Raw genomic sequence first — 113,508 nt, 5'->3', positions numbered from 1 at the left:
GCACTGCATCAAGCGGTGACGATGGGCCTTGGCCCGGACGTACGCATGGTGGAGGTGGCGAGCATCGCCGAACTGGAAGCCCGCCTGACCGAAAAGGCTGACTGGGATCTGGTGCTGCTGGACCTGAACATGCCGGGCGCATTCGGGTTTTCCGGACTGGTGATGTTGCGCGGTCAATACCCGCAGATTCCGGTGGTAATGGTTTCGGCCCAGGAAGAAGCCTCGGTGATGGTCAAGTCCCGGGAATTCGGCGCCAGTGGCTTCATTCCCAAGTCCAGCGACCTGAGCGTGATTCAGGAAGCGGTGCGCAAAGTGCTGGATGGCGACGTGTTCTGGCCGCCCCAGGCGTTTGAAGCAGTCAGTGTTTCGGATGAAGCCAAAGCGGCCAGCGATGGCCTCGCCAGCCTGACGCCGCAGCAGTTCCGGGTGTTGACCATGGTCTGCGAAGGCTTGCTGAACAAGCAGATCGCCTATGAGCTGAGCGTGTCCGAAGCGACCATCAAAGCCCACGTCACGGCGATTTTTCGCAAGTTGAACGTGCGGACCCGGACCCAGGCCGCTTTACTGCTGCAACAACTTGAGTCAATTCCGAGCCAGTAAGCGCTGGCGTCTTCACGCTTTTTTGACTTTCGTTGATCTAGCTTCCCCACTTCCTTTCGGTCGGTTATCTACTTTATGTCACCTTTCAAGGGCCAGACGGGCCTGAAACGCATCCTCAATGCATCCGGTTATTCGCTGGACGGCTTGCGCGCCGCCTTCACCGGCGAAGCGGCTTTCCGCCAACTGGTGCTGCTCAACGTAGTGCTGATTCCGCTGACGTTTTTCCTCAATGTCAGCCGGGTCGAGCAGGCGCTGCTGATCGCGGTGTGCCTGCTGGCGCTGATCGTCGAGCTGTTGAATTCGGCGGTGGAGGCGGCCATTGACCGCATCTCGCTGGAGTTGCACCCGCTGTCCAAGAACGCCAAGGACATGGGCAGTGCCGCGCAATTCGTGGCACTGAGCATGATCGCCCTGGTGTGGGCGGTAATTCTGCTTTAAGCGATGCTCGGCAGGACGATCTCGTCGCTGCGCTGAACCCCGGCGGTGAACGCGCGGCACAGATCGAGAAACTCGCGCATGGCAGAGGTCTGGTACTTCTGTTTGTGCCAGATGAAGTAGAACTGCCGCGCCAGATCCAGATCCGGCGTCTCCACCGGCACCAGGCTGCCGCGGCGGAAGGCGTCACGCAGCGCCAGACGCGAGATGCAGCCAATACCCAGACCTGATTCCACCGCGCGCTTGATCGCTTCGGTGTGTTCCAGCTCCAGCCGGATGTTCAGCGCACTGCGGTGATGCCGCATTGCCTGATCGAACGTCAGGCGCGTCCCCGAACCCTGTTCCCGCAAAATCCACGCTTCGTGCGTTAACTCTTCCATGGTCGCACTGCCGCGTTTGGCCAGTGGATGCTGCGGGGCGCAGAACACCACGAGTTCATCCTCGACCCAGCTCTGTACTTCGATGTCCGGATGGCTGCAATCGCCTTCGATTAGACCCAGATCAATTTCGTAATGAGCCACTTGTTGCACGATATTGGCAGTGTTCTGCACATGCAGCTTCACCTGACTTTCGGGATGGCGCTGCATGAAGCCGCCGATCAGCAGCGTCGCCAGGTAATTGCCGATGGTCAGGGTCGCGCCCACCGACAGCGAGCCGAAACCGGATTTGCCGTTGAGCAGGTCTTCGATTTCCTTGGCCTGATCGAGCATGGCCACGGCTTGCGGCAACAACTGTTTGCCGAGGGCGTTGAGGCTCAGGCGTTTGCCGGCGCGATCGAACAGCTGGCAGCTGGACTGGCGCTCCAGTTCGGTGATGGATGTGCTGGCGGCCGATTGCGACAGGTTGAGCAGTCCCGCAGCACGGGACACGCTTTCCTGCTGGGCGACAGCGACGAAGACTTGCAGTTGACGGAGAGTAAATCGCATATCGATATAACCGATAACCCTTATCTTAATAATCCAGTTAACAGATATTGTCGGCGCTATTAGAATGCGATGCAATTGCGCACCGTCGGCGTCCTTCAATGCGAGCCGGGCAAGCGCAGATCAATCTCCAGGAGTCCCACGTACATGAGCAACATGAACCACGAGCGTGTCCTCAGTGTTCATCACTGGAACGACACTCTGTTCAGCTTCAAGTGCACCCGCGATCCGGGCCTGCGCTTCGAGAACGGTCAGTTCGTGATGATCGGCCTGCAACAGCCAAACGGCCGCCCGCTTATGCGCGCTTACTCGATCGCCAGCCCGAACTGGGAAGAGCATCTCGAGTTCTTCAGCATCAAGGTGCAGGACGGTCCGCTGACCTCCCAGCTGCAGCACCTGAAGGAAGGCGACGAGATCATCATCTCGAAAAAACCTACCGGCACCCTGGTGCTGGACGACCTGAACCCGGGCAAGCACCTGTACCTGCTGAGCACCGGTACTGGTCTGGCGCCGTTCATGAGCGTGATCCAGGACCCTGAAACCTACGAGCGCTTCGAGAAAGTGATCTTGGTTCACGGTGTTCGTTACGTCAACGAAGTCGCCTACCGCGAATTCATCACCGAGCACCTGCCGCAGAACGAGTTCTTCGGCGAGGCGCTGCGTGACAAGCTGATCTACTACCCGACCGTGACCCGCGAGCCGTTCGAGAATCAGGGCCGTCTGACCGACCTGATGCGCAGCGGCAAGCTGTTCAGCGACATCGGCCTGCCACCGATCAACCCGCAGGACGACCGCGCGATGATCTGCGGCAGCCCGAGCATGCTCGATGAGACCAGCGAAGTGCTCGACAGCTTCGGCCTGAAGATCTCGGCGCGGATGCGCGAGCCGGGTGATTACCTGATCGAGCGTGCATTCGTCGAGAAATAAGCACATTCAAATCTGTGGGAGCGAGCTTGCTCGCGAATAAAGTAGAACATTCAGCAGTTGTGTTGACTGACACGCCGCCTTCGCGAGCAAGCTCGCTCCCACATTGATTTGTATTGCATGAAAAAGCCCGCGTTGCCTGAGAAGGCAGCGCGGGCTTTTTCGTTTTCGCGATTCAATCAGCGGCGGGAATCACTTCCAGGACGCGGATTTTTTCGGGTGTCGGGTAATGCCAGCGCACATCCAGATCCCAGAACTGCGCGCCGTACTCGCGTTCGGGCGTGGGCGTTTGATACGCCGGGCGCGGGTCTTGGGCCAGACACTGTTCGATCAACGCCACTAAAGGCTCATCAAGGCGCTGAGCGTGCGTATGTGCCTGTTGCAGCGCCGTGTCCGTCCACTGCACGTCGATCAGTTGCGGCGCGGCACTGGCAATGTTGTTGGAGGCGTCAGCAATGATGTCGGCGTACGGCACGTAGGGTTTGATGTCGAGAATCGGCGTGCCGTCCAGCAAGTCGATGCCGGAAATGAACAGGCGATTGGCCTCGACCTTATCCAGCTTCACCACTGATTGGCCGATGCCGTTCGGCCGATGCGTGGCGCGGGTAGCAAATACGCCCATGGATTTGTTGCCGCCCAAGCGAGGAGGGCGGACTTTGAGACGCGGCTTGTCTTCCAGCGCCTGATGAAACAGGAACAGCAGCCAGACATGACTGACCTGCTCTAGCCCCTGCACCGCGTCGCCCTGATCGAACGGTGCCACCAGTTCCAGCACGCCACGGGCGGCGGGGGCCAGTTGCGGCTGGCGCGGGATGGCGAACTTCTCCTTGAAACAGGAGCGGACGAAGCCGATGGGTGAGACGCTGTAAGTCATGGTTTACATTCGAAGCGGAGCAGGGCAGGCATGATAACCCGGCAGGCTTCAAGTCTGGTGCTGACAGATCTGGCCTCTTCGCGAGCAGGCTCGCTCCCACAGGGGAACGCATTCCAAATGTGGGAGCGAGCTTGCTCGCGAAGGCCGCACCGCTGATCTACAGACTAAACCCGCCATCCAGCGGAATGATATTCCCGGTCATGTAGGCCCCGGCGGTACTCGCCAGGCTGATCGCCAACGCCGCCATTTCCTCTTCACGGCCCCAGCGTTTCATCGGGATCAGCGCGGTGTCTTCGGCCAGCGCCTGCTGGTCGCTGCCGATGTGCTGGGTCATCTTGCTCGGGAAGCGCCCTGGCGCGATGACGTTGACGTTGATGTGCTGGCTCACCAGTTCGCGGGCGAGAATCCGCGACAGTTGATGCAGAGCAGCCTTGCTCGGCCCGTAGGCGTAGGCCTGTTCGCCGAAGGAAGAAATCCCTGCCACCGAGCCGATGTTGATGATTCGCGCTGGATTGGCCGCCGACCCGGATTTGCGCAGCAACGGCAGAAATTGCTGGATGCAACTGAACACCGACGTCACGTTGAGCTGCATGACTTTCTCCCAGCCCTTGACCGGGTAGCTCTCCAGCGGCGCGCCCCAGGTAGTGCCGGCGTTGTTCACCAGAATGTCCAGATGAGTGATCTGCTCGCCCAGTCGCGCGGCCAGCTCTTTCACGCCTTCTTCCGTAGCCAGGTTCGCCGCCACGCCATGACAAGTGCCCAGAGCACTGAGTTCTTCAGCGGTTTGATGACAGGCTTCAGCGTCACGGGAGCAGACGTACACGCGGGCGCCGGCTTCGACATAAGCCTTGGCGATCATTTTGCCGATACCACGGGTGCCGCCGGTCACCAGGGCGGTGCGGCCTTGCAGGGAGAAATACGGGTGCATGGCGAATCCTGAGGGCTAGGGTTCAGTACACCCTAGTCGCCGGCCGCGAAAAGCGGAGCCACTATTTTTCGAGGGAATGGAGGGGCATGCATGAAAACGGCGACCGAAGTCGCCGTTTTGTTTTTGCAAAAAAATCAGCCGCGAACGCGCAGGGTCAGGCCCTTGAGGAAGTTGCGCAGCAACTGATCGCCGCACGGACGGTAGTTGGTGTGGCCAACCTTGCGGAAAAGTGCGCTCAGCTCAGGCTTGGACACCGGGAAATCGGCAGCCTTGAGGATCGCGTGCATGTCGTCTTCTTTCAGTTCGAAGGCCACGCGCAGCTTTTTCAGGATGATGTTGTTGGTCACCGGCACTTCGATCGGCAGCGGCGGACGGCTTTCGTCCTTGCCGCGCTTGAAGATCACCAGGCCGTCGAGGAAGTGCGCGATGACTTCGTCCGGGCAGCGCACGAAACCTTCTTCGTCTTCTTCCTTCTTGTCGAGGTACGTCACGACATCGGCAAGCGTGACGTCCAGGCCGCCAAGTTTGATGATCTCGACCACTTTCTTGTCGCTGATGTCGAGCATGTAGCGCACGCTGCGCAGAACGTCGTTGTGAACCATGTGTGCAATCCTGATTGTTCGCTGTGGGCATCGTGCGGGCGCGATGCCGGAAATGTAGGGTGGCTTGCGAGCCTTAGAATTTCTCTTTACCGGACAGGTAGCGCCATTGGCCGACCGGCACCTTGCCGATGGACACGCCGCCGATGCGGATGCGGCGGATGCCGATCACCTTCAGGCCGACCGCTTCGCACAACTGGGCGATCAGGCCTGGCTGCGGGTTTTTCATGGCGAAGCGCAGACGGTTTTCGCTCTGCCAGCTGGCTTTGACCGGCGGCAATTCGATGCCCTTGACGCGCAGGCCGTGCTGCATGCGGTTCAGGCCGTGTTCCGTCATATCGCCTTCGACTTCGACCACGTATTCCTGCTCGATCTTGGCCGCGTCGGCGGTGAGCTTGCGCAACACCTTCCAGTCCTGGGTGAACACCAGCAGGCCGCTGGCCTTGGGTTGCAGGTCGGCGCTGGCGGTCAGGCGCAGAAAGTGTCCGCGCAGCGGACGCTTGCCGTAGCGGTGTTCTTCGCTGAGGGTTTCGGCGTTCAGCGACTGCATGGCGCTGTCGACATCCATGCCCGCCGGCACGTTGAGCAGGAGGGTCACCGGCTCCGGCGCGGTGGCCTTCGCGTCCTTGTCGAGCTCGACTTTCTGGTCGCCGACCTTGAACTGCGGCTCGTCGATGACTTCGCCGTCCACGGTGACCCAGCCGCCTTCGATGAACAGCTCGGCCTCCCGGCGGGAGCAACCGACCATCTCGATGAGGCGTTTGGAGAGGCGAATCGGGTCAGTCATGACAGGGGCCGTAACAAAAAAGGGGTGGGCATTGTACCTGCCTGGGGCCGGTTAAGCCCGATTGCATTTACAGGTGCTGAATTCAATGTGGGAGCGAGCTTGCTCGCGAAGGCGTCCTGTCAGTCTATTTCTGCAGTGGCTGTTGCACCGCATTCGCGAGCAAGCTCGCTCCCACAGTGGTTTTGTTGTGTGTCAGGCATGGTTCGAGCGTTGCTGATTCTGCCGCAAGCGCATGTGCAACAGCGGATACGGCTGGCCCATGCCATCGACTTCCGAGCGGCCGATCACCTCGAACCCTTGCTTGAAGTAAAACCCCAGGGCCTGCGGGTTCTGTTCGTTGACGTCCAGTTCGTCGGCGTTCAGGTGTTCCATGGCGTATTTCAACAGTTTCTTGCCAAGGCCCTGGCCGCGATGGGCCGGGTCGATGAACAGCATTTCGATCTTGCCCGCCGCGACCCCGGCAAACCCGGTGATGCGCTGATGGCTGTCCCGGGTGCAGATCAGCATCACCGCGTCGAGGTAGCGGGTCAGCACCAGATTCTTCAACAGTTCGATGTAGGATTCCGGCAGGAAATCATGAGTCGCGCGCACCGAGGCCTCCCAGACCCGGGTCAGTTCCTGATAATCGCTGAGTTTCGGCGTGTGGATGACCGAGTGGTGACGCATGCCCAATAGCCTCTTTGTCATGGATGAGGGAGTCCTTCCCACCCCAAACTCTAGCCGTAAAAAAGCCCCGCATCTCGTAAAAGAGAGCGGGGCTTTCTGTATTTTTCGCGCTTAGATCTGTTCGGCCCAGAGGTCGTATTCGTCGGCGTCGGTCACTTTGCACCAGACCTTGTCGCCCGGCTTGAGGTTGCTGCCGTTGTCGATGAACACGTTGCCGTCGATTTCCGGGGCATCGAAGAAGCAGCGGCCGACCGCGCCTTGCTCGTCGACTTCGTCGACCAATACTTCGATTTCACGGCCGATGCGCATTTGCAGGCGCGCCGAGCTGATTTCCTGCTGGTGCGCCATGAAGCGTTCCCAACGATCCTGTTTGACGTCGTCCGGAACGATGTCGAGGTTCAGGTCATTGGCCGGCGCGCCTTCGACCGGCGAGTACTGGAAGCAGCCGACGCGGTCGAGCTGGGCTTGGGTCAGCCAGTCCAGCAGGTACTGGAAGTCTTCTTCGGTTTCGCCGGGGAAGCCGACGATGAAGGTCGAACGGATGATCAGGTCCGGGCAGATCTCGCGCCAGTTCTTGATCCGCGCCAGGGTCTTGTCTTCGAACGCCGGGCGTTTCATCGACTTCAGGACTTTCGGGCTGGCGTGCTGGAACGGGATGTCCAGGTACGGCAGGATCTTGCCGGCGGCCATCAGCGGGATCAGCTCGTCGACGTGCGGGTACGGGTAAACGTAGTGCAGACGGACCCAGACGCCGAGGGTGCTCAGCGCTTCGCACAGTTCGGTCATGCGGGTTTTCACCGGCGCGCCGTTCCAGAAGCCGGTGCGGTATTTGACGTCAACGCCATAGGCGCTGGTGTCCTGGGAAATCACCAGCAGTTCCTTCACGCCGGATTTGACCAGACGCTGGGCTTCGTCGAGCACGTCGCCCACCGGACGGCTGACCAGTTTGCCGCGCATCGACGGGATGATGCAGAAGCTGCAGCTGTGGTTGCAGCCTTCGGAAATCTTCAGGTACGCGTAGTGACGCGGGGTCAGCTTGATGCCTTGCGGCGGCACCAGGTCGATCAGCGGGTTGTGATCCTGCTTCGGCGGCACGACTTCGTGCACCGCGTTGACCACTTGCTCGTACTGCTGCGGACCGGTAACGGCCAGCACACTCGGGTGCACGTCACGGATATTGCCTTCTTCCACGCCCATGCAGCCGGTCACGATGACCTTGCCGTTTTCCTTGATCGCTTCGCCGATGACTTCCAGCGATTCGGCCTTGGCCGAGTCGATGAAGCCGCAGGTGTTGACCACGACCACGTCGGCGTCCTGATAGGTGGACACCACGTCATAGCCTTCCATGCGCAGCTGGGTCAGGATGCGCTCGGAGTCGACCAGTGCTTTCGGGCAACCCAGAGAAACGAAGCCAACCTTTGGATTGGCCGGCGCAGGAGTGGTGGACATGTCTAACCTCGGTGTTTTGTGACGCCGCTTTCCTGATGCGAAAAGCCGACGGACGGGCGCTTGAACTGCGCCTCTGATCAAAAAGTGCGCAATTCTAGCGACGAGCAGCGCACTTGACCAGCTTTATGCAGGGAAATACGACGAGTGCTGCGCTATGCTTCGCGCCGTTGCGCTTTACTGAATTTTTACAGTCAAGAAAACGTCTGTTACAGGGCGTAAAAAGCGCATGCTGCACACAAAGCATAGTGCTTCATATAAGAAGCCGGTCTGGGAATCAGGAGTGTTGGATGGGGCAGGCAAGTAGTCACGCGGCAGGCGCCGAAGGTTCGGCCACCAAGCCGCTGAGCATGCTGGTCGCGGCGGTCGGGGTAGTTTACGGCGACATCGGCACGAGCCCGTTGTACACCCTCAAAGAAGTGTTTTCCGGCGCTTACGGTGTGCCCGTCAATCACGACGGAGTGCTCGGCATTCTGTCGCTGATTTTCTGGTCGCTGATCTGGGTCGTTTCAATCAAGTACATGATGTTCGTCCTGCGCGCCGACAACCAGGGCGAAGGCGGGATCATGGCGCTCACCGCGCTGGCGCGGCGGGCAGCGGCGGGGCGCAAGCGGTTGCGCACGTTGCTGGTGGTCTGCGGACTGATCGGCGCGGCGCTGTTCTATGGCGACAGCATGATCACCCCGGCGATTTCCGTGCTCTCGGCCATTGAAGGTCTGGGCCTGGCCTTTGACGGCATCGATCACTGGGTGGTGCCGCTGTCGCTGGTGGTGCTGGTGGCGCTGTTTCTGATCCAGAAACACGGCACGGCGCGGATCGGCATTCTGTTCGGGCCGATCATGGTCACGTGGTTCCTAGTCCTCGGCGCCCTCGGCGTGTACGGCATCAGCCACACTCCCGAAGTGCTGCACGCTTTGAACCCGGCGTGGGCGGTGCGGTTCTTCACCGTTCATCCGGGCATGGGCGTAGCGATCCTCGGCGCCGTGGTGCTGGCGCTGACCGGTGCCGAAGCGCTGTACGCCGACATGGGCCACTTCGGCCGCAAGCCGATTGCCCGGGCGTGGTTCCTGCTGGTGCTGCCGGCGCTGGTGCTCAACTACTTCGGTCAGGGCGCCTTGCTGCTGGACAACCCGGAAGCGGCGCGCAACCCGTTTTATCTGCTGGCGCCGAGCTGGGCGCTGATTCCGCTGGTCGGTCTGTCGACCCTGGCGACGGTGATCGCGTCCCAGGCAGTGATCTCCGGTGCGTTCTCACTGACCCGTCAGGCGATCCAGCTCGGTTACATCCCGCGCATGTACATCCAGCACACCTCCAGCGACGAGCAGGGCCAGATCTACATCGGTGCCGTTAACTGGTCGCTGATGGTCGGCGTCGTGTTGTTGGTGATCGGTTTCGAATCCTCCGGCGCCCTGGCTTCGGCCTACGGTGTGGCGGTGACCGGCACCATGCTGATGACCACGATTCTGGTGTCGGCAGTCATGTTGCTGCTGTGGAAATGGCCACCGATTCTGGCGGTGCCGGTTTTGATCGGCTTCCTGCTGGTGGACGGCCTGTACTTCGCCGCCAACGTGCCGAAGATCGTCCAGGGCGGTGCCTTCCCGGTGATCGCCGGTATCGCGCTGTTCGTGCTGATGACCACCTGGAAGCGCGGCAAGCAACTGCTGGTCGAGCGCCTCGACGAAGGCGCGCTGCCACTGCCGATCTTCATCAGCAGCATCCGCGTGCAACCACCGCACCGCGTGCAGGGCACCGCCGTGTTCCTTACCGCGCGCTCCGACGCGGTGCCGCACGCGCTGTTGCACAACCTGTTGCACAACCAGGTCTTGCACGAACAAGTGGTGCTGCTGACCGTCGTCTACGAAGACATCCCGCGCGTACCGCCATCGCGCCGCTTCGAAGTCGAAGCCCACGGCGAAGGCTTCTTCCGGGTGATCCTGCACTTCGGCTTCACCGACGAACCGGACGTGCCGCAGGCACTGAAGCTGTGTCATCTGGATGATCTGGACTTCAGCCCGATGCGCACCACCTACTTCCTCAGCCGCGAAACGGTGATCGCCTCGAAACTTGAAGGCATGGCCCGTTGGCGTGAGGCGCTGTTTGCGTTCATGTTGAAGAATGCCAATGGCAATTTGCGCTTCTTCAATCTGCCGCTGAATAGGGTGATTGAGTTGGGGACGCAGGTGGAGATGTAAACCGGCGTCATCGAAGAGCCCCCGTCAGCCTTGTGGCTGGCGGGGGCTTTTTCGTTTTTGTGCTGTTACATGCTTTCTGGCAGTTCTGCCTCAGATTCGGTCTTCGTTCGCGCAGGTCGCGGCATCAGGGCCTTCATCACGTCGTCGACCAAGGCCTTGCCGATTATCGTCAGGTAATGCGCGGCCCAGGCGTGGCGGTCGCTTTCCTTGTCGTAGGCGGCGTCCTCGGCGAAGGATTTGGCGAGGAACAACAGGTCTGAAGCCTGGGACAGTGCTTCGACGATGGGGATGCCGGAGCGAACGTTGAGTAACGCCTGATCCGAGCTGTAGAGGAAAGAGGTGAAGCCGATGGTTGTGAGGTCTGAAGGTGATGAAGGGCTTTGTTTGCTCATTGTTTCGCTCCATAAAACGAAGAGCTGCCGCATTCGTTACCACACGAATGGGTGGCAGCTGTACGCAGGGTGGTAAACCGGGGGAGCAAAGAAACCGGCAGACCCGAAGGTCTCCCACGCACAGCCGCCATGACTCAAGTTGCAGGCGTAAAAACACCTGAGTCGTGATGGGAATGCTGTTGCACTTTGCCTTGCCGGGTTACCACACCCGATCACTGAAATAGTCAGCGACCTCTGGAGAGTATCCCGTCGAAAAACAGCGCAACAGGGCGGCAAAGTGCCCAAACACGAGATTAGGAGTTTGCCTACAAGGTATGCGGACGTCATCTGATATTGCGACACCAGAAGTAAGCGAAACTATGCGTCGGACAGAATCAATGCGCTAAGCAGGTGTTGATTCTTCATTGAGCTGCGCTTAACAACTGTCCTTTGTCCCAGGACTGAGGACAGTTCGAGTGACAGGCGACATTCTTGGAGAAGGGTGTTCATGAAAAAATGCTTGAAACAGAAAAGGCTGGATGAGCTCGAGAGTCTTCGGGTTGAATCGGCAGCCAAGGCACGATTAAGCAATTTCGATCCGGTTCAAGCGATCAGTCATGACGATATGCGGGCAAGGTACGCCTGCAAGGACTGACGATTATTTGAATTCAACACATCTCCCCTGTGGGAGCGAGCTTGCTCGCGAAGGCGTAGTGTCAGTCGACGAATCTGTTAATTGACCCACCGCTTTCGTCGGATCGCCGCTCGGAGCAAGCTCGCTCCCACAGGGATTGGTGCAGTTCTTGAAAAATGTAAAAAGCCCCCGCAACTGCGAAGTTGCGGGGGCTTTTCGTTGGTGCGCTTCAGATCACTCTTCCGCCACCTGCGCCGTGTTCTGGCGTTTCTCGATCAAGTCCACCAAGCGCTTGGCCAGTGCTGGGTAGTTCTCGTCGAAGTGGTGGCCGCCAGGCAGCTTCACCGCTTCGCCCACTGCGGTCTTGTCGGTGCAACCGCTTTCATCCGTCTCTTCTTCACCGTAGATGCACACGACCTTGGCCGGTGGCAGCTTGGCCATTTCCGGGCCGGTGGCGGCTTCTTTGCCGGCGTTGCCGAGCCAGCCTTCGACTTCGATTTCGAAGCTGCCGGTGCGGGCGAAGGCCAGCAGGATGATTGCGTCGACGCGTTGTTGCTCGGTTTCCGGCAGTCGGTTGTAGATCGCTGGCAGGACGTCGGCGCCGAACGAGTAACCGGTCAGGATAAAGCGCTTGGTGCCCCACTTCTGGCGGTAGTGCTGCATCAGTTCGGTCAGGTCAAGGGCGCTCTGTTCCGGGCTCTTGTGCTGCCAGTAATAGCGCAGGGTGTCGATGCCGACGACCGGATAGCCGATCTTGGCCATCTCACCGGCCACGTCGCGGTCCAGATCTCGCCAGCCGCCGTCACCGGACAGGAACAGGGTCACGGTGTCCTTGGCCTGGCCGGCCGGGACTTCCACCACCGGGATCTGCAGGCCGCCGTTGGCCTTGTCGCCGCCAACGAGGATCTTGCGCAGTTCGTTGTTCAGCACTTGCGGCAGGTTGATGTCGTAGTCGCTGATGCTGGTTTCGGCGTTCGGTTGATCGCGCACGAAACCTGCGCTGGTGTCGTCCGGGTTGTCGTTCCACGCCACCAGCCAGTGGCCGTGGGCGGCGGCTTTCGGCAGCAGGTGGGTGCAGCCGGGTTTTTCCAGGGCCAGGTCGACGGAGACGGCCTGAGCCTTGTCGTCTTTCTGCTCGGACAACCAGCGCCACGCCAGCACGGCACCGGGGCCTATGCCGCTGACCAGCGTCGCCGGGCCGTTCAGTTCACGCAGGCCGGCTTGCAGGGCGCGGCTTTGCAGCAGGCAATCCTTGGGCAGAATCACCTGAACGATCTGCGCCGAGGCGCTGCGGCTCAGGGTGCTCAGTTGCTTGTCGCTGAGTTTCTGGTCGTCGTTGACCGCCACCAGCACCTGAGCCTTGGGCTTGGTGCCGGGGATGACCCGGGTCATGGCGGCGCCATCGGCCGGGGTGAGCTGTTCGAGAGTCGGTTCCGGTGCCGGGCGTTTGAGGTACCAGAAACCGCCACCGGCAATCGCGGCCAGCACCAGCAGTGCGACCAGGATGTACTTCAGGGAGCGTTGAATCATCAGCGTTTCACCAATCCAGTCAAGCCGCCCGCGATCAGGGCAGCAGTGTCGGCCAGCGCCACCAGCGGATCGAGTCCGGCGGGCACGGCCATATAACGGGGTTCCCAGTCAGGCTGGAACTTGTCTTTGAAGCGGCGCAAGCCTTGGAAGTTGTACAGCTGCTCACCACGGCGGAAAACCATCGAGCCCAGACGCTGGGTCAGCGGTGCCCCGCGCCGGGGTTGCAACCCCGACAGCGGCACCATGCCCAGGCTGAAGCGCGCGTATCCGTGACTCTTATAGTGTTGAATCAGACCGACCATCATGAATTCCATGGTCAGCTTGGGGGCGTCCGGATGCGCGCGCATCAGGTCGAGACTGGCCAGGTCATGGCTGTAGGTCTCGAGCAGGTTGGCGAACGCCACCGGGCGCCCTTCAAAGCGAATCACCGCAATGCGGAAATGCTTCAGGTAATCGTCGCTGAAACGGCCAAGGGAGAAGCCTTTCTCGCGCACGTTCTTGCCGGTCAGCCAGGCGTCGGAAATCACCTTGAGCTCATCCATCGGCGCCTGGCCCGCTTCATGGATTTCCAGCGACAGGCCGTCGCGGGTGCCACGGTTCCAGGTGTAGCGCAGGTCCTTCATCTCCTTGCCCTTGGCTTCCAGGTCAAAGCGATGCAGATCGACCCGGGCTTCCTCGCCCAGCTTGATCGCGGTCAGGCCGATGTCCATGTAGTACGGCAGGTTCTCGGCGCGCACCTGATAGAACACCGGGCGGGCGTGGTGGATGTCGCACAGGTCGCGGAACTGCCAGATCATCTCGGCCCGTTGCTGGCCGGGGCCGATCGGGTCGTACAGGGCCACCAGACTGCGGCCACGGCGGGCATACATCAGGAAGGCTTCGTCGTTGGGATGAAACAGCAGCGCCTTGTCGCCGGTCAGGGCCAGGCCGCCGTCCGGTTGCGAGGAGGCCATCAGAATCTTCGAGGCGCGTTCAAGTTCATCCGGTGTCGGCAGATGGATCACCGGGCGAGCGGTGCGCAGCAGCCAGGTCAGCGCGATCACCAGCAGCAACACGGCGGCGCCGAGCAGCGAGCGCAGGCCGCGCGGGGCGTCGGCGTCGAGGGTGAACTGCCACCACAGTTGATGGCTGTACGGAACGTCTTGATAAGCGAACAGCAGCAGCCACGTCGAAGCACCGAGTACGCACAGGCTGGCCACCAGATACAGCGGCGAGAACGGCAGTTCGGTCAGACGGCTTGGGCGATAAAACGAGCGACGGAACACCCCCAGCAGCGCGGCGGTGAGGGTCATCAAGGTCGCTTCTTCCCAGTCGAAACCCTTGAGCAGCGAGAGCAGGGCGCCCACCAGCAACAGAATGGTGGTCAGCATCCACGCCGCCGATAGCCGGCGACGCAGGCCTTGGGCGAGCATCAGGCACAACACGCCGATCAGGCTGGCGCCAAAGTGCGAAGCATCTACCAGACGATGTGGAATCAGAAAACCGATGTGTTCCAGACGGGTGTCGATCTCTGGCGTCGCACCGGAAAACAGCAACACCACGCCGGACAGGAACACCAGCACCGCGAGAATCGGTGCTGCCAGACCGGACGCCGCACGCATAGTCTGCGACTGAAACAGGCGCTGGCCTTCGTTGAGCAGCAACAGCACGCAGGCCACCAGCAACGGCAGCACCACATAGATCAGGCGATAAAGAAGCAGAGCGGCAGCCAATGGAGCGGCGCCGAGCTTGTCGGCGAACGCCGCGAGCAGAATCGCTTCGAAGACACCCACACCACCCGGAACATGACTGAGTACGCCGGCCGCCAGGGCCAGCAGATACACCAGCAGGAAGGCACCGAAGGGCGGCGCTTCCGGCAGCAACAGATAGAGGACGGTTGCAGCGGCGGCGACGTCGAGGGCAGTGATGACCAGTTGCAGGAAGGTCAGGCGGCGGCCCGGCAGGCGCAGGGTGCGACGACCGGCCCGGACCAGCAGGTTGTCCGGATAAGGTTGTTCCGGCAGGCGACGGCGATAGATGCCGATGGCCAGGATCGCGCCGAGCAGCAGCACCACGCCGGCAATCGTCCCCAACAAGGTCTCGGACAGCCCCAGTGCCTGCGAAGCGGCCGGCAAGTTGCTCAGAGTCGCAAGCGCAGCCAGCGGCGGCAGGGCGCAGCCCAGCGACAGGCTGGCGAACAGGGTCATGTGCGCGACTTCGGACGCGCCCAAGCCATGCCGTGCATATAGACGGTATCGCACCGAGCCACCGGACAGCATCGACAGGCCGATGGCGTTACCGATGGCAAACGCGGTGAAGCCGCCCAGAGCCAGGGTTTTCGGTGCCAGCGTCACGCGGGCATATCGACTGGCCGACCATTCGTAGCCGAGCAGAATGATGAAGCCGATGACTGTCGCACCGAGGGCGCCGAGCAGGGCCGGTTTCGGCACCTCCAGAATCGAGTCGTGCAGGGCGTCGAGATCGAGTTCGCTGAGCAAATGGCGACAGGCAATCAGCGCAATGGCGAACAACAGCAGTGTGACCGCCAGACCGATCGGCTGGCGGTATTTGCTGATCCGATCCAGCAGGCGCAGACGCTCAGGCTTGATCGGTGGGGTCGCTGTGACGGTGTCTTGTGAATCAGACGAGTTGGCGCGCATCAATCACCTCTTGGATTGTGCGCGACAGGATGGAGGTATCCAGCCAAGTTACCAATCCCTGTAGAAAAAAATAATCACAAAATACTACGCCTCTCACCGGGTATCGGCGAGGGCAGCTCCTGGATTGCAGACGCCTTGCCCGCGACTTCAAGCATAGTCGCAACTCGGCGGGTCTGAAGATCCTGAACGGTTCACTGCACAGTGACAGATCATTGTTGCGAAAGGACTTTTTCCACAGATACAAAAAAGGCCACTCTTTCGAGTAGCCTTTTTTGATGTTTGGTTGCGGGAGCCGGATTTGAACCGACGACCTTCGGGTTATGAGCCCGACGAGCTACCAGACTGCTCCATCCCGCGTCTGTGTGGCGGCATTCTACAGGCGAACGGCGGGGTGTCAACCGATAATCCCGAGAAGGGTCAAATAAGTGTGCAATCGCGGCAAACGGTCGCAGGGGAAGCGCTAAGTTTCGGAATCGGAACGATTTCCGGAATGTAAGACAGGATCCGAAAAACCGACGCGCACAAAAAAGGCCAATCTTTCGATTGGCCTTTTTTGATGTTTGGTTGCGGGAGCCGGATTTGAACCGACGACCTTCGGGTTATGAGCCCGACGAGCTACCAGACTGCTCCATCCCGCGTCTGTGTGGCGGCATTCTACAGAGGAACGCCGGGGTGTCAACCTTCAATTCGGATAAAACCTCTTCAGCTTCAACCGGTTAGCGCTGACAGACGGTCTTTTCAGGGGCTGCAGGTCAGGCAGGGTAAGGGTTTCAGCTCTATTGGAGGTTGGTTTTCGATTGAGAAAATAAATTCAAAGTCCGTTTCCTACAAACTGAAAAGAACATTCATACCACTGGTGCTATATACAGGTGTCAGTGAGATACTGCCGGTCCGGCTCGCCATGTTTCCTTTTCTGTCATGACTCAGCGAAAAATCATCCACGTCGACTGTGACTGTTTCTACGCCGCCATCGAGATGCGGGATGACCCGAGCCTCGCCGGCAAGCCGTTGGCGGTGGGTGGCTCGGCGGACAGGCGCGGGGTGATCGCCACCTGCAACTATGAGGCCCGGGCATACGGGGTTCGCTCGGCGATGTCGTCCGGACACGCCTTGAAGCTGTGCCCGGACCTGACCATCGTCAAGCCGCGAATGGACGCCTATCGCGAGGCGTCCAAGGAAATTCACACGATCTTCAGCGACTACACCGACCTGATCGAGCCGCTTTCGCTGGACGAGGCCTACCTCGACGTCTCGGACAGCGCGCATTTCGGCGGCAGCGCCACGCGGATCGCCCAGGACATTCGCCGCCGGGTGTCCAACCAGTTGCACATCACCGTTTCCGCCGGCGTGGCGCCGAACAAGTTTCTGGCCAAGATCGCCAGTGACTGGAGAAAACCCAACGGCTTGTTCGTGATCACCCCGGATCAGGTCGAAGACTTCGTCAGTGGCCTGCCGGTGAGCAAGTTGCACGGGGTGGGCAAGGTCACGGCCGACAAGTTGAGCAGGCTCGGTATCAGTGACTGTCTGCAATTGCGCGAGTGGGACAAGCTGGCGCTGGTGCGGGAATTCGGCAGCTTCGGCGAGCGCTTGTGGAGTCTGGCCCGTGGGATCGATGAGCGATTGGTGCATAACGACAGTCGCCGTCAGTCGATCAGTGTGGAAAACACCTACGACGTCGATCTACCGGACCTGCGCAGTTGCCTCGACAAGCTCCCGGAACTGCTCGAAACCTTGAAAACCCGCATGGCTCGGATCGACAGCAGTTACCGGCCGGGCAAGCCGTTCGTCAAAGTGAAGTTTCACGATTTCACCCAGACCACACTGGAGCAGGCCGGGGCAGGGCGGGATCTGGGCAGTTACCAGTTGATGCTCACGCAGGCGTTCAACCGCGGTGGCAAACCGGTGCGGTTGCTGGGAGTGGGCGTGCGGCTCGAGGATTTGCGCGGCGGGTTCGAACAAATGGAGCTGTTCGAGCGATAGGCGGACAAAAAAATGCCCGAATCAGGTTCGGGCATTTTTCAGGGGTTCAGTTCGGCCCCGGATCCGCCACCAGACGCCCCGCATCCCGGGTCAGGGACTTGAGGAATTCGGCCTGTAACTCAGGATCGTTGCGGGTCAGTTCGATCAGACTTTGTTCCAGCTCACTGGCTTCTTCTTCCAGACCCAGTTCCGACAGACGCTTGACCCGGTGCACCCACTGGCTCACTTCGTCGTCCTCCAGATCATCGTAGATCAGCCCGTGAGCCTCCAGCAGCTTGCCCCGCAGGTGGCTGCTGAGCATTAGGGACGAGTCGGAATGCACGTCATCCTTGCTATCTTCGACGCTGATCTGCAGTTTGCCGACATGATTGAGGTCGTTTTCGGCGAACGGGCTGTCCAGCAGGTTCAGACGCAGCACGCCGTTGCGATCGGTAGTCATGTCGAAGGTCTGTTTGCCGGCCTTGACCTGAACCGGACGCTCGCTCCACGGCAGGCTCGAATATTCCGTGCGCTTGTCGCGCTGGACTTCGTCGATGCCGGCCAGGTTCTGTTGCGCGCGACCGTTGGATTGCACGTTCATGAACGGGTTGAGCCCGGCGAAACCGTAGCTGAGCCAGTCACGTGTCACGCTGTCCGGCAGATTGCCGAGGGCGAACACGTTGACCACGTTCGCGCCGATACCGCCGACCACCGCCACCGCGCCCAGCGGAATCTCGTAGATCTCCCGCCATGGCTGATAAGGCGTGTAACGGTCGTAATGGCGCGTGACCTCGAACTCGGTAACTTCGAAGGTCTTCTGTTCGTTGATCTTCACGCGCCGTTGCGGCAGCTCAAGCACCTTGGGCTCGCCGACATCGATCTGCAGGCTGTGATCGAGCAGTTTGCGCTCGACACGTTCCTCGTGCTCACTGCGTTGTGACATGTGATTGGCACAGCCGCTGACCAGCAGGGTGCCGCACAGGGCGGCACCACCGAGGCCTAAGGTGTTTCGCTTGAACATGACGTCTCTATCTGGTTTCAGCGGCGGATACGGGCCTGAAGGAAGGACAGCACGTCGGCAACCGGCAGCGCTTGCGCCTGGCCTTCGGTACGGCTCTTGTATTCCAGGTTGCCTTCGGCGAGGCCGCGGTCGCTGACCACGATCCGGTGCGGAATGCCGATCAGCTCCATGTCCGCGAACTTGATGCCCGGGCTGGTTTTCTTGTCGCGGTCGTCCAGCAGCACTTCGAAGCCGGCCGCGGTCAGTTCCGCGTACAGCTTGTCGGTGGCTTCGCGCACCAGCTCGGTTTCATAGCGCAGCGGTACCAGGGCGATCTGGAACGGTGCCAGGGCGTCGCTCCAGATGATGCCGTTCTCGTCGTTGTTCTGCTCGATGGCGGCAGCCACCACGCGGGAAACGCCGATACCGTAGCAACCCATTTCCAGAGTCACCGGCTTGCCGTTCTCGCCCAGCACTTCGCACTTCATCGCCTTGCTGTACTTGTTGCCCAGCTGGAAGATGTGCCCGACTTCGATGCCGCGCTTGATTTCCAGGGTGCCCTTGCCGTCCGGGCTCGGGTCGCCGGCCACGACGTTGCGCAGGTCGGCCACGGTCGGAACCGGCAGGTCACGCTCCCAGTTCACGCCGAAGTAGTGCTTGTCGTCGATGTTGGCACCGATGCCGAAGTCGCTCATCAGCTCGACCGAACGGTCGATGATGATCGGCAGCGGCAGGTTCAGCGGGCCGAGGGAACCGGCGCCGGCGCCGATGGCCTCACGCAGTTCGGCATCGGAGGCCATGACCAGCGGGCTGGCAACGCCTGGCTGGTTGGCAGCCTTGATTTCGTTCAGCTCGTGGTCGCCACGGATGATCAGGGCGATCAGCTTGCCTTCTTCTTCAGCGTGCACGATCAGGGTCTTGATGGTCTTTTCAATCGGCAGATTGAATTTCTCCACCAGGGCCGCGATGGTCTTGGTGTCTGGAGTGTCGACCAGGCGCAGCTCTTCACTTGGTGCGGCGCGCGAGGTTTCACGCGGCACGGCTTCGGCCTTCTCGATGTTCGCCGCGTAGTCGGAGCCGTTGCTGAAGACGATATCGTCTTCGCCGGACTCGGCCAGCACGTGGAACTCGTGGGAGCCGGCGCCACCGATCGAACCGTTGTCGGCTTCCACCGGACGGAACTTCAGGCCCAGGCGGGTGAAGATGTTGCAGTACGCTTCGTGCATGCGGTCATAGGTGATCTGCAGCGACGCTTGGTCCGCATGGAAGGAGTACGAGTCCTTCATGATGAATTCGCGACCGCGCATCAGGCCGAAGCGTGGACGGATTTCGTCACGGAATTTGGTCTGGATCTGGTACAGGTTGATCGGCAGCTGTTTGTAGCTGCTCAACTCGTTGCGCATCAGATCGGTGATCACTTCTTCGTGGGTCGGGCCCGCGCAGAAATCACGACCGTGGCGGTCTTTGATGCGCAGCAGCTCAGGGCCGTATTCTTCCCAGCGTCCCGATTCCTGCCACAGCTCGGCCGGTTGGGTGCTCGGCATCAACACTTCCAGAGAGCCGGCGGCGTTCATTTCTTCGCGAACGATGGCTTCCACCTTGCGCATCACTCGCAAGCCCATCGGCAGCCAGGTGTACAGGCCCGAAGCGAGTTTGCGGATCATGCCGGCGCGCAGCATCAGCTGATGGCTGATCACGACCGCGTCGGAAGGCGTTTCTTTCTGTGTGGCGAGCAAAAATTGACTGGTGCGCATGGTTGGCCGTTGTCGGTTGCTATGACTGGAAATGACGGAGCAGTGTAACGGCGAGATCCGCCGACGTACAGAAGTGCAGCCCCGGCGCAAACCCTCTCGCCGGGTGCGAGATGTCTTACGATTCTTCCACGACGGAGGTCGGCGCGGGTTCCGGCGTCGGCGTCGGGCCTTCGCGGCGGCTTTCCTGGAACCAGTGCAGGGCGATCAGCACCAGGGTCGGAACGCCGAGCAGCGCGGTGATCAGGAAGAAGTTGTGGTAACCGAATTTCTCCACCATCACCCCGGAGTAGCCGCCGATCAGGCGTGGCAGCAGGAGCATGATCGAGCTGAGCAGGGCGTATTGAGTGGCGGAGAACTTCAGGTTGGTCAGGCTCGACAGGTAGGCGACGAACGCCGAGGTCGCCAGACCGGAACTGAAGTTGTCGAGAGAGATCGTCACCACCAGCATCTGCAGGTTCGGGCCCATGTCGGCCAGCATCAGGAACAGCAGGTTGGTGGCTGCCGATGCAGCGCCGCCGATGAACAGGATCGGCAGGATGCCGAAGCGCACGATCAGCAGACCGCCCATACCGGCGCCGACGAGGGTCATGATCAGGCCGAAGATCTTGCTGACGCTCGCGATCTGATCCTTGGTGAAGCCTTGGTCGATGTAGAACACGTTGGCCATCACGCCCATCACCGTGTCGGACATCCGATAGGTGGCGATCAGGCCGAGCAGCAGCAGCGCCTGCCAGCGGTAGCGCAGGATGAAGTCGTTGACCGGTGTCAGCACCGGCGCCAGACCGCGACGACCCATGGCCGAGAGGCACAGGCAGGTCAGCGTGGTGTAGAGAATCGCGCGCAGGAACGCCCGGTCTTCCAGCAGCAGGTCCAGCGGACTCATGTCACCAAACAGCACGCTGGCGAAATCGGTGTTGTAGAGCTGGGTGAACATCGCCGGCACGGACACCAGCAGGATGATCAGCACGAACACCGACATCAACTGATGCATGAAGGTGTAGCGCCCGGCCTGCAATTGGGTGCGCAACGGCACAGGGGGCTCGCGCATCAGCAGGGTGGTGAGCAGGGCAGGGACCATCAGGGCGCCGAACAACACGTAGGTGCCGGTCCAGGCGGAGTGCTGGTAGTTGAAACCGGTGGAGCCAAAGCCCTCGGCGAAGAACAGTGCACCGGCAGTCGCGAGCAAGGCGGCGACCCGATAACCGGACATGTAGCTGGCGGCCAGTGCAGCCTGGCGGTTGTCTTCGGCGATTTCTAGGCGATAGGCGTCGACGGCGATATCCTGAGTCGCGGAGGCGAATGCAACGACCACCGCAATGGCGATCAGCCAGGACAGGTGTTTCTGCGGGTCGCAAAAACCCATGCCGATCAGACCGAGGATCACCAGCGTCTGTGAAAGTACCAGCCACGAGCGGCGGCGCCCCAGCTTGCCGAGCAACGGCAGGCGCCATTGGTCGAGCAGGGGCGACCAGACCCATTTGAAGGCGTAGGCCAGACCGATCAGGCTGGCGTAGCCGATCGTCTCGCGGGCCACACCGGCTTCACGCAGCCAGACCGAAAGTGTCGAGAACACCAGCATGTACGGCAGGCCGGCGGCGAAACCCAGCAACAACAGCACGAGCGTCGAAGGACTGGCATAGGCGGCGAGCGCGGCGCGCCAGGTTTTACGGGGCATGGGCTGAAGTCTGCCTCAAAATTGCGAAAACAAAGCGCGCACTCTAACCGCTGTGCTCTACCGGGCGCCAGCCATGGCGCTGAATATCCACACGATTGTTCAGGACGGTGATGCCTTCCATGCGCAATCGCGCCCGCTGTTCGTCCCCGGACGGGCTGCCCGCCGGCAGGCTGATCCGACCGCCGGCGCCGAGTACGCGGTGCCAGGGCAGTTTGGTATCGCCGGGCAATTGGCTCAGGGTCCGGCCGACCCAGCGGGCGGCACGCCCCAACCCCGCCAGTTCGGCCAACTGACCATAGCTGACGACCTTGCCCTCGGGCACTTGGGCGAGGGTGGAATAGAGTGCCGTGCGTCGGATTTGCGGATCGTTTTCGCAGGCATGCATCGGGTCTGTCACGGGCGCGGTTCCTGAACTTGATCGCGTTATGTCCTTAAGCGTAATCGGTGCAAGGGCAATTGAGAAATGAACTCAATAGAAATAGCCGGGTCATTCCTTGTCAGGGAATTATTCCTACGGATAATGCCGACCATTTTTTCGCAAACTTGAGTCCCCGATTTGCTTATGTTGTCCAGAACCCTGCTGTGCCTTGCTGTCTTCAGTGCGTCCACACCCCTGCTTGCCGACACCGTCTGGTTGAAGAACGGTGACAAGCTGAGCGGCAAAATCACGCTGTTCGACGGTGGCAAGTTGCTGGTCCAGACCCAGTACGCGGGCGCAGTGACCATCGACTGGAAGCAGGTCAAGACGCTGGAGAGCGATCAGGAGTTGCTGGTCAAGCAGGACGCCTACAACGGCGAGAAGGCCAAGTCGCTGAGCGCTGCCGAAGACGGCAAGGTCACCCTGGCCAACGGCGAAGCGCCAAAAACCGTGGAGTTGGCGAGCATTCAGCAGATTCTCAAACCCAAACCGGTGGTCGAGGATCTGGTGTGGAAGGGCAACGTCGATCTGGCGCTGGATTATCAGCGCGCGGAAAAGGACACCGACGATTACGACATCGGCTTCAAGACGTCCGCCCGCCATGGTCGCTGGCGCCACACCGCCGAGGGCGAATACAACCGCGAAGTGCAGGACGACGTGACCACCACCGACAACTGGCGCGCCGAGTACGCACTCGACCGCTTCCTGACCGACAAGTGGTTCTGGCAGGGCCGTCTGAACTACAAGCGCGATCATATCGAAGAGCTGGCGCGTCAGCGTGTGGTCGGTACCGGTCCGGGCTACCAGTTCTGGGACGATGAGCTGGGGGCGTTCTCCCTGGGTTCGCTGCTCAACCGCACCGACTACCAGTATCGCGATGGCAGCAAGGACAACTTCTATTCGGTCGCGATGAAGTGGGACTACAACCGCTACCTGATCGGCAAGAAGGTCGAGTTCTTCACCAATGGCGAAGTCGGCAAGCCGCTGTCCGGCGTGGCCGACTATGCGCTGGATGCGGAAATGGGCCTGCGCTACAAGGTCACCGACTGGGCCTCGCTTAACCTCAAGGCCGAGCGCGACATCATCAGCGGCACCGAGGATGCTGACCTGAGCAAGACCCGCTACACCGCCGGCTTCGGCGTCGCCTGGTAAGCAATGCAAAAGATCGCAGCCTTCGCAGGCTGCGATCTTTTTTTTGCGTCCGGAAAAACAGACGCCCACAAAAAAGCCCCGCTTTTGAGGGCGGGGCCTTTTACTAAAGAAGCTACAAGTTAGATAACTTGTACTTCTTCAGCTTGCATGCCTTTCTGACCGCGGGTAGCGATGAAAGAAACCTGTTGGCCTTCTTTCAGGCTTTTGAAGCCGTCGGATTGGATAGCTTTGAAGTGAACGAACAGGTCGTCACCGGATTGTGGAGTGATGAAGCCGAAGCCTTTTTCATCGTTGAACCACTTAACGGTACCGGTTTGGCGATTAGACATGGTGTAACTCCTTGAACAAAGATAACTGCGACTCAGGAAGAACCCTGGCCGAGACTGAGTGCAAAGAGCAGGAAAAATTCTTGTAGATGGTTGGATCGAAATTCAACATATCGTGTAGAGATTCTCAGTGACACAAGCAGCACAGTGGCGCCACCTTAACCCTTTTTCCGGAACGTGCCAATGCTTCTTGCGAAGGTTTCTCTGTTTTAGGGATCGGCGGTGTGACGGTTCGTCGCCAGGCCGCGTAATTCCTGCACGTTCGGCGAGATTTGCAGCCCGGACTTTGAACCCGGCGGCGCGCCCGGTAAGATGCCGGACAGATTTTTTCCACCTCGCTATTCAGGACACCCGCCATGAGCATCAAATCGGACAAGTGGATTCGCCGCATGGCGCAGGAACACGGCATGATCGAGCCGTTCGTCGAGCGCCAGGTACGTGGCAGCGACGACAGCCGTGTGATCTCCTACGGTGTGTCGAGCTACGGCTACGATGTGCGTTGCACCAATCATTTCAAGGTGTTCACCAACATCAATTCGGCCATCGTCGATCCGAAAAACTTCGACGCCGGCAGCTTTGTCGACGTCCACAGCGACGTCTGCATCATTCCGCCGAACTCCTTCGCCTTGGCCACGACCGTTGAATACTTCCGTATTCCACGCAACGTCCTGACCATCTGCCTGGGGAAAAGCACCTACGCCCGTTGCGGCATCATCGTCAACGTCACTCCGCTTGAGCCCGAGTGGGAAGGCCAAGTGACCCTGGAGTTCTCGAACACCACCAACCTGCCGGCGAAAATCTACGCCAACGAAGGCGTGGCGCAGATGCTGTTCCTCGAATCCGACGAAGAATGCGAAGTCTCCTACAAGGATCGCGCCGGCAAGTACCAGGGTCAGCGTGGCGTGACCCTGCCTCGTACCTGATCCGTCCATCCGGCAGTTACCGGGAATTCTTCGGCGGGTAGACACTCTATGGGGTGTACTGCCCGATTCGCGGACAGCGAAACGGGCCTTCGCCGAGGAGTGCTCCATGAAGATCGATCCGCAAATCACTGCCGAACTGGCAAGGCTCGAGCCCAATCAGGTTGGCGTATTGGCCTGGTCCTTGTTGGCACACCCGCCCATCGCCATGACTGGCGGAATTCCTCACCAGCCCGATCCCGATACCCCCAACGAAGAACCGACCGAGCCCGGTGAACCTACCTTGCCGGACAAACCGCCACCCGCGCCCGTCGCTTGATTGAATGTATGGCCCGCCGGAAGAATCCTGAACAGGACTTCAGCCGACGGGCCATATTTCGTTGTCGCCTATGACAAATATCCGACAGCTGTCTTCCTTCTCCACCGGGTAACCGCCGGTGAAGGCGCCGAAGGCTGGCAGCAGGCTGATGCGTTCTCCCAGCCTGAAACACGCCAGACGCAAACGCTGACGCCCCTTGCCGTTCAACCGATAGACAGGGTGGACGTGGCCAGCTAGCACGTGCCGTTCAGGGTGCGGATCGGGCTCGTGCTGCAACGCGAAGGGCCCGAGCAGCATCGGCTCCGGCACCACCCGGATGTTCAGCGACTGCGGCGGATCACCGGCACGTTTATCGTGATTACCGCGTATCAGCGTGATCGGCAGATCGGCGTGGCGTGAGCGCCACTCAGCCAAAACACTTAAAGTGCCCGGAGCATGCGAACCCGGCCCATGCAGAAAGTCGCCAAGAAAGATCAGTTGCCGACACGGCAGTTTCGCCAGCAATTGCTCAATCACGGCGATGTTGCTCGCCGTGGTGCCCTGCGGCACCGGCTGCCCCAGGCGCCGGTAAGCGGCAGCCTTGCCGAAATGCACATCGGCAATCAGCAGCGCCTGTTGCGCGGGCCAATACAGCGCTTTTTCCGGCAGCAGCCAGAGGTCTTCGCCTGCCAGGCGCACGGGGTAGGGCGCGCTCATCAGGATTTGCCCTTGTCAGCGGTTTTCTCCAGGTCGCCGACCATTCGGCGGATGCGGTCGGCAAGTTTTTCCGAACTCATGCTTTCGCGCATGCGTTCTACCAGCAACGGAAAGCCGAGCGGTGTAGGACGTTTGATCAAATGCATGTCTAGCTTCATCCGGTTGATCCGCTCCAATGTCCGTTCCAGTCGACGAATATCCAGTTCTTCCCGTAGGACTTCTTCCCCGGCCTGCGCCAGTAGCAGATTGTCGGCGTCGTATTGTTTGAACACTTCGAAGAACAGTCCGCTCGAGGCCTGCACCTGACGGGTGCTTTTCGGCGCGCCGGGGTAACCGGCAAACACTAGCCCGGCAATCCGCGCGATTTCCCGAAATCTGCGCAACGCCAGTTCCCCCGCATTAAGGCTGGCCAGCACATCCCTCAATAAATCCTCGGGACTGAGCAGCGCGCCATCCAGTTGGACAGACCAGTCAACGGGCGTGGCGCTGAGCAATTCCAGTCCGTAATCGTTGACCGCAATCGAGAAGGTCACAGGCAGGCGCTGACTGACCCGCCACGCCAGCAGGCTGGCCAGTCCCAGATGCACCTGACGTCCGGCAAACGGATAGAGGAAAAGGTGCCAGCCTTCGCGGGATTTCAGCACTTCGGCCAGCAGATTGTTGACGGTCGGCAGGCCCGACCAGCGCAACTGAGTTTCCAGCAACGGTCGCAACGCCTGCATTTCCGGGCCGGCAAACTCACCGCTTGCCGCCGCGCTGAACCGGCTGACCACCGCTTGCGCCAGTTCGCTGGAGAGCGGCATACGCCCGCCATTCCAGCGCGGTACGGCGGCTTTTTTTGCGGTGCTGCGTTTGACGTAGGCGGTCATGTTTTCCACCCGCACCAGCTCCAGCAGCCGCCCGGCGAACAGGAAGCCGTCGCCGGGCTTGAGGCGGGCGATAAAGCCTTCTTCAACGCTGCCCAGCTGTTTGCCGCCACCGCCCTTGCTCCAGAATTTCAAATGGATTGCGGCGTCGCTGACGATGGTGCCGATGCTCATCCGATGGCGGCGCGCCAATCGGGCATCGGGGACGCGCCAGATCCCGTGCTCATCCGCTTCGACCCGGCGGTAATCCGGATACGCCGTCAGCGACATCCCGCCGTGGCGTACGAACGCCAGCGCCCAGGCCCAATCCGCGAGCGTCAGGTCGCGATAGGCCCAGGCACCACGGACCTCTTCGTACAGCTCATCGGGAGTAAAGCCACCGCCGAGGGCCATGCTGACCAGATGCTGCACCAGCACATCCAGCGGTTTGTGCGGTGACAATCGAGGTTCGATCCGTTGTTGCGCCACGGCATCGCGAGCAGCAGCGGCTTCGATCAGTTCCAGGCTGTGGGTCGGCACCAGAGTTACCCGCGATGTTCGACCGGGCGCATGGCCCGAACGCCCGGCACGCTGCATCAGCCGCGCCACGCCTTTCGCCGAGCCGATTTGCAGCACCCGCTCCACCGGCAGGAAATCCACCCCCAAATCCAGACTTGAAGTGCAGACCACGGCTTTGAGTTGACCGTTCTTCAGGGCTTGCTCGACCCAGTCGCGGGTATCGCGGGACAGAGAGCTGTGGTGCAGGGCGATCAAGCCGGCCCAGTCCGGCCGCGCTTCCAGCAAGGCTTGATACCAGATTTCCGACTGCGCCCGGGTGTTGGTGAACACCAGGCTGCTGGCGCAGACGTCCAGTTCGGCAACCACCTGCGGCAACATCTTCAGACCGATGTGCCCGGCCCAGGGAAAACGTTCGATCGCCGGTGGGAGCAGGGTGTCGACCTTGAGCGACTTTTCGCTCTGCCCCTGAATACTCACGCCGCCACCCTGTGGGATCAGCACCTGTTCGGCGTGGGACTGATTGCCGAGCGTTGCGGAAACGCCCCAGACGATCAGCCCCGGCTGCCAGCGGCGCAACCGGGCGAGGGCCAGTTGCAATTGCACGCCGCGCTTGTTGCCGAGCAATTCGTGCCACTCATCCACTACGACCATGCGCAGTGTCGATAGCGCCGTTTGTGCGTCGGCGCGGGCGAGCATCAGGGTCAGGCTTTCCGGGGTGGTGATCAGCGTGGTGGGCAGGCGCCGGTTCTGCCGGGCGCGTTCGCTGCTGCCGGTGTCGCCAGTGCGCAGGCCGACGCTCCAGGGAATCTGCAGTTCGTCCAGCGGCGTTTGCAGAGCGCGCGCGGTGTCGGCGGCCAGCGCCCGCATCGGGGTGATCCACAAAACAGTCAACGGTTCGGCGGGCGATGGGCGTTTGCGAGTGGTTTCAGCAACAGGCCCTGAGCGGGCAAAGCGATTGAGCGCGGCAAACCACACCGCGTAGGTTTTACCGGCGCCGGTGCTGGCGTGCAACAGGCCGGACTCGCCACGTTTGACCGCCGCCCACACCTGTTTTTGAAAGGCGAACGGCTTCCAGTCGCGGGCGCTGAACCAGGTTTTAGCGAGGTCGGGGGATTTCGCCATGCGGGCTGCGCGTGCTCTGGAGATGTTCTTCCAGTGACCGCAGGTTGGGCGTACAAGTTTGATTTTTGTAGACGATGAAGATGCAATGTGGGAGCGAGCCTGCTCGCGAAGGCGTCGTCGCATTCAACAGCATCGTTGACTGACGAACCGCTTTCGCGAGCAGGCTCGCTCCCACAGCGTTCTGTGCTAATCGTTATTTCAGATTGCCGCTGAGGAATTGCTTCAGGCGTTCGCTTTTCGGATTGCCCAGCACTTCCTCCGGCGCGCCTTCTTCTTCCACCAGTCCCTGATGCAGGAACAGCACCTGGCTGGAGACCTTGCGCGCAAAGCTCATTTCGTGGGTGACCATGATCATGGTCCGGCCTTCTTCGGCCAGGCCCTGGATCACCTTGAGCACTTCGCCGACCAGTTCCGGGTCGAGTGCCGACGTCGGTTCGTCGAACAGCATGACTTCCGGCTCCATCGCCAATGCTCGGGCAATCGCTACCCGTTGCTGCTGGCCGCCGGAGAGGAACGCCGGGTACTGATCCGCCACCCGCGCCGGCAAGCCGACCTTTTCCAGATATCGCCGGGCGCGGTCGTCGGCTTCCTGTTTGCTGCAACCCAGCACCCGGCGCGGGGCCATGGTGATGTTTTCCAGCACGGTCATGTGGCTCCACAGGTTGAAATGCTGGAACACCATCGCCAGCCGCGTGCGCAGGCGTTGCAGTTCATCGGCGTCGGCCACGTGCATGCCGTGGCGGTCGGTGACCATGCGGATCGCCTGGCCGTCGAGGCTCATCGCGCCGTCGTTGGGTTGTTCGAGAAAGTTGATGCAGCGCAAAAAGGTGCTTTTGCCCGAGCCGCTGGCGCCGATCAGGCTGATCACGTCGCCGGTCTTGGCCTTGAGCGAGACGCCTTTGAGCACCTGATGGTCGCCATAGCTTTTGTGCAGGCCTTCAACGGTCAATTTGTACATGGGACAGGCATCCTCAAGGCGAAAGTAGATAGCCGCTGCGATAGGCTTCGGCGCCCGCGACGTGGGCGATCACCATCCCGGCGGTGGCCATGCGCCGCAACGAGCGGGCATAGAGCAGACCGGAAGCGGTGCAATGGACAGGCGTGACCCGGTCGCTGATCGGGTCGATGATTTCGGCGATTTTCTGCCCGGCTTCCAGGTACTGACCGGGTGTGGCGGTGTACACCAGCAGCCCGCCGACGGGAGTGGCCACTGGTTCCACACCGGCCAGCGGTGTGGCGGGGTGTGGCAGCGCCGGCAAGGCTTTGGCTTCGCCGACGATGGCGCCGAAGTGGATCAGGTAATCGATCAGCGCCTGGCAATCGCGGCTGGCCAGCGGATGGGTGACATCCCCTTGGCCACGCAACTCGACGGTGACCGAGAAACTACCCAGTGGAATCTCGAAGTGTTCGCCGAAGCGCTCCTTCAATTGCCACCACAGCAGGGTGAAGCACTCGTCGAACGACTGGCCGCCGGAGTCGGTGGCCAACAGGCTTGCCTGGGATTCGATGTAGCGCGCCAGCGGCTCGACCTGCGGCCAGGCCTCGGGCGTGGTGTAGAGGTGAACCACGGATTCGAAATCGCAATGCAGGTCGAGCACCATGTCCGCATCGCAGGCCAGCCGTTGCAGGGTCAGGCGTTGGGATTGCAGCTGAGTCGTGGCGGTGTGACGAGCGAGGGCGTTGCGCAGGCTGGAACGGATCAGTTCGAGGTTGCGCTGCGGGTCATCGCACAGTTGTGCTTCGATTTCGTTGCCGATTTCTTCGCTGAGGTCGACGAACCAGCGGTTGAAATTCTGCCCGCTCTCCAGCTCGTAGCGGCCCAGTGGCACGTCCATCAGCACCTGTTCGAGGCCGACCGGGTTGGCCACCGGCACCAGCACGATTTCGCTGCGCAGGCGGCCGGCGGCTTCCAGCTCCGCCAGACGCTGCTTGAGGTGCCAGGCCACGAGCATGCCGGGCAGTTCGTCGGCGTGCAGCGAAGACTGGATGTAGATCTTGCCTTGGGCCTTGTCCGGGCCAAAATGAAAGCTGTGGATCTGTCGTGCGGTCCCCGGCAGCGGGGCCAGCAGGTCGTGTATCTGATGACGCATCTCTTATGGGTCCTAGTGGGTCGGGCCGAGGAACGCCAGCCATCGGCGTTCGGCAAGGCGGAACAGGCCGACCAGCGCAAAGGTGATGGTCAGGTAAATCAGCGCGGCGATGCCGAATGACTGGAAGGTCAGGAAGGTCGCCGAGTTGGCGTCCCGCGCGACTTTCAGGATGTCGGGGATGGTCGCGGTGAAGGCCACGGTGGTCGAGTGCAGCATCAGGATCACTTCGTTGCTGTAGTACGGCAACGAACGGCGCAGCGCCGACGGCATGATCACGTAGGCATACAGCTTCCAGCCGGTCAGACCGTAGGCCTTGGCCGCTTCGACTTCGCCGTGGTTCATGCTGCGGATCGCCCCGGCGAAAATCTCCGTGGTGTAGGCGCAGGTGTTCAGGGCGAAGGCCAGGATCGTGCAGTTCATCGCGTCGCGGAAGAAACTGTCGAGCACCGGTTGCGCGCGCACGGCGGCCAGGCTGTAGATCCCGGTGTAGCAGATCAGCAACTGGATATAGAGCGGCGTGCCACGGAACAGGTAGGTGTAGAACTGCACCGGCCAGCGAATGTAGAAGTGCGGCGAGACGCGAGCGATCGACAGCGGAATCGACACGATGAAACCGAAGAAGATGGAAGCGCTGAGCAGCCACATCGTCATCGCCAGCCCGGTGATGTTCTGGCCGTCGGTATAAAGGAAGGCTTTCCAGTATTCCTGCAGGAGTTCGATCATCGTACGGCCTCCCGGGCACCGGCGGCGTAGCGGCGTTCGAGCCAGCGCAGGATGATGTTCGAGGCACTGGTGATCAGCAGGTAAATGAGCGCGGCGAGGACCAGGAAGTAAAACAGTTGATAGGTGCTCTTGCCGGCGTCCTGCGCAGCCTTGACCAGATCGGCCAGGCCGATGATCGAAACCAGCGCGGTGGCCTTGAGCATCACCATCCAGTTGTTGCCGATGCCCGGCAGGGCGAAGCGCATCATTTGTGGGAACACCACGAAGCGAAAGCGCTGGCCGCGTTTGAGGCCATAGGCGGTGGCGGCTTCGACCTGACCGCGCGGCACGGCGAGAATCGCCCCGCGAAAGGTTTCAGTGAAGTACGCGCCATAAATGAAGCCCAGGGTCAGGACCCCGGCGCTGAACGGGTCGATCTCGATGTATTCCCATTCCAGGTAATCGGTGAGCGTCGTCAGCCAGGTTTGCAGGCTGTAGAAGATCAGCAGCATCAGCACCAGGTCCGGCACCCCGCGAATCAGCGTGGTGTAGAACTGGGCGGGCAGGCGCAGCAGTTTGACTTTTGACAGCTTGGCACTGGCGCCGAGCAGGCCGAGCAACACGGCCACCAGCAGCGACAACGCCGACAATTTGATGGTCATCCAGGTGCCTTCCAACAGCAAAGGGCCAAAACCCTTGAGGCTGAAGGCGGAGAGCCCCAGATTTTGTAGGAGGTTTTCGAACATAAATCAGCAACCTGACTGAATGAAAAAGGCGCCCATCGAGGATGGGCGCCGGGGCATTATTTGCCGCTGTACAGATTCAGATCGCCAAAGTGTTTCTTTTGAATCTCGGCGTACTTGCCATCATCGTGTAACGCTTTGATACCTTTATCCAAAAGCGCTTTCAGCTCGGTGTTACCTTTCTTAATACCGACAGCGGTCTTGGCTGGCAACAAGTGGTTGTCGACCGGCTCGCTGACGGCATAGTCGGCACCCTGTGGCGACTTCAGAAAGCCCAGTTCGGCCTGCAACATGTCCTGAATGCCCGCATCGAGACGGCCGGAAGTCAGGTCGGAATACACCTGATCCTGGTTCTGATAGGCCTGGGTTTTCACGCCGGCCTTGTCCAGCACGGCTTTGGCATAGGCTTCCTGAATGGTGCCTTGCTCGTAGCCGACGGTTTTGCCTTTCAGCGAGGCAACGTCGTTGGTGATGCCCGAACCTTTTTTCGACACGTACGCAGTCGGGCCGGAGAACAGCTCGCTGGAGAAGTCGATGACTTTTTCGCGGGCTTCGGTCACGGTCATCGACGAGATCACACCGTCGAATTTATTGGCCTTGAGGCCCGGAATCATACCGTCGAAGTCACTTTCGACCCATTTGCACTTGACCTTCAGCTCGGCGCAGATCGCGTTGCCCAGATCGATGTCGAAGCCAACCAGGCTGCCGTCTGCCGCTTTCGACTCGAACGGTGCGTAGGAAGGGTCAACGCCAAACCGCAGTTCTTTGTATTCCTTGGCCAGCGCGGAGCCGGCGGCCATGCACAACGCCAGTGCAGAAAGGGTCAGCAATGCTTTTTTCATTATTCAATCCCTAAGAACCAATATGAGCGCTTGTGGCGCGGAATGATTGTTACTGGAGCGCTTACGACTTATAGAAAGTAGCAATTTCCGAACCAGAGTCCCGAACAAGTGTTTTAAAAGGTGTAGGAAGTGCATGCCTGGGCCGGTCAGTGCACGAAAACGGGCGTGGAAAATCAATTGCACTGTTTATGGGCGTGATCGTTCCCACGCTCTGCGTGGGAATGCCTCAATGGACGCTCTGCGTCTGGCTCTGGATGGGACGCGGAGCGTCCCGGGCTGCATTCCCACGGAGCGTGGGAACGATCAATAACAGGGTTGATCATGGGGCAAGAACGATCGGGGAGGCGTAAGGAAAGGATCAGACCAGCAGGTCTTGCAAGGTCGCCAGGCTGTCGGCTTCTTCCACGGTCTTGTCCTGGCGCCAGCGCAGCATGCGCGGGAAGCGCACGGCGATGCCGCTCTTGTGCCGGCGGGAGAGGGCGATGCCTTCGAAGCCCAGTTCGAACACCAGACTCGGGGTCACGCTGCTGACCGGGCCGAATTTTTCCACGGTGGTCTTGCGCACGATGCTGTCGACTTCGCGCATTTCCGCATCGGTCAGCCCGGAATAGGCCTTGGCGAACGGCACCAGCGCTCGCGCACTGGAACCGGGCGGGCCGTCCCACACCGCAAAGGTGTAATCGCTGTAGAGACTGGCGCGGCGACCGTGGCCGCGCTGGGCGTAGATGAGTACCGCGTCGACGCTGAACGGATCGACCTTCCATTTCCACCACACGCCCATGTCCTTGGTCCGGCCGACGCCGTACATTGCGTCCCGGGCCTTGAGCATCATGCCTTCGACCCCAAGACGTCTGGAGGCCTCGCGCTGGCGAGCGAGGTCGAACCAGTCGTCTCCCGTCAGAATCGGCGAAGGCAGCAGCACCGAGTTGTTGCATTTGGCGATGACCTGCTCCAGTTGCTCACGACGCCTGGCCTGTGGCTGGTTGCGCCAGTCTTCGCCCTGCCATTCGAGCAGGTCGTAGGCGAGTACTACCACCGGCGCGTCTTCGAGGATTTTCCGGTCCAGCGACTTGCGGCCGATCCGCTGCTGCAACAACGCGAACGGTTGCACCGCCGGGGCTTCTGTCGACTGCGGATCGAACGCATCTTCAGTGACCGGGCGGTTGTTCTTCCACACCACGATTTCGCCGTCGATCACTGTGCCGTCGGGCAAACCGTGCACCAGTGTGTCGAGTTCGGGAAAGCGTTCGGTCACCAGTTCTTCGCCCCGGGACCAGACCCACAATTTCCCGTCACGCTTGACCACCTGCGCGCGGATGCCATCCCACTTCCACTCCACCTGCCAGTGGCTGGCCGGCCCGAGCAATGCGTCGAAGGTTTCCACCGGTTGCGCCAACGCGTGGGCGAGGAAAAACGGGTAGGGCTGACCACCGCGATGAGCGTGCTCGTCGCTGGATTCTGGGGCGATCAGTTTCAGGTAGCTGGCGGCGTTCGGCCGGTTGGACAGGTCGGTGTAACCCACCAATCGTTGCGCCACGCGTTTGCTGTCGAGCCCAGCCATCGAAGCCAGGGCGCGGGTCACCAGCAGTTTGGACACGCCGACCCGGAAGCTGCCGGTGATCAGTTTGATGCACAGCATCAGGCTCGGCCGATCCAGTTGCGCCCACAGCGCGGGTAACTGGTGAGCGAGGTATTCCGGGGTTTCACCGCGCAGGGGCAACAGTTTGTTTTCGATCCACTCGGCGAGGCCGGCCTCGGAGGTGTGCGGGTGTTCCGGCAGCACCAGCGAGATGGTTTCCGCCAGATCGCCGACCGCTTGATAGCTCTCCTCGAACAGCCACGGCGCCAGCCCGGACACTTCGACCGCCAAATCCCGCAGGATCCGCACCGGCACCAGTTGCCGAGGCCGCCCGCCGGACAAAAAGTACACCGCCCACGCGGCATCTTGCGGTTGCGCCTGGGCGAAGTAGGTTTGCATGGCCGCCAGTTTGGCGTTGCTGGACGTAGTGGCGTCTAGCTCGGCGTACAACCCGGCGAAGTCTTTCATGGTTGCACCTCGGCAACGGCGGGCGTGGCGGTTGAAAGCTCTTCTTCATCGTCACCGTATTCGGTGTTGAAACCTTGTGCGTCCAGCCCTTTTTCGCGCAGGTGGCGCACCAGCACGCCAATCGAGCCATGGGTGACCATGACTCGCTCGGCGCCGGTCTGTTCGATGGCCCACAACAGGCCGGGCCAGTCGGCGTGATCCGAGAGCACGAAACCGCGGTCCACCCCGCGCCGCCGACGGGTGCCGCGCAGGCGCATCCAGCCGCTGGCGAAGCTGTCGCTGTAATCGCCGAACCGGCGCATCCAGCTGCTGCCGCCCGCCGAGGGCGGGGCGATGACCAGCGCCTGGCGCATCATCGGGTCGTTCTTTTTCACGTCGCCGGCGTAGATCGTCGGTGGCAGGTAGACACCGGCCTCGCGGTACACGCGATTCAGTGGCTCGACCGCACCGTGGCTGAGGATCGGCCCGAGGGTTTCGTCGATGCCGTGGAGAATCCGCTGGGCCTTGCCGAACGAATAGCAGAACAGCACGCTGGCCTTGCCGGCCTCGATGTTGGCCTGCCACCACTGGTTAATCTCGGCGAACACCTGCGCCTGCGGCTGCCAGCGGTAGATCGGCAGGCCGAAGGTTGATTCGGTGATGAAGGTGTGGCAGCGCACCGGTTCGAACGGCGCGCAGGTGCCGTCGGGTTCGATTTTGTAGTCGCCGGACGCGACCCAGACTTCGCCGCCGTATTCCAGCCGCACCTGGGCCGAGCCGAGCACATGGCCGGCAGGATGAAAACTCAGGGTGACGCCGTGATGGGTCAGGCGCTGACCGTAGTCGAGGGTTTGCAGGTTTATGTCCTGGCCCAGTCGCGCGCGCAGAATCCCTTCGCCGGCACTGGCAGCCAGGTAATGCTGGTTGCCGCCACGGGCATGATCGCCATGGGCATGGGTGATCACCGAGCGCTCGACGGGCCGCCACGGGTCAATGTAGAAATCCCCGGCGGGGCAGTAGAGGCCTTCGGGGCGGGCGATAACAAGGTCCATGGCGTTACCGGGATGGAGGGACTTGTTAGCTATGAGGTTGGCGCGAAGTCAGAAGTTCTATTGATTTTCTGAACTGTCGCATGATCGTTCCCACGCTCTGCGTGGGAATGCCTCGGGGGGACGCTCTGCGTCCAGTGACGCGGAGCGTCACGGGCTGCATTCCCACGCAGAGCGTGGGAACGATCATGGGGGGTTACTTGCCGGGGGTAAGCGTCAACCGTGTCTTGCCATACACCCGGTCAAAGTTCTGCGGCTGCATCGGCAGGCCGATGTACTGGCCCTTGAGCCACGGATCGATGGCATTCAGATAGTTCGGGCTCACCGGATTACCCGATTGCCCCGTCCCGTTCTGCCCCATCAGCGGCTCGCTCTGACCGAAGTCGACGATGAAACGCATCGACGGCGCACGCGTGGTGTTGAAGTCCTGGCCCCAGGCAAACGCCGCCGTGTTGAGGGTGGTGTGGTCGCCGCCCGCCGCGATCGGGCCGCGAACGGTCTGGCCGCTGGCATTCTTCCACTCGTAACGGTGCAGTTTGCCCCACTGCCAGGCCCGGCGGTCGCCGCCCAGTTGGCTGTCGCCGGCGCTTATCGCTGCCGCCAGGCTGCGGGCGAGGATCGCCGGTTTGTCTTCTTTTTGCGGGGTGCGGGCGTCGTCCCAGAACGGACTGTCTTCGCGGCCCAACAGGTGATCGGCCTGGGCGGCGTAGGACAGATCGCCGTTGGCGATAAACGCTTTCCACGCCGGGCTGCTTTGCGGGCCGAGCTCGTCGAGGAAGATCTGCTTCATGCTTTCCTGCAGGAACAGTTCGTAGATCGCTGCGTCGGCGGAGGTCGGGCTGAGTTTGCCGTCGAACGCCATCAGACGGGTGTAGGCTTCGCGCGCCTTGCTGCGCTCGGCTTCCGGCAGTGCGTCGATCGCCTGTTTCAGCGGCTGCGCCATGCCCGGCGCTTCAAACATTTTCTTCAGTTTGGCGGCGAAGGTGGTGGTCTGGTCGTACTGCATGGCGATCACGCTGCGACCGTCATGTTTGCCGCTGCCAGCCAGTTCGGCCAGGCGCTCGCCACGTTCCGGCGCCGCCCAGGAATTCGACAGTTGCATGCCGTAGCCGTGAGGAATGACCCTCTGGTTGGCGGTGCCGAGCCAACCTTGGGCCGGATCCTGATCGTACGGGTGCAGCATCGGGTCGGCGTAACCGTCCCAGTCGTAGCGACCTTCCCAGCCCGGCGACGGCAGCAGGCCTTCGCCCTCACGGCGGTTCGGGAAACGCCCGGTGACTTGCCAGCCAATGTTGCTGGCGTCGGCAAACACCAGATTCAACGCGATGGCGCGGATTTCCCGGCTGGCGTCCGAGGCGCGTTCAACGTTCTGGGCGCGGCTCAGATCGAAAAACGCATCGAGGGATTTGTCGTCGGTGAAGCTCGGCGTCTGCAGGGCCAGGCCGAAACCTGCGCCCTGAGCAGCAGCCTGGGTGCTGTTGAGCAGCGCGCCATGGCGGGTTTCGTACACCGCTTCGCGAATCGGCCGCTGACCTTTGACGAAGTAGGTTTCGTTGCGCACGGCAACCGGTTGCCACTTGCCGTTGACCTCGTAGGACAACGTGCTGCCCTGACGACGGATTTTTTCCAGGAACAGATCCTGGTTATCGCCGAACACGCTGGTCAGGCTCCACGCCACCTTGCCGTTGAAACCGCCGAGTACCATCGGCAGACCGGCCACGGTCACGCCGGCGGCCTGGTATTTCGGAGCGCGGATCTGCGCGAAACTCCACAGCGACGGCGCGGCCAGCGGGCCATGGCTGTCGCTGGCCAGCAGGCTCTTGCCGCTGCGGCTGCGTTGCGGGGCGATGGCCCAGTTGTTCGACGACTGAGTGCCCAGCAGGTTGATGGCGGCCAGTTGTTCGCTGGCGTTGCTCAGCTCCGTCAGCCCCGGAATCTGCCCGTTGAGCTTGATGCCTTGCAGCTTGTCGGCCTCGGCCAGCGGCAGGTTTTCATCGGGAGCGGACGGGGTCAGCCACGCCAGTTTGTCGTTGGTCACGGTCTGCGCCAGCACCAGCGAATCGATTTCTTCCGGCAGGTTGGACGACTGACTGAAGTTCAGCAGGCAGAAGATCAGCGCCGAATCTTCCGGTTTCCAGTATTCAGGCTTGTAGCCGCTGGAAGCCAGATCCCCCGGCAGTTTGTCGGCGTAGCGGAACAGGTAGGCGTTGACGCCCCGGGCATAGACCTCGAAGAAGCGCTTGAGACGTGGCGACGAAGCCTTGTACAGCTCGCCGGCGCTTTTCTTCAGGTTGACGGCTCGCATGTAACGGTCGGCGTCGAGCATCGATGAACCGGACATTTCCGCCAGACGGCCCTGAGCCAGCAGGCGCAGGGTGACCATCTGATTGATCCGGTCGCTGGCGTGCACATAGCCGAGGGCGAACAGTGCGTCGTGGAAGCTGTTGCTTTCGATCAGCGGCATGCCCATGGCATTGCGGCGTACCGAAACGTTCTGCGCCAGGCCCTTGAGCGGCTGCACACCGGAAGTCGGCGGGAGGGTGTCCTGGGTGTTCCAGGTCTGACAACCGGTCAGGCTCAGAACACCGGCCACTGCTGCGGCAACGCCGAACCGGGGAAGAAAATGTGAAAGGGCTGGCGAGGCCATGGCAAAGCTCCTGCGGGGGTGTAGAGGCTGGGGGCGCAATAAAGCCGCTACGTTAGTGAGCAGGAGGGGGCCGCGCAAGCGGGGCGAGCGGTTATTTCTTCCCGTTGATCGTTCCCGCACACGGGAACGATCAGGCCGGGTGACTCAAGCCTTCGGCGGATTGATCTTCTGCACCAGCGCGTAGGCCTTCACGGTCGCCGGGCGGTCCTTGATGTGGTTGAACCAGCGCTGCACGTTCGGGAAGTCTTCCAGGTTCTGGCTCTGCCACTTGTGCGAGACGATCCACGGGTAGATCGCCATGTCGGCGATGCTGTATTCGCTGCCGGCGACGAACTCGTTGTTGGCCAATTGCTTGTCCAGCACCCCGTACAAACGGGCGGTTTCATCGATGTAGCGCTTGATCGCGTAGGGGATTTTTTCCGGGGCGAACTGGCTGAAATGATGGTTCTGCCCGGCCATCGGCCCCAGCCCGCCCATTTGCCAGAACAGCCATTGCAACGCAACCTGGCTGCCGCGCAGATCTTTGGGCAGGAACTTGCCGGTCTTTTCCGCGAGGTATAGCAGGATCGCCCCGGACTCGAACAGTGACAGCGGTTCGCCGCCATCAGCCGGTTCATGATCGACGATTGCCGGAATGCGATTGTTTGGCGCGATTTTCAGAAAGTGCGGCTGGAACTGCTCGCCCTGGCTGATGTTGATCGGGTGCACGTCGTAGCGCAGGCCCGCTTCTTCGAGGAACAGGGAAATCTTGTGGCCGTTGGGCGTGGTCCAGTAATACAGGTCGATCATGGAAAGCTCCAAATCAGGAAAATGGCTTACGTGCGGACAGCAAACGCCGGCTTCAGGTTGTCCTGTGCGCGTTCGATAGCTTGCTTAGTCACAGGAGGTGATGCTCAAGTACGGGAAATTCAATGACCCGCGTGAGAAAAAATCGCCATGGAGCTCAACGCCAGCGCTGCACTGATCATCATCGACCAGCAAAAGGGCATTCTGCAGCCGCGTCTGGGGCGGCGGAATAATCCGTCGGCCGAAGAGCGGATTCTTGATTTGCTGGGCTTCTGGCGACGCAGTGGGCGGCCGGTGATCCACGTGCAGCACCTCTCGCGCTCGCCGGAATCAGTGTTCTGGCCCGAGCAGTCAGGCGTGGAATTTCAGGACAGGTTTTTGCCGCAGGACGGCGAATGGCTGATCCAGAAACAGCTGCCGGATGCGTTTTGTGCGACGGGGCTTGAAGCGAAATTGCGTGAGGTGGGGATCGGGCAATTGGTCATCGTCGGCGTGGCGACGAACAACTCGGTGGAATCCACGGCACGCACGGCAGGCAATCTGGGGTTTGACGCGTGGGTGGCGGAGGATGCGTGCTTTACCTTCGACAAGGCCGATTATTTCGGCACGTTGCGCTCGGCAGAGGAGGTGCATGCGATGTCGCTGGGGAACTTGCACGGGGAGTATGCGACGGTGGTCGGCACCGGGCACATTCTGGCGGCAGGCTGAAAAGCTTCCGGTGAATGGGCCGGCCCCTTCGCGAGCAAGCCCGCTCCCACATTCGACCGTATTCCTTCTGACGGAATGCAGGCAAATGTGGGAGCGGGCTTGCTCGCGAAGGCGGTATCTCAGGCGAAGATGCTCTCCGCCCGAAACATCAAGCGCCGTGGCACTTCTTGAATTTCTTGCCGTTGCCGCATGGGCAAGGGTCGTTGCGGCCAACGTCTTTCAGGGCGTTGCGCACCGGTTCCTGGTGGGCGTGGCCGCAGTTCGGGCCGTGGACATGGCCATGGTCGTGATCATGGTGGTGATGGTCATGATCGTGGTTGCAGTCTGGGCCATGGACATGAGGTTGCTGGGTCATCGGGGTCACTCCGTAATCAAATCGGCGGGGATTATCACGCCATTGCGCGCCAGGTGCACGTAGTGAGCGATGAATAAACCGGTTTCCATCTCACCCTCCAGTCGATAGGGAATCTGCTGGTTCGGGTTTTTCAGCATTTTCACCACCTCCTTCACCTTCGGCCACAGGTTGGTACGGATCGGCACCTTATAAAATTTGCTGCTTTTGGGGCTCACAGTGATCCAGTGTTCATGCTCGCCGTCGGCCAGCAGCATGTCGGCCAGATGCACACGGTATTCCAGGCCGCGCACGGTCAGGTCGCTGTCATTGGGGTTATCGATACGAAAATGCAGGATGAATTTCTGTTCCAGCAACTTGGCGCGCACCACTTCGACTTTCACCAGGTGCACGGCGGGGTCGAGGGAGTCGTCGCTGAACCAGGACGCGCAGCCGCCGAGCCCCAGAAACACGAGCAGTGTAAAAGCCTGGAATGTGCGCCAATGACCGAGCATGGTTTAACTCCCTTTGCTGCCCAGTCTAGCTTCAGCTGCCGAAATACCCCGCGCAGCATTTCTTGAACTTCTGGCCGCTGGCGCACGGGCAGGCGTCGTTGCGGCCCAGCTTCAGTTGCACGGTCGGGTCGATGAAGTACCAGCGCCCGCTGTTCTGCACGAACGACGAGCGCTCGCGGTGGCTGTGTTCGCCCTGACCGTCATGCCAGCGCGCGGTGAAGGTGACGAACGCGTGTTCCGGCTGGCCGCCGAGCACTTCCGAACTTTCCACGTCCAGACCGAGCCAGGTGCTCTGGGCGCTCCAGTTGCTGATTGACTGGCGATCCAGCCCCGCTTGCTGGGCGGGCAGGGTAGTGGCCACCAGATAATCGATCAGGCCCAGCACGTAGGCGCTGTAGCGCGAGCGCATCAGGGCTTCAGCGCACGGGGCCGGGTGGCCGGCGTGATAGTGACCGCAGCAGGCATCCAGCAGGTTGCCGCTGCCGCAGGGGCAAATGGCTGTACTCATTGCATTACCACCAGTATTTCCCGAAGTTTTCCGGATTGGCCCAGAACCGTGAGTTGAGCCAGTCGGGGACTTGTTTGTAGTCAAGCAGATCGTAGGTGAAGAGGGTCAGCACCTGTTCGTCGCGGGCGAAGCGTTCGCTGGCCTGCAGGGCCAGGGAATAAAAATCGGTTTCCTGCCAGCCGCTGGCCGGCAGATCCGCCAGCACGGCGATGCGGCTGGCGTTTAGGTTGCGGATTCCGCCCAAAAGATTGAGGCCGTCGCGCTTGGGCAAATGTTCCAGGCAATCGACCACCAGCGCCAGGTCGAAACGTTGGGCCGCCAGTTCGGCCGGCAACGCACCGGGCGCGGCGTGCGCGACGCAGGTCTGCGGGTGCGCCTGCTTAAAGACAGCCAGCGCCGGGAACTCGCTGGCGCCGATCAGCAGCAGACGTGCCGGGGCGTAGCGGTCGAGCAGGGCGGCCAATGCCTGCTGCGGCGTGCGGGAAGAAATGGCGACGTTCATCGAAGCTCCTCAATCAGAGCGCCAAGACTAGCCTGCCCGGACGCCAAGGCCTAGATCTCTGTCCTGCGGGTTTGCGGCAAATTCGTCGAAGTCCCGTGAACATGCGCACAAACAGCAATGGCCTATTGCTGGCGGAGATTAAAACTCCGGTCTTTACTCCCTGAATCGGTTCTAAGCCGATCCCTCAGGAGAAAACTAGATGAGCATAGTTCGGACAGCATTACCCTTGGTTCTGCTAACCAGTGTGTTGACTGGTTGCGCAGGTTTGCAGAAAACCGACTGGCCGACCTGTGCGGCAGTCGGTGGTGTCGTCGGTGCGGGCCTCGGTGCGACCGAAAGCTCCGCATGGGCGGGGTATGGCGCGTTACTCGTCGGCGGTACGGCAGCAGCCTATTGCTGGGTTCACGGTGATGGCGATGAAGACGGCGATGGTGTGCCGGACAGTCGCGACAAGTGCCCGGGCACGCCTAAAGGCGTACAGGTCGATGCTGACGGCTGCCCTCCACCAGCCCCTGCGCCAGTGGTCGAAGAAGCTGTGGTGGTCAAGGAAGAAACCATTGTCATCCGCGATGTTCACTTCCAGTTCGACAAGGCCACGCTGACCCCGGCCGACAAACTGGTCCTGGATAAAGTCGCTTCGCGCCTGAAACAGGAGTCCAGCACGGCCCAACTGACCGTGACCGGCCACACCGACAGCGTCGGCAGCGATGCCTACAACCAGAAACTGTCGGATCGCCGCGCGCACTCGGTGGTCAAGTACCTGGTCGAAAGCGGCGTGCCGCAAAGCAGTTTCGTGTCGGTGACCGGTGCCGGTGAAAGCCAGCCGGTGGCAGACAACAAAACTGCGGACGGTCGCGCGCTGAACCGTCGTACCGAAATCAAAATCAACCGCTAGCCCCCTCGCATCCGCGGCTTGTGCAGTCGCGGATGCGGGTCTTTACTCCTGTGTAACCGGTATGGGCCGGTGACACAGGAGCTTTAACAATGAGTGTTCTTACAAGGTCCGTCTTGCCGGTTCTGCTGCTGGGCAGCCTGTTGACCGGTTGCGCCACCCACAGCGATGGCACCGCTCCCCTCAATCAACGTACCTGGCCGATCTGCAGCCTCATTGGCGGACTGGTCGGTGGCGGTCTCGGCGCGCTCGAAAGCGGCGGCTGGGCCGGCGGTGGTGCTGCGCTGGGGATCCTCACCGGCGGATTGATCTGCTATGCCCAGGATGGCGATGAAGACGACGACGGCGTATTCGATCGCCGCGACCGTTGCCCCGATACCCCGGCCAACACCCCGGTCGACCACCGTGGCTGTCCGCTGCCGCAATACCCGGTCACCGAGAAACCGGCCGAACCGGCCCCGCAAACCGAAGTCATCACCCTCAACGATGCCGGCAACGTGCTGTTCGACTTCGACAAGTCCGATCTGAAACCGGCCGCGAAAAGCCAGCTGGACACGTTGATGGACAAACTGCGCAATGCCGACGTGGTGAGCATCAAGGTCATTGGTCACACCGACAGCAAGGGTTCGGATGCCTACAACCAGGCACTTTCGGAACGTCGCGCCAGCAGCGTGGCGGAGTATTTGCTGAGCCAGGGGCTGGCGCCGAACAAACTCACCAGCGAAGGGCGCGGCGAAAGTGAGCCGGTCGCCGACAACAACACCGACGAGGGGCGAGCGCAGAACCGTCGGGTGGAACTGCACATCAATCGTTAGGATGTGTCTGTAGCCCGCAGGCTAGAGCTGTCGGTCGACGAATCTCCCGAACCGGCAGCCATCTGGCGGCGGATGATGTTTTTTCATTTTTCCCTCTGGCTTATCCCCTGCAGAAGCCGTTACTGTGCGCCCAAAGAATAATTCGCAACACGGGGGAGCGTATGAAGGTGTTCTGTGGGCTGGGGCGATTGTTGACCCTGCTGTTCTGCTGCGTGGTGCTGGCCAATCAGCTGGTGCCGTTTGTTCATCCGCTGCACCTGCTGGTCAATCTGGCCGGCGGTCTGCTGCTGGCAATCCACGTACTCGAAGTGCTGCTGTGCAACCGCAGCCTCAAGGGACGTCCGCACCCTTGGCGTGATCGTGGCCGCATCCTGTTGTTCGGCGTATTCCACCTGCAAACCATCCCGGCCCCGGCCGCTCCGGAGGCTTCCCATGCGTAAACTCTGCCTGCTCGCTGCATTCATCAGTCCCCTGGCCTGCGCCCAGGTGGTCAGCGTCGAAACCAACTCGTTGATGCGTCTGCCGAACACCGCCAGCACCTTGCAACTGGAAAAACTGGTGGTCGCCGATTACGGCACCTTGCTGATTCCTTCGAACGTGACCGAGTTGAGTGTCGGCGAATTGCAGCTGGGCCATGAAGCGCGCATCGCCATCGTGCCGAGCGAACAGGCGCTGGATATGAAAGTCATCCGCGCTCAACTTGCCGAAGGCAGCCAGATCACCGCCCGTGGCGCACCGGGCACCTACGAAAAAGCCGCCCGCGCCGGGCGCAATCTGAACCTGCAATTCAAGGCATTGAACGCGCCGAAACTGGTGGTCGATGCCCGTGGCGGTACCGGTGCGCCGGGTTTTGTCGGGCTCGATGGCGCCAACGGTCAGGAGCCGGGATGCACCTGGGGTCAGGCGGGACACGGTTTTGATGGCAGCAACGGCAGCGATGGCCAGCCGGGTGCACCGGGTGCGCTGGTGCGTCTTGAAGTGCCGCGGGAGTTTCCGGCCGAGCTGATCAAGGTCGAAGTCGCCGGCGGTGCCGGTGGCCCGGCCGGTCCAGGTGGCAAGCCGGGGGCGGGTGGCAAGTCCAAGGGCTGCCTGGTCTATCGCGCCGATGGCGGCAAGAGCGGCAAACCAGGGGCTGACGGGCAGCCGGGGCCTGCGGGTGCAGCGGGGTCTGTCACCGTACAGCGCCTGTAATAGATTGCTTGATCGTTCCCACGCTCTGCGTGGGAATGCCTCAAGGGACGCTCCGCGTCCAGTGACGCGGAGCGTCACGGGCTGCATTCCCACGCAGAGCGTGGGAACGATCAGCATCACTTCAGAACGACGGTCGCGCTGCGGCCACCGCCACCAGCACCACCCCGACCAGCAGATTGAACCCCACCACCTTGCGAATTCGCCCCAGCACTGCCGCACCCTCCGGCCAGTCATTCGCCTGCACCGCCGTGCGCAATTCCGGCAGCATCAATGCCTGAATCCGGATGAACAGCGCGGTCATCACCACATACAACCCCATCATCACCTGCACATAACGCGGCGCGTTGTCGAATGCGATGTGTTGCAGGTGCAGCATGCCCACCCCGGTGACCGGCAGCAGAATCACCGCCCCCCAGACCCAACGAAAAAAACCTTGAAACACTTCCACCCAGAGCGTCAGGCGCCCGGGACCGTCCAGCGCCTTCATCGCCGCAGGACGCAGCACCATCCAGGCGAAAAACATACCGCCGACCCACACCAGCGCGGCCAGTACATGGATGGGGTAAACGAGGCTAAAAGGTGTCATTGGGGTACTCCGATCTGCGCAGGATTGATTCGCGGGGTATGATAGCCCCCCATCCGAACCACTGAAAATTTATCCAGCGTTTTTTGCGCCCGACACTCAATGATCAGCACTGAACTCAAAACCACGATCCAGGGCGCCTACTCGCGTTTTCTCGAAGCCAAGAGCCTCAAGCCGCGTTACGGCCAGCGCCTGATGATCGCTGAAGTCGCCAAGGTCCTCGGGGATATTGACACCGACGACGAAGGCCGGCGCAGTGGCGACCCCGCGATTGTCGCGGTGGAAGCCGGCACCGGTACCGGCAAGACCGTGGCCTACAGCCTGGCCGCGATCCCGACCGCCAAACTGGCCGGCAAGCGCCTGGTGATTGCCACCGCGACCGTGGCGCTGCAGGAACAGATCGTCCATAAGGACCTGCCAGACCTGATGCGCAACAGCGGGCTGAGTTTCAGCTTCGCGCTGGCCAAGGGCCGTGGCCGCTACATGTGTCTTTCCAAGCTCGACATGTTGTTGCAGGAAGGTCATGCACAGACAGCCACCGCGCAGCTGTTCGAAGAAGAAGGCTTCAAGATCGAGGTCGATGAGGCCAGCCAGAAGCTGTTCACCAGCATGATCGAGAAGCTCGCCGGCAATAAATGGGACGGCGACCGCGACAGCTGGCCCAACGCGCTGGAAGACGCCGACTGGGCGCGCCTGACCACCGATCACAGCCAGTGCACCAACCGCCATTGCCCGAATTTCGGCCAGTGCGCCTTCTACAAGGCCCGCGAAGGCATGGGCAAGGTCGACGTGATCGTCACCAACCACGACATGGTGCTGGCCGACCTGGCGCTGGGCGGCGGGGCGGTTCTGCCGGATCCGCGCGACACCATTTATGTGTTCGACGAAGGCCACCACCTGCCGGACAAGGCCATCGGCCACTTCGCCCATTACACGCGCCTGCGCTCCACCGCCGACTGGCTGGAAACCACCGCCAAGAACCTCACCAAACTGCTGGCGCAGCACCCGTTGCCGGGCGACCTCGGCAAACTGATCGAGCAGGTGCCGGAGCTGGCGCGGGAGATCAAGACCCAGCAGCAGTTCATGTTCACCGCCTGCGAACAGATCGCTGACTTCAAACCCGGCGAAGACGTCGAAGGCCGCGAGCGTCCGCGTCATCGCTTCATCGGCGGGGTGATTCCCGAGCACATGCGCGAGATGGGCATCGAGCTGAAGAAAGGCTATGCCCGTCTCAATGACCTGTTCACCCGCCTGACCGATCTGCTCAAGGAAGGCATGGACGGCGAGGTCAACATCGGCATCGCCAGCAATCAGGCCGAGGAATGGTATCCGCTGTTCGGCAGCCTGTTGTCCCGTGCCTCCGGCAACTGGGAGCTGTGGACCGCATTCACCGCCGAAGACCCGGAAGACAACCCGCCGATGGCCCGCTGGCTGACCCTGGCCGAAAGCGGTTCGCTGTTCGACATCGAGGTCAACGCCAGCCCGATCCTCGCCGCCGAAACCCTGCGCCGCAGCCTGTGGAACGTGGCTTACGGCTGTCTGGTGACTTCGGCGACCTTGACTGCCCTCGGCACGTTCGACCGTTTCCGCATGCGTGCCGGCCTGCCGAAAAAAGCCGTCACCGCCGTGGTGCCGAGCCCGTTTCATCACGCCGACGCCGGCGTGTTGCGGGTGCCGGACCTGAAAGCTGACCCGCGCGATGCCGCCGCCCACACCGCCGCGATCATCCGTGATCTGCCGGAACTGGTCGAAGGCTCGCGCGGCAGTCTGGTGCTGTTCTCGTCGCGCAAACAGATGCAGGACGTGTTCGACGGCCTTGATCGCGACTGGCGCAAGCAAGTGTTCATTCAAGGCAACCTGTCGAAACAGGAAACCCTGAACAAGCACAAGGCGCGGGTCGATGGTGGCGATTCCAGCGTGCTGTTCGGCCTCGCCAGTTTTGCCGAAGGTGTGGACTTGCCGGGCGCCTACTGCGAACACGTGGTGATCGCCAAGATCCCGTTCTCGGTGCCGGACGATCCGGTTGAAGCCGCGCTGTCGGAATGGATCGAAGCCCGTGGCGGCAATCCGTTCATGGAAATTTCGGTGCCCGACGCCTCGCTGAAGCTGGTTCAGGCTTGCGGCCGTCTGCTGCGCACCGAAGAAGACCGCGGCACCATCACCTTGCTGGATCGGCGGCTGGTCACCCAGCGCTACGGCAAGGCGATCCTCAATGCGTTGCCTCCTTTCCGTCGTGAAATATCCTGAGACATCGGTGGGCAGTTTTGCCCGCCGCGCTGTCTATCTCTCTGTCACTGCTTTTCCATTGGCCCTTGCGGGTCGTTAGGGAGAAATCCGTTCTCATGATTCGTCGTTCGTTGCCTGCCTTTTTTGCCCTGGTTTTCGCTGGCCCCTTGCTGGCGGCACCTGCCGGCCAGCAGACCCTGTTCAACTTTGTTCGCCCTGCCGATGTGGTGAAAGTGGCGACCGAAAACGCCGACCTGCCGCAAGCCAACGCCGAGCAGACCCCCGAGGGCGAAGTGCTGCGCCGGGTGACGTTCAATCCGACGGCCCGCCCGACCTTGCGTCTGTCCCCGCAGACCGGTGCCTGGGACTGGTCGCAGTCCGGCATGATGAGCCTGCGCATCCAGAGTGCGATGAACTGGGCGGTGACCGTCTACGTACAAATCCAGAGCAACGACGGCAAGACCCTGGTCAGCCGCGTTGATCTGCCGGCCGGCCCGGCGCAGACCTTGCTGGTGCCATTGACCGCGACCTCGCCACTGAGCCAGGGCATGAAGGCCGGGCCGGTGATGCCGATGACGATCGACGGGCAGCGCATCCTGCTGGCGAGCAGCAGCGGTGAGCTGGATCGCAGCCAGATAGTGTCGGTCAGCCTGTCGATGGACCAGCCGAAAGCCGCGCAAAGTCTGTTGCTTGAGCGTTTTGGCGTGCAGGACGAAGGTGAGGTGATCAAATCCGCCTACGGCAATCTGGTGGATGCCTATGGCCAATCGACTCGCGGTAAATGGCCGGAGAAAGTCGCCAACGACGAACAACTGAAATCCGCCGCCGCCAAAGAACAGCAACAACTGAAAACCTGGCTGGCCGAGCGCGAAAAGTCGTCGCTGGACAAGTTCGGTGGCTGGAATAAAGGCCCGGCGTTCAAGGCCAGCGGTTTCTTCCGCACCGAAAAGCGTGACGATCGCTGGTATCTGGTGACGCCCGAGGGCCATCCGTTCTATTCCCTGGGCGTAAACACTGTCAGCCCCGAGGTCAACCAGACCTACGTGGCCGGTCGCGAATACATGTTCGAATCCCTGCCCAAACCAGGAGAGCCGCTGGCCAGCCACTTCGGCGAAGGTGACAACCGTGGCGGTAACGGTGTCGATCAGGGCCGTGGTTACAATTTCGGGCGCTGGTACGACTTCTACGGCGCCAACCTTCAGCGCCTGTATGGCGAGCCCTGCATCCCGGACAGCGACAACAAGGCCGGTGTCGCCGAAGCCGCCAAGGCTGGCGCCGCTGAAGAAGCGGCGACCAACGCCATTGCACCGGTAGCCGCCTCCGAACAGCCAAAAGCCGGGGTTGCCGAGTCGGCTGCCACCACCGGGCAAAGCGTAGCGACACCGTGCAAAAACACGGTCGACGAGCAAAAGTGGGCCAGCCACACCCTTGATCGCCTGCAAGCCTGGGGCTTCAACACGGTCGGTAACTGGAGCGCGCCTGTCCTCGGTGACGCCGAGCGCATGCCGTACACCTTGCCGCTATCGATCGTCGGCGATTACGCCAGCATCAGCACCGGCACCGACTGGTGGGGCGGCATGCCTGACCCGTTCGATCCGCGCTTCGCCATGGCCACCGAGCGCGCCGTGGCGATTGCCGCCCGCGATCATCGTGATGATCCGTGGCTGATCGGCTACTTCGCCGACAACGAACTGGCTTGGGCTGGCCCCGGCGATGATCCGAAATCCCGTTACGCGCTGGCCTACGGCACCTTGAAAATGACCACCGACGTTCCGGCCAAGCGTGCGTTCCTCAAGCAATTGCGCGACAAGTACCGCAATCAGGCAGGGCTGTCGAAGGCCTGGGGGATTGATCTGCCGGCGTGGGAATTGATGGAGGACCCGGGTTTTGAAGCGCCACTGCCGAATCCGGAGCATCCGGAAATCGAGGCTGACTTCAAATACTTCCAGAAGGTTTTTGCCGACACCTACTTCAAGACCATTTCAGACTCGTTGAAATGGCACGCGCCGAACCAGTTGCTGCTCGGCGGCCGTTTCGCCACCAGCACCCCGGAAGCCGTGGCGTCCTGCGCCCAGTATTGCGACGTGCTGAGCTTCAACATGTACACCCTGCAACCGCAGGACGGTTATGACTTCGCCGCACTGCGCAGCCTCGACAAACCGGTGCTGATCACCGAATTCAACTTCGGCTCCACCGACCGTGGCCCGTTCTGGGGCGGCGTGACCCCGCTGAGCAAGGAAGAAGACCGAGGCCCGGCCTACGCCAACTTCCTCAAACAGGCGCTTAGCGAGCCGTCGATTGTCGGCGTGCACTGGTTCCAGTATCTGGACCAACCGGTGACCGGGCGCCTGCTCGATGGCGAGAACGGTCACTTTGGTCTGGTCGGTGTCACCGATCTGCCGTTCCAGGGTTTTGTCGAAGCGGTACGCAAGAGCAACCTGGCGACCGTCGATCAGTTGAACAAAGAGGCCCAGAAAGCGGCTGCCGCGGCGGACAAGGCCGGGCACGAAGCCGAGGGCGGCCGCAAGGCAGACGCCGGCAAAGGCCCGGGGCAGGGGGCCGGCCACACCGGTGGGCATTCCGGCAACGGTCACTGATCGTTACGAAACCTGAAGACCGCCCGGCCCGCAGCGGTTCCCAAAACCCTCACGGGCTGGAACAATGCGGGCCACTTTGTAGAGCGTTTTCGCGGGGGAGTTGCGGGTGCAGATTCAGGGACATTACGAGCTTCAATTCGAAGCGGTGCGCGAAGCCTTCGCCGCACTGTTCGACGATCCCCAGGAACGCGGCGCCGCGTTGTGCATCCGGGTCGGCGGCGATACCGTCCTCGACCTCTGGTCCGGTACCGCCGACAAGGACGGCGCCGAGGCCTGGCACAGCGACACCATCGCCAATCTGTTCTCCTGCACCAAGACCTTCACCGCCGTCACCGCGCTGCAACTGGTTGCCGAAGGCAAGTTGCAGCTCGATGCGCCGGTCGCCCGTTACTGGCCGGAATTCGCCGCCGCCGACAAGGAATCCGTGACGCTGCGCCAACTGCTTTGCCATCAGGCCGGTCTGCCGGCCCTGCGCGAATTGCTGGCGCCTGAAGCGCTGTATGACTGGCAAACCATGGTCGACGCCCTCGCGGCCGAAGCACCGTGGTGGACGCCGGGTACCGGTCACGGTTATGCCGCGATCACCTACGGCTGGCTGATCGGCGAATTGCTGCGGCGCGCCGACGGTCGCGGGCCGGGGGAGTCGATCGTGGCGCGGGTCGCCAAACCGCTGGGGCTGGATTTCCATGTCGGTCTGGCCGACGAGGAATTCCATCGCGTGGCGCACATCGCCCGGGGCAAGGGCAACACCGGCGACGCCGCTGCCCAGCGCCTGCTGCAAGTGACCATGCGCGAACCAACAGCGATGACCACCCGCGCTTTCACCAATCCGCCGTCGGTGCTCACCAGCACCAACAAACCGGAATGGCGCCGTATGCAGCAACCGGCGGCCAACGGCCACGGCAATGCCCGCAGTCTGGCAGGGTTCTACGCCGGTCTGCTCGACGGCAGCCTGCTGGAAAGCGAAATGCTCGACGAATTGACCCGCGAACACAGCCTCGGCGAGGACAAGACCTTGCTGACCCGCACCCGTTTCGGTCTCGGCTGCATGCTCGATCAACCCGACGTGCCGAACGCCACTTACGGCCTCGGCCCGCGTGCATTCGGCCATCCGGGTGCAGGCGGTTCCATCGGTTTTGCTGATCCGGAGCACGATGTGGCCTTCGGATTTGTGACAAATACCCTGGGGCCGTACGTCTTGATGGATCCGCGCGCACAGAAGCTGGCGCGGGTACTTGCCACTTGTCTGTAAAGCGTCGCCCGGGGTTCCAGGGCCGGAACCTCATGGCGTTTTTTGTTTCAAACCGTCTGTTTATCCGGGCGAAAGTCCTCTGATCGTCCATTACTCTTTTTGCAGGTTTCCAATGTCGTCCAAACAAACTCTCGCCCTGGCCCTGTGTTTCGCGATTACCGGTTGTGCACAGACTCCGAAAAACGACGCCGATGGCGGTAGCTGGTGGCCGTTCGGTTCTTCCGACAAAGTCGCGGCCAAGGAGCCGGCTCCGGCGCCCGCCCCGTTGAAACCGGCTACCACCGCGCCTGTGGCCAAGGCCGAGAGCAGCAATCCTTGGTACTGGCCGTTTGGCTCAGACGACTCGGCGGCCAAGCCTGAAGCGAAGGCTGAAGCCAAACCCGAAGCCAAGCCGGTCGAAGTCGCCAAGGCTGAGGCCGACAAGGGCGGCAAATGGTGGTGGCCGTTTGGTGGCAAGGAGCAGGACACCGCTAAAGTCGTGCCGATGCCCGATCCGAAAGTGACTCAGGCCTGGCTGGATGACTACGAACCGCGCCTGCGCACCGCGATCAAGGACAGCAATCTGCAACTCGAGCGACGTGAAAACGTGCTGGTCGTGACTGCGCCGGTGGAAGGCTCGTTCAACCCGGATCGCCCGGCGATGCTGCTGCCGGTCACCCTCGGCCCGTTCACCCGCGTCGCGAAAATCCTTGAAGCCGACCCGAAAACCGCCGTGCTGGTGCTCGGTCACAGTGACACCACCGGCGCCGCTCCGGCCAACGTCAAGTTGAGCCAGGAACGTGCCCAGGCCGTGGCGGCGATCTTCCGCCTCAGCGGTCTGCAGCGTGATCGCCTGATGCTGCGCGGCATGGGTTCCGAAGCGCCGCGTGCCGCCAACGACAGCGTTGAAGGCCGTGCCCTGAACCGTCGTGTCGAACTGCTGGTGACCCCGCAGAACACCATGGTTGCGTTGCTGAGCAAGTACAACATGCCTGCACCTAAGCCAGTGACGATGGTCGCCGCTCAGGACGTCAAGCCTGCCGCCAAACCGGTGACCCCGGCGCCGGCCGCGAAGAAAGCCGCTGTACCGGCCACCAAAAAGGCTCCGGCCAAGAAAGCTGCTGCCAAGGCTCCAGCGAAGAAGGCCCCGGCCAAGGCTCCGGCGAAAAAGACCGCGCCCGCCAAAGCCGCCGCAACCGACAAGAAAGTCGCTGCGACCGATACCACTAAAAAGTGATTTGCTAACGAAAAGGAATGCGCCGTGACCCAGTCTCTGGCAGATATGCGTCGTGATTACACACGGGACGGCCTGACCGAGGCGCAAGCCCCGGCCGAGCCCTTTGCGTTGTTTCACCAATGGTTTGCCGAAGCGGTGAAAACCGAACAGGCGCCAGTGGAAGCCAACGCGATGACCCTGGCCACGGTGGATGCGGACGGCCGTCCGCATTGCCGCATTCTGCTGCTCAAGGGGCTGGACGAGCAGGGCTTCACCTTCTTCACCAACTACGAAAGCGCCAAGGGTCAGCATCTGGCGGCGAACCCGTTCGCTGCCATGACGTTCTTCTGGCCGACCCTGGAGCGCCAGGTACGGATCGAAGGACGAGTGGTGAAGGTCTCGCCTGAAGAGTCCGACGCTTACTATCAGGTGAGACCGCTGGGCAGCCGACTGGGCGCCTGGGCTTCACCGCAGAGCCGGGTGATCAACGGCCGGGGTGAACTGGAAGACTTGCTCAAGGCGACCGAACAGCGCTTCACCGACACTCAGCCTCACTGCCCGGAACACTGGGGCGGCTACCGCTTGCTCCCTGAGCGCATCGAGTTCTGGCAGGGCCGCGCGAGCCGTTTGCACGATCGCCTCAACTACCGTGTGCAGGGCGCCGACTGGATTCTTGAACGTCTGGCACCCTGAGCAGTCTACCGAGCGGGATAACCTGCCGCAGCGGCCTCGAGCCACTTCGGCAGGTCCCGGCGCTTGATCTTCTGCGCCTGAGCCTGCTTCAGCCGTTCGAGCATGAACGCGCGTTTGCCTTCATCCTTGCCGGCCAGTGACAAGGCCAGGTCGCGATCCATCCAGCGTTTGATCCGCACATACAGCCACCAGTGGAAGTACAGACCGGCGGCGGTGGTGACGACAATGATGAAGTAATCCATGGAAATCCTTGGGTCGACGGCGCAGGAAATGGAATTTGGCGCTACTGTTGGGTGAGTTCGCGGGTGCCTGTACCAGACCTGAATGAAAGCAACTTTATCCGGGCCACGTCGTGACAGGCGTCAAGCTGCGGAGTTTAATGAATACCTGTCCTTTGGAGTTGATGCTATGCGTAAGTCTGTTCTGCTGGTTGCTTCCTTTTCCACGATGGCGATGTTGCTGACCGGCTGCCAGTCGAGCCTGACCGGTGACTCCTACTCCCGTGACGAAGCGCGTCGCGTGCAGACGATTCGCATGGGCACCATCGAATCCCTGCGTCCGGTGAAAATCGAAGGCACCAAGACCCCGATCGGTGGCGCAGCCGGTGCTGTGGTCGGCGGTGTCGGCGGCAGCGCCATCGGCGGCGGCAAAGGCAGCATCGTTGCAGCCGTTATCGGTGCCGTGGCCGGCGGCCTGATCGGTTCGGCCACTGAAGAAGGCCTGACCCGCACCCAAGGTGTTGAAATCACCGTACGTGAAGACGACGGCAGCATGCGCGCCTACGTGCAGCAAGTGCAGGAGAATGAAGTGTTCCGCGTGGGTGAGCGGGTGCGGATTTCGACTGTTGGCGGGACCAGCCGCGTATCCCACTAAGCGGGAACGAGCGGTAAAAGAAAACCCCGATCAGGTGACTGGTCGGGGTTTTCTTTATTGGATGTTTACGAGCCCGCCCGAGTGCCAATGAAGTACTCCAAGCCTTTCGGAAAGTCGACTTTCAAAAGCTCTGACGCCTGCCTGACCTGACTTTCAGTCATCTCCAGCTCTCCTGGTTCAACTTCCTCAAGAGTTTTGGATTCAGTGATTTGCGCTAATGCTTGGCTCAATCCGTAGTCTTTGACCTTAAGCTCGAATTGCAACGAGTCATCCTGTTTCTCATCGGGGAAAAATCCGGTGATCGATAAATAGCGCATCTTTTTCTCTTTAGTGGGTTATTTGGGAGTCGTTCTGCCTGGCTTTGCTTTCTTTGTCCGATCTTCCGTCAAATGATTGAATTCTCCCAAATGAATTCCCAGCTTGTCGTAAAGCTCTATAGCGCCGGTTTTGGAGTCTCATTCATATATCCGGCCTTTTCCATCAAGCCAGCGGGCTCTCTTTTTCCCACCACCTCGTACTGAGGCCTTTGACTTCACCCTTTGAGTGTCGGGGAACGCAGGAAGAGTTTCGGGATCATCGTAGTACTTATGGTCTCCAGGTTTGCTGACAACAATGTACAGCGGCCGAACCCCGGAATTCGCCGGAAACGCCAGAATGAAATCCCGATACTCCGGCGGATAAACCGGATTAACCAGAATCCCGTCCGCCGCTTTCGTCGGCGGATACACCCAGATATGCGGCGCCTGCGGGGCAGCCTCCAGTGCCGGAATACCGAGGATGTCGGAGCCGTCCACGGCAGGCGTCCATATCAGCTCAACACCTTCGCCAAGGTCTGCGACAAACCGGTTACCGTGTGCAGCGAACTGCACGACATCAACCATCTCCCAATCGCGATTCTTGCCGGTGTAGAAGCCGTAACCCTTGAGGCTGCCATCAGCCTGCTGTTCAACGCGTAAGCGCACGCGGGTTCGGGCCTGTTTGAGGGCGAGCAACTGGTCTTCGGTGTAGAGGGCGCTGTCGCCCAGGTTCGATGGCATCAACAGCGCCACCAGCCCGACCAGCGGGGTTATGACGGCAGCAGAGGCCATCGCGGGCAATGCCTTGAACGCCTCACCCGCAAGGGCAAAAGTGCCCAGCCCCGCAGGAATGGCCGTGCCGCTGATTTTCTTGAGTGCAACGCCACCGCTGTCATCGGCTTCCCGGCCACCCAGCAAAATCAGCTCGCCGTAATCCTTCAGGCTGTCAGTCGGCACCATCCCCGAAGGATTCGAGTAATCGATGATCGCGTCCGGCAGCTTGCACGACTTGGCAAACACGCAGCCCGCGCGCGCCGGCTCAGGCTTGTTCGCCGCCACCTCGCGGCTACGCTCGAAAGCATCCTGTCTCGCCAGCATGGCGTCGTACTTGTCTTGTCGGTCTTGCTGATCGGCCAGTTCGGTAGCCGTCATATAGCGGTAGGTGACGTGATGCCCGTCGCCCGCCGGTGGGTTGGGAACCCGGGGAATGTCCTTTTGACCAGCCACTGATTGTCCTTTCGTTCATGCATCGGCAGCCCCTCAAAAGGGACTGCACGACGTTAACGAAGCAGGAAAATCGTGGCTGTAGGACGCGTCTCTAAAGACGTGGGGATTGTTCGCTACGGCTATCGCAGCGCGGTGTTCTTTCTGCTCGCCGCCAACGTCACCGCATAACCGATCAATGCCGCGAACACCGACCCGGTGAGAATGCCCATCCGGTCCATCCCGGCGTATTCACTGGCGCCCGGCACGAAGGCGAGGGAGCCGACAAACAGGCTCATGGTGAAGCCGATCCCGCAGAGGATCGCCACGCCCAGCACCTGGCCCCAATTGGCGTCTTGGGGCAGGGCGGCGATGCCGGTTTTGACGGCGAGCCAGGTCAGGCCGAACACGCCGATGGTCTTGCCCAGCAGCAGGCCCACGGCGATGCCCATCGGCACGTGGTGGGTGAAGCTTTCGGCGGTCACGCCGGTCAGCGACAGGCCGGCATTGGCGAAGGCGAACAGCGGCAGGATGCCGTAGGCGACCCACGGGTGCAGCGCGTGTTCGAGGGTCAGCAGTGGCGAAGGCTCGGCATTCCTGGTGCGCAGCGGAATGCAGAAAGCCAGGGTTACGCCGGCCAGCGTCGCGTGGACACCGCTCTTGAGCACGCAGACCCAGAGGATCAGACCGATGATCATGTACGGCCCGAGCTTGACCACCCCGAGCCGGTTCATCGCCACCAGCGCCGCAATGCACGCCGCCGCGAGACCCAGCGACAGGGTCGACAGCTCACCGGAATAGAAGATCGCAATGATCACGATGGCACCGAGGTCATCGATGATCGCCAGGGTCATCAGGAACAGCTTCAGCGACACCGGCACGCGCTTGCCGAGCAAGGCCAGCACGCCGAGGGCGAAGGCAATGTCGGTGGCGGTCGGAATGGCCCAGCCGTCGAGGGCGGCCGGATTGTCGCGGTTGAGGAACCAATAGATCAGCGCCGGCACCAGCATGCCGCCGATGGCCGCCGCGCCGGGCAGGACGATCTGCGAAGGTTTCGACAGCTGGCCGTCGAGCACTTCGCGCTTCACTTCCAGGCCGATCAGCAGGAAGAACAGCGCCATCAGGCCATCGTTGATCCACAGCAGCAGGGGCTTGGCGATCTTCAGTGCGCCGATCTGCGCCACCACCGGGGTGTCGAGCAGGCCGGTGTACAACCACGACAGTGGCGAGTTGTTGATGATTAGAGCCAGGATGGCCGCGGCGATCAGTAACAGACCGCTGGCAGCTTCCAACTGAAAGAAACGTGTGAAAGTGCTACGCAGAGGCAAGGTCGCTCTCCATCGATAAAGTCAAAAGGTGGCACACCCTAACCCGTACCGTTAGTTGTTAAAACAAAAGTTATATTCTTTTTTGTTATATGTGGTTACAGGACGCCAGGCCGACGTGCACCAGAGCCTAGCAGTTGCCCAAGGGATTGAAGCTCAGCTGTATCTGTCAGTGCTGTAGGTTTTTTCCTAAGCTTGGGGGCTGAGCCTGTGAAGGCACTTCTGCCCGATTCAACGAGAACGACAGCCATGAGCGACAACCGACAGTGGGCCCGCGAAGCCATCCGGATCATCGAAGCGGACTTCCAGCGCAGCGCCGACACGCACCTGATCCCCTTGCCGTTGCCAGGGTTTCCGGGCATCGAGTTGTACTTCAAGGACGAGTCCAGCCACCCGACCGGCAGCCTCAAGCATCGGCTCGCCCGTTCGCTGTTTCTCTACGCCTTGTGTAACGGCTGGCTGAAGCCCGGCGCGCCGGTGATCGAGGCGTCCAGCGGTTCGACGGCGATTTCCGAAGCGTATTTTGCGCGGATGCTCGGGCTGCCGTTCATTGCGGTGATGCCGGCGACCACGTCCAGGGAAAAGATCGCGCAGATTGCGTTCTACGGTGGCCAGAGTCATCTGGTGAAAGACCCGACGCAGATCTACGCCGAGTCCGAACGCCTGGCCCGCGAGCACGACGGTCACTTCATCGACCAGTTCACCTACGCCGAACGCGCCACTGACTGGCGGGCGAACAACAATATCGCCGAGTCGATCTTCCAGCAGATGCGCTACGAGCAGCACCCGTGCCCCACCTGGTTGATTTCCAGCCCCGGCACCGGCGGCACCACCGCGACCCTTGGCCGTTACGTGCGTTATCGCCAGCACTGCACCCGCGTGCTGTGCGCCGATGCCGAGCGTTCGGTGTTCTTCGACTTCTACCAGACTGGCGACGCGAGTTTGCGTCTGGACCACGGTTCACGCATCGAAGGGATCGGCCGGCCGCGGGTAGAAGCGTCGTTCCTGCCGAAGGTCATCGATGCGATGGTCAAGGTGCCGGACGCCTTGTCGCTGGCGGCCATGCATTACCTGGCGCAGCGTCTGGGCCGGCATGTGGGCGGGTCGAGCGGCACCAACCTGATCGGCGCGCTGATGGCGGCGCAGCAGATGAAAGCGGCGGGGGAGTCGGGCTCGATCGTGGCGATCCTGTGCGATGGCGGCGAGCGTTACGCGGACACCTATTACGATCCAGCGTGGCTCAAGGCGCAGGGCTATGAGCTGGATGGATTGATAGCGGCCGTGGCGGCGAGTGCCGAGCAGGGTGAGGCGCTGCCGGCCTCGGTTCTGCGGGCCAATATCTGACGCCGAAAACGACTGTGGAAGCGAGCTTGCTCCGGGCGGCGATCCGACGAAAGGATCGTCACATTCAACATCATCGTTGACTGAGATACCGCTATCGCGAGCAAGCTCGCTCCCACAGGGTTTGTGTCACTTCAAAGCTTGTTTATCAGGCCTCGAGGCCCAGAATGTCACGCGCCACCGCTTCAGCAATCCGAATCCCGTCAACACCCGCCGACAGAATCCCGCCCGCATAACCCGCGCCTTCACCGGCCGGGAACAGACCTTTGACGTTCATGCTCTGCAGCGCCTCGTTACGCGTGATGCGTAGCGGCGACGAGGTGCGGGTCTCGATCCCGGTCAGCACCGCATCGTGCAGCGAATAACCGCGAATCTGCTTCTCGAATGCCGGCAATGCTTCACGAATGGCTTCGATGGCAAATTCCGGCAGCGCCAGGGCCAGATCGCCCAGAGCGACGCCCGGTTTGTATGACGGCTCGACTTCGCCCAACTCGGTCGAAGGAATGCCATTGATGAAGTCGCCGACCAATTGTGCCGGCGCCTTGTAGTCGCTGCCGCCGAGGATGAAGGCGTGAGACTCCAGACGTTCCTGCAACTCGATCCCGGCCAGCGGGCCACCCGGATAATCGACTTCCGGGGTGATGCCGACGACGATGCCGGAGTTGGCGTTACGCTCGTTACGCGAGTACTGGCTCATGCCGTTGGTGACTACGCGGTTCGGCTCGGAAGTCGCCGCCACCACTGTGCCGCCCGGGCACATGCAGAAGCTGTAGACCGAACGGCCGTTCTTGGCGTGGTGCACCAGTTTGTAGTCGGCGGCTCCCAGCTTGGGGTGGCCGGCGTACTTGCCCAGGCGCGCGCGGTCGATCAGCGATTGCGGGTGCTCGATGCGGAAACCCACCGAGAACGGCTTGGCTTCCATGAACACGCCACGGCTGTGGAGCATGCGGAAGGTGTCGCGGGCACTGTGGCCCAGCGCCAGGATCACGTGTTTCGAATGCAGGGTTTCGCCGCTGGCCAGCTCGACGCCGACCAGTTGGCCGTCCTCGATCAGCACGTCGGTGACACGCTCCTGGAAGCGTACTTCACCGCCCAGAGCGCGGATTTCTTCACGCATGGTCTCGACCATGCCGGTCAGACGGAACGTACCGATATGCGGCTTGCTGACGTAGAGGATTTCTTCCGGCGCGCCGGCCTTCACAAACTCGTGCAGGACTTTACGGCCGAGGAATTTCGGATCCTTGATCTGGCTGTACAGCTTGCCGTCGGAGAACGTGCCCGCGCCGCCTTCGCCGAACTGCACGTTGGACTCGGGGTTGAGCACGCTTTTGCGCCACAGGCCCCAGGTGTCCTTGGTGCGCTGGCGCACTTCGGTGCCGCGTTCGAGGATGATCGGCTTGAAGCCCATCTGCGCCAGCAACAGGCCGGCGAAGATCCCGCACGGACCGAAACCGACCACGATCGGGCGCTGGCTCAGGTCGCTGGGCGCCTGACCGACGAATTTGTAGCTGACATCCGGCGCCACGTTGACGTTACGGTCGTCGGCGAACTTGCCCAGCACCTTGGCCTCGTCGCGCACTTCGAGGTCGATGGTGTAGATGAAGCACAGTTCGGAGGACTTTTTGCGCGCATCGTAGCTGCGCTTGAACAAGGTGAAGTCGAGCAGGTCATCGCTGGCAATGCCCAGGCGTTGCACGATGGCAGCGCGCAGGTCTTCGTCGGGATGGTCGATCGGCAGCTTGAGTTCGGTGATTCGTAACATGACAGGATCCGGTTCGCGGGGCGCACAACTGCGCCAGGGCGTTTGAAGGCGGCGATTATAAGCCGCAACGGCCGGATCCCGTGAGGGTAAAACGATCAGTCGTTACGCGAACCGCCGAAATACCCGCAACCACGCTGCACCTTGCCGTCGATACGCAGCTCGGCGCTCATGTGCTGCACACTGCCGGTGCTGCTATCGACGCAGCGCTGCGGCGCCACCCACAGTTCGATGCGCTGGTTGTTGGCTTCGCTGCTGAGGTTGAATCGGCCGTCGCCCAATTGCTCTTCAACGTAAGGCACGGCGAGCGGTGGCTGGCCTTCGCGGTCGATGACCAGGCCTTTGCCGCTGACTTTTACGTTCCATTCCGGGCCATGGCCGGCGGCGCGCAGGATCAGCTGTTTGAAGTTGGGGTCGTCGCAGGCGGTGCCGGAGCGTTCGACGCGATAGAGCTGGGTCAGGTCGAGGCGGTCGCCGGCGATCTTCCCGCGCACGTCGGCGAACAGCTTGCCCTGCTCATCGGCCAGGGTGGCGGCCTCTTGCAGGATGCTGGTGCCGCCGATGTCATTGACCACGTACCGGCGTTGCTCGCCGCAGGCCTGGAACACCAGTTTGCCGTCGGCAGCGGTCAGTTGCCCCTGCATCCGCGTCTGGCCAACATGGGAGGCGCTTTCCCGCGCGCCATCGAACAACTGGCACGCGGCAAACAACGGGAGCAGGGCAACAACGATCAGGGAACGGGCAACACGCATCTTCGGCTCTCCAGACAAGTGCCGCCACGTTACGCAGGCTGACGGTTCATCACAAGGGTTTAGCCCACGTGAAATGTCTGACCTGTCTGCAAGCCTTCGACACTTTTGGCGTAGGCCAATGCTACATCCGCCGCAGGAACTGGCTTGTAGCCACGGAAGTACGGGGCGTAGCTGCCCATGGCTTCGACCAGCACGGTCGGACTGATCGAGTTCACCCGCAGGCCGCGCGGCAGCTCGATGGCAGCGGCACGGACGAAGCTGTCCAGCGCGCCGTTGACCAGTGCAGCCGACGCGCCGCTGCGGATCGGATCGTGACTGAGTACGCCGGTGGTGAAGGTGAACGAGGCGCCGTCGTTGGCGAATTCGCGGCCGATCAGCAGCAGATTGACCTGGCCCATCAACTTGTCTTTCAGGCCGAGGGCGAAGCTGTCTTCGGTCATTTCACCCAGTGGGGCGAAGGTCACGTTGCCAGCGGCGCAGACCAGTGCGTCGAACTTGCCGGTCTGTTCGAACAATTTGCGAATCGATGCGCTGTTGCTGATATCCACCTGGAAATCGCCGCTGTTGCGGCCTATACGAATGACTTCATGACGCTGCGACAGCTCTTTGTCCACAGCCGAACCGATGGTGCCGCCCGCGCCGATCAACAAAATTTTCATCGTGATTGCCTCAAGTGATTGAACGAGGTTTCAGTCTAGAGTGGTTTTTTCTGCAGATAAGCGCACTAATGGGCAACTTTTGGTTTTCAAATGGAAACAATCCATGAGCGAGATGGATGATCTGGCGGCGTTCGCGGTGTTGATCGAGGCCGGCAGCTTTACGCTGGCGGCGCAGCAATTGGGGTGCAGCAAGGGGCAATTGTCCAAGCGCATCAGTCAGCTGGAGGCACGGTTTTCCGTGGTGTTGCTGCAACGCACCACGCGTCGGCTGAGCCTGACGGCGGCCGGTGCGGCGTTGTTGCCACAGGCACAGGCGCTTGTAGTCCAGGTTGAGCGAGCGCGTCAGGCATTGGCGCGATTGAAGGACGACATGGCTGGCCCGGTGCGTATGACGGTCCCGGTGTCGCTGGGAGAAACGTTCTTCGACGGTCTGCTGTTGGACTTCTCGCAGAAATACCCCGAAGTGCAGATCGAACTGGAGCTGAACAACAGCTACCGCGACCTGTCCCGCGACGGCTTCGATCTGGCGATTCGCACCGAGGTCGCCAATGACGAGCGACTGGTGGCCAGGCCGCTGCTGGCCTGGCAGGAAATGACCTGCGCCAGCCCCGCCTATCTGGAACGTTTTGGTGAACCACTGACGCCGCAGGCACTGGCCGAGCACCGTTGTCTGCTCAACAGTCACTACAGCGGTCGCGAGGAATGGTTGTATCACCAGCAGCACGAACTGCTGCGGGTGCGGGTGTCGGGACCGTTCGCCAGCAATCACTACAACCTGTTGAAGAAAGCCGCACTGGCCGGCGCCGGGATCGCTCGCCTGCCGTCCTATCTGTTGCAGGCGGAATTGGCTGACGGCCGATTGCGCTGGCTCCTTCGCGATTTTCAGACCCGTCGCATGCCGATGTACCTGGTGCACCCTTATCAGGGGGGATTACCGAAACGTACTCAGGTGCTGGCGGATTACCTGATCGGCTGGTTCAAACTCAGCGGCGAAGCGCTGGACCGGTTGTAGTGCCTGGCGATCAAGTGATCGATCGACACTTTGCCCGGCCCGGTGGCCATCAGGTACAGCAGAACCGCTGCCCAGGTGCCGTGAGTCGGGTAGGCGTCGGGGTAGACGAATAGCTCGATGACCAAAGTCATGCCCAGCAAGGCCAGTGCTGAAAACCGTGTGGCGAAGCCGATCAGGATCAGCATCGGGAAGAAGTGCTCGGCAAACGCCGCCATGTGCGCGGCGATGTCCGGCGACAGCAGCGGCACGTGGTATTCGCTCTGGAACAGCGGAATCGTCGAGTCCGCCAGATGCGGCCAGCCAATCTGGAATGTTCCGTCGATCAGGTCGACGGCCAGGCCTTCGACCTTGGTCTGCCCGGACTTCCAGAACACCGCCGCGATGGAAAATCGCGCGATGAAGGCGATCAGGCTGTGAGGGATTTTTTCCAGCAGCGCGATGGCGCGGGCAACGAGACTGTTCATGACGACACCTTTGGGTGCAAATGAGTAATGACTTGGCGACTGATCAGCAGGGCGAGGGTCTGGCTGAGGTCGAAGGCCTCGGCGGATTCCAGTGCCTGAGTCAGCGATTGGCCGGCCTTGAGCTGGCGAATAAATTGGCTGGCGCCGCGATCCACGGCGAACACCTCGACTTCCAGTCCGTTGCGCAGAATCAACGCGTGTTGGGCGTGATGCAGATCGATCCCGGCCAGCGTCGCGTCGTGCTGATGCGCGGCCCAGATGTCCACTACGGCGAAGCTTGAATCGAGCAGATGCAGCGAAGGGTGCAGGCCGATGCGCAGTTCATTCAGCGCATCGGCATCTGCAAACACGGCGGCGATCCGCTCCTGACTCAGAGGCAAAGCATCGGCCGCGTGATAAGCCAGCGTGCGCAAGCGTTCCAGTCGCGCGACATCGGCCAGATAGGGGACGCTCTTGGCTGGTTCGAAGCCGCTGATGAAGTCCGCCAGCTCATTGCCGAAGTCGCACATCAACGGACTGTGTGGCGGATGGCTTTGCACGAAAACCCCGGCCATGGCCCGGAAGAATTCGTACCCCACCAACTGCATCACCACGGGATAACTGTCGGCCAATCCATTGATCAACGAACCCTGCACGTTGTTGCGGTACACCGCGAAACGGCTGGCCGGATAGGCACCGTTGGCGCTGCACAAACCGTCGGGGCAGGGCAGGTCGATATCGAGCAGCGCGGCGCTGAATGCGGCTTGAGCGCTCACGGCCGACCTCCTGCGCACAGCAACAACTCATCAGCCTGCTGCGCTTCCGCCAACAACACGTTGAAGGCCGGCACTTGATTGTCCCGTTCGATCAACGTCGCCACCGGGCCGACGCGTTCCAGCGCTTGTCGGTACAACGACCAGACTGCTTGATCGATTGGCGCGCCGTGATCGTCGATGAGCAAGCGATCACCGAGGCTGTCGGAATCTTCGGCAAACCCGGCCAGATGAATTTCGCCCACCGCGTGCAGCGGCAGTGCGTCGAGATAGGCCAAGGGATCACGTTGATGGTTGATGCACGAGACGTAGACGTTGTTCACGTCCAGTAACAGGCCGCAGCCACTGCGCCGGACGACTTCACGGATGAAATCCGCTTCGTCGATGGTCGAGCGCTCGAACGCCAGATAGGTTGCCGGGTTTTCCAGGAGCATCGGTCGTTTGAGGGTGTTCTGCACCTGATCGATGTGTTCGCAGATGCGGTTCAGCGTCGGCGTGTCGTAAGCCAGGGGCAGCAGGTCATTGAGGAACACCGGGCCGTGGCTCGACCAGGCCAGGTGTTCGGAAAATGAGTGGGGTTGATAGCGCTCGATCAGCGCCTCCAGGCGTTTGAGGTGCTGAACATCCAGCGGACCTTCGGCCCCGATGGACAGCCCGACGCCGTGCAGCGACAGCGGATAGGTTTCGCGAATCAGCCCCAGAAAATGATGAAACGGACCGCCGGCCACCATGTAGTTTTCGGCATGGACTTCAAAGAAACCGACGTCCGGACGCGAATCGAGCACTTCGCTGAAGTGCTCGCTCTTGAGCCCCAGTCCGGCGCGGGGCGGGAGCCCGGTGAGGGCTGCCCGAGTGCGGCGCAAGGCATGGTCGCAGGATGTGATCATGATCGACACTCGGGCGGCTCCCGGATCAGGACTTGGCTTTGAACGCTTCGAGCTGACCGAAACCGGTCGGCGAGGTTTTGCTTTCAGTGGTGGTGCAGGTGCCTTTCGGGACCAGTTTCCAGGCGTTGGCCTGATGATCCATTTTCGCGGTGCCGGCACAGGTGGTGCCCGCGCCTGCAGCGCAATCGTTCTTGCCTTTCATGGCCACGCCGAAGCATTTTTCCATGTTGTCGTCAGCGGCGTGGGCGGTGGAGACGGCAGCGATGCTCAGAGCAGAACCGAGGGCCAGAACCAGGGCGGTGGCAGACAGGGTGCGGGTGGTAGCAGTCATGATGTTTCTCCGGTTTGAACTTGGGTTTGAACAAGCGATTGCGCTTGCTTGCCCCACTAGAGAAACGACTCGGCGATGCGTTACAGCGATCGGTAAAAGTTTTTTGTCCGGCACAAAAAAACGGCCCGAAGGCCGTTTTCTGTTTGAAGCGATCGATCAACCGCCGAGGTACGCCTCGCGCACTTTCGGGTCGGTCAGCAGTGCTTCACCGGTGCCTTGCATGACCACCCGGCCGTTCTCCAGAACGTACGCACGGTCGGCGATTTTCAGCGCCTGGTTGGCGTTCTGCTCGACCAGGAACACCGTCACACCGTCCTTGCGCAGCTGTTCGATGATGTCGAAGATCTGCTGGATGATGATCGGTGCCAGGCCCAGCGACGGCTCGTCGAGCAGCAGCAGTTTCGGCTTGCTCATCAGCGCACGGCCGATGGCGAGCATTTGCTGTTCGCCGCCGGACATGGTGCCGCCGCGCTGGTTGAAGCGTTCTTTCAGGCGTGGGAAAAGGCCGAGAACCTTGTCCATCTGTTCCTGATAGTCGCCCTTGTCGGTGAAGAATCCGCCCATGGCGAGGTTTTCTTCGACGGTCAGACGGGCAAACACCCGACGGCCTTCCGGCACCACGGCGATGCTCTTGCGCATGATCTGCGACGAGTCCTGGCCGACCAGTTCCTCACCCATGTAGCGGATGCTGCCGCTGTGCGCCTGCGGCGAACCGCAGAGCGTCATCAGCAGCGTGGACTTGCCGGCACCGTTGGCGCCGATCAGGGTCACGATCTCGCCCTGACGGACTTCGACGTTGACGCTGTGCAGGGCCTGGATCTTGCCGTAGAAGGTGGAAACGTTTTCGAACTGCAGCATTTACGCTTCCCCCAGGTAGGCTTTGATCACTTCAGGATTGTCGCGGATCTGGTCCGGCGTGCCGTCGGCCAGGGGCGTGCCCTGGTTGATCACGACGATGTGGTCGGAAATGCTCATGACCAGTTTCATGTCGTGTTCGATCAGCAGCACGGTCACGTTGTGCTCTTCACGCAGCACGCTGATCAGCGCCTTGAGGTCTTCGGTTTCCTTCGGGTTCAGGCCGGCGGCCGGTTCGTCGAGCATGAGGATCCGCGGACGGGTCATCATGCAGCGGGCGATTTCCAGGCGACGTTGCTGACCATAAGCCAGCGTGCCGGCGGGGCGGTTGGCGAACTCTTTGAGGTTGACCTTTTCCAGCCAGTACTCGGCGAACTCCATGGCCTCGCGCTCGCTCTTGCGAAACGCCGGGGTCTTGAACAGGCCGGACAGGAAGTTGGTGTTCAGGTGACGGTGCTGGGCGATCAACAGGTTCTCGACCGCCGTCATGTCCTTGAACAACCGCACGTTCTGGAAGGTGCGCACCACGCCTTTGAGGGCGATCTTGTGGCCCGGCAGGCCGTGGATCGGCTCGCCGTCCAGCAGGATGCTGCCGCCCGATGGCTGGTAGAAACCGGTCAGGCAGTTGAACACGGTGGTCTTGCCCGCGCCGTTTGGCCCGATCAGTGCCACCACCTGTTTTTCCTTCACGGTCAGGGCCACACCGTTGACCGCCAGCAGGCCGCCGAAGCGCATGCTCAGATTTTCGACTTTCAGGATCTCGCGGCTCATTTGCGCAGCTCCATGTGAGGACGTTGCATGGGCAGCAGACCTTGAGGTCGCCAGATCATCATCAGCACCATCAGGGCGCCAAACATCAACATGCGGTACTCACTGAACTCACGCATCATTTCCGGCAGCAGGATCATCACCACGGCCGCGAGAATCACGCCCAGCTGCGAGCCCATGCCACCCAGCACCACAATCGCAAGGATGATTGCCGACTCGATGAAGGTGAACGATTCCGGCGTCACCAGGCCCTGACGGGCGGCGAAGAAGCTGCCGGCGAAACCGGCGAAGCTCGCGCCCAGGGTGAACGCCGAGAGCTTGATCACGGTCGGGTTGAGACCCAGCGCGCGGCAGGCGATTTCATCTTCACGCAGCGCTTCCCACGCACGGCCGATCGGCATGCGCAGCAGGCGGTTGATGATGAACAGCGCCGCCAGCGCCAGCAGCAGGGCAACCAGGTAGAGGAAGATCACCTTGTTGATCGAGTTGTATTCCAGGCCGAAATACTCGTGGAAGGTTTGCAGGCCTTCCGCAGCCTTGCGTTCGAAGGTCAGGCCGAAGAACGTCGGTTTCTCGATGTTGCTGATGCCGTTCGGGCCGCCGGTGATGTCGGTCAGGTTACGCAGGAACAGGCGGATGATTTCCCCGAAGCCCAGGGTCACGATCGCCAGATAGTCGCCGCGCAGACGCAACACGGGGAAGCCGAGCAGGAAGCCGAACGTCGCCGCCATCAAACCGGCGATCGGCAGGCAGATCCAGAAGCTCAGGCCGTAGTAGTGCGACAGCAGCGCGTAGCTGTAGGCGCCGACGGCGTAGAAGCCGACGTAACCCAGGTCGAGCAGACCGGCCAGACCGACCACGATGTTCAGACCGAGGCCGAGCATCACGTAGATCAGGATCAGCGTCGCGATGTCCACCGCGCCACGGGAACCGAAGAACGGCCACACCAGTGCACCGATGATCAGCGCGATGATGAAGTAGCGCTGGGTGGTCGGCAGGGTCAGGAAGTTGCTGGCCTTGGCCGGGATCAGCGGCATGCCCGGCGAAGAACGCCACGCCTTGCTGATCTGCTGGTTGAACAGCACTCGCAGGAACATCAGCACCGAGCAGATGGCGATGGTCGCCAGAATGGCCGGGCTGGTGTTGTGCACTTCCAGGTTGATGCCGACGATGGTCAGTTTCAGACCCAGTACCGGGTAGGCCACGGCCCAGACCAGCAAGGCGCTGAACAGCGCCTGTTTAAGATTCCTAGTCATACTTTCTCAACCTCCGGACGGCCCAGAATGCCGGTCGGACGGAACAACAGCACCAGAACCAACAAGCCGAAAGCCACGACGTCCTTGTACTGGTCGCCGAAGATATCGGCGCCAAAGGCTTCCGCCACCCCGAGCACCAGCCCGCCGAGCATGGCGCCGGGGATGCTGCCGATCCCGCCCAGTACCGCAGCGGTGAAGGCCTTGAGGCCGACGAGGAAACCGGCGTTCGGGTTGATCACGCCGTATTGCATGCTCAGCAGCACGGCCGCGACGGCCGCCAGCGCAGCACCGATGACGAAGGTCAGGGCGATGATGTTGTTGGTGTTGATGCCCAGCAGGTTGGCCATCTTGATGTCTTCGGCGCAGGCGCGGCAGGCGCGGCCCAGGCGAGAGCGGGAGATGAACAGCGTGAGGCCGAGCATGGCGATCAGGGTCACCACGAACACCACGATTTGCATGTAGGAAATCAGCACTTCATGTGCGCCACCCGGGCCGAAGGCGAAGTTGCCCGGAATCAGGTTGGGGATAGCTTTGTCCTTGGAGTCTTGCGCCAGCAGAACCGTGTTCTGCAGGAAGATCGACATACCGATCGCGGAAATCAGCGGGATCAGACGGTTGCTGCCGCGCAACGGGCGGTAGGCAATGCGTTCGATGCTGTAACCGTAGGAGCTGGTGACGACGATGCTGGCGATGAAAGCCACGGTCATCAAAAGCGGGACGCTTTCGAGTCCCATCATGGTCAGCCCGGCGATGGCGATGAACGCCACGTAGGAACCGATCATGTACACCTCGCCGTGGGCGAAGTTGATCATTCCAATGATGCCGTAGACCATCGTGTAGCCGATGGCGATCAGGGCATACATGCTGCCAACGTTCAAGCCGTTAACCAGCTGTTGGAAGAAGTGATAGATGTCAGGCATTACAGCGCTCCTAAAAACCTGATACGCATTTCACTGGTGGAGTCATTTTCCCGCCCGGTCCCGTGGATCTTTATCCACTTCGAATCCGGGTTTTGCCAGCGAACCGCTGATGACGGTTTTGAGATTTTCAGGTGGGGAGACTGGCGGATCACGCCAGCGCGGCCCAATACATTCGTAAAACAAAGCCCACGGCACGCCGTGGGCTTTATTGGCAGTCAGTCAGGCAGCGCCTTACTGAGGCGACACTTCGGTTTTAGGTTTGCCGTTGTGCCACTCGTAAACCACGAATTTGAAGTCCTTCAGGTCGCCTTTGTCGTCGAAGCTCAGGTCGCCGGTAGGTGTCTTGAAGGTGCCTTTGTGGATGGCTTCAGCGACTTTGGCAGCATCTTCGGACTTGGCAGCCTTGATACCTTCAGCAATCACTTCAACGGCCGAGTAGGACGGGAACACGAACGGACCACTCGGGTCTTCTTTCTTGGCCTTGAATGCATCGGCCAGGGCCACGTTGGCCGGATCCTGGTCGAAAGACTTCGGCAGGGTCACCAGCAGGCCTTCGGAGGCGTCCTTGGCGATCTGGGTGATCGAGTCGTTACCCACGCCTTCCGGACCCATGAACTTGGCCTTCAGGCCTTTTTCCTGGGCTTGACGCAGGATCAGGCCCAGCTCCGGGTGGTAGCCGCCGTAGTAGACGAAGTCGACGTTGGCTTGCTTGAGCTTGGCGATGATCGCGGAGAAGTCCTTGTCGCCGGCGTTGACGCCTTCGAACACGGCAACCTTGGTGCCTTTCTTCTCGAGGGTGGATTTGACGGCGGTGGCGATGCCTTCACCGTACTGCTGCTTGTCGTGCAGCACGCCGACGATTTTCGGCTTCACGTGATCGGCAATGTAGTTGCCGGCGGCAGGGCCCTGGGCGCTGTCCAGACCGATGGTGCGGAACACCATTTTGTAACCACGGTTGGTGATGTCCGGGCTGGTGGCAGCCGGGGTGATCATGATCACGCCTTCGTCTTCGTAGATGTCCGAAGCAGGCTGGGTGGAGCTGGAGCACAGGTGACCGACCACGAACTTGACGCCGTCGTTGACGACCTTGTTCGCGACCGCTACCGCTTGTTTAGGATCGCAAGCGTCATCGTATTCAACGGCTTCGAGCTTCTTGCCGTCGACGCCGCCTTTGGCGTTGATCTGTTCGATGGCCATTTTCGCGCCACTGAACTGCATGTCGCCGTACTGGGCTACTGGACCGGTTTTAGGGCCGGCGATACCGATCTTGATGGTGTCAGCTGCGAACGAATGGCTGGCAACCCCGGCCAGAACCATAGCGGCAAACAGTTTGGAAATCTGCTTAGTAGCCTTAGTCATAGTGCTCCACTCTTACTGTTGTATTTTTTTAGAGTCCTGACGCCGTAGCAGCAGAACCGGGACAGATATCTAGGCGATACCCTCCGGAAAAGCCCCCGGCAACTGTACCGGTACAGTGTAGAGCGCCGGTTGTTGGCCTGGGAAGCTGGCGCCAGGGGGCAAAACCTGAGGGTGTCGCTTAAATGAAAGAAAAAGACAGAATTGCGGCGGGACGTTCAGAGGGCTTATACCCCAATCATCAGCATTCCTTGGCGTTCCTGCTCTTTTCGTTCGGTACGGCCTTTTGCAACCGGGTTTTTCTGCCGGACCACCGACGTTATCATTCGCGCCGATTTCTTTCCGGACAGTCCCATGAATCAAGAACCTAGCACCCTCTATGCCAAGCTGCTTGGTGAAACCGCAACTATTACGTGGAAGGAGCTGGAGCCCTTCTTTGCCAAGGGTGACCTGTTATGGGTCAGCGCCGATCTGGATTTGATCGCCGTAGCTGAGGCAATGGCATCGAATCAGAGCGCGAAAGTGGCTGCCTGGCTGGGCGACGATAAGGTCGCCAAGCTCTCTGCGCCGCGGGCGCAAGACATTCTTGAGCGCGATCCCGAGTTGTGGTCGGTTGTGGTGCGACCGTGGATTCTGATCCAGGAAAGGGCGTCGCGCTGAGGCGATGCCTCTTTGTGGTGCGCGTCACTGCCGGGAAAAAGTGTGTAGCCGAGTAGCGTGATGGCACGTTGCCGTAGAGAAATGCCACAAGCGTGGGTGGCATAACGGTGACGTAAACGTAACGGGCACAGTTTGGTAAGCAGCCTAACGGCTGCTTAATTGTTTCGGGATGTTGGAAAGATCGGGTTTCGGGGTGTTTTCTCGGGCCTCTTCGCGAGCAAGCCCGCTCCCACAGTATCCGTGTCGAGCACAAAACCTGTGGGAACGAGCTTGCTTGCGAAGGGCGGCGATAAGGTCGAAGATCAGACCGAGTAAGTCTTGCCCGTATGGTTATTGAGGGAAATAACCTTGGTCTTGCCAATCCGGTGACGGTAGATCTCGCGCAGGTACTTGATCGACTTCTTCACGCAATCGCGCGAAAGGCGAATGTCGTTGATCGAGACAAACTTTTCTTTGTCGTTGATCAGCTCGCGGTACTTCTTCTCGTACATCGGCTTGATCGCGTACCAGTTGGTATCGAGGATCTTCGCCGGGTTCTCGAATTCGTTGAGCAGGTCGTCGATACGGTCTTCGTCGAATGCTTCGTTGATGATGAAGTCGAGGATCGAGTTGTCGAGGGTCTCGTCGAAACGGTACGGGGTCTTGGCGAAGCAGCGCTTGATGAACGCCACGATCAGCGTCAGGAAGTCGTCCGACAGGCACGGGCTCTTGGCGATCAGGGTGGTCAGCGACAGGTTGGCCGAGGCCCCGATCACCAGCGCATAGCGCTTGAGCGTGGTGTTGGGGAACAGGCTGTTGAGATGAGTCTTCAACCGGTTCAGGTCCATGTACGACAGCTTGTAGTCTTTGGGCAGCGAAACGATCGAGACCACCGACGAGCAGTTCTTGAAGAAGTGCAGGTCGTGCAGCGCGGCGGCGTCGTAGCCGGAATTCTTGTACTGCTCCAGCGACGCGCGATAACGCTTGGATTCGATCGGCAGCAGACTGATGCCTTCGATGGCCTGGGTCACCTTGTTGAAGTGCGGCAGGTCGATCGAGCGGAAGAACAGGTCGTCGATGTTCAGGCGCTGCGGCTCTTTGTCGAACACCTTGAACTTGTCGCTGCTCGGCGGCGGGGTTTCCGGCACCACGGATTCGGCGTAGGCAATCGCCACCGGGCCGGCCAGACTCATGAACAGGTCGTTGGCGTCCAGCCGAATGGTCTCGCCGATGTCGATGCCGGCGCGACGGAAATAGTTCTGGTCGTAATCGGTCGTGACCGCCTGGGCCGTCAGAATGTTGAAGATCTGCTGCGAGATGTACTGGTTGGCGTGCTTCTCCATCGCATTGACATCAATGTTCTGGATGTTGCCGTCATCGCTCTCTTCGGCGTAACGCATGATGTCGTTGGAGATCAGCATCATCGCGTTCCATGGGCGGATACGGCCCATGACGCTGGCTTCGCTGCTGTCTTCGTTGGCGAAGTTGTACGAGAAATCCCATTCTTCCGACAGGTATTTGCACAGCAGGCGACCGGCGTTGATGTGCAGCGCCTCGGACATTTCGCTGCGGTGGTCGGAGATGTTCGGCAGCACACAGATGCCGCTGGTGAAGATCGGTTCGAACACGAACGAATGACCGCTCTTGCCGTCATGCTCGTCCATCGGCTTGGTGTCGAACGTCTTGTTCATGTACGAGTGCTGCTGGGCCAGGCCGAATTCCGAGGCCATGCCCGAACCGGTACCGCCGCCGGCACTGAAGATCGAGAAATACAGGCGCGACTGGTTGGCCTTGATGCCGCAGCTGTCGATCAGGTACGAGTGGATCATTTTCCAGTCAGGGCTGGAGAAACGCTGGGTGTCCTTGTTGAGGATGATCTTCGCCAGGTACTGGCCGAGGATCGGCGCGTTACCGGCGCCACCGGCGTGGACTTCGGACAAGTCCATGATCTTCATCTTGCTGTAGTCGCGCAGGAAGCCGCTTTTTTCGCCCTTGCGCGAGAAACGGATACGCCCGGCAATGTCCTTGTCGAGGTCGCCGAGCATCACCAGCGGTTCCACCAGGAACACCGGTTTGCTGCCCTTGTTCGGGCCGATCCGCAGGTTGGTCTTGATCCACTGGGCCGGGCTGTAGCCCTTGTCGGCCAGGCGACGATCGCTGGATGGGCGATCTTCGTTGTTGAATTCGTTGAGGTAGAACTTGCGCGCGTTGTACACCAGCTCCGCCACGTCGAGGGCGATGTTGGAGCCGCAGCGACCGAGGCCGATCAGGCACACCGACGGGAATTCCTGGTCGTTGTGCTGTTCGTTGTCGCCTTCCAGGTGCGGCGGGCGCGGGAACACCAGGTCACGCAGGCCGTCGAGGTTGTCGAGGATGCGGTCGGTATTGGTTTCGGTGAAGTACAGGTATTGCTGGGTGCCCAGCGGGCGCGAAGGAGGCAATGGCTTCATCGGGGCAGGGCTGTTCGCCGCAGGGCTCAGAGTCAGATCGGATACCGCAGTGGCCGGATTGTTTTTAGAAGTCATTGTGCGCCATATACCTGGACTGGTTGGTTCAGCGACCGCTGTCGTCGAACCTCACGGAATGGGAATCTCGCGTCTTTTTTCTGCGCGTGTTTGGCCCGTGCGTCAGGGGTCTGGCCTGAGTGCCGCGCGGGGGAATCCTTTCCTGATTGATGATGGATCGGCCATTATTCGGCGATCTTTAATCAAAAGGAGGCTAAATGATGTCAACGCGACCTTCGTTGGGTTTTGCCGGAATCGGCCTGATGGGCCTGCCGATGTGCCGCCGCTTGCTGGCTGCCGGTTATTCGCTGACCGTGTGGAACCGCAACCCGGCCAAGTGCGCGCCGCTGGTCGAGGCCGGTGCCCGGCAGGTGGCGACCCCCGCTGAACTCTGTGAACAGGCCGATTTGGTAATGCTGTGCCTGGCGGACACGGCGGTGGTGCGCGAAGTGGTGTTCGGCCCGGCCGGTGTGGCCGAAGGAGCAAAACCCGGTCAGTTGCTGGTGGATTTTTCCAGCCTCGAACCGACGGCCACCCGTGAAATGGCGGCTGAGCTGGTCGGCAAGACGGGCATGGCCTGGCTCGATTCGCCGGTGTCCGGCGGAGTGGTCGGGGCCGAGGCGGGTAGTCTGGCGATCATGGTCGGCGGTGATGCAGCGGACCTTGATCGCGTACGCCCGGTGTTGCTCGAACTCGGGCAGCGTGTCACGCACATGGGCGGCGTCGGCGCCGGCCAGGTGACCAAGGCCTGCAATCAGATGATCGTCGCCTGCAATGCCTTGGTGATCGCCGAAGTGGTGGCGCTGGCCGAACAGGCCGGGGTCGATGCCAGCCTGATCGCCGAGGCGCTGGCCGGTGGTTTTGCTGATTCGAAACCGTTGCAGATCCTCGCGCCGCAAATGGCAGAAAGCCGTTTCGAACCGGTGAAGTGGCACGTGCGCACGCTGCTCAAGGATCTGGATACCGCGGTGAAGTTTTCTCGGGAAACCGGCTCGGCCACGCCGATCAGCGGATTGGCCGCACAACTGATGCGCCTGCATGGGGCACAAGGCTTTTTGCAGAAGGATCCAGCGACACTGGTGCAAATGTACCGCGGGCCAGACTCAGCGGATTGACCGTGTGCGCGTGTTTGCGCTGATTGATTTCCTCCAGCACCGGGCGCAGTTCGGCCAGTGGCACCGGGCGGCTGAGCAGGTAACCCTGAATGAAGTCGCAGCCCGATCGCTCAAGAAACTCGTATTGCTCCAAGCTTTCGACGCCTTCGGTGACCACCTGCAAGTGCAGGGTGTGCGCCATGACGATGATCGCCTGGACGATCTCCATGTCGGCGGTGGCTTTGGGAATATCGAGGATGAACGAGCGATCGACCTTCAATGTGTTGAGCGGCAGGCGCTTGAGATAGGCCAGCGACGAATAACCGGTGCCGAAGTCGTCGATCGACAGTGACACGCCGAGGGCGCGGATCTGCCGCAGCAACACCAGTGTGTTGGCGATGTTGCCCATCAAGGCGTTTTCGGTAACTTCCAGTTCCAGCCGTTCCGGCGCGACGCCAGCGCTGCGCAAGGCATGCTCGATTTCATTGGCCAGTTCTTCCCGGGCCAGATTCAGCGGTGAGCAGTTCCAGGCAATCTTCAGTTCTTCACAGCCATGGCGTGACAGTTCACCGAGGTCTTCACAGGCCTTGCGCAGCACCCAGTTATCGAGTTCGGCGATCAGGCCGTTGTTTTCAGCGATGGCGATAAAACGATCCGGCGTCAGCAAGCCATGCACCGGATGCTGCCAGCGAATCAGCGCCTCCAGCTTGGTGACCGTGCCCGTCTTGAGTTCGAAGATCGGCTGGTAAAACAGCATCAGTCCGTTCTCTTCGCGCAGGGCCTGGCGCAGTTCTTCTTCAAGTTGCAGCTCAAGGCTGGCGCGGTTCTTCAGGTTGGAATCAAAAAAATGCACGCCGTTGCGTCCGGCGCCCTTGGACTGATACAGCGCCAGATCCGCGTGTTTGAGCAGCTCGTCGCAGGTGGTGCCGTCCTCGGGAAACAGGCTGATGCCAATGCTGGTGGTCATCACCATGCGCCGACCGGCCAATTCGATCGGCTCTTTCATTTTGAGCATGATGCGCTGGGCCAGATTGCGCGCCTCTTCACGGTCGCGCAGGCCGATGAGGATGCAGAACTCGTCGCCGCCGAACCGCGCGACCACGTCTTCATGACTGCGTACCGAACCCTTTATGTGCTGCGCGATGACCTTGAGCAGTTCGTCGCCGGCGTCATGGCCGAGACTGTCATTGATGCGCTTGAAGTGATCGATGTCGAGGAACATCACCGCCAGCATGCCGCCTTCGCTGGATTTCTGGCTGAGTTTTTCCGCGAAGATCTGATTGAACCCTCGACGGTTGATCAGGCTGGTCAGGGCGTCATAGTTGGCGACCTGTTGCAGTGACATGCGTGCCTGATCGAGTTGACTGAGCAGTGCATTGACTCGACGCAGATCGTGTTCTTTGTTTTGCAGCTTCTTGTCGGCCAGCGCGGCGCTGATGGCGCTGCCGAGGATCAACAAGGTGATCAGCGCAACCGTAAGGCCCAGTTGCAGATGGCTGGTTTGCGTGGAAAGGGTCGGGAGGCGCCCCTCGGGCAGCACCAGTTGCAACGCGGCCATGCCGGTAAAATGCATGCTGAGGATGCCGGCACCGAGAATCAGCGCGGCCAGGTATTTCAGCATCGGCAGGTGCAGGCCGGTGGCTTCGCGCAGGTTGCCAGCCACCCACAGTGCGGCGAAGCTGGCCCCGATGGCGATTACGATCGATGCCAGAAACAGGGTTGGTTCGTAATAAGCCGTCGCGGCGGATTGCATGGCCGCCATCCCGACGTAATGCATGCCGGCAATGCCCAGGCCGATGACGATGGCGGTTTTGGTGTATTGCAACAGATTCGGTCGGGGATCACTCAAGGTGTGCATCGCCAGCCAGGAGGCGAGCAATGCGATCAAAAGAGAAAAGAGGGTGACAGGCAGGTCGTACTGGATATCGATGGGTGCCTGGAAAGCCAGCATGCTGATGAAGTGCATCGCCCATATGCCGCCGGCCAGACAGGTGGCGCCGATCCAGCGCCACAGTCGCTGCGAACCGGGTTCTTCAGCGTGGGCGACCCGTTCCGCCATATCGAGGGTGGCGAAACTCGCGGCGCAGGCGACCAGGTAGGCCACCAGCACCAACAGGGGATTGTGTGTGCAATTGAGGATGACCTGCCCGCTCTCCGGCTGCTCGGCAACAAATTGCAAACCAAGCCACTCCATAGCATGCCCCGTCTCTGAGTGCGTCCTTACTGCGTCATCAACGCAGGCGAATGTCAGGAGTATAGAGGCGGTTTTTGGCGTGCAAGCGATAGTGGCACATTGGCGCTAATGATTTTGGCATGAGCGTCATAGCGTTTGGCGCTAAGCATTGAAACGCCTGAACTCAGGCGACTTCGTTCCAGTGCGGTTGCAGCGGCGGCAGGCCGAACCGGGCACGCGCCTTGTCGCAGTCGGTGTTCTGTTCGCCGTTTTCCCACGACGCTTCGAACTCGCGGCAGGGGCTGGAACGCTTGTCGTAGATCGTGCAGGCCACCGATTTTCCGACTTCGCCCTCAAGCGCGGTACAACGTGGCGCCTTGCGGTCGGTGCCGATCATGGCGACCCGGCTGGGCGTGATCTGGGTGACCAGTTCATCGGGCACGGTCCCGCCGGAGGATGCGCATTCACCCCAGAAAAAAGAAACACGGAAATGGGAACAGCAGGCACCGCAATTCAGACACGGACTGGCTTCGGACATGGGCGGGGGTATCAAAGGGATTGATCGGCAGGATCCGGACGGATCCGGCGGCCATTCTAGGCTTTGCCACAGCGTTGGGAAGGGGGGCGCGAAAGTATTTTTTCATTGCCGGATTTTTCCGCAAAACCCCCGGTTTCAGGGGGATTCGAAGCATTTCAAGGGCTTACGTTTCGTTACACGGCCATGGCTTGTCATCAGGCTGACGAATGATGACAGACAGCCCCGACGAGCGTGACTAGATTGCAGGTTCCGGGCTCGGATGCGTTGGCAGTGAAGCCCTAATAACAATAAAGAGACGGACCCATGCAGAACTCGACCCAAGCGGCGAATGCCTGGCGCATTCTGTTCCTGCTGTTCCTCGCCAACCTGTTCAATTTCTTCGACCGCACCATTCCGGCGATCATCATCGAACCGATCCGCATGGAATGGCACCTCAGCGACTTCCAGCTGGGGATCGTCGGCACCGCGTTCACGCTGGTCTACGCGATTGCCGGATTACCACTGGGGCGCCTGGCCGACACCGGTTCGCGCAGCAAACTGATGGGCTGGGGCCTGGCCACCTGGAGCGCGCTGACGGCGGTCAACGGTCTGGTCGGCAGTTTCTGGAGTTTCCTGCTGGTGCGCATGGGGATCGGCATCGGGGAAGCGAGTTACGCACCCGCCGCCAACTCACTGATCGGCGACCTGTTCCCGGCCCATCGCCGCGCCCGGGCCATGGGCATTTTCATGCTTGGCCTGCCGCTGGGGCTGCTGCTGGCCTTCTTCACCATCGGCTGGATGGTCAAGGCGTTCGACAGCTGGCGCGCGCCATTCTTCATCGCCGCCGTACCGGGGCTGGTGCTGGCGGTGTTCATGTTCTTCATCAAGGAGCCCAAGCGCGGCGCGGCGGAAACCGTGCAAGTGTCCCAGGAAAAAGTCGACAAGCCGATCCGTCGCGTCCTCGCAGTGCCGACCTTTCTGTGGCTGGTGATGGCCGGGCTGTGCTTCAACTTCGCGACCTACGCCTGCAACTCGTTCCTGGTGCCGATGCTCCAGCGTTATTTCCTGATGCCGTTGCAGGAAGCTGCGGTGGCGACCGGGGTGATCGTCGGTGTGACCGGGTTGATCGGCCTGACCCTCGGTGGCTGGATCGCTGACAAGATTCACCAGCGGGTGGCCAACGGGCGACTGCTGTTCGCCGCGTTCAGCCTGATCATTTCCACGTTGTGCACGGCGTGGGCGCTGCACGCCGGGCGCATCGAGATCGGGGTGTTTGTCGCAGTGTTCAGCGTCGGCTGGCTGTTCGCCTACAACTTCTATACCTGCGTGTATACGGCGATTCAGGACGTGGTCGAACCACGCCTGCGGGCCACGGCGATGGCGCTGTTCTTTGCCGGTTTGTATTTGCTGGGCGGCGGCCTGGGGCCGGTGGTGGTCGGCGGTTTGTCGGATCACTTCGCCAAGTCGGCGATGGTTGCGGCGGGCGCCGAGCAGATGACCGAAGCGTTCAAGGCTGTCGGGCTGCATGATGCGATGTACCTGATTCCGGTGGCGCTGTTTCTGACCATGGTGTTCCTGTTCCTCGCCTCGCGCTGTTTTGTGCGGGATGCGAAGCGGATGAAGGAAGGGCTGGTGGCGGTGGTTGAGCCAGAGGTTGCAGCGGTGACTGCATAACCGCCATCGCGAGCAGGCTCGCTCCCACATTCGACCGCTTTTCCTCCTGAAGGAACCCGGCCAACTGTGGGAGCGGGCTTGCCCGCGAAGAGGCAATCAGCCGCGCAGCATAAATATCAGGCAAACAAAAAGGCCCGCATCGCTGCGGGCCTTTTTGTTTTTGGTGATGGAGCAGGGCGGTTTTAACCCGCCACCAGCACCCGGATCGCTTCAAGTCGCAGCGCTGCCTTGTCGAGCATTGCCAGACCTTGTTCACGCTGCTTGCGCAGGGCATCCAGTTCGCTGTCGCGCACGGTCGGATTGACCGCCTGCAACGCGGTCAGGCGTGCCAGTTCTTCGTCGGTGTCGGCTGCCAGACGGCGGCGGGCCTCGGCGACGCGCTCGGCGTGACGCGGGGTGACCTTGTCTTCACCGGCGTTGATCCGTGGCGTCAGCTGATCGCGCTGGGCCTGGATGAACTTGTTGGCACTGGCGCGCGGCACGCTTTCCAGTTGATCGTTGAGGGTTTCGAACGCCACGCGCGACGACAGGTCGTTGCCGTTGGCATCGAGCAGGCAGCGCAGGGCGGCCGGCGGCAGGTAACGGCCCAGTTGCAGCGAACGCGGGGCAACCACTTCGCTGACGTAGAGCAATTCCAGCAGCACAGTGCCAGGCTTGAGCGCTTTGTTCTTGATCAGCGCGACGGCGGTGTTGCCCATCGACCCGGACAGCACCAGATCCATGCCACCCTGCACCATCGGGTGTTCCCAAGTGATGAACTGCATGTCTTCACGCGACAGCGCCTGGTTGCGGTCGTAAGTGATGGTCACGCCTTCGTCGTCGCCCAGCGGGAAGCTGGCGTCGAGCATCTTCTCGCTCGGCTTGAGGATCAGGGCGTTTTCCGAATGGTCTTCGCTGTCGATACCGAAGGCGTCGAACAGGGTTTCCATGTAGATCGGCAGGGCGAACTGATCGTCCTGTTCGAGGATGGCCTCGACCAGCGCTTCACCTTCGCCGGCGCCGCCGGAGTTGAGTTCCAGCAGGCGGTCGCGACCGGTGTGCAGCTCGGCTTCCAGCCGCTCGCGCTCGGTGCGCGCTTCGTCGATCAGCGCTTGCCACTGGCCATCGTCGGCTTCTTCGAGCAGCGGCAGCAGGCGTGGGCCGAACTGATGCTGCAAGGCGTTGCCGGTCGGACAGGTGTTGAGGAACGCGTTCAGGGCTTCGTGATACCACTGGAACAGGCGCTCTTGCGGGCTGGTTTCCAGGTACGGCACGTGCAGTTCGATGATGTGTTTCTGGCCGATCCGGTCGAGACGACCGATCCGCTGTTCCAGCAGGTCCGGGTGCGATGGCAGATCGAACAGCACCAGGTGGTGGGCGAACTGGAAGTTGCGACCTTCACTGCCGATTTCCGAGCAGATCAGCACCTGCGCGCCGAACTCTTCGTCGGCGAAGTAGGCGGCGGCGCGGTCGCGCTCAAGGATGTTCATGCCTTCGTGGAACACCGTGGCCGGGATGCCGGAGCGCACGCGCAGGGCGTCTTCCAGGTCCATTGCGGTTTCGGCGTGGGCGCAGATCACCAGCACTTTGGTGCGCTTGAGCATTTTCAGCTGGTCGATCAGCCACTCGACGCGCGGGTCGAATTTCCACCAGCGTTCTTCTTCGCTGGCGTCCGGCTGGGCCTGGAAGCTGACTTCCGGGTACAACTCGGCGTGTTCGCCCAGCGGCAGTTCGAGGTATTCGTCCGGGCACGGCAGCGGGTACGGGTGCAGTTTGCGCTCCGGGAAACCCTGCACGGCGGCGCGGGTGTTGCGGAACAGCACGCGGCCGGTGCCGTGGCGGTCGAGCAGTTCACGCACGAGTCGGGCGCTGGCTTCGGTGTCGCCATCGTTGACGGCGGTGAGCAGGGCTTCACCTTCGTTGCCGAGGAAACCGTGGATGGTCTTGTGCGCGGCCGGCGACAGGCGACCCTTGTCCAGCAGCTCCTGAACGGCTTCGGCCACCGGGCGATAGTTTTCGCTTTCGGCGCGGAAGGCGGCCAGGTCATGGAAGCGGTTCGGATCGAGCAGGCGCAGACGGGCGAAGTGGCTGTCCTGACCGAGTTGTTCCGGGGTGGCGGTGAGCAGCAGCACGCCGGGAATGACTTCGGCCAGTTGTTCGACCAGCGAGTATTCCGGGCTGACTTTGTCTTCATGCCACACCAGGTGGTGGGCTTCGTCGACCACCATCAGGTCCCAGCCGGCAGCGAACAGGGCGTCCTGCGCCTTTTCATCGTCGACCAGCCACTCCAGCGCCACCAGCGCCAGTTGAGTGTCTTCGAACGGGTTGGTGGCATCGCTTTCGATGAAGCGTTCTTCGTCGAACAGCGCGACCTGCAGGTTGAAACGGCGGCGCATTTCCACCAGCCACTGGTGCTGGAGGTTTTCCGGTACGAGGATCAGCACGCGGTTGGCGCGGCCCGACAGCAGCTGGCGATGGATCACTAGGCCGGCTTCGATGGTCTTGCCCAGACCCACTTCGTCCGCCAGCAATACGCGCGGCGCGATGCGGTCGGCGACTTCACGGGCAATGTGCAGCTGGTGGGCGATTGGTTGTGCACGCACGCCGCCCAGGCCCCAGAGCGAGGACTGCAACTGACGGCTGGTGTGTTCCAGGGTGTGATAACGCAGGGAGAACCACGCCAGCGGGTCGATTTGGCCGGCGAACAGACGGTCGCTGGCCAGACGGAACTGAATGAAGTTCGACAGCTGGGTTTCCGGCAGGGTGACCGCTTCGTTCTGCGCGTTGAGGCCGTGATAGACCATCAGGCCGTCGACGTCGTCGACTTGCTGGACGGTCATCTTCCAGCCTTCGAAGTGAGTGATCGAATCGCCGGGCGAGAACCGCACGCGGGTGAGGGGCGCATTCCGTAGCGCGTACTGGCGAGTCTCGCCAGTGGCCGGGTAAAGCACGGTCAACAAGCGGCCGTCCTGTGCCAGAACGGTGCCTAAACCAAGCTCTGCTTCGCTGTCACTGATCCAGCGTTGCCCCGGTTGATACTGCTGCGCCATGCTGCCTGACTCCCACCTTGAAAAAGCGGGCTATCTTAACGGAATGAGGGCCCGAGGCCAAAGTATAAGGAGCCTCGGCCCGGCTTTTGACCCCAATCGGCCAATTGCAGGGAAGATTAGGTCATGCATCGGTTTTACGGGATGTTGCGGCACCCTTGAGTGCCAAACCGGTCACAAGTTTGCGACCGATGGCTCAAGGCACCCCTGGCGCCGCCGATAACCTGCTGACAGGAGACCCTTCATATGCTGCCACCGATGCTCCCCCTGAGCGCCGTGCCGATCACCTCCCAGCAGGATCCGATCCGCCAGCGACCGGACATTCCCCCTGTGGTGCCGGTGCAGGAAAGCTCCAACGAAAGCACCATCGACCTGCAAAAGCGCGATCCGGAAGAGGACGGCTATCTGCTGCGCGAAGAGCAGCGCCGCCAGCAGGAACGCGATCGCCGTCGCCGTGAAGCCGACGACGACCCCGAAGCGCACCTCGCCGTGCCCGGCACCGAACTGAATGCCGACAACACCGTGCCGGTGGCGCCGTTGATGGAAGATCAGCCGCGTCAGGGGCTTTGGGTTGATATCGAGATTTGAATTGTCGCAGAGCCTTTGTGCGTGTGGCTGGTCAGCGCCGGCGTGAGGCCGCATTATTGGCGCAGTCCTGTCGGTGATCCGGCAGTTGTGATTCAGTCCAAGCGATGCACCGAACGCCATGAGCCAAGACGACAAACTGATCGACCTCAACACCGAACGCGCCAAGCGGGTTCATGACCTCAACGAGAAGCGCCTGAATGAAGTTCGGCAGGCTTTCGAGCAGGCCATGCCTTTGGGCAAACCGAAGAAAAAGCCGAAAAACAAACCGAAAAAGCGTTGATCTCCCCTGCATCCGTTGATGCAGGTCAGTTATTTCCCTTCCTTTCCTCCGCATGGTGACCGGCATTGATCCCGGTCAATTCCTGCGCCTGCCTGATTGGTTAACTTAGCTCCATCGCAGCAGAGCAGGGGCCAGGAGGCCAGTCATGTTTTTCGATAACGTGGTGTTTGCCGGGGTCCTGACTGTGGGCCTGATGGTTCTGTTTTTTGCAGGGTTTGGATTTTTTATCTGGAAGGATGCGAACAAGCGCAAGAAGCCTTGATTCTTCCGGGTTTGATGAGCACGCAAGGCATTTTGGGCAACTTCGGTTGCCCTTTTTTTTGTGTCTTGGCGGCCTTTGGGCCGACCATGCTTTGGGTTGTTTGGGGTGAATATCCGTTGCTGCGGTAACGGCTTCTTAGGGTTCCGCCCTTACGGCGGGTCACCTTTTCCAAACGCCGAAAAGGTAACCCAAAAGGCTTTACCCTGACGTACGGCCCTCGCTGTGGCTCGGGTTCCTTCGCTCCGGGATTGATCCGGGGGCATCGCCTACGGTTTGCTTCGCTGCACCTCCTCTCGATGCATGCGGCTACGCCGCACGGTCGCTGCGCTCCCACCCCCGGATCAATCCCTCCACTCAGCCTGCCGACGGGCATTGCGATCAAAAGCGGTACTCGAGCTAACGCTCATTGTGTTGAGTGGTGGGAAGCCAAAGCAGAAGCAGGAGTTGTTGATCGTTCCCACGCTCTGCGTGGGAATGCCGCCCGGGACGCTCTGCGTCCCATTTCTGAAGCCGACAAAAAAGCGTGATCCTTTCAAATCTCGCCTTTGATCGTTCCCACGCTCCGCGTGGGAATGCAGCCTGGGACGCTCTGCGTTCCATTTCTGGAAGCAACAAAAAAGGCGTGATCCTTGCGAATCACGCCTTTTTCATTACAGCGGTCTATCAGCTACCCAGCGCCTTCGACGCCAGCCAGAACAGGCCGGCCGACAGGGCCACGGTGGCTGGCAGGGTCAGGACCCAGGCCAGGAGGATGGTTTTCACCGTGCCGCCTTGCAGGCCGCTTTTGTTGGCGACCATGGTGCCGGCCACGCCCGAGGAGAGGACGTGGGTGGTGGACACCGGCAGGCTGAAGATGTTGGCCATGCCGATCAGGCTGGCGGTGGTGATCTGGGCCGACATGCCTTGCGAGTAGGTCATGCCTTGTTTGCCGATCTTCTCGCCGATGGTCAGTACCACGCGTTTCCAGCCGACCATGGTGCCCAGGCCCAGGGCCAGGGCGACCGCCAGAATCACCCAGAACGGGGCGTATTCGGTGGTGGTGGTCAGGTCTTTGCGTAGTTTGTCCAGGTCAGCCTTCTCACGCGGGGCGAGGCCTGGCAGTTTGCTGACTTTCTTCGCGGTGTCGTCCAGGCAGAGCAGGTAGCGACGCACTTCGATGCGGCTTTCCGAGGACAGCGAGTGGTAGTCGGCTACACCTTTGAGGGTGTCGAGCAGGGCGGCGATGGTCGGTTCGGTCTGTTGCGGGTTGCAACGGAATTTCTCCGGCAGGTCGCCTTCCACGCTTTTGCCCAGCGCCAGGAACTCGCCCAGGGTGTCGGCGTTGCGCTTGTAGAACTGGCTCAGATGCAGGGTCGCGTCACGAGTACGCTCGATCTGGTAGGTGGTGCTGTTCAGGTCGAGGACGAACTGCGCAGGCACGATACCGATCAGTACCAGCATGATCAGGCCGATACCTTTCTGACCGTCGTTGGAACCGTGCACGAAGCTTACGGCCATGGCCGAGATCACCAGGACCAGACGGTTCCAGAACGGTGGGTGCTTCTTGTCGTCGATCTTGCGGCGCTGTTCCGGCGTCTTGTGCATCTTCGACAGCGGGCGCCACCATTTCAGGCCGATCAGCACCAGCGCGGCGATCAGGAAGCCCGCCATCGGCGAGAACACCAGTGAGGCGCCGATATCGATCGCTTTCTGCCAGTTGACGCCGTCAGCCAGTGGAATTTCGTTGATCAGGGCGTTGGCCAGGCCGACACCGAGGATCGAACCGATCAGCGTGTGCGAGCTGGAGGCCGGGATACCGAAGTACCAGGTGCCCAGGTTCCAGGCGATCGCGGCGGCGAGCAGCGAGAACACCATTGCCAGACCATGGCCGGTGTTCACGTTGATCAACAGTTCTACCGGCAGCAGGTGCACGATGGCATACGCCACGCCAACGCCGCCCAGCAGTACGCCGAGGAAGTTGAACACGCCCGAGAAGAACACCGCCAGGTGAGGCGGCATCGCTTTGGTGTAGATAACAGTGGCTACCGCGTTAGCGGTGTCATGAAATCCATTGATGAACTCGAAGGCGAGGACAAATGTCAGGGCGAGCAGGAGGCTCACAAGCACCCAGGCATCCAGTCCGCTGAATAAATCGATCATGAAGGTTTTCTGACCCGGTCATAAGGGGGCGCGATTATGCCAGAAAAGACTGGAAATCGATCCCCTACCTGCTCATCGGTAAGCTTCTTCGCCAAATTAATTTGTATCAAGGTGCATTACCCAAGCTTTTTGCAGGGTTTTGCAAGGTGTTGATTCAATTGATAAAAATGCGATACGCCGGCGAATTGGTCGGTTGTCGGGAGGGGGCTGAAACTTGTATGAAATATCTGAGAAACGCGTCTGACATGCTCCAGACCTGTGCAATACAGGGGAGTTGGCCGCTGCCCGCGGGTAGCGGGCGCGCAAGGCATCGTCAGTCCACCGTGCTTGTAACCCGGTGAGTACGCTTACCCTCGAAAGATGCAAAGGACGGTTTCAAGGCTCTTCGGCTTTGAGTTCCTCTTCCATTTTTTTCAGTTCTTGCTGGAAGACCTGATCCTGAACGGTAGGGCGTTTACGCCAGGCTTTGCGTTCTGGTTCGGGCTGGGCGGCGTAGGTGGTGACTTCCCCGCCGTAAACTTCCTTGTAACGTTGTTCCTGGCGCTCAAGTTCCGCGCGCAGTTCGTCTTTCGTCACAGTGCTACCTGTATGAGTTGAGATAAATGTCTGGTGAACGCACTGCAACGAATCATTTAACCGGTTCACCAACAAGCGCTCGCCCGGACAGGCAGCGGTGTTGTCGGGAAGACGGTCAGGACTTCCATGTTGCAGGCGGCTACGGCACCAGATTAAGACTGACGCAGCATCAGTTTCCTGTTTCAGCGAGCGCGCTGGCGGTGCATGAGCAATGAGCATCAGGCGCTGGCCGGGGCTGGCGGCGATGGACATCGCGCCAGCGGGTGGCACCGTCGGCAAATAAAAAGCGCGGTGTCACTGAGGTGCATTATAGCGGCCGATTCGGGATTGACTATCTTTGCCAAGTTAAAAACGTTTGCGCATGTGTGATTGTTTTGTGACGTGCAACTTCCGGCAATAGTTGCATCTTTGTTGCGCAGTGTTTGATTTCTGGCGCCATTTAGTCGGACAACTAAGGCTCGTTAACTATGCAGGCGTTCCAGGTTCAAAACTGCTCAGAGCGGCCCGCCGGAGGAGGTCAGGGCGATTGCGATTATCGGTCGACGGTTCGATAATCGCCCGAAGTTGGCGGTTTGTCGCTTGTGTATCTGCCGGCGAGCCGCTTGTATAGCCGTTGATCCGAACAAGAAAAAAAGGAACCACATGAACGATCAAATGCGCAATTCCTTCACCTCGGTAGCGCCGCCGATCGTCGCTTCGCCGGCCAAGCGTATCCAGGCCCTGACCGGCGATCCGGATTTCATGACCTCACTGGCCCGTGGCCTGGCGGTGGTGCAGGCGTTTCAGGAGCGCAAGCGCCACCTGACCATCGCCCAGATCAGCCACCGCACGGAAATTCCCCGCGCCGCCGTGCGCCGTTGCCTGCACACGCTGATCAAGCTCGGCTATGCCACCACCGACGGGCGCACTTATTCGCTGCTGCCCAAAGTACTGACCCTCGGACACGCCTATCTGTCCTCGACACCGCTGGCGGTCTCGGCTCAGCCGTACCTCGACCGCATGAGCGAGCAACTGCACGAAGCCTGCAACATGGCCACGCTGGAGGGCGACGACATCCTCTACATCGCCCGTTCGGCAACCACTCAGCGTCTGATTTCGGTGGACCTCTCGGTGGGCGGGCGTTTGCCGGCGTATTGCACGTCCATGGGACGGATTCTGCTGGCAGCGCTGGACGACACCTCGCTGCGCGAATACCTCGACCACGCCGAACTGGTGGCCAAGACCAGCCGCACGATTCACACCCCCGACGCCTTGCTCGAATGTTTGCAGGAAGTCCGGCAGCAGGGTTGGTGCATCGTCGATCAGGAACTGGAGCAGGGCCTGCGTTCGATTGCCGTGCCGGTCTACGACGCTTCCGGCCAGGTGGTGGCCGCGCTCAACGTCAGCACCCACGCCGGTCGCGTCAGCCGCACCGAGCTGGAACAGCGCTTTCTGCCCGGCCTGTTGAGCGCCAGTCGTGACCTCAGTGCGCAATTGTTTGCCTGATGAACCTGTTCGATAAACGCACAGAGTTGCGTTTATCGAATTGACGCTAAAACCCTCGGATCATTAATGTCGCGGCAGCGTCATCCGGCGCGAATGTGAATGAGCCCGCCGGATTGTCGACTCCCATAATAATGACAAGAGGCAACTTCCCATGCGCACGTTCCCCGACTGTCGCCGCTCCTGTTCCTGTTGCTGGTATTAGCGCAACGCCCGATTTCTTCCTTATATAGTTGTGACCGTGCCGCTCTCTGGCCGGCCGCCGTTCGACTGCGTTTTTTGCGTGGAATAAAAATAATGAACCAGCCTCAGTCCGCTGTAGGTCACTGCCTCGATGTGCAGTCCTTCATCAATGCCCAACCGATCTCGCGCTATCAGTGGCGCGTCGTGATCCTGTGTTTCCTGATTGTGTTCCTCGATGGCCTCGACACGGCGGCCATGGGTTTCATCGCGCCGGCTCTGTCTCAGGACTGGGGCATCGACCGCGCCAGCCTCGGCCCGGTGATGAGTGCCGCGCTGATCGGCATGGTCTTCGGTGCGCTGGGCTCCGGTCCGCTGGCTGACCGCTTCGGGCGAAAAGTCGTACTGGTCGGCGCGGTTTTTCTGTTCGGTGGTTTCAGCCTGGCCTCGGCCTACGCGACCAACGTCGATCAGTTGCTGGTGCTGCGCTTCCTCACCGGTCTGGGGCTGGGGGCCGGAATGCCGAACGCTACCACGCTGCTGTCGGAATACACCCCGGAGCGCAAGAAGTCGTTGCTGGTGACCAGCATGTTCTGCGGCTTCAACCTCGGCATGGCCGGCGGCGGATTTATTTCGGCCAAGCTGATCCCGGCATTTGGCTGGCACAGTCTTTTGCTGATCGGCGGGATTCTGCCTCTGATCCTCGCTGTGGTGTTGCTGCTCTGGTTGCCGGAATCGGCGCGTTATCTGGTAGTGCGCAATCGCGGCACCGACAAGGTACGCAAGGCTCTCGCACCCATTGATCCTGCCACCGTCGCTCAGGCCGCGAGTTTCAGTGTGCCGGAACAGAAAACCGTCAAAGCACGCAACGTGTTCGCGGTGATTTTCTCCGGCACCTACAGCGTCGGTACGTTGCTGCTGTGGCTGACCTACTTCATGGGTCTGGTGATCGTTTATCTTTTGACCAGTTGGCTGCCGACCCTGATGCGCGACAGCGGCGCGAGCATGGAGCAGGCGGCGTTTATCGGCGCGCTGTTCCAGTTCGGCGGGGTGTTGAGCGCGGTCGGCGTAGGCTGGGCGATGGACCGGTTCAATCCGCACAAGGTCATCGGCATTTTCTACCTGCTGGCCGGGGTGTTTGCGTACGCGGTGGGGCAGAGTCTGGGCAACATCACGTTGCTGGCGACGCTGGTGCTGGTGGCGGGCATGTGCGTCAACGGCGCGCAATCGGCGATGCCCTCACTGGCGGCGCGGTTTTATCCGACTCAGGGCCGCGCGACCGGTGTGTCATGGATGCTCGGGATTGGCCGGTTCGGCGCGATTCTCGGGGCGTGGATGGGCGCGACTCTGTTGGGGTTGGGCTGGAATTTCGAACAGGTGCTGACAGCGCTGGTGATACCGGCGGGCCTGGCTACGGCAGCGGTGGTGATCAAAGGCCTGGTCAGTCACGCGGACGCGACTTGAGTTTCATTGCAGGATCGTTACCACGTCGAACTGGTCTCAGCGGTTGCTCCACGTTCGGCTCCCGAAGGGACGCGGAGCGTCCCGGGCTGCATTCCCACGCAGAGCGTGGGAACGATCAGTGACGGAAAGATAGGTTGATAACAATCTGTTCGATAAACGAACACTCAGTCGATTATCGGATTGTTTGGCGAAAATCAGCGGCTTAATCTTCAGTGACTCCGGCGCAGAACCTCGCGCCTTTTTATTCACTGGCGATTCATTACAAAAACGGGAGCCCGCTCCATGGCTGAGATCCTTTCGCTGCACGACGCGGTGAAGCAATTCGTCAACGACGGCGACACCGTCGCGCTCGAAGGCTTCACTCACCTGATCCCTACGGCGGCGGGTCATGAAATCATTCGTCAGGGCAAGAAAGATCTGACCCTGGTGCGGATGACGCCTGACCTGATCTACGACCAACTGATCGGCGCCGGCTGCGCACGCAAGCTGATCTTCTCCTGGGGCGGTAACCCTGGCGTGGGTTCGCTGCACCGTCTGCGCGACGCGGTCGAGAAGCAATGGCCGCACGCGCTGGAAATCGAAGAGCACAGCCACGCCGACCTGGCCAACGCCTACGTCGCCGGCGCCTCCGGCCTGCCATTCGCGGTGCTGCGGGCCTACGCCGGTTCCGACCTGCCGAAGGTCAACCCGCTGATCAAATCCGTGACTTGCCCGTTCACCGGCGAAGTGCTGGCGGCGGTGCCGTCGGTGCGTCCGGACGTGACCGTGATCCACGCCCAGAAGGCCGACCGTCAGGGCAACGTGCTGCTGTGGGGCATTCTCGGTGTGCAGAAAGAAGCCGCACTGGCCGCCAAGCGTTGCATCGTCACCGTCGAAGAAATCGTCGACAACCTCGACGCGCCGATGAACGCCTGCGTGCTGCCGACCTGGGCCTTGAGCGCGGTCTGTCATGTACCCGGTGGCGCGCATCCGTCCTACGCCCACGGTTACACCGAGCGTGACAACCGTTTCTATCAGGCGTGGGATCCGATCGCCCGCGACCGTGAGACGTTTACCGCGTGGATCAAAGAATACATCCATGGCTGCGCTGACTTCAGCGAGTTCCAGGCCAAGTTGGCCGCTGCTTCGGAGGCCAAGTAATGACTTACACCACCAATGAAATGATGACCGTCGCCGCGGCCCGTCGCCTGAAGAACGGCTCGGTGTGCTTCGTCGGCATCGGCCTGCCGTCGAAAGCCGCCAACCTGGCGCGCCTGACCTCGTCGCCGGACGTGGTGCTGATCTATGAGTCGGGCCCGATCGGCGCCAAACCCAGCGTATTGCCACTGTCGATCGGTGACGGCGAACTGGCGGAAACTGCTGACACCGTCGTGCCCACCGGAGAGATTTTTCGCTACTGGCTGCAGGGCGGGCGCATCGACGTCGGTTTCCTCGGCGCAGCCCAGGTCGACCGTTTCGGCAACATCAACACCACCGTGGTCGGCGACTATCACCAGCCGAAGGTCCGTTTGCCGGGTGCCGGTGGCGCGCCGGAAATTGCCGGCTCCGCCAAAAGCGTGTTGATCATCCTCAAGCAGTCGGCGCGTTCGTTTGTCGACAAGCTCGATTTCATCACCTCGGTCGGTCATGGCGAGGGCGGCGATTCGCGCAAACGTCTGGGCCTGCCGGGCGCCGGCCCGGTCGGGATCATCACCGACCTGTGCATCATGGAGCCGGAAGAGGGCACCAACGAGTTCGTGGTCACCGCGCTGCACCCGGGCGTGACCCGTGAGCAAGTGGTCGCCGCCACCGGTTGGGCCATCCGTTTTGCCGACAGCGTGGCCACCACTGCCGAACCGACCGAAGTCGAGCTGACCGCTCTGCGCGATCTCGAAGCCCGCACCGCAGCGGCCCACGGCCAGGCACCGGGAGAAGCATGATGCGCAACGTTTATATCTGTGATGCGATTCGTACCCCCATCGGTCGTTTCGGTGGCGGTCTGGCGGCAGTTCGCGCCGACGACCTGGCCGCCGTGCCGATCAAGGCCCTGATGGAGCGCAATCCGTCGGTGGACTGGAGCGCCATCGACGAAGTATTCCTCGGCTGCGCCAACCAGGCCGGCGAAGACAACCGCAACGTCGCGCGCATGGCGCTGCTGCTGGCCGGTCTGCCGGAGAGCGTTCCGGGCGTCACCCTCAATCGCCTTTGTGCGTCGGGGATGGATGCTATTGGCACGGCGTTCCGCGCCATCGCCAGCGGCGAAATGGAGCTGGCGATTGCCGGTGGCGTCGAGTCGATGTCCCGTGCACCGTTCGTGATGGGCAAGGCCGATGCGGCGTTTTCGCGCAACATGAAACTGGAAGACACCACCATTGGCTGGCGTTTCATCAACCCGCTGATGAAGGCCCAGTACGGCGTCGACGCGATGCCGCAGACCGCCGACAACGTCGCCGACGATTACGAAATTTCCCGCGAGGATCAGGACGCTTTCGCCCTGCGCAGTCAGCAACGTACTGCCGCTGCCCAGGCTGCCGGCTACTTCGCCGAGGAAATTGTCGAAGTGCGGATCGCCCACAAGAAGGGCGAAACGGTGGTCAGCCAGGACGAACACCCTCGTGCCGACACCACGCTTGAAGCCCTGACCAAGTTGAAACCGGTCAACGGCCCGGACAAGACCGTCACCGCCGGCAACGCTTCGGGCGTCAACGACGGTGCTGCCGCGCTGATTCTGGCCTCGGCCGAAGCGGTGAAAAAACACGGTTTGACTGCCCGCGCCAAAGTATTGGGCATGGCCAGTGCCGGGGTTGCGCCACGGGTAATGGGCATCGGCCCGGTGCCGGCGGTGCGCAAACTCACCGAGCGCCTCGGCGTGGCGGTCAGTGATTTCGATGTGATCGAACTCAACGAAGCGTTTGCCAGCCAGGGTCTGGCGGTGCTCCGCGAACTGGGACTGGCGGACGACGCGGCCCAGGTCAATCCGAACGGCGGCGCGATTGCCTTGGGTCATCCGTTGGGCATGAGCGGCGCGCGTCTGGTGCTGACCGCGCTGCATCAGCTGGAAAAGACCGGTGGCAAGAAAGGTCTGGCGACCATGTGCGTCGGTGTCGGCCAGGGTCTGGCCCTGGCCATCGAGCGCGTCTGACGCAAGCCGTGACGAAAAAGAACAGAGGAAAGCGAAATGACTGACAAGCCTGGTTACCGCCGCCCGCAGGAAGGCACCCAGCCGCCGTACCTGCACCCGACCTATCAATCCACCAATCTGCGCTCGCCGTCCAAGCCGTTGGTGTTTCTACCGCATTCGCTGTCGGAAATCACCGGCCCGACCATCGGTGCCGAGCGCGTGGCCGATACCGACAACGATCTGACCGCCCAGCATCAGGGTGAACCGCTCGGCGAGCGGATCATCATTCACGGGCGTGTGCTCGACGAAGACGGTCTGCCGGTGCCGGGGATTCTGGTGGAGATCTGGCAGGCCAACGCCGCCGGTCGCTACAACCATGCCCGCGACCTGCACGACGCACCGCTGGACCCAAACTTCACCGGCACCGGCCGCACCGTGACCGACGCCGACGGCTGGTATCAGTTCCAGACCATCAAACCCGGCGCCTATCCGTGGGGCAATCACCACAACGCCTGGCGTCCTGCGCACGTGCATTTCTCGCTGTTCGGGCCGAGCATCCTGACGCGTCTGGTCACGCAAATGTATTTCCCGGGCGATCCGCTGCTGGCGTACGACCCGATCTACAACTGCGTGCCGGACACCTCGGCCAAGGAACGCCTGATCGCCGCTTTCGATCTGGAAAAAACCATTCCGTCCTACGCCCTCGCTTATCGCTGGGACATCGTGCTGCGCGGCCGCGAAGCCACGCCGATGGAGAAATGAGATGACCCTGACTGCGACCACGTCCCACACCGTCGGGCCGTATTACCACATCGGCCTGACCTGGCTGAACCGTGAAAACCTCGCCAACGAACTGACCCTCGGCCAGCGCGTGGCGATCAGCGGGCAAGTGGTGGATGGCAACGGCGATGTCGTCAACGACGCCATGCTCGAAGTCTGGCAGGCCAACGCCGCCGGCAAATACGATCACCCGGAAGACGAGCAGGCCAAACCGCTCGACCCGAATTTCGAAGGCTTCGGCCGGGTGCCGGTGGACGCCGAAGGGCGCTTCCGTTTCACCACCATCAAGCCGGGCACGGTCGAAGGCCTGAAAGGCTCGACCCAGGCGCCGCACCTGGTGGTGCTGGTATTCGCGCGCGGTCTGGTGAAGCACTTGCTGACGCGGATTTATTTCGAAGGCGATCCGGCGAACGTCAATGACCCGTTGCTCGAATGCGTTCCGGCCGAGCGCCGCACCACGTTGCTGGCGAAGCCCGATGCAGAGGGTGTTTATCAGTGGAATGTGATCCTGCAGGGCACTGATGCGGAAACCGTGTTCTTCGATTACTAAAGTCATTACACATCCCCTGTGGGAGCGGGCTTGCTCGCGAAGAGGGTGTATCAGTCGACAGTGATGTTGGCTGATCCAACGCCTTCGCGAGCAAGCCCGCTCCCACAGAGATTTGCGGCGCAAAGTATCTGTGGAACGGGACTGTTGCAAAGTGTGTCTAGACTCTCACTGTCCCTATCGAGTGAAAAACAATGACAACCCTCACCTCCCATTACACCGGTGAAGAGCGCAGCAAGCGCATCTTCGCCATTGTCGGCGCGTCGTCCGGCAACCTCGTCGAATGGTTCGACTTCTACGTCTACGCCTTCTGCGCGATCTATTTCGCCCCGGCGTTCTTCCCCTCCGACAACCCCACGGTGCAGCTGGTAAACACGGCAGGCGTATTTGCCGCCGGGTTCCTGATGCGACCGATCGGCGGCTGGATTTTCGGTCGGGTCGCGGACAAGCACGGGCGCAAGAACTCGATGCTGATCTCGATCCTGATGATGTGCTTCGGCTCGTTGCTGATCGCCTGTCTGCCGACCTACAACGACATCGGCGTCTGGGCGCCGCTGCTGCTGTTGTTCGCGCGTCTGCTGCAAGGCCTGTCGGTGGGCGGCGAGTACGGCACCACCGCGACCTACATGAGCGAAGTCGCGCTCAAGGGCCAGCGCGGGTTCTTCGCCTCGTTCCAGTACGTGACGCTGATCGGCGGGCAACTGCTGGCGGTGCTGGTAGTGGTGATCCTGCAGCAGTTTCTTTCTGAAGAAGAACTGCGTGCCTACGGCTGGCGGATTCCGTTCGTGGTCGGGGCGGTGGCGGCGCTGATTTCGCTGTTCCTGCGTCGCACCCTGAAAGAAACCACTAACAAGGAAACACGTGAACACAAGGACGCCGGCAGCATCAGTGCGCTGTTCCGCGACCACAAGGCCGCGTTCATCACCGTGCTCGGCTACACCGCTGGCGGCTCGCTGATTTTCTACACCTTCACCACGTATATGCAGAAGTACCTGGTGAACACCGCCGGCATGCACGCCAAGACTGCCAGTTACATCATGACCGGCGCGCTGTTCCTGTACATGTGCATGCAGCCACTGTTCGGCATGCTCGCCGACAAGATCGGCCGGCGTAACTCGATGCTCTGGTTCGGTGCCCTCGGCACGCTGTTCACCGTGCCGATCCTGCTGAGCTTGAAAAGCGTCAGCAGCCCGTTCCTGGCCTTTGTCCTGATCACGTTGGCGCTGGCGATTGTCAGTTTCTACACCTCGATCAGCGGTCTGGTGAAAGCCGAGATGTTCCCGCCGGAAGTCCGCGCTCTGGGCGTCGGTCTGGCGTATGCGGTGGCCAACGCGATCTTTGGCGGTTCGGCAGAATACGTCGCCTTGAGCCTGAAGGCCGGCGGCATGGAAAACGCGTTCTACTGGTATGTCACGATCATGATGGCCGTGGCGTTCCTGTTCAGCCTGCGCCTGCCCAAAGAAGCGAAGTATTTGCACCACGACCTTTAAACCGATGCGCGCGGGCCACAACGGCCCGCGCCGGCAAGGACTGTTTATGACTCAGCGACCGGGCAATCAATTGTTCGATGCCTACTTTACTGCCCGCGATATGCGCGACGTGTTCTGCGATCAGGGCCGGGTGCAGGCGATGCTCGACTTCGAAGCGGCGATGGCGCGGGCCGAAGCGCGGGTCGGGTTGATTCCGGCGAGTGCTGTCGCGTCGATTGAAAACGCCTGCCGCGCCGGGTTGTTTGATTTCGCAGCACTGGGCGAGGCGATTGCCACGGCCGGCAACTCGGCGATTCCGCTGGTCAAGGCGTTGGGCAAACAGATCGCCGCGACCGATGCCGAAGCCGAGCGCTACGTGCATCTGGGCGCCACCAGCCAGGACGTGATGGATTCCGGGCTGGTGCTGCAACTGCGTCAGGCGCTGGAGTTGATTGAAGGGGAGCTGGCGCAACTGGCCGACTCTCTCGCCATTCAGGCGCAGCGCAACGCCGCCACACCGCTGGCGGGAAGAACCTGGCTGCAACATGCGACGCCGGTGACGCTCGGCATGAAGATCGCCGGTTGGCTCGGCGCGATCACTCGCAGCCGTCAGCGTCTGCGCGAGCTCAAGCCGCGATTGCTGGTGCTGCAATTCGGCGGCGCGTCCGGCACCCTCGCGGCGCTCGGTGAGCAAGCGCTGCCGATTGCCCGGGCGCTGGCCGAAGAACTGCAACTGACTTTGCCGGAACAACCGTGGCACACCCAGCGTGATCGCATCGTCGAGTTCGGTGCGGTGCTTGGGCTGATCGCCGGCAGCCTCGGCAAACTCGGCCGCGACATCAGCCTGTTGATGCAGACCGAAGCCGCGGAAGTGTTCGAGCCGTCGGCGCCGGGCAAGGGCGGTTCCTCGACCATGCCGCACAAACGCAATCCGGTGGGCGCGGCGGTGTTGATCGGCGCCGCCACCCGCGTGCCGGGGCTGGTCTCGACGCTGTTCAGCGCCATGCCCCAGGAACACGAACGCAGCCTTGGTTTGTGGCACGCCGAATGGGAAACCCTGCCGGAGATCTGCTGCCTGGTGTCGGGCGCGCTGCAACAGGCACGGCTGCTGGCTGACGGTCTGGAAGTCGATGCCGCGCGCATGGCCCGCAACCTGGAACTGACTCAAGGCCTGGTGCTGGCCGAAGCGGTGAGCATCGTCCTCGCGCAGCGGGTCGGCCGCGACACCGCGCATCATCTGCTCGAGCAATGCTGCAAACGTGCGGTGGCCGAACAGCGCCATCTGCGGGCGGTACTCGGTGACGAACCGCAGGTGACCGCCGAACTGAGCGCAACCGAACTGGATCATCTGCTCGATCCCGCCCATTACCTTGGCCAGGCGCAGGGCTGGGTCGAGCGGGCCGTGGCCGAACACAACGCATTGTCTGACTGAAAGGAGAGGGCTGTGGCTTTCGTTCAACTCGCCGATGGCGAACTGCATTACACATTGGAAGGCCCGGTCGATGCGCCGGTGCTGGTGCTGTCGAATTCGCTGGGCACCGACCTGCACATGTGGGACGCCCAGATGCCGGCGTTCACCGAGCACTTTCGCGTGCTGCGTTTCGACACCCGTGGTCACGGCCAGTCGCTGGTGACAGCGGGCCCTTACAGCATCGAGCAACTGGGTCGCGACGTGCTGGCGCTGCTGGATGCGCTGCACATCGAACGTGCGCATTTCTGCGGTCTTTCGATGGGCGGCCTGATCGGCCAGTGGCTGGGGATCAACGCCGGCCAGCGTCTGAACAAACTGATCGTCTGCAACACGGCGGCGAAAATCGGCGATCCGTCGGTGTGGAATCCGCGCATCGAAACCGTGCTGCGCGACGGTCCGGCGGCGATGGTCGCGTTGCGCGATGCATCGATTGCCCGCTGGTTTACCCCGGACTTTTCTGCCGCCAATCCGGCAGCCGCGAAGCAGATCACCGACATGCTGGCCGCGACCAATCCTGAAGGTTACGCCGCCAACTGCGCGGCGGTGCGCGATGCGGACTTCCGTGAGCAGTTGTCGTCGATCACGGCGCCGCTGCTGGTGATCGCCGGCACCGAAGATGCGGTGACGCCGCCCTCCGGCGGGCATTTCATTCAGGAGCACGTGCGCGGCGCCGAGTACGCCGAGTTCTATGCGGCGCACCTTTCCAACGTTCAGGCCGGCGACGCGTTCAGCGATCGCGTGCTGACCTTTTTGCTGGCCGATTGAGGGGATTTCCGTGGACGAGAAACAACGTTACGACGACGGCATGCAAGTGCGCCGCGCGGTGCTCGGCGACGCTCACGTCGATCGCAGCCTGACCACGCTGACCGAGTTCAACTCGGAGTTCCAGGAGATGATCACCCGTCACGCCTGGGGCGATATCTGGACCCGTCCGGGCCTGCCACGCCACACCCGCAGCCTGATTACCATCGCCATGCTGATCGGCATGAACCGCGAAGGTGAACTGAAGTTGCACCTGCGGGCGGCGGCCAACAATGGCGTGAGCCGTGGCGAGATCAAGGAAGTCATCATGCAGAGCGCGATCTACTGCGGGATTCCGGCGGCGAATGCGACGTTTCATCTGGCCGAGTCGGTTTGGGATGAGCTGGGTATTGAATCCCGAGAGTGACGGCGACTGAGCGGACGCCATCGCTAGCAGGCTAGCTCCCACAATGGAGCGCATTTCACTGTGGGAGCTAGCCTGCTAGCGATGGCGGTATTTGCCGCTCCGATTCAAACCTTGGCGACAATGAAAATCCGCTTGAACGCAAACAACGTGTGCCCGTTTTCCTCCTGCGGATAATGCGCATGCACCCGCATCAGGTAGTGATAAATGAAACGCGCCTGTTCCTCCGACGTCAGTCCCTGCATCACCGGCCGCAGCGCCGACACCTTCACCCAGTCCCAAATCGGTGAGCTTCCGTGTACTACCTGCAATTGCTCGTTTTCCCAGATCTCCAGCGACCGTGTCAGAGGCGCAAGCAAACGGTAGTAATCTTCCAGCGATAACAATGGCCGGGCCGCCATACGTTGGCGCAATTGCGTAGTACCGATGGGGCGGCCGCAGGGTCCGGCATCGTCGAGGGTGTCGAGCATCAGTCGGTACCACAGCGCATCGCGCCAGTCCGGCATATGCGCGGCCAGACAACCGCCGGGGTTGAGGTGGCGAAGCAGTCCCGGCAACAGTGTTTGATGGTCATCGATGAAATGCAGCACGGCCGCGGCGAACAACAGGTCGGCCGGCTTGCGGGGTTTCCAGTGTTGCAGCTCGGCGTGATGCCAGCGCGCCTTGATCGGCAGGCAACGGGCGACCTCAAGCATGTCTTTCGAACTGTCGATGCCTTTGATATCTGCCTGCGGCCAGCGATCGGCCAGAACCTTGGTGGCAATCCCGGTGCCGCAACCGAGGTCATAAATGCGCTGAGGATTGTGCAGGTCGACACGGCCGAGCAATTCATCGACCGGTTGTTGCCTGAGACGGGAAAACTGCTGGTACGCCTTGGCGTCCCAGTCGGAGCAGGGCTTGCCCGGCGTTTCGAGTTTTACGCTCATGAGGTGATCCTCTCTGGCGAGTTAAAGTTGTCTTCCGATGACGTTGAGCGTTTTCAGGACAATGGCCACACCTTTGCGCGTATCGCGATCGTTCAACAGTTTGAGCAGGGTATAGAGACTCGGCGATTTGGCCTGCATTACGGTTTCGGCCCTTGCCAGACGCAGAGTATTGGTCGCTGCCCAACTGGAGGCGGCCGCCTGTTCGAACAGCAGGGCCAGTTTCTCCACCATGGCCTCATCCAGGAGATCGACCAGATCCGAGAGCAGGGACAGCAGATCGACAATGTTGTCCAGCCGCCCGCCGTCGATCAGCGGTTGCAGCCTGGCCATCAGGGCGATGTATCCGGGTGTGGCCGTCAGGCCTTCAGAGATGTTCATCAGTCATCACTCCTCCCTGTGCAGGGTCAAAGCATTCCACGGGCCACTGCCCAGTACAGGCCGCGATTGAAGCCGTTGCGCAGCAGGCCGCCGAGTTTGGTCGGTGGTGTCGGCTGTACGTCACGGCGGTAGTCGTACCAAAGCGGCATTCCGGCATGCAGGCCCATTTGCGCGACGGCTTGAACGCGACCGTCATAGACACTGACGGGGTGGCCCAGACGGATTTCGGCGGCGATGTTGTTGGCGATCACCGGCGCCTGGTTATGGCACGCGCCTCCGGCCTTGCTCACTGGCAGGTCAACGGTGTCGCCGATCACGTAGACCCCGTCCAGGCCATAGACCTGCAGCGTTTCGTGGTTGGTCGGCAACCAGCCTTCGTCGTTTTGCGCCTGAGAGATACCGGTTTCCCGCACGGCATTCACGGCACGGATCGGCGGGGTTGCCATCAGGATGTCGAACGGTTGCGCTGCGCCTTCTTCGGAATAAGCGATTTTCGCGTCGGGATCGACCCGGCTCAGCGTGAAGTTGCGCTGATACTGGATACCCAGCTTGTCGAACATGCCGGGCAGGACTTCCCCGGTCGGGCGTTGCAGGAACAGGCAGTTACGTAGTAACTGGGCGGTGGTGGGGTAGGTGTAGATGATTTGCACCTTGTCGCGCACACCTCGTCGACGCAGCAGATCATCCACCATCAATGTCGTTTCTACCGGTGCAATTCCGCATTGATGCGGCACGTTGGGTGTATGTGGGAAAGACACTGTGATGAAAATCCGGCCCCTTTCAATGGTATTCAGACGCTGGGCCAGCTGACGCGCCGGATCGTATTGATAGAAATGGTCGCCGGCTTCCTTCAAGCCTTCGATGCGTTCCGGTGCGGGCACGCAACCAGTGGCGATGACCAGAAAGTCGTAGCCAAGGCTTTTGCCACTTTGGGTCTTGAGACTTTGGTTGTTGAAGTCGAACCACGTGACCTTTTCAACCTGAAAGTCGATTTCAGGGCGCAACAACGAGCGCTCCGGGCGTTTGAGTTCTTCCTTGAAGAAAAGATTGAACGCCACATACATGAACGCGGGTTTGTAGTAATGATCGGGACAATCCGACAACAGGGTGATCGAGACTGCGCCACGCAGGATTTCGGGATACAGCTTGCCGACCAGTTGATTGGCCAGCATGGTTCCGCCTACGCCGCCACCGACGATAACTATTCGCTTGCTCATACCTGACCTCCGTGGCCAAGGTGTGCTTCGCGTACGGCATCCGGAGATAACGGAAGATAAAAGGGCTCCTACATCAGACTGGAGAGTTCAGACGCACTGTTTAAATGTATCTTCGCTTTGGCGAACTGCAGATCGAAGTGACCGGCGGTCAATACGGCGCCCGCTCGGAGCGCCGTTGCCACAGTCACAGCAGGCTGATCGGATAGCTGACAATCAGACGGTTTTCGTCGAACTCGTTGTTGCTGAAGTCACGACGCATGGTCGAGTTGCGCCATCTGACGTTCAGGTCCTTGAGCACACCGCTTTGCACGGTGTAGCCCAGTTCCGATTCGCGGCCCCATTCCTTGCCGTCGGTGATGGTGCCGGTGTGCACGTTGTCGCCGCTGATATAGCGGTTCATCAGGGTCAGGCCGGGCACGCCGAGGGCGGCGAAGTTGTAGTCGTGGCGCAGTTGCCAGGAACGTTCCTGCGCGTTGTCGTAGCTTGAGTTGTAACTGTCGTTGGCGAGCGTTCCGCCGCTGGTGCCGTTGACGCGCATCCAGGCGCTGTCGCCGGTGAGTTTTTGCAGGCCGACGTAGAAGGTGTTGCCGCCGTATCGGGCCGAGAACATGCCCGACCAGGTCTTGTTGTCGAGGTCGCCGGCGCGGGCACTACCGTCGTCCTTGCCGTAGAAGAAACCGAGGTTGGCGCCGAGGGTCCAGTCGCCGAGCGGCTGACTGTGGATCAGGTTGACGTACTGCTGGCTGTAGATGTCCTTGAGCTCGGCGTTCCACAGACCGATCTGGGTGCGTTTGTCGTTGAACACGTATTCGCCGCCCTGGAAGTTGAAGCGGTCCGAGGTGAACGCGGCTTTGCCGAACATCGACATGTCGCTCATGCTGCTGTCGTCACGGGGACTGTTGGCGCGGAACTGGCCGCCGTACAGGGTCAACCCATCGATTTCCTTCGAGGTGATCTGCCCGCCGCGAAAGGTCTGCGGCAGCGAGCGACCGTCGTCCGAACGCAGGATCGGCAGCACCGGCATCCATTCGCCGACTTTCACTTCGGTCTGCGACAGTTTGGCCTTGAACGCCACGTTGGTGCGGCCGAAGGTGTCCGCCGGGCGACCGTCATGATCCAGCGGCAACGCCTGCGTGCCGCCGGTGCCTTTACCGCCATCGAGCTTCACCGAGTACAACCCCAGCACATCCATGCCGAACCCGACGGTGCCCTGGGTGAAACCGGATTTGGCGTCGAGGATGAAGTTCTGCGTCCACTCTTCAGCCTTGCCCTGAGCCTTGGTCGGGTTGGTGAAGTTACGGTTGATGTAGAAGTTGCGCAGGTTCAGGTTGACCTTGGCCCCTTCGATGAAACCGGCTTCTTCAGCCGCAGCGGGCAGCGCGACGCCGGTCAGGGCGAGGGCGATCAAACCGGGAAGTGCGTAGGGCGCAGGGGACGTTGTCATAGGCTCGGGTCTCTCTTGTTTTTTTGGGCGAACGAGGGCGCTGCGGCCGTTTCTGAGGCGCAGAAATTCAATGGAATCAGGGGGCGAGCGGCGGCGATCAGCCGGATGGAGCAGGGCGCGGGAGCATGGTGTCGAACCTGTTGTTATTGGTTTTGTGGCTCGAATGGTGCGGGGCGCGGGCGAGGCGATTCAATCGGCGAAAGTGGAATTCGGGCGATTATCGAACGCAAGATTGGCAGGCAACAAAAAGCCCGCCATCAGGCGGGCTCGTTGTGTTCACCGGATGATCAGAACAGCTTCATCTTCGGCGCTTCTTCCTTGAGCGGCTCGTTCTGCGCGGTCTGCTCATTCCAGCCACCGCCCAGGGCCTTGTACAGGTTGACCGCACTGGTCAGCTGCGCGAGGCGGTCGGTGATCAACGATTGCTGCGCGCTGAACAGCTGACGCTGGGCATCGAGGAAGGTCAGGTTGCTATCGACGCCAATGCGGTAGCGACGCTCGGCCAGGCGGTAGTAATCCTGGTTGGCGGCGACGAAATCACGCTGGGCCTGCAACTGCTCGGTGTAGGTCTGGCGGGCGGCCAGGCCGTCGGCGACTTCCTGGAAGGCCGTTTGAATGGACTTTTCGTAGTTCGCCACACCGATGTCCTTCTGGATCTTGGCGTAGTCGAGGCTGGCGCGCAGGCTGCCGGCGTTGAAGATCGGCAGGTTGATCTGCGGCTGGAACAGCCACGTGCCCGAACCGCCCTTGAACAGGCCGGACAGGTCCGGGCTCAGGCTGCCCGCGTTGGCGGTCAGGCTGATGCTCGGGAAGAACGCTGCGCGGGCTGCACCGATGTTGGCGTTGGCGGCCTTCAGGTTGTATTCGGCCTGAAGGATGTCCGGACGGCGTTGCAGCAGATCCGACGGCAGGCCGGCCGGCACGTCGGCCAGCAGGTCATCCGACAACGGCTTGGCCGCTTGCAGATTGGCCGGTACGCCGGTGCCGAGCAGCAGGGTCAGGCTGTTTTCATCCTGAGCGACCTGGCGAGTGTAGCGCGCCAGTTGTGCCCGGGCGTTTTCCACCGAGGTACGCGACTGCGCCAGGTCCAGCGCCGAAGCCACACCGACTTCGTTGCTGCGGCTGGTCAGCTTGTAGCTTTCCTCGAAGGCACCGAGGGTGTCCTGAGTCAGCTTCAGAAGTTCCTTGTCGGCCTGCCAGGTCAGGTAGGCGTTGGCCACGCTGGCCACCAGGCTGATCTGGGTGCTGCGGCGCGCTTCTTCGGTGGCGAAGTATTGTTGCAGCGCTTGTTCGCTCAGGCTGCGAACCCGACCGAACAGGTCGAGTTCGTAGGCGCTGATGCCGACGGTGGCGGAGTAGGAACTGGTGATCGTCGAATCACCGGTCTGCGACGCACGGGCCGGAACCCGTTGACGGCTGCCGCTGGCATTGGCCGAAACGGCCGGGAACAGATCGGCACGCTGGATGCGGTATTGAGCCGCGTAGGCGTCGATGTTCAGCGCCGCGACGCGCAGGTCGCGGTTGTTTTCCAGAGCAACCTGGATCAACTGCTGCAGGGCAGGGTCATGGAAAAACTGCTTCCAGCCCTGCTCGGCAGCGGCCTGCGCCGGTGCCTCGGCCGGCGAGTACGCCGGGCCCTGCGGGAATTGTGCGGCCACCGGTGCTTCAGGCTGCTGATAATCCGGTATCAGCGAGCAACCGCTCAGCACGAAGGCGGCGACTGCGATGGAGAGTAGCGACTTGCTCATTGGCCAGCCTCTTTAGGAGTTTCTTTGGTGTCATCCTCGCCAGCGATTTTGCGCTGACCCATGGACGACACAGTGACGAAGAACAGTGGAACCCAGAAAATCGCCAGGATCGTTGCGGTGAGCATACCGCCAATCACGCCGGTACCGATCGCGTGTTGGCTGCCCGAGCCTGCACCGGTGGAGATAGCCAACGGTACAACACCGAGGACGAAGGCCAGCGACGTCATGATGATCGGTCGCAGACGCATGCGGCAGGCTTCGATGGCCGCATCGCGCAGACTGCGTCCCTGCTCGTGCAATTCCTTGGCAAACTCGACGATCAGAATGGCGTTTTTAGCCGCCAGACCAATAGTCGTCAACAGACCCACCTGGAAGTACACGTCGTTCGACAGGCCACGCAGGCTGGTGGCCATCAGCGCACCGATGATCCCCAGCGGTACCACGAGCATGACCGCGATCGGAATCGACCAGCTTTCATACAGCGCCGCCAGACACAGGAACACCATCAGCAGCGACAGGGCGTACAGCGCCGGAGCCTGGGAGCCGGAGAGGCGTTCTTCGTACGACAGACCGGTCCACGAGATACCCACGCCGGCCGGCAGTTTTTTGGCAATCGCCTCAACTTCGGCCATCGCCTCACCAGTGGAGTAACCCGGCGCCGGAGAACCGAGGATCTCCATCGCTTCTACACCGTTGTAACGTGCCAGTTTCGGCGAACCGTAGATCCACTCGCCCTTGGCGAACGCGGAGAACGGAACCATGGTGCCGGCGCTGTTGCGCACGTACCACTTCTTCAGGTCTTCAGGGCTCATGCGAGCGCCGGCCTGACCTTGCACGTAAACCTTCTTCACACGGCCGCGGTCGATGAAGTCGTTGACGTAGCTACTACCGAAGGAGATCGACAGGGTGCTGTTGATGTCGGAAAGGCTCAAGCCCAGGGCACGGGCCTTCTCGTCGTCGATTTCCAGGTGGTATTGCGGCTCGTCGTTCAGACCGTTCGGACGCACCTGGTAGAGCACCTTGCTCTGCGCAGCCATGCCGAGGAACTGGTTACGGGCTTCCATCAGCTTGTCGTGACCGATACCAGCGCGGTCCTGCAGGAACACGTCGAAACCGGTGGCGTTACCCAACTCCAGTACGGCCGGCGGGGCGAAGGCGAACACCATCGCATCGCGGAAACTGAAGAAGTGCTGCTGGGCGCGTTGAGCCAGGGCGAACACGCTGTTGCTCGCGTCACGCTCGTGCCATGGCTTGAGCATGATGAACGCCAGACCCGAGCTCTGGCCGCGACCGGCGAAGTTGAAGCCGTTCACAGTGAACACCGAGGCTACCGAGCTGGATTCTTTGTCCAGCAGGTAGGAGCGCATTTCATCGATCACCACCTGCGTGCGCTCGGCACTGGAGCCGGCCGGGGTCTGCACCTGGGCAAACAGTACGCCCTGGTCTTCTTCCGGCAGGAACGCGGTCGGAATGCGGGTGAACAGCCAGATCATGCCAACCACGATCAGCAGGTAGGCCAGCAGGTACGGCGCCTTGCGTTGCAGGATGTTGCCGACACCGCGCTCGTAGCTGCGAACGCTACGGTCGAAGTTGCGGTTGAACCAGCCGAAGAAACCTTTTTTCGGCGTGCCGTGCTCGCCTTTCGGAATCGCCTTGAGCATGGTGGCGCAGAGCGCCGGGGTGAAGATCAGCGCAACCATTACCGACAGGGCCATGGCCGAGACGATGGTGATCGAGAACTGACGGTAGATCACACCGGTGGAACCGCTGAAGAACGCCATCGGCAGCAGTACCGCCGAGAGCACGAGGGCGATACCGACCAGTGCGCCCTGGATCTGGCCCATGGACTTCTTGGTCGCTTCCTTCGGTGACAGGCCTTCTTCTGCCATCACCCGCTCGACGTTCTCCACCACGACGATGGCGTCGTCCACCAGCAAGCCGATGGCCAATACCATACCGAACATGGTCAGGGTGTTGATGCTGAAACCGGCAGCCGCGAGGATGCCGAACGTACCGAGCAATACCACCGGCACAGTCATCGTGGTGATGACGGTCGCGCGGAAGTTCTGCAGGAACAGGAACATCACCAGGAACACCAGCACGATCGCCTCGACCAGGGTTTCAACCACACCCTTGATCGACTCGGTCACCACCGGAGTGGTGTCGTACGGGAACACCACTTCCATGCCTTGCGGGAAGAACGGCTTGAGGTCGTCAATCGTCTTGCGCAGGGCTTTTGCGGTGTCGAGGGCGTTGGCGCCGTTGGCCAGTTTTACTGCCAGACCGGAGGCCGGTTTGCCGTTGAACTGCGCCGCGATACTGGAGTTTTCACCACCGAGACCGACGTCGGCGACATCACCGATACGGACTTGCGAGCCATCCTGGTTGACCTTCAGCAGAATCGCCTTGAACTGCTCGGCAGTCTGCAGACGGGTCTTGCCGATGATCGTGGCGTTCAGTTGCTGGCCTGGCAGCGCTGGCAGACCGCCGAGCTGACCGGAGGAAATCTGAACGTTCTGCGCCGAGATCGCGGCGCTGACATCGGCCGGGGTCAGGTTGTACTTGTTCAACTTGGCCGGGTCGAGCCAGATGCGCATCGCGTACTGGGCACCGAAGACCTGGAAGTCACCGACACCGGCGGTCCGGGAGATCGGGTCCTGCATGTTCGACACGATGTAGTTGGACAGGTCGTCCTTGGTCATGCTGCCGTCACGCGATACCACGCCGATCACCAGCAGAAAGTTCTTCACTGCCTTGGTCACGCGGATACCCTGTTGCTGCACTTCCTGCGGCAACAGCGGGGTGGCCAGGTTCAGCTTGTTCTGGACCTGAACCTGCGCGGTGTCGGAGTTGGTGCCTTGCTCGAAGGTCGCGGTAATGGTCATGCTGCCGTCGGAGTTACTTTCCGAGGACACATAACGCAGGTTGTCGATACCGTTGAGCTGCTGCTCGATCACCTGCACCACGGTGTCCTGAACCGTCTGTGCCGAAGCACCCGGGTAGGTCACGGAAATCGCAATGGCCGGTGGCGCAATGCTCGGGTACTGGTTGATCGGCAACTTGAGGATCGATAGAGCCCCGACCAGCATGATCACCAGGGCAATTACCCAGGCGAAAATCGGACGGTCGATAAAAAATTTCGACATGAGTTACTCCCCTTTGCCGCCGTAGGCTTTGTCAGCTGCCTTGGCGGGTGCCGGGTTCTTGGCTACGTTGGTCGCTTCGGTCGGATTGACCTGAACACCAGGACGGACGAACTGCAGCCCTTCGGTGATCAGGCGATCGCCGGCTTTCAGGCCGTCTTCGATCAGCCATTGGCTGCCGACGGTACGGCTGGCCTTGAGTTGACGCAGTTCGACCTTGTTGTCCGCACCGACGACCAGCGCGGTCGGCGTGCCCTTGAGGTCACGGGTCACGCCTTGTTGCGGCGCCAGGATGGCAGCGGCGTTGACACCGGCCTGCAGCTGGGCGCGAACGAACATGCCTGGCAACAGGGTGTGATCCGGGTTCGGGAATACCGCACGCAGGGTCACGGAACCAGTGGTCGGGTCGACCGATACTTCGGAGAATTCCAGCTTACCGTCGAGCTTGTACTGGCTGCCGTCTTCCAGGGTCAGCTTGACCGCAGCGGCGTTGTCGCCGGCCTTCTGCAGGCGGCCACTTTCCAGTTCGCGGCGCAGCTCCAGCAATTCCACCGAAGACTGGGTGACGTCGACGTAGATCGGGTCCAGTTGCTGGATGGTCGCCATCGCATCGGCCTGGCCGCTGCTGACCAGGGCGCCTTCGGTCACCGAAGAGCGGCCGATACGACCGGAGATCGGTGCGTAGACCTTGGTGTAACGCACGTTGATCTGCGCGGACTGCAACGACGCTTCCGATTGCAGGCGGTTGGCCACGGCGGTGTCGTATTCCTGACGGCTGACCGCCTGCTCGTCGACCAGTTGCTTGTAGCGATCGGAGATCGACTTGGTCGAACGCAGGTTGGCCTCGGCGCTTTTCAGGGTCGCTTCATAGACCGACGGATCGATCTGATACAGCTGCTGGCCGGCTTTGACATCGCCGCCTTCCTTGAACAGACGCTTGAGAATGATGCCGTTGACCTGCGGGCGAACCTCGGCGATGCGGAACGCGCTGGTGCGGCCCGGCAGTTCGGAAGTCAGGGTAAAGGCTTGTGGTTGCAAGGTGACGACGCCGACCTGAGGAGGTGGTGCGGCGGGAGCCGCCTCTTCCTTTTTACATCCGCTGAGCAGCGATGCCAGGGCGACGGCAGTGACCAGAGCGGTAACAGCTGGCTTGAATTGCATGAAGATCCTCGGGTCAGGCGCGCGAAAAGCGCACAAGAAGTGTGGAAGGGTAAAAAAAGGTTACCGGGTGGATAAGTAGCTTGCTAATGAATATACTTACGTTCATGGTTGTTTGTAAATACCTTCGCGGCGTACCGACCCTGATACAAAAGTCGTCGCAAGGTCCGAAATTGTAGGCCGGGGAGGCGATCCACGAGAGATCAACCCCTTTTTATTCAGCGGATATTCAGCCATCCCTGAAACATCCTGTTTGAGGTTTTACTGCCATGGTCCGTCGTACCAAAGAGGAAGCTCAGGAAACGCGCAGCCAGATTCTCGAAGCGGCCGAGAAAGCCTTCTATGAGCGGGGCGTGGCCCGCACGACCCTGTCGGACATTGCGAGCCTGGCTGGTGTGACGCGCGGTGCTATCTACTGGCACTTCAGCAACAAGGCCGATCTGCTGCAAGCCATGCTCGATACCCTGCATGAGCCGCTGGACGAACTGGCCAAGGCCAGCGAAAGCGAGGACGAACCCGATCCGCTGGGCTGCATGCGCAAATTGCTGATTCATTTGTTTCATCAAGTTGCGCTGGACCCGAAGACCCGGCGTATCAACGAAATTCTGTTTCATAAGTGCGAGTTCACCGATGAAATGTGCGATCTGCGCCAGCAGCGCCGGACCGCCAGCCTCGATTGCAATGTGCGGATCGCGCTGACATTGAGTAATGCGGTCAATCGTGGGCAGTTGCCGGCGGACCTCGACACCGCCCGAGCAGCCATCAGCATTCACGCCTATATCGACGGCCTCCTTTATGGATGGCTATTGGCGCCGGACAGCTTCGAACTGTACGCCGAGGCTGAGCGCTGGGTCGATACCGGGCTGGATATGCTGCGCCTGAGCCCCAGCCTGCGCAAATGAAACAAAATTCGCTATTGGATCAGTTTGTGTCAATGACGGAGGAGGGTGAAGATCCCTGTTCACTCGCCCCGCTGCAATGGGATGCTTTTATATACCTCTGCGGCGCAGGTTGATATGTAGCGAGCTACGTATTTTGTAGGGATTTTGTGTCGAGCCTGTGAACGAATGTGAGCGGCCCGCCCACCCGGCGACCAATAAAAAGCCCCCGACTCTCGCGAGTCGGGGGCTTTTGCGTTTCTGCGGTGTGGCTTACAGCGTCGGGTAGTCGAGGTAACCGACCGCGCCTTTGGCGTAGAACAGTTCAGGACGTGGTTCGTTCAGCGGCGCGTCGGCCTTCAAACGAGCCGGCAGGTCCGGGTTCGCAATGAACGGGATGCCGAATGCCACGGCATCAGCCTTGCCCTCGGCCAACCACGCGTTGGCGCTGTCCTTGGTGAAGCGCTCATTGGCGATGTACGCGCCGCCGAAGGCTTCTTTCAGTTGTGGGCCGAGGCTGTCGGCACCTTCTTTCTCGCGGGAGCAGATGAAGGCGATGCCACGCTTGCCCAGTTCGCGGGCGACGTAGGTGAAGGTTTCGGCGAGGTTGTCGTCGCCCATGTCATGGGAGTCGGCGCGCGGAGCCAGGTGAACGCCTACACGGCCGGCGCCCCAGACTTCGATCGCGGCGTCGGTCACTTCCAGCAGCAGGCGGGCACGGTTTTCCAGGGAGCCGCCGTAGTTGTCAGTGCGCTGGTTGGTGCTACTTTGCAGGAACTGGTCGAGCAGATAACCGTTGGCGCCGTGGATTTCCACGCCGTCGAAACCGGCAGCCTTGGCGTTTTCCGCACCGACGCGGTAGGCGTCGACGATGTCGGCGATTTCAGCGGTTTCCAGTGCACGCGGGGTTGGATAGTCGGCCAGCGGGCGAACCAGGCTGACGTGGCCTTTAGGCTGGATGGCGCTCGGTGCAACCGGCGCTTCGCCGTTCAGGTACGACGGGTGGGAAACCCGGCCGACGTGCCACAGTTGCAGGACGATTTTGCCGCCGGCCGCGTGAACAGCCTTGGTCACGTTGGTCCAGCCGCGCACCTGGTCGTTGGACCAGATACCCGGGGTGTCCGGGTAGCCGACGCCCATCGGGGTCACCGAGGTGGCTTCGCTGAGGATCAGGCCGGCCGAGGCGCGTTGTACGTAGTACTCGGCCATCAGCGCGTTCGGTACGCGGCCTTCATCGGCGCGGCAGCGGGTCAGCGGCGCCATGATGATGCGGTTGGACAGCTCGAGGTCGCCCAGTTTGATCGGATCGAAAATTGTTGCCATGAGATACAACCCTCGTGAGGTAAGTGAGTGAATCAGTTAGCGGTGGCCAGCTCGGGATTGCCGTTCTGGCGGAATGTGATCAGGGTCACCAGCAGCGCGAGGACCGCCAGCGCCGCAGCGGCGAGAGGAACGCTGGTCAGGCCGTAGCCGTGGGCGATGACGCTGCCGCCGACCCAGGCGCCGAGGGCGTTGCCGACGTTGAAGGCGCCGATGTTCAGGGTCGAGACCAGGTTCGGTGCGGCCTGGCCGTAGGTCACGACGTTCACTTGCAGGGCCGGCACCGCGGCGAAACACGCGGTGGCCCAGAGGAACAGGGTGATCTCGGTCGGGATCAGCGCGATGCTGGTCCAGGTCAATACGGTGGAGGTCACGGCCATGGCGATGAACACACCGATCAGCGTTGCGGCCAGGCCCTTGTCGGCCAGTTTGCCGCCGATGATGTTGCCGACGGTCAGGCCCAGGCCGATGAGCATCAGGGTCCAGGTCACGCCGCGAGGCGAGACGCCGGTGACATCGCCCAGCAGCGGTGCGACGTAAGTGAACAGGGTGAATACCGAGGCGGCGAACAGCGCGGTCATGCTCAGTGACAGCCAGATACCAGCGCCCTTGAGCGCGGCCAGTTCGGCGCGCATGTCGAGTTTTTCTTCGTCACGCTTGGCCGGCAAGAAGCGGATCAGGCCGATCAGCGCGATCACACCGATCACGGTCACTGCCCAGAAGGTCGAGCGCCAGCCGGCTTCCTGACCGAGGGCGGTGCCCAGCGGTACGCCCAGCACGTTGGCCAGGGTCAGGCCGGTGAACATCAGGGCCACGGCCGAGGCGCGTTTGTTCGGGGCCACCAGGTTGGCCGCGACCACCGAACCGATGCCGAAGAACGCACCGTGGCAGAGGGCGGTAACCACTCGGGCGAACATCAGCACGTTGTAATCAGTGGCGATGGCGCAGAGCAGGTTACCGATAATGAAGATGCCCATCAGCGTTACCAGTGCAGCCTTGCGCGGCAGTTTTGCAGTGGCCATTGCCATGAACGGTGCACCAATCGCCACGCCCAGGGCGTAGCCGGTCACCAGCCAGCCGGCGCCGGGGATCGACACACCGAGGTCGGCCGCCACATTGGGCAGCAGGCCCATGATGACGAATTCGGTGGTGCCAATAGCGAAGGCGCTCAAGGCGAGTATGAGTAGCGAGAGGGGCATCGTTTAGTCCTTTTGGCTGGCTGACGTTAAGGGTCAGAGCTCTTTGCTGAGGGTGCTGAGGAACGCCTGGATCACGTCCTCGTTGCGTTTGAAAAAGTGCCACTGGCCGGCTTTCTGGCTGCTGATCAGTCCTGCCCGTTGCAGGGTGGCCAGGTGGGCGGAGACGGTCGATTGCGACAGGCCGCAACGTTGATCGATCTGCCCGGCGCAGATGCCGTACTCGTGGTTGTGGATCTGTTCCGGAAACTGGGCTTTCGGGTCTTTCAGCCAGTTGAGGATGTCTCGCCGTACTGGGTGTGCCAGGGCTTTTATTATTTCGTCGAGGTCAATGTTCATGGCTGGGTGCTCGTGATGTGTGTAGCGCTATATCGCGATGAGGCGAACTTTAAATCGGTACTTCGCGATATACCAATATGAATTTGATCTGACGACCGCATAAATCGGTATATCGGGTTATAACGATATGTGAGGTGTAAACAAACGCGGGCGCGGTGCTAAGCTGCGCCCATGAACTATCTCGCACATTTACACCTCGGTGGCCAGCGTCCCGGTCAACTGCTCGGCAGTCTGTATGGCGATTTCGTCAAAGGGCGGCTGCAAGGGCAATTCGCCCCGGAGATCGAAGCGGCGATTGCCCTGCATCGTCAGATCGACGTGTTCACCGACCGTCATCCGTTGGTCGACGCCTCGCTGGCACGGTTCTCCACGACTCGTCGCCGTTACGCGGGCATCGTCCTCGACGTATTTTTCGACCATTGCCTGGCGCGGGACTGGACGCTGTACGCCGACCGGCCGCTGGGCCAATTCACCACCGACGTTTACCGCGTGTTGTCCAGCGAGCGGCAATTGCCCGAGCGTCTGGCGAAGATCGCCCCGCACATGGTGGCCAATGACTGGTTGGGCTCGTATCAGGAATTCGAAGTGCTGGAGCAGGTGTTGCGCGGGATCTCCCGGCGCCTGACCCGGCCTGAAGAACTGGCGGGGGCGATGGAGGAATTGCGTCGGTTGTACGAACCGTTGAGCGAGGACTTTCGCTTGTTCTACCCCCAGCTGCAGGACTTTGCAGGCCGGCAGCTGTAGATAGATGTCGCCGATCAGGCAGCGATCAGATCGCGGGCGTGTTGCGCTTCGACCGGTTTGACCACATCGCCGAACAAGGCTTTCTGCACTGCCTGTTGTGCCTCGAACGCCAGTGCCGCGCGTTCCCGGCCCTGGCAGGCAATCGGCTTGAGCAGATGAATCTCGACATCGCCGCAATCGTTGCTGAACAGGCGCATCAGGTGCGACAGCAGATCATCGTCACCAATGAACGGCGCCAGCGAATCGATCTTGCCCTCGCGCAGATAACGGATCGCCACCGGTTGCAGCTTCACCTCGGAATCAATCGCCGCCGACAGCAGGCGACCATGAAAGGTACGCAGCGAACGGCCATCGGTGGTGGTGCCTTCGGGGAACATCAGCAGCGGATGATCGGTTTGCAGATGACGAGTCATCTGTTTGCGGATCAACTGGCTGTCGCCCGAACCGCGACGGATGAACAGGCTGCCGGCCTTCGCCGCGAGCCAACCGGCCACCGGCCAGGTGCGCACTTCGGCCTTGGACAGAAACGACAGCGGCGTGAGCATGCCGAGCAGCGGAATGTCAGTCCACGACACATGGTTGCTGACCCACAGCATCGGCTGTTTCGGCAGCTCGCCATGCACGGTCACGCGAAAGGGCAGGGCATTGCTCAAGCGCGCCATGAAAAACCGCGACCAGCGCTGCCGACGAACCATCGAATGGGCCAGGCCCAAACGCTCGAAAACCCCGAAGACACTGGCCATGCTCAAGCCCAGCGTTACCACCAGCAGCACTCGCGCGATCCGCGCGTACACCCGCAGCCGGCTCATTACACAGCCGCCTTGAAGTGCTTGGCATAGCGCGGGCAGAGTTCGTCGCGCTTGAGCAAGATGAACACGTCGGCGACCTGGAAGTCTTCGTCCCAGCACGGCTCGCCGCAGATCTTTGCGCCCAGGCGCATGTAGGCCTTGAGCAGCGGCGGCATTTCGGCGATTACGTTCGACGGAATGTCGAGGCTCGGCAGCGGTTTCTTCGGCTCGGCGCGCAGGTGTTCGGTGCACAGATAACGTTCGCGCAGGCGCTGCATGATCGCGTGGGCCTGTACGCCGCCGTCCTGCATCGGGATGCTCGCGCAGCCCATCAGATAGCTGTAGCCGCCCTGATTGAGGACTTCGGCCAGTTCGCCCCAAAGCACGGCGATGGTGCCGCCGTTGCGGTAGGCCGGATCGACGCAGGTGCGGCCGATTTCCAGGATCGGGCCTTGCAGACCGGCGAGGCCGTGCAGGCTGAATTCTTCTTCGCTGTAGAACTTGCCCAGGCTGCTGGCGGCGGTGTGATCGAGCAAACGGGTGGTCGCCACCAGGCGGCCGGTGTTCAGGTCACGCACGCCGATATGGCTGCAGTGAACATCATAGTCATCCATGTCCAGACCCAGCTCCGCGCCGTTCAGCTTGGCGTTGAACTCGCCGCTGAACACGTTGAAGCGCAAGGCCTGGGCTTGCTGCAAGGCCTCGGCGCCGATCAGGCGTTCGGCTTGCAGGCGGCGTTCATTGCCGGTGTCGCTGATGCGGGCGATCTGAGTCATGTGAATCTCCGTACGGGCCTTGAACCCGTCATGGGTTGCAGCCGATCGACTTTCTTTATGCAGCCGTGTTGTGCAAAGTCAGGCTATGTAGCCCCGGTGTCATCGCCATGAATGTTTGGTGATGCTTATATGACAGCCCACGAGGAGCCTCTGATGACCTGGTCGACCCTGCTTGAATGCCGCGAACGCCTGCCCGCCGATGCCGATCTGGCGGAGGGCTTCGTCACGTTGCTGCATCAACTGGGCAGCGTGACGCCGTTCGAACTGGCGGTGGCTGGAGGGCGGCGGATGACATCGCCGGGGCTGGCGTTTCTGGTGGGCTATCAGGCAGCGTTGCGGATGCTTTGGCCGAGCGCGCCGCCAAGCCT

Annotated in this window: 105 protein-coding genes, 2 tRNA genes and 1 pseudogene (2 of these 108 cut by a window edge); 41 read left to right on the top strand and 67 right to left on the bottom strand. The window is 61.2% G+C overall.

Annotation, left to right across the window (positions count from 1 at the left end; translation table 11 throughout):
* Together erdR and CAF63_RS02785 are read left to right on the top strand one after the other, a co-directional pair.
* On the top strand, window positions 1-600 hold the 3' portion of the coding sequence (gene erdR, locus CAF63_RS02790; RefSeq protein WP_085647827.1) for a response regulator transcription factor ErdR. Its footprint begins 51 nt before the window's first position; the window shows 600 of its 651 coding nt (coding positions 52-651); its start codon lies off the left edge, out of view; the stop codon is at window positions 598-600.
* Window positions 601-675: 75 nt separating this feature from the next.
* Window positions 676-1,038, top strand: a complete 363-nt coding sequence (locus CAF63_RS02785; protein WP_003222276.1) for a diacylglycerol kinase — start codon at window positions 676-678, stop codon at window positions 1,036-1,038.
* On the opposite strand, the gene CAF63_RS02780 is transcribed toward CAF63_RS02785, so the two are convergent.
* Window positions 1,035-1,961 (bottom strand): LysR family transcriptional regulator, encoded by a 927-nt coding sequence (locus CAF63_RS02780; RefSeq protein ID WP_007954941.1) that lies wholly within the window; start codon window positions 1,959-1,961, stop codon window positions 1,035-1,037. The genes CAF63_RS02785 and CAF63_RS02780 overlap by 4 nt on opposite strands.
* 144 nt (window positions 1,962-2,105) lie before the next feature.
* Between CAF63_RS02780 and fpr the strand changes: the two genes are divergently transcribed.
* Window positions 2,106-2,885, top strand: coding sequence for a ferredoxin-NADP reductase (fpr, locus tag CAF63_RS02775; protein WP_007908723.1), 780 nt, complete (start codon window positions 2,106-2,108; stop codon window positions 2,883-2,885).
* Window positions 2,886-3,057: 172 nt separating this feature from the next.
* Here fpr and tsaA read toward each other — a convergent pair whose 3' ends face one another.
* From tsaA to rimO, 6 genes are all read right to left on the bottom strand, one after another.
* Window positions 3,058-3,756 carry a tRNA (N6-threonylcarbamoyladenosine(37)-N6)-methyltransferase TrmO gene (gene tsaA, locus CAF63_RS02770; RefSeq protein ID WP_085683312.1) on the bottom strand — a complete coding sequence of 233 codons (699 nt, stop codon included), beginning with the start codon at window positions 3,754-3,756 and terminating at the stop codon, window positions 3,058-3,060.
* 157 nt (window positions 3,757-3,913) lie between these two features.
* A complete protein-coding gene (locus CAF63_RS02765; protein WP_085683311.1) occupies window positions 3,914-4,684 on the bottom strand; it encodes an SDR family oxidoreductase in 771 nt (256 codons plus the stop codon).
* Window positions 4,685-4,818: 134 nt separating this feature from the next.
* Window positions 4,819-5,286 (bottom strand): DUF1456 family protein, encoded by a 468-nt coding sequence (locus CAF63_RS02760; protein ID WP_064379066.1) that lies wholly within the window; start codon window positions 5,284-5,286, stop codon window positions 4,819-4,821.
* A gap of 73 nt (window positions 5,287-5,359) precedes the next feature.
* The gene (locus CAF63_RS02755) at window positions 5,360-6,070 is read right to left on the bottom strand and encodes an rRNA pseudouridine synthase (RefSeq protein WP_085683310.1); all 711 of its coding nucleotides are present in this window, start codon (window positions 6,068-6,070) and stop codon (window positions 5,360-5,362) included.
* 192 nt (window positions 6,071-6,262) lie between these two features.
* Window positions 6,263-6,736, bottom strand: a complete 474-nt coding sequence (locus CAF63_RS02750; protein WP_085605315.1) for a GNAT family N-acetyltransferase — start codon at window positions 6,734-6,736, stop codon at window positions 6,263-6,265.
* 111 nt (window positions 6,737-6,847) lie between these two features.
* Window positions 6,848-8,185, bottom strand: coding sequence for a 30S ribosomal protein S12 methylthiotransferase RimO (gene rimO, locus CAF63_RS02745; protein ID WP_085683309.1), 1,338 nt, complete (start codon window positions 8,183-8,185; stop codon window positions 6,848-6,850).
* 347 nt (window positions 8,186-8,532) lie between these two features.
* On the opposite strand from rimO, the gene CAF63_RS02735 reads away from it, so the two are divergent.
* Window positions 8,533-10,374: a potassium transporter Kup gene (locus CAF63_RS02735; protein WP_371807387.1), complete on the top strand. Its 1,842-nt coding sequence runs from the start codon at window positions 8,533-8,535 to the stop codon at window positions 10,372-10,374.
* Window positions 10,375-10,439: 65 nt separating this feature from the next.
* Here the strand turns inward: CAF63_RS02735 and CAF63_RS02730 are convergent, their stop codons facing one another.
* The 5 genes from CAF63_RS02730 to CAF63_RS02710 all read right to left on the bottom strand — a co-directional run bounded on the left by CAF63_RS02730 (window position 10,440) and on the right by CAF63_RS02710 (window position 16,186).
* Window positions 10,440-10,766: a DUF3077 domain-containing protein gene (locus CAF63_RS02730; RefSeq protein WP_085683307.1), complete on the bottom strand. Its 327-nt coding sequence runs from the start codon at window positions 10,764-10,766 to the stop codon at window positions 10,440-10,442.
* Between the two features lie 847 nt (window positions 10,767-11,613).
* On the bottom strand, window positions 11,614-12,909 hold the full coding sequence (locus CAF63_RS02725) for a virulence factor family protein (RefSeq protein WP_064593891.1): 1,296 nt from the start codon (window positions 12,907-12,909) through the stop codon (window positions 11,614-11,616).
* Window positions 12,909-15,548 (bottom strand): bifunctional lysylphosphatidylglycerol flippase/synthetase MprF, encoded by a 2,640-nt coding sequence (gene mprF, locus CAF63_RS02720; protein ID WP_085683306.1) that lies wholly within the window; start codon window positions 15,546-15,548, stop codon window positions 12,909-12,911. Before mprF ends, CAF63_RS02725 begins: the two co-directional genes overlap by 1 nt.
* A 280-nt stretch (window positions 15,549-15,828) precedes the next feature.
* Window positions 15,829-15,905 (bottom strand) — tRNA-Met (locus CAF63_RS02715).
* 204 nt (window positions 15,906-16,109) lie between these two features.
* Window positions 16,110-16,186: transfer RNA gene (locus tag CAF63_RS02710), tRNA-Met, on the bottom strand.
* Window positions 16,187-16,466: 280 nt separating this feature from the next.
* On the opposite strand from CAF63_RS02710, the gene dinB reads away from it, so the two are divergent.
* Window positions 16,467-17,528, top strand: a complete 1,062-nt coding sequence (gene dinB, locus CAF63_RS02705; RefSeq protein WP_085683305.1) for a DNA polymerase IV — start codon at window positions 16,467-16,469, stop codon at window positions 17,526-17,528.
* 46 nt (window positions 17,529-17,574) lie between these two features.
* On the opposite strand, the gene CAF63_RS02700 is transcribed toward dinB, so the two are convergent.
* The 4 genes from CAF63_RS02700 to CAF63_RS02685 all read right to left on the bottom strand — a co-directional run bounded on the left by CAF63_RS02700 (window position 17,575) and on the right by CAF63_RS02685 (window position 22,321).
* Window positions 17,575-18,528: a hypothetical protein gene (locus tag CAF63_RS02700; RefSeq protein WP_085683304.1), complete on the bottom strand. Its 954-nt coding sequence runs from the start codon at window positions 18,526-18,528 to the stop codon at window positions 17,575-17,577.
* 17 nt (window positions 18,529-18,545) lie between these two features.
* The gene (locus CAF63_RS02695) at window positions 18,546-20,261 is read right to left on the bottom strand and encodes a proline--tRNA ligase (RefSeq protein ID WP_085683303.1); all 1,716 of its coding nucleotides are present in this window, start codon (window positions 20,259-20,261) and stop codon (window positions 18,546-18,548) included.
* A gap of 115 nt (window positions 20,262-20,376) precedes the next feature.
* The gene (locus CAF63_RS02690; protein ID WP_007954981.1) at window positions 20,377-21,936 is read right to left on the bottom strand and encodes an AmpG family muropeptide MFS transporter; all 1,560 of its coding nucleotides are present in this window, start codon (window positions 21,934-21,936) and stop codon (window positions 20,377-20,379) included.
* 43 nt (window positions 21,937-21,979) lie between these two features.
* Window positions 21,980-22,321, bottom strand: a complete 342-nt coding sequence (locus CAF63_RS02685; RefSeq protein ID WP_178081258.1) for an MGMT family protein — start codon at window positions 22,319-22,321, stop codon at window positions 21,980-21,982.
* Window positions 22,322-22,498: 177 nt separating this feature from the next.
* On the opposite strand from CAF63_RS02685, the gene CAF63_RS02680 reads away from it, so the two are divergent.
* Complete coding sequence (locus tag CAF63_RS02680; protein WP_007954986.1) at window positions 22,499-23,506, top strand: DUF481 domain-containing protein; 1,008 nt, start codon at window positions 22,499-22,501, stop codon at window positions 23,504-23,506.
* A gap of 119 nt (window positions 23,507-23,625) precedes the next feature.
* Here the strand turns inward: CAF63_RS02680 and CAF63_RS02675 are convergent, their stop codons facing one another.
* Window positions 23,626-23,835, bottom strand: a complete 210-nt coding sequence (locus CAF63_RS02675) for a cold-shock protein (protein ID WP_002554837.1) — start codon at window positions 23,833-23,835, stop codon at window positions 23,626-23,628.
* 353 nt (window positions 23,836-24,188) lie between these two features.
* On the opposite strand from CAF63_RS02675, the gene dcd reads away from it, so the two are divergent.
* Both dcd and CAF63_RS02665 read left to right on the top strand, forming a co-directional pair.
* Window positions 24,189-24,755 carry a dCTP deaminase gene (gene dcd / locus CAF63_RS02670; RefSeq protein ID WP_007954988.1) on the top strand — a complete coding sequence of 189 codons (567 nt, stop codon included), beginning with the start codon at window positions 24,189-24,191 and terminating at the stop codon, window positions 24,753-24,755.
* 106 nt (window positions 24,756-24,861) lie between these two features.
* Complete coding sequence (locus CAF63_RS02665; RefSeq protein WP_085683301.1) at window positions 24,862-25,071, top strand: hypothetical protein; 210 nt, start codon at window positions 24,862-24,864, stop codon at window positions 25,069-25,071.
* Window positions 25,072-25,110: 39 nt separating this feature from the next.
* Here CAF63_RS02665 and pdeM read toward each other — a convergent pair whose 3' ends face one another.
* The 11 genes from pdeM to CAF63_RS02610 all read right to left on the bottom strand — a co-directional run bounded on the left by pdeM (window position 25,111) and on the right by CAF63_RS02610 (window position 39,141).
* Window positions 25,111-25,767 carry a ligase-associated DNA damage response endonuclease PdeM gene (gene pdeM, locus CAF63_RS02660; RefSeq protein ID WP_085683300.1) on the bottom strand — a complete coding sequence of 219 codons (657 nt, stop codon included), beginning with the start codon at window positions 25,765-25,767 and terminating at the stop codon, window positions 25,111-25,113.
* Entirely contained in the window at window positions 25,767-28,253 is a 2,487-nt protein-coding gene (locus CAF63_RS02655; RefSeq protein WP_085683299.1) for a ligase-associated DNA damage response DEXH box helicase, read from the bottom strand. Before CAF63_RS02655 ends, pdeM begins: the two co-directional genes overlap by 1 nt.
* Window positions 28,254-28,446: 193 nt before the next feature.
* Window positions 28,447-29,211: an ABC transporter ATP-binding protein gene (locus CAF63_RS02650; protein ID WP_007954993.1), complete on the bottom strand. Its 765-nt coding sequence runs from the start codon at window positions 29,209-29,211 to the stop codon at window positions 28,447-28,449.
* Window positions 29,212-29,224: 13 nt separating this feature from the next.
* A complete protein-coding gene (locus CAF63_RS02645) occupies window positions 29,225-30,343 on the bottom strand; it encodes a succinylglutamate desuccinylase/aspartoacylase family protein (protein ID WP_085683298.1) in 1,119 nt (372 codons plus the stop codon).
* A 12-nt stretch (window positions 30,344-30,355) separates the two neighbouring features.
* Window positions 30,356-31,066, bottom strand: a complete 711-nt coding sequence (locus CAF63_RS02640; RefSeq protein ID WP_085683297.1) for an ABC transporter permease — start codon at window positions 31,064-31,066, stop codon at window positions 30,356-30,358.
* Window positions 31,063-31,791 (bottom strand): ABC transporter permease, encoded by a 729-nt coding sequence (locus tag CAF63_RS02635; protein ID WP_085683296.1) that lies wholly within the window; start codon window positions 31,789-31,791, stop codon window positions 31,063-31,065. The genes CAF63_RS02640 and CAF63_RS02635 overlap by 4 nt, the downstream gene beginning before the upstream one ends.
* Window positions 31,792-31,847: 56 nt before the next feature.
* A complete protein-coding gene (locus CAF63_RS02630; protein ID WP_085683295.1) occupies window positions 31,848-32,630 on the bottom strand; it encodes a transporter substrate-binding domain-containing protein in 783 nt (260 codons plus the stop codon).
* Window positions 32,631-32,988: 358 nt separating this feature from the next.
* On the bottom strand, window positions 32,989-34,677 hold the full coding sequence (locus CAF63_RS02625) for an ATP-dependent DNA ligase (RefSeq protein WP_085683294.1): 1,689 nt from the start codon (window positions 34,675-34,677) through the stop codon (window positions 32,989-32,991).
* The gene (locus CAF63_RS02620; RefSeq protein ID WP_007955006.1) at window positions 34,674-35,708 is read right to left on the bottom strand and encodes a ligase-associated DNA damage response exonuclease; all 1,035 of its coding nucleotides are present in this window, start codon (window positions 35,706-35,708) and stop codon (window positions 34,674-34,676) included. The genes CAF63_RS02625 and CAF63_RS02620 overlap by 4 nt, the downstream gene beginning before the upstream one ends.
* A 193-nt stretch (window positions 35,709-35,901) precedes the next feature.
* A complete protein-coding gene (locus tag CAF63_RS02615) occupies window positions 35,902-38,352 on the bottom strand; it encodes a penicillin acylase family protein (protein WP_085683293.1) in 2,451 nt (816 codons plus the stop codon).
* Between the two features lie 144 nt (window positions 38,353-38,496).
* On the bottom strand, window positions 38,497-39,141 hold the full coding sequence (locus CAF63_RS02610; protein ID WP_085683292.1) for a glutathione binding-like protein: 645 nt from the start codon (window positions 39,139-39,141) through the stop codon (window positions 38,497-38,499).
* Window positions 39,142-39,288: 147 nt separating this feature from the next.
* On the opposite strand from CAF63_RS02610, the gene CAF63_RS02605 reads away from it, so the two are divergent.
* Window positions 39,289-39,846, top strand: coding sequence for a cysteine hydrolase family protein (locus CAF63_RS02605; RefSeq protein WP_085683291.1), 558 nt, complete (start codon window positions 39,289-39,291; stop codon window positions 39,844-39,846).
* 148 nt (window positions 39,847-39,994) lie between these two features.
* Here CAF63_RS02605 and CAF63_RS02600 read toward each other — a convergent pair whose 3' ends face one another.
* Genes CAF63_RS02600 through CAF63_RS02585 form a run of 4 tightly spaced genes read right to left on the bottom strand, consistent with a single transcriptional unit; the run spans window position 39,995 to window position 41,702 of the window.
* Window positions 39,995-40,201, bottom strand: a complete 207-nt coding sequence (locus tag CAF63_RS02600) for an SEC-C metal-binding domain-containing protein (protein ID WP_007955014.1) — start codon at window positions 40,199-40,201, stop codon at window positions 39,995-39,997.
* Window positions 40,202-40,206: 5 nt separating this feature from the next.
* On the bottom strand, window positions 40,207-40,692 hold the full coding sequence (locus CAF63_RS02595) for an LEA type 2 family protein (RefSeq protein ID WP_085683290.1): 486 nt from the start codon (window positions 40,690-40,692) through the stop codon (window positions 40,207-40,209).
* Window positions 40,693-40,723: 31 nt separating this feature from the next.
* Complete coding sequence (locus CAF63_RS02590) at window positions 40,724-41,200, bottom strand: YchJ family protein (RefSeq protein WP_011332777.1); 477 nt, start codon at window positions 41,198-41,200, stop codon at window positions 40,724-40,726.
* A gap of 4 nt (window positions 41,201-41,204) precedes the next feature.
* A complete protein-coding gene (locus tag CAF63_RS02585; protein WP_085683289.1) occupies window positions 41,205-41,702 on the bottom strand; it encodes a DUF6231 family protein in 498 nt (165 codons plus the stop codon).
* 199 nt (window positions 41,703-41,901) lie between these two features.
* Here CAF63_RS02585 and CAF63_RS02580 point away from each other — a divergent pair, with 199 nt between their 5' ends.
* The 4 genes from CAF63_RS02580 to CAF63_RS02565 all read left to right on the top strand — a co-directional run bounded on the left by CAF63_RS02580 (window position 41,902) and on the right by CAF63_RS02565 (window position 44,600).
* Entirely contained in the window at window positions 41,902-42,597 is a 696-nt protein-coding gene (locus tag CAF63_RS02580; RefSeq protein ID WP_011332779.1) for an OmpA family protein, read from the top strand.
* A gap of 89 nt (window positions 42,598-42,686) precedes the next feature.
* Entirely contained in the window at window positions 42,687-43,409 is a 723-nt protein-coding gene (locus CAF63_RS02575; RefSeq protein ID WP_007952001.1) for an OmpA family protein, read from the top strand.
* Between the two features lie 161 nt (window positions 43,410-43,570).
* Window positions 43,571-43,849, top strand: a complete 279-nt coding sequence (locus tag CAF63_RS02570; protein ID WP_039771353.1) for a DUF1145 domain-containing protein — start codon at window positions 43,571-43,573, stop codon at window positions 43,847-43,849.
* Entirely contained in the window at window positions 43,842-44,600 is a 759-nt protein-coding gene (locus CAF63_RS02565; protein WP_085683288.1) for a collagen pro alpha-chain precursor, read from the top strand. The genes CAF63_RS02570 and CAF63_RS02565 overlap by 8 nt, the downstream gene beginning before the upstream one ends.
* Window positions 44,601-44,721: 121 nt before the next feature.
* Here the strand turns inward: CAF63_RS02565 and CAF63_RS02560 are convergent, their stop codons facing one another.
* Entirely contained in the window at window positions 44,722-45,186 is a 465-nt protein-coding gene (locus CAF63_RS02560) for a CopD family protein (protein ID WP_085683287.1), read from the bottom strand.
* Window positions 45,187-45,285: 99 nt separating this feature from the next.
* On the opposite strand from CAF63_RS02560, the gene dinG reads away from it, so the two are divergent.
* The 5 genes from dinG (at window position 45,286) to pdxH (ending at window position 53,146) form a co-directional block, all read left to right on the top strand.
* Window positions 45,286-47,430, top strand: a complete 2,145-nt coding sequence (dinG, locus tag CAF63_RS02555) for an ATP-dependent DNA helicase DinG (protein WP_085683286.1) — start codon at window positions 45,286-45,288, stop codon at window positions 47,428-47,430.
* Window positions 47,431-47,525: 95 nt separating this feature from the next.
* Window positions 47,526-50,006 (top strand): beta-galactosidase, encoded by a 2,481-nt coding sequence (locus CAF63_RS02550; RefSeq protein WP_085683285.1) that lies wholly within the window; start codon window positions 47,526-47,528, stop codon window positions 50,004-50,006.
* A gap of 106 nt (window positions 50,007-50,112) precedes the next feature.
* Window positions 50,113-51,258, top strand: coding sequence for a serine hydrolase domain-containing protein (locus CAF63_RS02545; RefSeq protein WP_085683284.1), 1,146 nt, complete (start codon window positions 50,113-50,115; stop codon window positions 51,256-51,258).
* A 112-nt stretch (window positions 51,259-51,370) separates the two neighbouring features.
* Window positions 51,371-52,474, top strand: coding sequence for an OmpA family protein (locus CAF63_RS02540; RefSeq protein WP_085683283.1), 1,104 nt, complete (start codon window positions 51,371-51,373; stop codon window positions 52,472-52,474).
* A gap of 24 nt (window positions 52,475-52,498) precedes the next feature.
* Window positions 52,499-53,146, top strand: a complete 648-nt coding sequence (gene pdxH, locus CAF63_RS02535) for a pyridoxamine 5'-phosphate oxidase (RefSeq protein ID WP_085612359.1) — start codon at window positions 52,499-52,501, stop codon at window positions 53,144-53,146.
* Window positions 53,147-53,151: 5 nt separating this feature from the next.
* Here the strand turns inward: pdxH and CAF63_RS02530 are convergent, their stop codons facing one another.
* Entirely contained in the window at window positions 53,152-53,388 is a 237-nt protein-coding gene (locus CAF63_RS02530; RefSeq protein ID WP_007959143.1) for a hypothetical protein, read from the bottom strand.
* 166 nt (window positions 53,389-53,554) lie between these two features.
* Between CAF63_RS02530 and CAF63_RS02525 the strand changes: the two genes are divergently transcribed.
* A complete protein-coding gene (locus CAF63_RS02525; RefSeq protein ID WP_007969461.1) occupies window positions 53,555-54,019 on the top strand; it encodes a glycine zipper 2TM domain-containing protein in 465 nt (154 codons plus the stop codon).
* Window positions 54,020-54,084: 65 nt separating this feature from the next.
* Here CAF63_RS02525 and CAF63_RS02520 read toward each other — a convergent pair whose 3' ends face one another.
* The 3 genes and pseudogenes from CAF63_RS02520 to nhaA form a co-directional block, all read right to left on the bottom strand.
* The gene (locus CAF63_RS02520; RefSeq protein WP_085683282.1) at window positions 54,085-54,336 is read right to left on the bottom strand and encodes a pyocin S6 family toxin immunity protein; all 252 of its coding nucleotides are present in this window, start codon (window positions 54,334-54,336) and stop codon (window positions 54,085-54,087) included.
* A gap of 18 nt (window positions 54,337-54,354) precedes the next feature.
* Window positions 54,355-55,542 (bottom strand): annotated as a pseudogene (locus CAF63_RS02515) (S-type pyocin domain-containing protein).
* Between the two features lie 119 nt (window positions 55,543-55,661).
* Complete coding sequence (gene nhaA, locus CAF63_RS02510; RefSeq protein WP_085683281.1) at window positions 55,662-56,846, bottom strand: Na+/H+ antiporter NhaA; 1,185 nt, start codon at window positions 56,844-56,846, stop codon at window positions 55,662-55,664.
* Window positions 56,847-57,092: 246 nt separating this feature from the next.
* On the opposite strand from nhaA, the gene CAF63_RS02505 reads away from it, so the two are divergent.
* Window positions 57,093-58,187: a PLP-dependent cysteine synthase family protein gene (locus CAF63_RS02505; protein ID WP_085683280.1), complete on the top strand. Its 1,095-nt coding sequence runs from the start codon at window positions 57,093-57,095 to the stop codon at window positions 58,185-58,187.
* Between the two features lie 145 nt (window positions 58,188-58,332).
* Here the strand turns inward: CAF63_RS02505 and CAF63_RS02500 are convergent, their stop codons facing one another.
* From CAF63_RS02500 to CAF63_RS02490, 3 genes are all read right to left on the bottom strand, one after another.
* Window positions 58,333-59,946, bottom strand: coding sequence for an NAD(P)/FAD-dependent oxidoreductase (locus CAF63_RS02500; protein WP_085683279.1), 1,614 nt, complete (start codon window positions 59,944-59,946; stop codon window positions 58,333-58,335).
* A 95-nt stretch (window positions 59,947-60,041) separates the two neighbouring features.
* Window positions 60,042-60,695 (bottom strand): COG3650 family protein, encoded by a 654-nt coding sequence (locus CAF63_RS02495; RefSeq protein WP_085683278.1) that lies wholly within the window; start codon window positions 60,693-60,695, stop codon window positions 60,042-60,044.
* A 59-nt stretch (window positions 60,696-60,754) separates the two neighbouring features.
* Window positions 60,755-61,354, bottom strand: coding sequence for a short chain dehydrogenase (locus tag CAF63_RS02490; protein ID WP_085683277.1), 600 nt, complete (start codon window positions 61,352-61,354; stop codon window positions 60,755-60,757).
* A gap of 103 nt (window positions 61,355-61,457) precedes the next feature.
* On the opposite strand from CAF63_RS02490, the gene CAF63_RS02485 reads away from it, so the two are divergent.
* Window positions 61,458-62,366, top strand: coding sequence for a LysR family transcriptional regulator (locus CAF63_RS02485; RefSeq protein ID WP_085683276.1), 909 nt, complete (start codon window positions 61,458-61,460; stop codon window positions 62,364-62,366).
* Here CAF63_RS02485 and CAF63_RS02480 read toward each other — a convergent pair.
* From CAF63_RS02480 to CAF63_RS02435, 9 genes are all read right to left on the bottom strand, one after another.
* Window positions 62,315-62,830 carry a DoxX family protein gene (locus tag CAF63_RS02480; protein WP_085683275.1) on the bottom strand — a complete coding sequence of 172 codons (516 nt, stop codon included), beginning with the start codon at window positions 62,828-62,830 and terminating at the stop codon, window positions 62,315-62,317. The genes CAF63_RS02485 and CAF63_RS02480 overlap by 52 nt on opposite strands.
* Entirely contained in the window at window positions 62,827-63,585 is a 759-nt protein-coding gene (locus CAF63_RS02475; RefSeq protein WP_085683274.1) for a DUF2063 domain-containing protein, read from the bottom strand. The genes CAF63_RS02480 and CAF63_RS02475 overlap by 4 nt, the downstream gene beginning before the upstream one ends.
* Window positions 63,582-64,469, bottom strand: coding sequence for a DUF692 domain-containing protein (locus CAF63_RS02470; RefSeq protein ID WP_085683357.1), 888 nt, complete (start codon window positions 64,467-64,469; stop codon window positions 63,582-63,584). Before CAF63_RS02470 ends, CAF63_RS02475 begins: the two co-directional genes overlap by 4 nt.
* Window positions 64,470-64,494: 25 nt before the next feature.
* Window positions 64,495-64,800, bottom strand: coding sequence for a DUF2282 domain-containing protein (locus CAF63_RS02465; RefSeq protein ID WP_011332799.1), 306 nt, complete (start codon window positions 64,798-64,800; stop codon window positions 64,495-64,497).
* A 156-nt stretch (window positions 64,801-64,956) separates the two neighbouring features.
* Window positions 64,957-65,658 (bottom strand): ABC transporter ATP-binding protein, encoded by a 702-nt coding sequence (locus CAF63_RS02460; RefSeq protein WP_085683273.1) that lies wholly within the window; start codon window positions 65,656-65,658, stop codon window positions 64,957-64,959.
* Entirely contained in the window at window positions 65,659-66,426 is a 768-nt protein-coding gene (gene livG, locus CAF63_RS02455; RefSeq protein ID WP_085683272.1) for a high-affinity branched-chain amino acid ABC transporter ATP-binding protein LivG, read from the bottom strand.
* Window positions 66,423-67,679 carry a high-affinity branched-chain amino acid ABC transporter permease LivM gene (locus CAF63_RS02450; RefSeq protein ID WP_064382945.1) on the bottom strand — a complete coding sequence of 419 codons (1,257 nt, stop codon included), beginning with the start codon at window positions 67,677-67,679 and terminating at the stop codon, window positions 66,423-66,425. The genes livG and CAF63_RS02450 overlap by 4 nt, the downstream gene beginning before the upstream one ends.
* Window positions 67,676-68,599 (bottom strand): high-affinity branched-chain amino acid ABC transporter permease LivH, encoded by a 924-nt coding sequence (livH, locus tag CAF63_RS02445; protein ID WP_007959165.1) that lies wholly within the window; start codon window positions 68,597-68,599, stop codon window positions 67,676-67,678. The genes CAF63_RS02450 and livH overlap by 4 nt, the downstream gene beginning before the upstream one ends.
* Window positions 68,600-68,830: 231 nt before the next feature.
* Entirely contained in the window at window positions 68,831-69,958 is a 1,128-nt protein-coding gene (locus CAF63_RS02435; RefSeq protein WP_039771394.1) for a branched-chain amino acid ABC transporter substrate-binding protein, read from the bottom strand.
* Between the two features lie 351 nt (window positions 69,959-70,309).
* Between CAF63_RS02435 and CAF63_RS02430 the strand changes: the two genes are divergently transcribed.
* On the top strand, window positions 70,310-70,615 hold the full coding sequence (locus tag CAF63_RS02430; protein WP_085683271.1) for a DUF2288 domain-containing protein: 306 nt from the start codon (window positions 70,310-70,312) through the stop codon (window positions 70,613-70,615).
* Between the two features lie 302 nt (window positions 70,616-70,917).
* On the opposite strand, the gene CAF63_RS02425 is transcribed toward CAF63_RS02430, so the two are convergent.
* A complete protein-coding gene (locus tag CAF63_RS02425) occupies window positions 70,918-73,119 on the bottom strand; it encodes a hypothetical protein (protein WP_085683270.1) in 2,202 nt (733 codons plus the stop codon).
* Between the two features lie 197 nt (window positions 73,120-73,316).
* On the opposite strand from CAF63_RS02425, the gene CAF63_RS02420 reads away from it, so the two are divergent.
* Complete coding sequence (locus tag CAF63_RS02420; RefSeq protein WP_178081255.1) at window positions 73,317-74,213, top strand: NAD(P)-dependent oxidoreductase; 897 nt, start codon at window positions 73,317-73,319, stop codon at window positions 74,211-74,213.
* Here CAF63_RS02420 and CAF63_RS02415 read toward each other — a convergent pair.
* Together CAF63_RS02415 and CAF63_RS02410 are read right to left on the bottom strand one after the other, a co-directional pair.
* Window positions 74,104-76,386: a bifunctional diguanylate cyclase/phosphodiesterase gene (locus CAF63_RS02415; RefSeq protein WP_085683269.1), complete on the bottom strand. Its 2,283-nt coding sequence runs from the start codon at window positions 76,384-76,386 to the stop codon at window positions 74,104-74,106. The genes CAF63_RS02420 and CAF63_RS02415 overlap by 110 nt on opposite strands.
* Before the next feature lie 163 nt (window positions 76,387-76,549).
* Window positions 76,550-76,903 (bottom strand): YkgJ family cysteine cluster protein, encoded by a 354-nt coding sequence (locus tag CAF63_RS02410; RefSeq protein WP_085683268.1) that lies wholly within the window; start codon window positions 76,901-76,903, stop codon window positions 76,550-76,552.
* A 303-nt stretch (window positions 76,904-77,206) separates the two neighbouring features.
* On the opposite strand from CAF63_RS02410, the gene CAF63_RS02405 reads away from it, so the two are divergent.
* The gene (locus CAF63_RS02405; protein ID WP_085683267.1) at window positions 77,207-78,556 is read left to right on the top strand and encodes an MFS transporter; all 1,350 of its coding nucleotides are present in this window, start codon (window positions 77,207-77,209) and stop codon (window positions 78,554-78,556) included.
* 182 nt (window positions 78,557-78,738) lie between these two features.
* Here the strand turns inward: CAF63_RS02405 and rapA are convergent, their stop codons facing one another.
* Complete coding sequence (gene rapA, locus CAF63_RS02400; protein ID WP_085683266.1) at window positions 78,739-81,585, bottom strand: RNA polymerase-associated protein RapA; 2,847 nt, start codon at window positions 81,583-81,585, stop codon at window positions 78,739-78,741.
* Window positions 81,586-81,828: 243 nt separating this feature from the next.
* On the opposite strand from rapA, the gene CAF63_RS02395 reads away from it, so the two are divergent.
* The 3 genes from CAF63_RS02395 (at window position 81,829) to ccoM (ending at window position 82,712) form a co-directional block, all read left to right on the top strand.
* Window positions 81,829-82,170: a hypothetical protein gene (locus CAF63_RS02395; protein WP_007959194.1), complete on the top strand. Its 342-nt coding sequence runs from the start codon at window positions 81,829-81,831 to the stop codon at window positions 82,168-82,170.
* A gap of 118 nt (window positions 82,171-82,288) precedes the next feature.
* On the top strand, window positions 82,289-82,450 hold the full coding sequence (locus CAF63_RS28785) for a hypothetical protein (protein ID WP_007959203.1): 162 nt from the start codon (window positions 82,289-82,291) through the stop codon (window positions 82,448-82,450).
* A 145-nt stretch (window positions 82,451-82,595) separates the two neighbouring features.
* Window positions 82,596-82,712, top strand: a complete 117-nt coding sequence (gene ccoM / locus CAF63_RS29120) for a cytochrome c oxidase subunit CcoM (protein WP_007959205.1) — start codon at window positions 82,596-82,598, stop codon at window positions 82,710-82,712.
* Window positions 82,713-83,375: 663 nt separating this feature from the next.
* On the opposite strand, the gene CAF63_RS02390 is transcribed toward ccoM, so the two are convergent.
* Both CAF63_RS02390 and CAF63_RS02385 read right to left on the bottom strand, forming a co-directional pair.
* The gene (locus CAF63_RS02390) at window positions 83,376-84,851 is read right to left on the bottom strand and encodes an inorganic phosphate transporter (protein WP_007957824.1); all 1,476 of its coding nucleotides are present in this window, start codon (window positions 84,849-84,851) and stop codon (window positions 83,376-83,378) included.
* 375 nt (window positions 84,852-85,226) lie between these two features.
* A complete protein-coding gene (locus CAF63_RS02385; protein ID WP_007957826.1) occupies window positions 85,227-85,427 on the bottom strand; it encodes a hypothetical protein in 201 nt (66 codons plus the stop codon).
* Between the two features lie 642 nt (window positions 85,428-86,069).
* On the opposite strand from CAF63_RS02385, the gene pcaR reads away from it, so the two are divergent.
* The 11 genes from pcaR (at window position 86,070) to pcaC (ending at window position 97,088) form a co-directional block, all read left to right on the top strand.
* Entirely contained in the window at window positions 86,070-86,912 is an 843-nt protein-coding gene (gene pcaR, locus CAF63_RS02380; RefSeq protein WP_007917109.1) for a pca regulon transcriptional regulator PcaR, read from the top strand.
* Between the two features lie 294 nt (window positions 86,913-87,206).
* Window positions 87,207-88,553: an MFS transporter gene (locus CAF63_RS02375; protein WP_085683265.1), complete on the top strand. Its 1,347-nt coding sequence runs from the start codon at window positions 87,207-87,209 to the stop codon at window positions 88,551-88,553.
* Window positions 88,554-88,835: 282 nt separating this feature from the next.
* Window positions 88,836-89,693, top strand: coding sequence for a CoA transferase subunit A (locus tag CAF63_RS02370; RefSeq protein WP_085683264.1), 858 nt, complete (start codon window positions 88,836-88,838; stop codon window positions 89,691-89,693).
* On the top strand, window positions 89,693-90,472 hold the full coding sequence (locus CAF63_RS02365; protein WP_085683263.1) for a CoA-transferase subunit beta: 780 nt from the start codon (window positions 89,693-89,695) through the stop codon (window positions 90,470-90,472). Before CAF63_RS02370 ends, CAF63_RS02365 begins: the two co-directional genes overlap by 1 nt.
* Window positions 90,469-91,674: a 3-oxoadipyl-CoA thiolase gene (gene pcaF, locus CAF63_RS02360; RefSeq protein WP_178081254.1), complete on the top strand. Its 1,206-nt coding sequence runs from the start codon at window positions 90,469-90,471 to the stop codon at window positions 91,672-91,674. Before CAF63_RS02365 ends, pcaF begins: the two co-directional genes overlap by 4 nt.
* A 36-nt stretch (window positions 91,675-91,710) precedes the next feature.
* Window positions 91,711-92,415 carry a protocatechuate 3,4-dioxygenase subunit beta gene (pcaH, locus tag CAF63_RS02355; RefSeq protein ID WP_011332820.1) on the top strand — a complete coding sequence of 235 codons (705 nt, stop codon included), beginning with the start codon at window positions 91,711-91,713 and terminating at the stop codon, window positions 92,413-92,415.
* 1 nt (window position 92,416) lies between these two features.
* The gene (gene pcaG, locus CAF63_RS02350; protein WP_085683261.1) at window positions 92,417-92,983 is read left to right on the top strand and encodes a protocatechuate 3,4-dioxygenase subunit alpha; all 567 of its coding nucleotides are present in this window, start codon (window positions 92,417-92,419) and stop codon (window positions 92,981-92,983) included.
* A 191-nt stretch (window positions 92,984-93,174) separates the two neighbouring features.
* Window positions 93,175-94,470, top strand: a complete 1,296-nt coding sequence (locus CAF63_RS02345; protein WP_085683260.1) for an MFS family transporter — start codon at window positions 93,175-93,177, stop codon at window positions 94,468-94,470.
* Window positions 94,471-94,516: 46 nt separating this feature from the next.
* Entirely contained in the window at window positions 94,517-95,881 is a 1,365-nt protein-coding gene (locus CAF63_RS02340) for a 3-carboxy-cis,cis-muconate cycloisomerase (protein ID WP_085683259.1), read from the top strand.
* 12 nt (window positions 95,882-95,893) lie between these two features.
* Entirely contained in the window at window positions 95,894-96,685 is a 792-nt protein-coding gene (gene pcaD, locus CAF63_RS02335; RefSeq protein WP_085683258.1) for a 3-oxoadipate enol-lactonase, read from the top strand.
* A gap of 10 nt (window positions 96,686-96,695) precedes the next feature.
* Entirely contained in the window at window positions 96,696-97,088 is a 393-nt protein-coding gene (gene pcaC / locus CAF63_RS02330) for a 4-carboxymuconolactone decarboxylase (RefSeq protein ID WP_041070503.1), read from the top strand.
* Window positions 97,089-97,192: 104 nt separating this feature from the next.
* On the opposite strand, the gene CAF63_RS02325 is transcribed toward pcaC, so the two are convergent.
* The 7 genes from CAF63_RS02325 to emhA form a co-directional block, all read right to left on the bottom strand.
* The gene (locus CAF63_RS02325; RefSeq protein WP_085683257.1) at window positions 97,193-98,011 is read right to left on the bottom strand and encodes a methyltransferase domain-containing protein; all 819 of its coding nucleotides are present in this window, start codon (window positions 98,009-98,011) and stop codon (window positions 97,193-97,195) included.
* A 21-nt stretch (window positions 98,012-98,032) separates the two neighbouring features.
* On the bottom strand, window positions 98,033-98,389 hold the full coding sequence (locus CAF63_RS02320) for a DUF1641 domain-containing protein (protein ID WP_143492418.1): 357 nt from the start codon (window positions 98,387-98,389) through the stop codon (window positions 98,033-98,035).
* Between the two features lie 26 nt (window positions 98,390-98,415).
* The gene (locus CAF63_RS02315; protein ID WP_085683256.1) at window positions 98,416-99,606 is read right to left on the bottom strand and encodes an NAD(P)/FAD-dependent oxidoreductase; all 1,191 of its coding nucleotides are present in this window, start codon (window positions 99,604-99,606) and stop codon (window positions 98,416-98,418) included.
* 184 nt (window positions 99,607-99,790) lie between these two features.
* On the bottom strand, window positions 99,791-101,050 hold the full coding sequence (locus CAF63_RS02310) for an OprD family porin (RefSeq protein WP_085683255.1): 1,260 nt from the start codon (window positions 101,048-101,050) through the stop codon (window positions 99,791-99,793).
* Window positions 101,051-101,337: 287 nt separating this feature from the next.
* Window positions 101,338-102,798, bottom strand: a complete 1,461-nt coding sequence (gene emhC, locus CAF63_RS02305) for an efflux RND transporter outer membrane subunit EmhC (protein WP_085683254.1) — start codon at window positions 102,796-102,798, stop codon at window positions 101,338-101,340.
* On the bottom strand, window positions 102,795-105,944 hold the full coding sequence (gene emhB / locus CAF63_RS02300; RefSeq protein WP_085683253.1) for an efflux RND transporter permease subunit EmhB: 3,150 nt from the start codon (window positions 105,942-105,944) through the stop codon (window positions 102,795-102,797). The genes emhC and emhB overlap by 4 nt, the downstream gene beginning before the upstream one ends.
* Window positions 105,945-105,947: 3 nt before the next feature.
* Window positions 105,948-107,102 (bottom strand): efflux RND transporter periplasmic adaptor subunit EmhA, encoded by a 1,155-nt coding sequence (emhA, locus tag CAF63_RS02295; protein ID WP_085683252.1) that lies wholly within the window; start codon window positions 107,100-107,102, stop codon window positions 105,948-105,950.
* A gap of 266 nt (window positions 107,103-107,368) precedes the next feature.
* On the opposite strand from emhA, the gene emhR reads away from it, so the two are divergent.
* Window positions 107,369-108,001, top strand: a complete 633-nt coding sequence (gene emhR, locus CAF63_RS02290) for an efflux system transcriptional repressor EmhR (protein ID WP_085683251.1) — start codon at window positions 107,369-107,371, stop codon at window positions 107,999-108,001.
* Between the two features lie 249 nt (window positions 108,002-108,250).
* Here emhR and CAF63_RS02285 read toward each other — a convergent pair whose 3' ends face one another.
* The 3 genes from CAF63_RS02285 to CAF63_RS02275 are packed head-to-tail and all read right to left on the bottom strand — an operon-like array spanning window position 108,251 to window position 110,832.
* On the bottom strand, window positions 108,251-109,300 hold the full coding sequence (locus tag CAF63_RS02285; protein WP_085683250.1) for an alkene reductase: 1,050 nt from the start codon (window positions 109,298-109,300) through the stop codon (window positions 108,251-108,253).
* Window positions 109,301-109,332: 32 nt separating this feature from the next.
* Window positions 109,333-110,496 (bottom strand): MFS transporter, encoded by a 1,164-nt coding sequence (locus CAF63_RS02280; protein WP_011332833.1) that lies wholly within the window; start codon window positions 110,494-110,496, stop codon window positions 109,333-109,335.
* 33 nt (window positions 110,497-110,529) lie between these two features.
* Entirely contained in the window at window positions 110,530-110,832 is a 303-nt protein-coding gene (locus CAF63_RS02275; RefSeq protein WP_007957866.1) for a helix-turn-helix transcriptional regulator, read from the bottom strand.
* A gap of 171 nt (window positions 110,833-111,003) precedes the next feature.
* Here CAF63_RS02275 and CAF63_RS02270 point away from each other — a divergent pair, with 171 nt between their 5' ends.
* Window positions 111,004-111,576 (top strand): ACP phosphodiesterase, encoded by a 573-nt coding sequence (locus tag CAF63_RS02270; protein WP_085683249.1) that lies wholly within the window; start codon window positions 111,004-111,006, stop codon window positions 111,574-111,576.
* Between the two features lie 14 nt (window positions 111,577-111,590).
* Here CAF63_RS02270 and CAF63_RS02265 read toward each other — a convergent pair whose 3' ends face one another.
* Together CAF63_RS02265 and olsB are read right to left on the bottom strand one after the other, a co-directional pair.
* A complete protein-coding gene (locus tag CAF63_RS02265; protein WP_085683248.1) occupies window positions 111,591-112,385 on the bottom strand; it encodes a 1-acyl-sn-glycerol-3-phosphate acyltransferase in 795 nt (264 codons plus the stop codon).
* Window positions 112,385-113,140 carry an L-ornithine N(alpha)-acyltransferase gene (olsB, locus tag CAF63_RS02260; RefSeq protein WP_085683247.1) on the bottom strand — a complete coding sequence of 252 codons (756 nt, stop codon included), beginning with the start codon at window positions 113,138-113,140 and terminating at the stop codon, window positions 112,385-112,387. Before olsB ends, CAF63_RS02265 begins: the two co-directional genes overlap by 1 nt.
* A 153-nt stretch (window positions 113,141-113,293) precedes the next feature.
* Between olsB and CAF63_RS02255 the strand changes: the two genes are divergently transcribed.
* Window positions 113,294-113,508, top strand: partial view of an acyl-CoA dehydrogenase family protein gene (locus tag CAF63_RS02255; RefSeq protein ID WP_085683246.1) — the 5' portion only. Its footprint extends 691 nt past the window's final position; the window shows 215 of its 906 coding nt (coding positions 1-215); it begins with the start codon at window positions 113,294-113,296; the stop codon falls past the right edge of the window.

It is taken from the genome of Pseudomonas sp. B20(2017) (assembly GCF_002113125.1).
Taxonomy (GTDB): domain Bacteria; phylum Pseudomonadota; class Gammaproteobacteria; order Pseudomonadales; family Pseudomonadaceae; genus Aquipseudomonas.
Note: the sequence above shows the minus strand (reverse complement) of the source record. Positions and strands in the feature narration are given on the sequence as shown.

Coding starts and splice junctions, on each gene's coding strand:
- CAF63_RS02605 (WP_085683291.1), top strand. CDS start 39,289: ATGGAGCTCAACGCCAGCGCTGCACTGATCATCATCGACCAGCAAAAG.
- CAF63_RS02675 (WP_002554837.1), bottom strand. CDS start 23,835: ATGTCTAATCGCCAAACCGGTACCGTTAAGTGGTTCAACGATGAAAAA.
- CAF63_RS02465 (WP_011332799.1), bottom strand. CDS start 64,800: ATGACTGCTACCACCCGCACCCTGTCTGCCACCGCCCTGGTTCTGGCC.
- CAF63_RS02755 (WP_085683310.1), bottom strand. CDS start 6,070: ATGACTGACCCGATTCGCCTCTCCAAACGCCTCATCGAGATGGTCGGT.
- CAF63_RS02560 (WP_085683287.1), bottom strand. CDS start 45,186: ATGACACCTTTTAGCCTCGTTTACCCCATCCATGTACTGGCCGCGCTG.
- ccoM (WP_007959205.1), top strand. CDS start 82,596: ATGTTTTTCGATAACGTGGTGTTTGCCGGGGTCCTGACTGTGGGCCTG.
- CAF63_RS02780 (WP_007954941.1), bottom strand. CDS start 1,961: ATGCGATTTACTCTCCGTCAACTGCAAGTCTTCGTCGCTGTCGCCCAG.
- CAF63_RS02690 (WP_007954981.1), bottom strand. CDS start 21,936: ATGCCCCGTAAAACCTGGCGCGCCGCGCTCGCCGCCTATGCCAGTCCT.
- CAF63_RS02750 (WP_085605315.1), bottom strand. CDS start 6,736: ATGCGTCACCACTCGGTCATCCACACGCCGAAACTCAGCGATTATCAG.
- CAF63_RS02550 (WP_085683285.1), top strand. CDS start 47,526: ATGATTCGTCGTTCGTTGCCTGCCTTTTTTGCCCTGGTTTTCGCTGGC.
- CAF63_RS02615 (WP_085683293.1), bottom strand. CDS start 38,352: ATGGCCTCGCCAGCCCTTTCACATTTTCTTCCCCGGTTCGGCGTTGCC.
- CAF63_RS02495 (WP_085683278.1), bottom strand. CDS start 60,695: ATGCGTGTTGCCCGTTCCCTGATCGTTGTTGCCCTGCTCCCGTTGTTT.
- fpr (WP_007908723.1), top strand. CDS start 2,106: ATGAGCAACATGAACCACGAGCGTGTCCTCAGTGTTCATCACTGGAAC.
- CAF63_RS02490 (WP_085683277.1), bottom strand. CDS start 61,354: ATGAAAATTTTGTTGATCGGCGCGGGCGGCACCATCGGTTCGGCTGTG.
- CAF63_RS02585 (WP_085683289.1), bottom strand. CDS start 41,702: ATGAACGTCGCCATTTCTTCCCGCACGCCGCAGCAGGCATTGGCCGCC.
- emhC (WP_085683254.1), bottom strand. CDS start 102,798: ATGAGCAAGTCGCTACTCTCCATCGCAGTCGCCGCCTTCGTGCTGAGC.
- CAF63_RS02590 (WP_011332777.1), bottom strand. CDS start 41,200: ATGAGTACAGCCATTTGCCCCTGCGGCAGCGGCAACCTGCTGGATGCC.
- CAF63_RS02500 (WP_085683279.1), bottom strand. CDS start 59,946: ATGTTACGAATCACCGAACTCAAGCTGCCGATCGACCATCCCGACGAA.
- mprF (WP_085683306.1), bottom strand. CDS start 15,548: ATGCGCGCCAACTCGTCTGATTCACAAGACACCGTCACAGCGACCCCA.
- pcaF (WP_178081254.1), top strand. CDS start 90,469: ATGATGCGCAACGTTTATATCTGTGATGCGATTCGTACCCCCATCGGT.
- CAF63_RS02345 (WP_085683260.1), top strand. CDS start 93,175: ATGACAACCCTCACCTCCCATTACACCGGTGAAGAGCGCAGCAAGCGC.
- CAF63_RS02505 (WP_085683280.1), top strand. CDS start 57,093: ATGAGCGACAACCGACAGTGGGCCCGCGAAGCCATCCGGATCATCGAA.
- CAF63_RS02390 (WP_007957824.1), bottom strand. CDS start 84,851: ATGATCGATTTATTCAGCGGACTGGATGCCTGGGTGCTTGTGAGCCTC.
- CAF63_RS02630 (WP_085683295.1), bottom strand. CDS start 32,630: ATGAAAAAAGCATTGCTGACCCTTTCTGCACTGGCGTTGTGCATGGCC.
- CAF63_RS02415 (WP_085683269.1), bottom strand. CDS start 76,386: ATGGAGTGGCTTGGTTTGCAATTTGTTGCCGAGCAGCCGGAGAGCGGG.
- CAF63_RS02370 (WP_085683264.1), top strand. CDS start 88,836: ATGGCTGAGATCCTTTCGCTGCACGACGCGGTGAAGCAATTCGTCAAC.
- pcaR (WP_007917109.1), top strand. CDS start 86,070: ATGAACGATCAAATGCGCAATTCCTTCACCTCGGTAGCGCCGCCGATC.
- CAF63_RS02520 (WP_085683282.1), bottom strand. CDS start 54,336: ATGCGCTATTTATCGATCACCGGATTTTTCCCCGATGAGAAACAGGAT.
- CAF63_RS02525 (WP_007969461.1), top strand. CDS start 53,555: ATGCGTAAGTCTGTTCTGCTGGTTGCTTCCTTTTCCACGATGGCGATG.
- CAF63_RS02565 (WP_085683288.1), top strand. CDS start 43,842: ATGCGTAAACTCTGCCTGCTCGCTGCATTCATCAGTCCCCTGGCCTGC.
- CAF63_RS02665 (WP_085683301.1), top strand. CDS start 24,862: ATGAAGATCGATCCGCAAATCACTGCCGAACTGGCAAGGCTCGAGCCC.
- CAF63_RS02685 (WP_178081258.1), bottom strand. CDS start 22,321: ATGCATGCCTGCGAAAACGATCCGCAAATCCGACGCACGGCACTCTAT.
- olsB (WP_085683247.1), bottom strand. CDS start 113,140: ATGACTCAGATCGCCCGCATCAGCGACACCGGCAATGAACGCCGCCTG.
- CAF63_RS02760 (WP_064379066.1), bottom strand. CDS start 5,286: ATGGTTCACAACGACGTTCTGCGCAGCGTGCGCTACATGCTCGACATC.
- livG (WP_085683272.1), bottom strand. CDS start 66,426: ATGAGCCGCGAGATCCTGAAAGTCGAAAATCTGAGCATGCGCTTCGGC.
- dinB (WP_085683305.1), top strand. CDS start 16,467: ATGACTCAGCGAAAAATCATCCACGTCGACTGTGACTGTTTCTACGCC.
- CAF63_RS28785 (WP_007959203.1), top strand. CDS start 82,289: ATGAGCCAAGACGACAAACTGATCGACCTCAACACCGAACGCGCCAAG.
- CAF63_RS02530 (WP_007959143.1), bottom strand. CDS start 53,388: ATGGATTACTTCATCATTGTCGTCACCACCGCCGCCGGTCTGTACTTC.
- dcd (WP_007954988.1), top strand. CDS start 24,189: ATGAGCATCAAATCGGACAAGTGGATTCGCCGCATGGCGCAGGAACAC.
- CAF63_RS02425 (WP_085683270.1), bottom strand. CDS start 73,119: ATGACTTCTAAAAACAATCCGGCCACTGCGGTATCCGATCTGACTCTG.
- CAF63_RS02480 (WP_085683275.1), bottom strand. CDS start 62,830: ATGAACAGTCTCGTTGCCCGCGCCATCGCGCTGCTGGAAAAAATCCCT.
- CAF63_RS02460 (WP_085683273.1), bottom strand. CDS start 65,658: ATGCTGCAGTTCGAAAACGTTTCCACCTTCTACGGCAAGATCCAGGCC.
- CAF63_RS02310 (WP_085683255.1), bottom strand. CDS start 101,050: ATGACAACGTCCCCTGCGCCCTACGCACTTCCCGGTTTGATCGCCCTC.
- CAF63_RS02540 (WP_085683283.1), top strand. CDS start 51,371: ATGTCGTCCAAACAAACTCTCGCCCTGGCCCTGTGTTTCGCGATTACC.
- CAF63_RS02375 (WP_085683265.1), top strand. CDS start 87,207: ATGAACCAGCCTCAGTCCGCTGTAGGTCACTGCCTCGATGTGCAGTCC.
- CAF63_RS02450 (WP_064382945.1), bottom strand. CDS start 67,679: ATGACTAGGAATCTTAAACAGGCGCTGTTCAGCGCCTTGCTGGTCTGG.
- dinG (WP_085683286.1), top strand. CDS start 45,286: ATGATCAGCACTGAACTCAAAACCACGATCCAGGGCGCCTACTCGCGT.
- CAF63_RS02765 (WP_085683311.1), bottom strand. CDS start 4,684: ATGCACCCGTATTTCTCCCTGCAAGGCCGCACCGCCCTGGTGACCGGC.
- livH (WP_007959165.1), bottom strand. CDS start 68,599: ATGCCTGACATCTATCACTTCTTCCAACAGCTGGTTAACGGCTTGAAC.
- rapA (WP_085683266.1), bottom strand. CDS start 81,585: ATGGCGCAGCAGTATCAACCGGGGCAACGCTGGATCAGTGACAGCGAA.
- CAF63_RS02725 (WP_064593891.1), bottom strand. CDS start 12,909: ATGATTCAACGCTCCCTGAAGTACATCCTGGTCGCACTGCTGGTGCTG.
- CAF63_RS02395 (WP_007959194.1), top strand. CDS start 81,829: ATGCTGCCACCGATGCTCCCCCTGAGCGCCGTGCCGATCACCTCCCAG.
- CAF63_RS02270 (WP_085683249.1), top strand. CDS start 111,004: ATGAACTATCTCGCACATTTACACCTCGGTGGCCAGCGTCCCGGTCAA.
- CAF63_RS02265 (WP_085683248.1), bottom strand. CDS start 112,385: ATGAGCCGGCTGCGGGTGTACGCGCGGATCGCGCGAGTGCTGCTGGTG.
- CAF63_RS02595 (WP_085683290.1), bottom strand. CDS start 40,692: ATGCTCGGTCATTGGCGCACATTCCAGGCTTTTACACTGCTCGTGTTT.
- CAF63_RS02320 (WP_143492418.1), bottom strand. CDS start 98,389: ATGAACATCTCTGAAGGCCTGACGGCCACACCCGGATACATCGCCCTG.
- CAF63_RS02365 (WP_085683263.1), top strand. CDS start 89,693: ATGACTTACACCACCAATGAAATGATGACCGTCGCCGCGGCCCGTCGC.
- CAF63_RS02570 (WP_039771353.1), top strand. CDS start 43,571: ATGAAGGTGTTCTGTGGGCTGGGGCGATTGTTGACCCTGCTGTTCTGC.
- CAF63_RS02640 (WP_085683297.1), bottom strand. CDS start 31,066: ATGATCGAACTCCTGCAGGAATACTGGAAAGCCTTCCTTTATACCGAC.
- CAF63_RS02285 (WP_085683250.1), bottom strand. CDS start 109,300: ATGGCAACAATTTTCGATCCGATCAAACTGGGCGACCTCGAGCTGTCC.
- CAF63_RS02325 (WP_085683257.1), bottom strand. CDS start 98,011: ATGAGCGTAAAACTCGAAACGCCGGGCAAGCCCTGCTCCGACTGGGAC.
- CAF63_RS02695 (WP_085683303.1), bottom strand. CDS start 20,261: ATGCGCACCAGTCAATTTTTGCTCGCCACACAGAAAGAAACGCCTTCC.
- emhR (WP_085683251.1), top strand. CDS start 107,369: ATGGTCCGTCGTACCAAAGAGGAAGCTCAGGAAACGCGCAGCCAGATT.
- rimO (WP_085683309.1), bottom strand. CDS start 8,185: ATGTCCACCACTCCTGCGCCGGCCAATCCAAAGGTTGGCTTCGTTTCT.
- emhA (WP_085683252.1), bottom strand. CDS start 107,102: ATGCAATTCAAGCCAGCTGTTACCGCTCTGGTCACTGCCGTCGCCCTG.
- CAF63_RS02700 (WP_085683304.1), bottom strand. CDS start 18,528: ATGTTCAAGCGAAACACCTTAGGCCTCGGTGGTGCCGCCCTGTGCGGC.
- pcaH (WP_011332820.1), top strand. CDS start 91,711: ATGACTGACAAGCCTGGTTACCGCCGCCCGCAGGAAGGCACCCAGCCG.
- CAF63_RS02470 (WP_085683357.1), bottom strand. CDS start 64,469: ATGATCACATCCTGCGACCATGCCTTGCGCCGCACTCGGGCAGCCCTC.
- CAF63_RS02600 (WP_007955014.1), bottom strand. CDS start 40,201: ATGACCCAGCAACCTCATGTCCATGGCCCAGACTGCAACCACGATCAT.
- CAF63_RS02280 (WP_011332833.1), bottom strand. CDS start 110,496: ATGCCCCTCTCGCTACTCATACTCGCCTTGAGCGCCTTCGCTATTGGC.
- CAF63_RS02650 (WP_007954993.1), bottom strand. CDS start 29,211: ATGTACAAATTGACCGTTGAAGGCCTGCACAAAAGCTATGGCGACCAT.
- CAF63_RS02435 (WP_039771394.1), bottom strand. CDS start 69,958: ATGACTAAGGCTACTAAGCAGATTTCCAAACTGTTTGCCGCTATGGTT.
- CAF63_RS02735 (WP_371807387.1), top strand. CDS start 8,533: ATGCTGGTCGCGGCGGTCGGGGTAGTTTACGGCGACATCGGCACGAGC.
- CAF63_RS02625 (WP_085683294.1), bottom strand. CDS start 34,677: ATGAAAGACTTCGCCGGGTTGTACGCCGAGCTAGACGCCACTACGTCC.
- CAF63_RS02485 (WP_085683276.1), top strand. CDS start 61,458: ATGAGCGAGATGGATGATCTGGCGGCGTTCGCGGTGTTGATCGAGGCC.
- emhB (WP_085683253.1), bottom strand. CDS start 105,944: ATGTCGAAATTTTTTATCGACCGTCCGATTTTCGCCTGGGTAATTGCC.
- CAF63_RS02340 (WP_085683259.1), top strand. CDS start 94,517: ATGACTCAGCGACCGGGCAATCAATTGTTCGATGCCTACTTTACTGCC.
- CAF63_RS02420 (WP_178081255.1), top strand. CDS start 73,317: ATGATGTCAACGCGACCTTCGTTGGGTTTTGCCGGAATCGGCCTGATG.
- CAF63_RS02645 (WP_085683298.1), bottom strand. CDS start 30,343: ATGCGTCATCAGATACACGACCTGCTGGCCCCGCTGCCGGGGACCGCA.
- CAF63_RS02635 (WP_085683296.1), bottom strand. CDS start 31,791: ATGTTCGAAAACCTCCTACAAAATCTGGGGCTCTCCGCCTTCAGCCTC.
- CAF63_RS02680 (WP_007954986.1), top strand. CDS start 22,499: ATGTTGTCCAGAACCCTGCTGTGCCTTGCTGTCTTCAGTGCGTCCACA.
- CAF63_RS02315 (WP_085683256.1), bottom strand. CDS start 99,606: ATGAGCAAGCGAATAGTTATCGTCGGTGGCGGCGTAGGCGGAACCATG.
- CAF63_RS02620 (WP_007955006.1), bottom strand. CDS start 35,708: ATGGACCTTGTTATCGCCCGCCCCGAAGGCCTCTACTGCCCCGCCGGG.
- CAF63_RS02430 (WP_085683271.1), top strand. CDS start 70,310: ATGAATCAAGAACCTAGCACCCTCTATGCCAAGCTGCTTGGTGAAACC.
- CAF63_RS02580 (WP_011332779.1), top strand. CDS start 41,902: ATGAGCATAGTTCGGACAGCATTACCCTTGGTTCTGCTAACCAGTGTG.
- CAF63_RS02405 (WP_085683267.1), top strand. CDS start 77,207: ATGCAGAACTCGACCCAAGCGGCGAATGCCTGGCGCATTCTGTTCCTG.
- CAF63_RS02785 (WP_003222276.1), top strand. CDS start 676: ATGTCACCTTTCAAGGGCCAGACGGGCCTGAAACGCATCCTCAATGCA.
- tsaA (WP_085683312.1), bottom strand. CDS start 3,756: ATGACTTACAGCGTCTCACCCATCGGCTTCGTCCGCTCCTGTTTCAAG.
- CAF63_RS02730 (WP_085683307.1), bottom strand. CDS start 10,766: ATGAGCAAACAAAGCCCTTCATCACCTTCAGACCTCACAACCATCGGC.
- pcaG (WP_085683261.1), top strand. CDS start 92,417: ATGACCCTGACTGCGACCACGTCCCACACCGTCGGGCCGTATTACCAC.
- CAF63_RS02655 (WP_085683299.1), bottom strand. CDS start 28,253: ATGGCGAAATCCCCCGACCTCGCTAAAACCTGGTTCAGCGCCCGCGAC.
- pdeM (WP_085683300.1), bottom strand. CDS start 25,767: ATGAGCGCGCCCTACCCCGTGCGCCTGGCAGGCGAAGACCTCTGGCTG.
- CAF63_RS02410 (WP_085683268.1), bottom strand. CDS start 76,903: ATGTCCGAAGCCAGTCCGTGTCTGAATTGCGGTGCCTGCTGTTCCCAT.
- CAF63_RS02275 (WP_007957866.1), bottom strand. CDS start 110,832: ATGAACATTGACCTCGACGAAATAATAAAAGCCCTGGCACACCCAGTA.
- CAF63_RS02610 (WP_085683292.1), bottom strand. CDS start 39,141: ATGATCGACCTGTATTACTGGACCACGCCCAACGGCCACAAGATTTCC.
- CAF63_RS02575 (WP_007952001.1), top strand. CDS start 42,687: ATGAGTGTTCTTACAAGGTCCGTCTTGCCGGTTCTGCTGCTGGGCAGC.